82 protein-coding genes are annotated in these 86,714 nt (G+C 68.8%); 39 read left to right on the top strand and 43 right to left on the bottom strand.

Annotated elements, in window-relative coordinates; all coding sequences use genetic code 11:
- Positions 1-97: 97 nt before the first annotated feature.
- Positions 98-316 (top strand): hypothetical protein, encoded by a 219-nt coding sequence (locus ACIA76_RS12245; protein WP_397151480.1) that lies wholly within the window; start codon positions 98-100, stop codon positions 314-316.
- Here the strand turns inward: ACIA76_RS12245 and glgC are convergent, their stop codons facing one another.
- Positions 317-1,534: a glucose-1-phosphate adenylyltransferase gene (gene glgC, locus ACIA76_RS12240; RefSeq protein ID WP_397151478.1), complete on the bottom strand. Its 1,218-nt coding sequence runs from the start codon at positions 1,532-1,534 to the stop codon at positions 317-319.
- Between the two features lie 153 nt (positions 1,535-1,687).
- Between glgC and glgA the strand changes: the two genes are divergently transcribed.
- Complete coding sequence (glgA, locus tag ACIA76_RS12235; protein ID WP_397151962.1) at positions 1,688-2,857, top strand: glycogen synthase; 1,170 nt, start codon at positions 1,688-1,690, stop codon at positions 2,855-2,857.
- On the opposite strand, the gene ACIA76_RS12230 is transcribed toward glgA, so the two are convergent.
- The 6 genes from ACIA76_RS12230 to ACIA76_RS12205 form a co-directional block, all read right to left on the bottom strand.
- Positions 2,833-3,261, bottom strand: a complete 429-nt coding sequence (locus ACIA76_RS12230; protein ID WP_397151476.1) for a DoxX family protein — start codon at positions 3,259-3,261, stop codon at positions 2,833-2,835. The genes glgA and ACIA76_RS12230 overlap by 25 nt on opposite strands.
- A 45-nt stretch (positions 3,262-3,306) precedes the next feature.
- On the bottom strand, positions 3,307-4,164 hold the full coding sequence (locus ACIA76_RS12225; RefSeq protein WP_397151474.1) for a putative RNA methyltransferase: 858 nt from the start codon (positions 4,162-4,164) through the stop codon (positions 3,307-3,309).
- Between the two features lie 15 nt (positions 4,165-4,179).
- The gene (locus tag ACIA76_RS12220) at positions 4,180-4,347 is read right to left on the bottom strand and encodes a DUF3117 domain-containing protein (RefSeq protein WP_019929283.1); all 168 of its coding nucleotides are present in this window, start codon (positions 4,345-4,347) and stop codon (positions 4,180-4,182) included.
- A 181-nt stretch (positions 4,348-4,528) separates the two neighbouring features.
- Positions 4,529-5,116, bottom strand: coding sequence for a DNA-3-methyladenine glycosylase I (locus ACIA76_RS12215; RefSeq protein ID WP_397151472.1), 588 nt, complete (start codon positions 5,114-5,116; stop codon positions 4,529-4,531).
- The gene (locus ACIA76_RS12210) at positions 5,113-5,508 is read right to left on the bottom strand and encodes a DivIVA domain-containing protein (protein WP_397151470.1); all 396 of its coding nucleotides are present in this window, start codon (positions 5,506-5,508) and stop codon (positions 5,113-5,115) included. Before ACIA76_RS12210 ends, ACIA76_RS12215 begins: the two co-directional genes overlap by 4 nt.
- Positions 5,509-5,613: 105 nt before the next feature.
- Entirely contained in the window at positions 5,614-5,802 is a 189-nt protein-coding gene (locus ACIA76_RS12205; RefSeq protein WP_397151468.1) for a hypothetical protein, read from the bottom strand.
- A gap of 216 nt (positions 5,803-6,018) precedes the next feature.
- Here ACIA76_RS12205 and ACIA76_RS12200 point away from each other — a divergent pair, with 216 nt between their 5' ends.
- Together ACIA76_RS12200 and ACIA76_RS12195 are read left to right on the top strand one after the other, a co-directional pair.
- The gene (locus tag ACIA76_RS12200) at positions 6,019-7,311 is read left to right on the top strand and encodes a hypothetical protein (protein ID WP_397151466.1); all 1,293 of its coding nucleotides are present in this window, start codon (positions 6,019-6,021) and stop codon (positions 7,309-7,311) included.
- 5 nt (positions 7,312-7,316) lie between these two features.
- Positions 7,317-8,237 (top strand): phosphotransferase family protein, encoded by a 921-nt coding sequence (locus ACIA76_RS12195; RefSeq protein ID WP_397151464.1) that lies wholly within the window; start codon positions 7,317-7,319, stop codon positions 8,235-8,237.
- Between the two features lies 1 nt (position 8,238).
- On the opposite strand, the gene ACIA76_RS12190 is transcribed toward ACIA76_RS12195, so the two are convergent.
- From ACIA76_RS12190 to ACIA76_RS12165, 6 genes are all read right to left on the bottom strand, one after another.
- The gene (locus tag ACIA76_RS12190; protein ID WP_397151462.1) at positions 8,239-8,868 is read right to left on the bottom strand and encodes a Uma2 family endonuclease; all 630 of its coding nucleotides are present in this window, start codon (positions 8,866-8,868) and stop codon (positions 8,239-8,241) included.
- Positions 8,869-8,924: 56 nt separating this feature from the next.
- On the bottom strand, positions 8,925-10,061 hold the full coding sequence (locus ACIA76_RS12185) for an Mrp/NBP35 family ATP-binding protein (protein ID WP_397151460.1): 1,137 nt from the start codon (positions 10,059-10,061) through the stop codon (positions 8,925-8,927).
- A gap of 47 nt (positions 10,062-10,108) precedes the next feature.
- Positions 10,109-10,969 carry a lytic transglycosylase domain-containing protein gene (locus ACIA76_RS12180; RefSeq protein WP_397151458.1) on the bottom strand — a complete coding sequence of 287 codons (861 nt, stop codon included), beginning with the start codon at positions 10,967-10,969 and terminating at the stop codon, positions 10,109-10,111.
- A 111-nt stretch (positions 10,970-11,080) separates the two neighbouring features.
- On the bottom strand, positions 11,081-12,550 hold the full coding sequence (locus ACIA76_RS12175; protein WP_397151456.1) for a lytic murein transglycosylase: 1,470 nt from the start codon (positions 12,548-12,550) through the stop codon (positions 11,081-11,083).
- Positions 12,551-12,671: 121 nt separating this feature from the next.
- The gene (locus ACIA76_RS12170) at positions 12,672-13,262 is read right to left on the bottom strand and encodes a DUF1003 domain-containing protein (protein ID WP_397151454.1); all 591 of its coding nucleotides are present in this window, start codon (positions 13,260-13,262) and stop codon (positions 12,672-12,674) included.
- Entirely contained in the window at positions 13,259-14,578 is a 1,320-nt protein-coding gene (locus ACIA76_RS12165; RefSeq protein WP_397151452.1) for a magnesium transporter MgtE N-terminal domain-containing protein, read from the bottom strand. The genes ACIA76_RS12170 and ACIA76_RS12165 overlap by 4 nt, the downstream gene beginning before the upstream one ends.
- A gap of 52 nt (positions 14,579-14,630) precedes the next feature.
- On the opposite strand from ACIA76_RS12165, the gene ACIA76_RS12160 reads away from it, so the two are divergent.
- From ACIA76_RS12160 to ACIA76_RS12150, 3 genes are read left to right on the top strand one after another with little or no spacing between them, the layout of a single operon-like run.
- Complete coding sequence (locus tag ACIA76_RS12160; protein WP_397151450.1) at positions 14,631-15,587, top strand: HpcH/HpaI aldolase/citrate lyase family protein; 957 nt, start codon at positions 14,631-14,633, stop codon at positions 15,585-15,587.
- A 12-nt stretch (positions 15,588-15,599) separates the two neighbouring features.
- Positions 15,600-16,091, top strand: a complete 492-nt coding sequence (locus ACIA76_RS12155; RefSeq protein WP_397151448.1) for a general stress protein — start codon at positions 15,600-15,602, stop codon at positions 16,089-16,091.
- A 5-nt stretch (positions 16,092-16,096) separates the two neighbouring features.
- Positions 16,097-16,666 (top strand): suppressor of fused domain protein, encoded by a 570-nt coding sequence (locus tag ACIA76_RS12150; protein WP_397151446.1) that lies wholly within the window; start codon positions 16,097-16,099, stop codon positions 16,664-16,666.
- Positions 16,667-16,669: 3 nt separating this feature from the next.
- Here ACIA76_RS12150 and ACIA76_RS12145 read toward each other — a convergent pair whose 3' ends face one another.
- Positions 16,670-17,743, bottom strand: coding sequence for a magnesium and cobalt transport protein CorA (locus tag ACIA76_RS12145; RefSeq protein ID WP_397151444.1), 1,074 nt, complete (start codon positions 17,741-17,743; stop codon positions 16,670-16,672).
- A 41-nt stretch (positions 17,744-17,784) separates the two neighbouring features.
- On the opposite strand from ACIA76_RS12145, the gene ACIA76_RS12140 reads away from it, so the two are divergent.
- The 5 genes from ACIA76_RS12140 to ACIA76_RS12120 all read left to right on the top strand — a co-directional run bounded on the left by ACIA76_RS12140 (position 17,785) and on the right by ACIA76_RS12120 (position 23,595).
- Positions 17,785-18,639 (top strand): PHP domain-containing protein, encoded by an 855-nt coding sequence (locus ACIA76_RS12140; RefSeq protein WP_397151442.1) that lies wholly within the window; start codon positions 17,785-17,787, stop codon positions 18,637-18,639.
- A 14-nt stretch (positions 18,640-18,653) separates the two neighbouring features.
- A complete protein-coding gene (locus tag ACIA76_RS12135) occupies positions 18,654-18,902 on the top strand; it encodes a hypothetical protein (protein ID WP_397151440.1) in 249 nt (82 codons plus the stop codon).
- 51 nt (positions 18,903-18,953) lie between these two features.
- Entirely contained in the window at positions 18,954-20,543 is a 1,590-nt protein-coding gene (locus tag ACIA76_RS12130; protein WP_397151438.1) for an FAD-dependent oxidoreductase, read from the top strand.
- A gap of 374 nt (positions 20,544-20,917) precedes the next feature.
- Entirely contained in the window at positions 20,918-22,138 is a 1,221-nt protein-coding gene (locus ACIA76_RS12125; RefSeq protein WP_397151436.1) for an NADP-dependent malic enzyme, read from the top strand.
- A 155-nt stretch (positions 22,139-22,293) separates the two neighbouring features.
- The gene (locus ACIA76_RS12120; RefSeq protein WP_397151434.1) at positions 22,294-23,595 is read left to right on the top strand and encodes a glycoside hydrolase family 27 protein; all 1,302 of its coding nucleotides are present in this window, start codon (positions 22,294-22,296) and stop codon (positions 23,593-23,595) included.
- A gap of 1 nt (position 23,596) precedes the next feature.
- Here ACIA76_RS12120 and ACIA76_RS12115 read toward each other — a convergent pair whose 3' ends face one another.
- From ACIA76_RS12115 to ACIA76_RS12105, 3 genes are all read right to left on the bottom strand, one after another.
- The gene (locus tag ACIA76_RS12115) at positions 23,597-23,923 is read right to left on the bottom strand and encodes a hemophore-related protein (RefSeq protein WP_397151432.1); all 327 of its coding nucleotides are present in this window, start codon (positions 23,921-23,923) and stop codon (positions 23,597-23,599) included.
- A gap of 85 nt (positions 23,924-24,008) precedes the next feature.
- Positions 24,009-25,328 (bottom strand): sensor histidine kinase, encoded by a 1,320-nt coding sequence (locus ACIA76_RS12110; RefSeq protein ID WP_397151430.1) that lies wholly within the window; start codon positions 25,326-25,328, stop codon positions 24,009-24,011.
- Positions 25,325-26,011, bottom strand: coding sequence for a response regulator transcription factor (locus tag ACIA76_RS12105; protein WP_397151960.1), 687 nt, complete (start codon positions 26,009-26,011; stop codon positions 25,325-25,327). Before ACIA76_RS12105 ends, ACIA76_RS12110 begins: the two co-directional genes overlap by 4 nt.
- A gap of 122 nt (positions 26,012-26,133) precedes the next feature.
- Between ACIA76_RS12105 and ACIA76_RS12100 the strand changes: the two genes are divergently transcribed.
- The 3 genes from ACIA76_RS12100 to ACIA76_RS12090 are packed head-to-tail and all read left to right on the top strand — an operon-like array spanning position 26,134 to position 28,378.
- On the top strand, positions 26,134-26,622 hold the full coding sequence (locus ACIA76_RS12100) for a hypothetical protein (RefSeq protein WP_397151428.1): 489 nt from the start codon (positions 26,134-26,136) through the stop codon (positions 26,620-26,622).
- A 5-nt stretch (positions 26,623-26,627) separates the two neighbouring features.
- Positions 26,628-27,752: a sensor histidine kinase gene (locus tag ACIA76_RS12095; protein WP_397151426.1), complete on the top strand. Its 1,125-nt coding sequence runs from the start codon at positions 26,628-26,630 to the stop codon at positions 27,750-27,752.
- Positions 27,749-28,378: a response regulator gene (locus ACIA76_RS12090; RefSeq protein WP_397151958.1), complete on the top strand. Its 630-nt coding sequence runs from the start codon at positions 27,749-27,751 to the stop codon at positions 28,376-28,378. The genes ACIA76_RS12095 and ACIA76_RS12090 overlap by 4 nt, the downstream gene beginning before the upstream one ends.
- On the opposite strand, the gene ACIA76_RS12085 is transcribed toward ACIA76_RS12090, so the two are convergent.
- Both ACIA76_RS12085 and ACIA76_RS12080 read right to left on the bottom strand, forming a co-directional pair.
- The gene (locus ACIA76_RS12085; RefSeq protein WP_397151956.1) at positions 28,379-28,783 is read right to left on the bottom strand and encodes a CBS domain-containing protein; all 405 of its coding nucleotides are present in this window, start codon (positions 28,781-28,783) and stop codon (positions 28,379-28,381) included.
- A 96-nt stretch (positions 28,784-28,879) separates the two neighbouring features.
- Positions 28,880-29,821, bottom strand: a complete 942-nt coding sequence (locus ACIA76_RS12080; RefSeq protein WP_397151423.1) for an oxygenase MpaB family protein — start codon at positions 29,819-29,821, stop codon at positions 28,880-28,882.
- Between the two features lie 103 nt (positions 29,822-29,924).
- On the opposite strand from ACIA76_RS12080, the gene ACIA76_RS12075 reads away from it, so the two are divergent.
- Positions 29,925-30,539, top strand: a complete 615-nt coding sequence (locus ACIA76_RS12075) for a TetR/AcrR family transcriptional regulator (RefSeq protein WP_397151421.1) — start codon at positions 29,925-29,927, stop codon at positions 30,537-30,539.
- Here the strand turns inward: ACIA76_RS12075 and ACIA76_RS12070 are convergent.
- The 4 genes from ACIA76_RS12070 to ACIA76_RS12055 are packed head-to-tail and all read right to left on the bottom strand — an operon-like array spanning position 30,536 to position 33,966.
- On the bottom strand, positions 30,536-31,219 hold the full coding sequence (locus ACIA76_RS12070) for an ABC transporter permease (protein WP_397151419.1): 684 nt from the start codon (positions 31,217-31,219) through the stop codon (positions 30,536-30,538). The two genes, ACIA76_RS12075 and ACIA76_RS12070, sit on opposite strands and share 4 nt — an antisense overlap.
- Complete coding sequence (locus ACIA76_RS12065) at positions 31,216-31,911, bottom strand: ABC transporter permease (RefSeq protein ID WP_397151417.1); 696 nt, start codon at positions 31,909-31,911, stop codon at positions 31,216-31,218. The genes ACIA76_RS12070 and ACIA76_RS12065 overlap by 4 nt, the downstream gene beginning before the upstream one ends.
- Positions 31,908-33,059 (bottom strand): ABC transporter ATP-binding protein, encoded by a 1,152-nt coding sequence (locus tag ACIA76_RS12060; protein WP_397151415.1) that lies wholly within the window; start codon positions 33,057-33,059, stop codon positions 31,908-31,910. The genes ACIA76_RS12065 and ACIA76_RS12060 overlap by 4 nt, the downstream gene beginning before the upstream one ends.
- Positions 33,060-33,069: 10 nt before the next feature.
- The gene (locus ACIA76_RS12055; protein WP_397151954.1) at positions 33,070-33,966 is read right to left on the bottom strand and encodes an ABC transporter substrate-binding protein; all 897 of its coding nucleotides are present in this window, start codon (positions 33,964-33,966) and stop codon (positions 33,070-33,072) included.
- A 242-nt stretch (positions 33,967-34,208) separates the two neighbouring features.
- Here ACIA76_RS12055 and ACIA76_RS12050 point away from each other — a divergent pair, with 242 nt between their 5' ends.
- The 3 genes from ACIA76_RS12050 (at position 34,209) to ACIA76_RS12040 (ending at position 37,310) form a co-directional block, all read left to right on the top strand.
- Positions 34,209-35,171, top strand: a complete 963-nt coding sequence (locus ACIA76_RS12050; RefSeq protein ID WP_397151413.1) for a glycine betaine ABC transporter substrate-binding protein — start codon at positions 34,209-34,211, stop codon at positions 35,169-35,171.
- Between the two features lie 129 nt (positions 35,172-35,300).
- Complete coding sequence (locus ACIA76_RS12045) at positions 35,301-35,765, top strand: hypothetical protein (RefSeq protein ID WP_397151411.1); 465 nt, start codon at positions 35,301-35,303, stop codon at positions 35,763-35,765.
- Positions 35,766-35,771: 6 nt separating this feature from the next.
- The gene (locus tag ACIA76_RS12040; RefSeq protein ID WP_397151409.1) at positions 35,772-37,310 is read left to right on the top strand and encodes an MFS transporter; all 1,539 of its coding nucleotides are present in this window, start codon (positions 35,772-35,774) and stop codon (positions 37,308-37,310) included.
- Positions 37,311-37,313: 3 nt separating this feature from the next.
- Here ACIA76_RS12040 and ACIA76_RS12035 read toward each other — a convergent pair whose 3' ends face one another.
- Positions 37,314-37,943, bottom strand: coding sequence for a TetR/AcrR family transcriptional regulator (locus ACIA76_RS12035; protein ID WP_397151406.1), 630 nt, complete (start codon positions 37,941-37,943; stop codon positions 37,314-37,316).
- A gap of 68 nt (positions 37,944-38,011) precedes the next feature.
- On the opposite strand from ACIA76_RS12035, the gene ACIA76_RS12030 reads away from it, so the two are divergent.
- The 4 genes from ACIA76_RS12030 to ACIA76_RS12015 all read left to right on the top strand — a co-directional run bounded on the left by ACIA76_RS12030 (position 38,012) and on the right by ACIA76_RS12015 (position 43,214).
- Positions 38,012-39,559 (top strand): flavin-containing monooxygenase, encoded by a 1,548-nt coding sequence (locus tag ACIA76_RS12030; protein ID WP_397151404.1) that lies wholly within the window; start codon positions 38,012-38,014, stop codon positions 39,557-39,559.
- Positions 39,556-40,386, top strand: a complete 831-nt coding sequence (locus tag ACIA76_RS12025; protein ID WP_397151402.1) for an SDR family NAD(P)-dependent oxidoreductase — start codon at positions 39,556-39,558, stop codon at positions 40,384-40,386. Before ACIA76_RS12030 ends, ACIA76_RS12025 begins: the two co-directional genes overlap by 4 nt.
- An 8-nt stretch (positions 40,387-40,394) precedes the next feature.
- Positions 40,395-41,297, top strand: coding sequence for an alpha/beta hydrolase fold domain-containing protein (locus ACIA76_RS12020; RefSeq protein ID WP_397151952.1), 903 nt, complete (start codon positions 40,395-40,397; stop codon positions 41,295-41,297).
- 126 nt (positions 41,298-41,423) lie between these two features.
- Positions 41,424-43,214, top strand: coding sequence for an AMP-dependent synthetase/ligase (locus ACIA76_RS12015; RefSeq protein ID WP_397151400.1), 1,791 nt, complete (start codon positions 41,424-41,426; stop codon positions 43,212-43,214).
- A 58-nt stretch (positions 43,215-43,272) separates the two neighbouring features.
- Here the strand turns inward: ACIA76_RS12015 and ACIA76_RS12010 are convergent, their stop codons facing one another.
- Positions 43,273-44,331, bottom strand: coding sequence for a S1C family serine protease (locus tag ACIA76_RS12010; RefSeq protein WP_397151950.1), 1,059 nt, complete (start codon positions 44,329-44,331; stop codon positions 43,273-43,275).
- A 306-nt stretch (positions 44,332-44,637) separates the two neighbouring features.
- Here ACIA76_RS12010 and ACIA76_RS12005 point away from each other — a divergent pair, with 306 nt between their 5' ends.
- Positions 44,638-46,200, top strand: coding sequence for a molybdopterin-dependent oxidoreductase (locus tag ACIA76_RS12005; RefSeq protein WP_397151398.1), 1,563 nt, complete (start codon positions 44,638-44,640; stop codon positions 46,198-46,200).
- 76 nt (positions 46,201-46,276) lie between these two features.
- Here ACIA76_RS12005 and ACIA76_RS12000 read toward each other — a convergent pair whose 3' ends face one another.
- The 10 genes from ACIA76_RS12000 to ACIA76_RS11955 all read right to left on the bottom strand — a co-directional run bounded on the left by ACIA76_RS12000 (position 46,277) and on the right by ACIA76_RS11955 (position 61,674).
- Positions 46,277-47,752 (bottom strand): DHA2 family efflux MFS transporter permease subunit, encoded by a 1,476-nt coding sequence (locus tag ACIA76_RS12000; RefSeq protein ID WP_397151396.1) that lies wholly within the window; start codon positions 47,750-47,752, stop codon positions 46,277-46,279.
- A gap of 70 nt (positions 47,753-47,822) precedes the next feature.
- Entirely contained in the window at positions 47,823-48,512 is a 690-nt protein-coding gene (locus tag ACIA76_RS11995) for a PadR family transcriptional regulator (protein ID WP_397151394.1), read from the bottom strand.
- 144 nt (positions 48,513-48,656) lie between these two features.
- Complete coding sequence (locus tag ACIA76_RS11990) at positions 48,657-49,538, bottom strand: esterase/lipase family protein (RefSeq protein WP_397151392.1); 882 nt, start codon at positions 49,536-49,538, stop codon at positions 48,657-48,659.
- A gap of 46 nt (positions 49,539-49,584) precedes the next feature.
- Positions 49,585-50,301 (bottom strand): AAA family ATPase, encoded by a 717-nt coding sequence (locus ACIA76_RS11985; protein ID WP_397151390.1) that lies wholly within the window; start codon positions 50,299-50,301, stop codon positions 49,585-49,587.
- A gap of 4 nt (positions 50,302-50,305) precedes the next feature.
- Entirely contained in the window at positions 50,306-54,118 is a 3,813-nt protein-coding gene (locus tag ACIA76_RS11980; RefSeq protein ID WP_397151388.1) for a multifunctional oxoglutarate decarboxylase/oxoglutarate dehydrogenase thiamine pyrophosphate-binding subunit/dihydrolipoyllysine-residue succinyltransferase subunit, read from the bottom strand.
- Positions 54,119-54,290: 172 nt separating this feature from the next.
- Positions 54,291-57,953, bottom strand: a complete 3,663-nt coding sequence (locus ACIA76_RS11975) for an ABC transporter ATP-binding protein (RefSeq protein WP_397151948.1) — start codon at positions 57,951-57,953, stop codon at positions 54,291-54,293.
- A 99-nt stretch (positions 57,954-58,052) separates the two neighbouring features.
- Entirely contained in the window at positions 58,053-58,835 is a 783-nt protein-coding gene (locus tag ACIA76_RS11970; RefSeq protein WP_397151386.1) for an ABC transporter permease, read from the bottom strand.
- Entirely contained in the window at positions 58,832-59,761 is a 930-nt protein-coding gene (locus ACIA76_RS11965) for an ATP-binding cassette domain-containing protein (protein WP_397151384.1), read from the bottom strand. Before ACIA76_RS11965 ends, ACIA76_RS11970 begins: the two co-directional genes overlap by 4 nt.
- Positions 59,758-60,474, bottom strand: coding sequence for a hypothetical protein (locus tag ACIA76_RS11960; RefSeq protein ID WP_397151382.1), 717 nt, complete (start codon positions 60,472-60,474; stop codon positions 59,758-59,760). The genes ACIA76_RS11965 and ACIA76_RS11960 overlap by 4 nt, the downstream gene beginning before the upstream one ends.
- 171 nt (positions 60,475-60,645) lie before the next feature.
- Positions 60,646-61,674, bottom strand: coding sequence for a glutathione S-transferase family protein (locus tag ACIA76_RS11955; RefSeq protein ID WP_397151380.1), 1,029 nt, complete (start codon positions 61,672-61,674; stop codon positions 60,646-60,648).
- Positions 61,675-61,727: 53 nt separating this feature from the next.
- Here ACIA76_RS11955 and ACIA76_RS11950 point away from each other — a divergent pair, with 53 nt between their 5' ends.
- Positions 61,728-62,522 (top strand): enoyl-CoA hydratase/isomerase family protein, encoded by a 795-nt coding sequence (locus tag ACIA76_RS11950; protein WP_397151378.1) that lies wholly within the window; start codon positions 61,728-61,730, stop codon positions 62,520-62,522.
- A 94-nt stretch (positions 62,523-62,616) separates the two neighbouring features.
- The gene (locus tag ACIA76_RS11945) at positions 62,617-63,852 is read left to right on the top strand and encodes a class I adenylate-forming enzyme family protein (protein WP_397151376.1); all 1,236 of its coding nucleotides are present in this window, start codon (positions 62,617-62,619) and stop codon (positions 63,850-63,852) included.
- 7 nt (positions 63,853-63,859) lie between these two features.
- Here ACIA76_RS11945 and ACIA76_RS11940 read toward each other — a convergent pair whose 3' ends face one another.
- On the bottom strand, positions 63,860-64,603 hold the full coding sequence (locus tag ACIA76_RS11940) for a tyrosine-protein phosphatase (RefSeq protein WP_397151374.1): 744 nt from the start codon (positions 64,601-64,603) through the stop codon (positions 63,860-63,862).
- Positions 64,604-65,027: 424 nt separating this feature from the next.
- Here ACIA76_RS11940 and ACIA76_RS11935 point away from each other — a divergent pair, with 424 nt between their 5' ends.
- Complete coding sequence (locus ACIA76_RS11935; RefSeq protein ID WP_397151372.1) at positions 65,028-65,492, top strand: TetR family transcriptional regulator; 465 nt, start codon at positions 65,028-65,030, stop codon at positions 65,490-65,492.
- A 47-nt stretch (positions 65,493-65,539) separates the two neighbouring features.
- Complete coding sequence (locus ACIA76_RS11930; RefSeq protein WP_397151946.1) at positions 65,540-66,709, top strand: amino acid deaminase/aldolase; 1,170 nt, start codon at positions 65,540-65,542, stop codon at positions 66,707-66,709.
- Positions 66,710-66,722: 13 nt separating this feature from the next.
- Here ACIA76_RS11930 and ACIA76_RS11925 read toward each other — a convergent pair whose 3' ends face one another.
- Positions 66,723-70,232 (bottom strand): AAA domain-containing protein, encoded by a 3,510-nt coding sequence (locus ACIA76_RS11925; RefSeq protein ID WP_397151369.1) that lies wholly within the window; start codon positions 70,230-70,232, stop codon positions 66,723-66,725.
- Between the two features lie 280 nt (positions 70,233-70,512).
- On the opposite strand from ACIA76_RS11925, the gene ACIA76_RS11920 reads away from it, so the two are divergent.
- The 4 genes from ACIA76_RS11920 to ACIA76_RS11905 all read left to right on the top strand — a co-directional run bounded on the left by ACIA76_RS11920 (position 70,513) and on the right by ACIA76_RS11905 (position 73,731).
- The gene (locus tag ACIA76_RS11920; RefSeq protein WP_397151367.1) at positions 70,513-71,127 is read left to right on the top strand and encodes an alpha/beta hydrolase; all 615 of its coding nucleotides are present in this window, start codon (positions 70,513-70,515) and stop codon (positions 71,125-71,127) included.
- A 144-nt stretch (positions 71,128-71,271) separates the two neighbouring features.
- Positions 71,272-71,682, top strand: a complete 411-nt coding sequence (locus ACIA76_RS11915) for a hypothetical protein (RefSeq protein ID WP_397151365.1) — start codon at positions 71,272-71,274, stop codon at positions 71,680-71,682.
- The gene (locus ACIA76_RS11910) at positions 71,675-72,976 is read left to right on the top strand and encodes a WXG100 family type VII secretion target (RefSeq protein WP_397151363.1); all 1,302 of its coding nucleotides are present in this window, start codon (positions 71,675-71,677) and stop codon (positions 72,974-72,976) included. The genes ACIA76_RS11915 and ACIA76_RS11910 overlap by 8 nt, the downstream gene beginning before the upstream one ends.
- A complete protein-coding gene (locus ACIA76_RS11905) occupies positions 72,973-73,731 on the top strand; it encodes an ESX secretion-associated protein EspG (RefSeq protein WP_397151361.1) in 759 nt (252 codons plus the stop codon). The genes ACIA76_RS11910 and ACIA76_RS11905 overlap by 4 nt, the downstream gene beginning before the upstream one ends.
- Positions 73,732-73,741: 10 nt before the next feature.
- Here ACIA76_RS11905 and ACIA76_RS11900 read toward each other — a convergent pair whose 3' ends face one another.
- A complete protein-coding gene (locus ACIA76_RS11900) occupies positions 73,742-74,368 on the bottom strand; it encodes a phosphoribosyltransferase (protein WP_397151359.1) in 627 nt (208 codons plus the stop codon).
- A 40-nt stretch (positions 74,369-74,408) separates the two neighbouring features.
- Positions 74,409-75,209: a carbon-nitrogen hydrolase family protein gene (locus tag ACIA76_RS11895; protein WP_397151944.1), complete on the bottom strand. Its 801-nt coding sequence runs from the start codon at positions 75,207-75,209 to the stop codon at positions 74,409-74,411.
- A gap of 262 nt (positions 75,210-75,471) precedes the next feature.
- On the opposite strand from ACIA76_RS11895, the gene ACIA76_RS11890 reads away from it, so the two are divergent.
- Complete coding sequence (locus ACIA76_RS11890) at positions 75,472-77,253, top strand: DEAD/DEAH box helicase (RefSeq protein ID WP_397151357.1); 1,782 nt, start codon at positions 75,472-75,474, stop codon at positions 77,251-77,253.
- A gap of 186 nt (positions 77,254-77,439) precedes the next feature.
- Here the strand turns inward: ACIA76_RS11890 and ACIA76_RS11885 are convergent, their stop codons facing one another.
- Entirely contained in the window at positions 77,440-78,177 is a 738-nt protein-coding gene (locus ACIA76_RS11885; protein ID WP_397151355.1) for a hypothetical protein, read from the bottom strand.
- Between the two features lie 172 nt (positions 78,178-78,349).
- On the opposite strand from ACIA76_RS11885, the gene ACIA76_RS11880 reads away from it, so the two are divergent.
- A complete protein-coding gene (locus ACIA76_RS11880; protein WP_397151353.1) occupies positions 78,350-79,522 on the top strand; it encodes an acyl-CoA dehydrogenase family protein in 1,173 nt (390 codons plus the stop codon).
- A gap of 9 nt (positions 79,523-79,531) precedes the next feature.
- The gene (locus tag ACIA76_RS11875; protein ID WP_397151351.1) at positions 79,532-80,665 is read left to right on the top strand and encodes an acyl-CoA dehydrogenase family protein; all 1,134 of its coding nucleotides are present in this window, start codon (positions 79,532-79,534) and stop codon (positions 80,663-80,665) included.
- 6 nt (positions 80,666-80,671) lie between these two features.
- Here the strand turns inward: ACIA76_RS11875 and ACIA76_RS11870 are convergent, their stop codons facing one another.
- A complete protein-coding gene (locus tag ACIA76_RS11870) occupies positions 80,672-81,259 on the bottom strand; it encodes a hypothetical protein (protein WP_397151349.1) in 588 nt (195 codons plus the stop codon).
- 285 nt (positions 81,260-81,544) lie between these two features.
- Here ACIA76_RS11870 and ACIA76_RS11865 point away from each other — a divergent pair, with 285 nt between their 5' ends.
- Together ACIA76_RS11865 and ACIA76_RS11860 are read left to right on the top strand one after the other, a co-directional pair.
- Positions 81,545-81,796 (top strand): hypothetical protein, encoded by a 252-nt coding sequence (locus ACIA76_RS11865; RefSeq protein WP_397151347.1) that lies wholly within the window; start codon positions 81,545-81,547, stop codon positions 81,794-81,796.
- Positions 81,797-81,855: 59 nt separating this feature from the next.
- The gene (locus ACIA76_RS11860; protein ID WP_397151345.1) at positions 81,856-82,671 is read left to right on the top strand and encodes a GNAT family N-acetyltransferase; all 816 of its coding nucleotides are present in this window, start codon (positions 81,856-81,858) and stop codon (positions 82,669-82,671) included.
- A gap of 16 nt (positions 82,672-82,687) precedes the next feature.
- On the opposite strand, the gene ACIA76_RS11855 is transcribed toward ACIA76_RS11860, so the two are convergent.
- On the bottom strand, positions 82,688-84,208 hold the full coding sequence (locus ACIA76_RS11855; protein WP_397151344.1) for an FAD-dependent monooxygenase: 1,521 nt from the start codon (positions 84,206-84,208) through the stop codon (positions 82,688-82,690).
- A gap of 44 nt (positions 84,209-84,252) precedes the next feature.
- On the opposite strand from ACIA76_RS11855, the gene ACIA76_RS11850 reads away from it, so the two are divergent.
- Entirely contained in the window at positions 84,253-84,978 is a 726-nt protein-coding gene (locus ACIA76_RS11850; RefSeq protein ID WP_397151343.1) for a TetR/AcrR family transcriptional regulator, read from the top strand.
- Here ACIA76_RS11850 and ACIA76_RS11845 read toward each other — a convergent pair.
- On the bottom strand, positions 84,947-85,627 hold the full coding sequence (locus ACIA76_RS11845; protein WP_397151342.1) for a phosphoribosyltransferase family protein: 681 nt from the start codon (positions 85,625-85,627) through the stop codon (positions 84,947-84,949). The genes ACIA76_RS11850 and ACIA76_RS11845 overlap by 32 nt on opposite strands.
- Before the next feature lie 466 nt (positions 85,628-86,093).
- Here ACIA76_RS11845 and ACIA76_RS11840 point away from each other — a divergent pair, with 466 nt between their 5' ends.
- Positions 86,094-86,495: a pyridoxamine 5'-phosphate oxidase family protein gene (locus ACIA76_RS11840; protein WP_397151340.1), complete on the top strand. Its 402-nt coding sequence runs from the start codon at positions 86,094-86,096 to the stop codon at positions 86,493-86,495.
- The last annotated feature ends 219 nt before the right edge of the window (positions 86,496-86,714 follow it).

Here is an 86,714-nt window from a genome sequence, read left to right as displayed (position 1 = left end):
GCGGGGACGTGGGGGTGGCTGCGCCGGGCGGGATTGCCGGAGGACGCGGCGGATAATATTGAGCGAGTAAGCGATTCGGTGGGGCAGAGGAGTTGCGATGTCGTTCGAACGCGGGCTGCTGGTCGAGGCGTTGTTGCCGCGGGGGTGGCTGGTGCTGGCGGCTGTCGTTCTCGGGATTGCCGTGTTCGTTGCGTTGTTGGTATTGCTTCTGGTGAGCGGCAGCAACTTTCACGAGCCGGTGAACGATATTCCCAAGGGGTCGTGTTATCCGTTCTGCACGGCCAGTCCGGAGCCTCCGCCGCCGGGCTGGCAGTAGCTAGCTGACCCAGACCCCTTTGCCGACGGTCACCACGCCGCCGTTGCTCACCGCGAAACGCTGCCGGTCGCGGTCCAGGTCCACGCCGATGATCTCGCCCTCGCCGACCATCACGTTCTTGTCCAGGATCGCGCGGCGCACGACCGCTCCGCGGCCGACGCGCACACCGGGCATGAGGACGCTGCCCTCGACGGTGGCGCCGTCCTCCACGAACACGTTGGAGCTCAACACCGAATTGCGGACCGTCGCCGCCGAGAGGATGCTGCCCGCGCCGACGATCGACTCCTGGGCCAGACCGCCCTGGGCGAATTTGGCGGGCGGCAGATTCTCCGCCGCGCCGCGAATCGGCCAGTGCCGGTTGTAGAGATTGAAGATCGGGTGCACCGACACCAGATCCATATGCGCGTCGTAGAAGGCATCGATGGTCCCGACGTCGCGCCAGTAGCCGCGGTCCCGGTCGGTGGAGCCGGGCACATCATTGAGGGCGAAGTCGTAGACGCCCGCCTCGCCCTGCGCCACCAGCGTCGGGATGATGTCGCCGCCCATATCGTGATCGGAATCGGAATTGTCGGCGTCGGCGCGGATGGCATCGACGAGCACCTTCGTGCTGAATACGTAGTTGCCCATGGACGCGAAGGTGACATTCGGATCATCCGGAGTACCCGGCGGATGCACGGGTTTCTCCAAAAACCCCGTGATGCGGCCGGATTCGTCGGAATCGATGCAGCCGAACGCGCTCGCCTCGGCGCGCGGCACCCGGATCCCGGCCACGGTCACTCCGGCGCCGGAATCGATATGGTGCGCCACCATCTGCTCCGGATCCATCCGGTACACATGATCCGCGCCGAAGACCACGATGTAGTCCGGATCCTCATCGAAGATCAGATTCATCGACTGCAGGATCGCGTCCGCGCTGCCGGTGTACCAGCGCGGCCCGAGCCGCTGCTGCGCGGGCACGGGGGTGATGTACTCCCCGGTGAACCCCGACAGCCGCCAGGTCTGGGAGATATGCCGATCCAGCGAATGCGACTTGTATTGAGTGAGTACGCACAGGCGCAGATATCCGGCATTGACGAGATTGGACAGCACGAAATCGATCAGACGGTATGCGCCGCCGAACGGGACCGCGGGTTTCGCGCGGTCCTTGGTGAGCGGGAACAGACGCTTGCCCTCGCCGCCGGCGAGCACGATCCCTAGTACGTGCGGCTGGCTCCTCACAACCCTAAACTACAGGGTTCCGTGTGTTTGATCGCGACGTTGCGGGCGTCGACCGGGCGCTGCGGGTGGTCAACCTGGTAGGGGAGCGTTTAGTTTGGAGCGGTGAGTTTCGGCGCGGAGGGTGGTCCCGAGGCGACGGGGCCGGCGGAGCGGTTGCGGGTCGCCATGCTGACCCGTGAGTGGCCGCCGGAGGTGTACGGCGGGGCCGGGGTCCATGTGACCCAGTTGGTGCCGCAGCTGCGCCGGATCTGCGAGGTGACCGTGCACTGTATGGGGCTGCCGCGGCCGGATGCGGTGGTGCACCAACCGGATCCTGCCCTCTACGCGGCGAATTCGGCGCTGCGGATGATGTCCGCGCAGCTGCGCATGGCCGATGCGGTGGGCGGGGTCGATGTGGTCCATTCCCATACCTGGTACACCGGACTGGGCGGGCATCTGGCGGCCACGCTGCACGGGATTCCGCATGTGCTGACCGCACATTCGCTCGAGCCGCGCCGCCCTTGGAAGGCCGAGCAGCTCGGCGGCGGCTATCGGCTGTCGTCCTGGTCGGAGCGCAATGCGATGGAATACGCCGACGCCGTCGTCGCCGTCAGTGAGGGTATGCGCCGCGATGTGCTCGACGCCTATCCGACGATCGATCCCGCGCGAGTACATGTGGTGCACAACGGAATCGACGCCAACGCCTGGCATCCGGGCGGTCCCGCGCCGGAGGCCGCCGATGTGCTGGCCGAACTCGGCGTGCGCACCGATCTGCCCATCGCCGCCTTCGTCGGCCGGATCACCCGGCAGAAGGGCGTCGCCCATCTGCTGCGCGCTGCCCGCGATTTCGATCCCGATATCCAATTGGTCCTGTGTGCCGGAGCGCCCGATACCGCCGAACTGGAGGCCGAGGTGTCGGCGGCGGTCGCCGAGCTGGCGCGGCTCCGCGGCGGGGTGTTCTGGGTGCGTGAGATGCTGCCCACCGAGCAGGTGCGCCAGATCCTCTCCGCCGCAACGGTATTCGTCTGCCCCTCGGTATACGAGCCGCTGGGCATCGTCAATCTCGAGGCCATGGCCTGCGGCACCGCCGTGGTCGCCTCGGATGTGGGCGGCATTCCGGAGGTGGTCGCCGACGGCGTGACCGGCCGCCTGGTGCATTACGACGGCGAATACGCCGCCGATTACGAGCGCGCCCTCGCCGAGGCGGTCAACGCGGTCGCGGGCGACGCCACGCTCGCACAGGCGATGGGCGTCGCGGGCCGCGACCGCGCCACGGCCGAATTCGATTGGTCCCAGGTCGCCCGGCAGACCGTGCGGCTCTACGACCGCATCCGCAAGGGTTGATATCCGGGCAGGCAACGGTCGGCGGGCCGCAGCGCCCAGGACGCGACGGTCAGGATCGTCATCACGGCCAGGACCGCGACCTCCGCGCGGGCATAGCCGGTGGTCAGATGTGAGGCGATCGCACCGGTGTAGGTGAAGAAGGCCCCCGCGTAGGCCCATTCCTTGACCAGCGGCCACCGGGGAACCGCGATCGCCGCGGCGCCGAGGATCTTCCAGATTCCCAGCAGGACCAGGAAATACGTCGGATAGCCGAGATGAATGATCATGTCGCGCACGAAATGGATCCGCGCGATATCCCACACCCCGCCGACGACCGATTCGGCGACGATGGCCACTGTCGCCACCCAATAGGCGACGGCTCGATACGGAATCGCGTGGGCTCGAGGAGAAACCGAGGCGTCCACAATTCGAGCCTACGCGCGGGGCGTCCCGCGCGATCGGTTTCGCGGCTAGCGCGGGCGATAGGTCGACACGATCACCGAGGCCGTTACTTGCACGATCTCCGGTAATGCCACGATGCGCGCGGTGCGGGCCTCGGCCGCGTGATGGGCCGAGGGACCCATGGCCGCGACATTGCCGATATCGGTGCGGCCGAGTCGCATCGGATATTCGACGAGGGTGCTGTCGAGTCGGTCGAAGCGACCGGACAGGGCGTCGGCCAGGCGGTCGTCCTTGGCCGAGTCGACGCTGACCATGCCCAGTGGCTCGATCAGTTCGGCCAGATGCCGGTGCGTCGGGGTGACGACCACGAAGTGGCCGTCGGGTGCGAGTACGCGCGCCACCTCGTCGGGATTGCGTGGTGCGAATACCGACAGCACATGGGTCAGCGCCGAATCTCGAACGGGCAGGCCGCGCCAGGCGTCGGCCAGCACCGCGGCGGCACGCGGATGCGCGCGTGCGCCGCGGCGCGCGGCGGGCTTGGCGACATCCAAGGCGATCCCGTCCGCGTCCGGTGCGGCGTCGAGTGCCGCGGCGAGGTAGTAGCCGGTGCCGGAGCCGATCTCCAGCAGCGCACGCGGGGGCGATGCGGTCGCGATGACCGCCGCGACCAGTGCGTCGGCGATCGGGGCGAAATGTCGTTCACCCTGAAAGGCGGCTCGTGCGTCCAACATGGCCGCGGTGTCGCCGCTCATCTTGGTCGACGCACCGGTCAGCAGGCTCACGTAGCCCTGACGGGCGATGTCGAAACTGTGCCGACGCGCACAAACCAGCGAGCGATCGCGCACGGTCAAGGTGTCCCCACATTCGGGACAGGCCAACAACCGCGCGATCGCGGTGAGCGGCTCGGCGCCGGAGTTCACCGGCATCGATGCGACGAGCGACTAGCTGGTGACTTCGGTGAGCTCTTTGCCGAGGGCCGCGGCCTCTTCCGGCGTGAGCTCGACGACCAGACGCCCGCCACCCTCGAGTGGAACCCGCATGACGATTCCACGCCCTTCCTTGGTTGCCTCGAGGGGACCGTCCCCGGTGCGGGGCTTCATGGCCGCCATCCTCTGCTCCCTCCAGATCCGCGCGGTCTGCTGCGCACTTTCTTGGAACTCGTGTGTTGTCACCAACAGGCAGCCGCCGCGCGCGAGAATTCGCGCTCGGAGGGCTGCACCACGCCCATTCTTCCTCATCACGGAACTGGGCGGGTACCTGAGTTCGAAAACCGACCGCCGTGGCGCGTGTTCACCCGCGCGGATCGACCCAGCAATCGGCCAGATGATCGTCGACCATACCGGTCGCCTGCATCAGGGCATAGGCCGTGGTGGGACCGACGAAACGGAAGCCTCGGCGTTTCAGTTCCTTTGCCAGAGCAACGGATTCGGGCGTGACCGCGGGCACGTCGGCAAGTGTCCGGGGGCGCGGGCGCGTCGCCGGGGCGAAGGACCACAGCAGCTCGTCCAGGCCACGATCGAGATCGGCAGCAACTCGCGCGTTGCCGATACAGGATTCGATCTTGGCGCGATTGCGCACGATGCCCGGATCGGCCAGCAGCCGCTCGACATCGGCGGCGGTGAAGGCCGCGACCCGATCGATGCCGAAGCCGTCGAACGCCGAGCGGAACGCGGGGCGCTTGCGCAGGATCGTGATCCACGAGAGACCGGACTGGAAGGCCTCGAGGCACATCCGCTCGAACAGCGCGTCGTCGCCGTGCACGGCACGGCCCCATTCGGTGTCGTGGTAGTCGCGGTACAGCTGTGAGGATTCCGCCCAGCCGCAGCGGATCCTGCCGTCGGAGTCCGGCATCGCGGCGGCATCGGCGGGGGCGCTCATCGGATATCCCGGGAGGCGTCCGCATGCGGATCCTCGACGAGTTGTGCGGGCGTTTGTACCTGCGGGATCGGCGGGGCCTGCCCGTTATCCGGCGGCGGCGCGGACTGCTCGCCGCGGACCTGGGCCAGCTGGACCTCGAGCTCGTCGATGCGGGCGGCCAGGCGGGTCAGCGCCCAGTCCACCTCACCGGCCTTGTAGCCGCGCAGCACCTGCTGGAAGCGCAGCGCGCGCACATCCACGCCGCCGATGTCCTCGGCCGGCAGCATCGTGGTCGTGGTGCCCTCGGGCAGCGGGCCCAGCTCCTCCCCGCGGCCGAATACCGCGCTCGCGACCAGGAACAGCAGCGCGGCGACCAAGCCGACGATGAGCACGTACAGCAGCAACGTGAGCATAGGGACGAGGATAGGGGGCAGGGGTGACAGATTCGGCCCGGCGCTCGCCGAGCCGAGCCCTCATCGCCCGGCTCGGCGCCGCATACCGGTTTGCCATGAGATAGCTCAGCGTTCGCCAGTGCGGCGGAAGCAATAGGCCGCCGCGGCGAGGTACTGATGGCAGCCGCCGCCGTGTCCGGCGTGCACGGCCAGGATGAACCGGGCGCGGTCGTAGCTCAGGTCGGTCGGCTCGCCGGCGCAGTTACGGCTGTCGGCCAGCCATAGATCTCTGATATCAGGGGGTGGCGCGTACATCGGGTACCTCCAACTGGCGAGCGGTGCATCCGGCGCCGGCCGACCGGACCATGGGGATCGCGGGCCCGATTCGGATTGTCACGGCTGCGAAGGTTGTGCCTCGACGCCGGATGCACTTAGTACTTTCGCCGTGTTCGGACCGATATGAAATCGCATACCGTTGGCGTTGGTGTTGGCTTACTGTTGGCACAGGGAGCTGTGAAACAAGGACGTAACATGGTGTTGGGCCGACCCTGGACCGGATTCGAAGCGGTCGCGCTGCAGGAAGCGACGCGAAAGTCCGTGCGGGAGTTCGCCGCTCACCTCGGCGTCGAGATGACGACGGTGGCCAACTGGCGGGCCGGACTGAGCGCGGTGACCCCGCGGCCGCTCACCCAGGAGTTGCTCGACACCTTGCTGGTGCAGGTCGGCGCGCAGGTCCGCGAACGCTTCGAGCAGATCCTCGCCGAGGGGGAGCAGGCCCTGGGCTCGCGCCGATTGCCCGCGCGCCGAACGGTTTCCGCGCCGCTGCCCGCGGCGGCGTCCGGTCAGGACACCGCGTTGCTGGTCCGGCTCGACGATGCCCGCGCCCTGGTCGATCGCACGCTGGCGTCCTGCACCGTCGGGCCCGCGATGGTGGAGCTGATGGAGGAGCGCGCCGCCGGGCGGGTGCTCGGCTACACCCGGACGCCGCCGTCGCAGGTGCTGGCCACGGTATTGCCGGATGTGCTGGAGGTGCAGGCGATCTCGACGCAGCGCCAGCCCGCGGCCGTGCAGTCGCGACTGTCGGAGGTCACCGCGGTGCTGGGTCTGCTGATCGCCGACGCCCTGATGAAGCTCGGCCAGATCGAGCGGGCCAACTTCTGGTACGGCACCGCGCGGATGGCCGCCGACGATACCGGTAATCGGCGGCTGCGGGCCCGGGTGCGCGCCCAGCACGCCATGCTGCCCTACTACTACGGCAGCCCGGAGCAGGCGGTGGTGCTGGCCCGGGCCGCACAGGCCCAGCTGCCCGAGATCGCCGATGACGCAACGGCTCTGGCGGCCGCCGCGGAGGCCCGGGCGCTGGCCCGGCTGGGCGATGTCGACGGTGCGGAATCGGCGATGGCGCGGGCGCGCACACGCACCGCGGCGCTCGGGGATATGACCTCGGACGAGGCATTCCGCTTCGGCGAGAAGAGGTTACTGCTCTACCTGTCCGGCACGCTGACCAATCTCGGCCGCATCGCCGACGCGCGCCGCGTGCAGGAACAGGCGTTGCAGCTGTATCGCGGCAGTCCCGGGGTGGTGGTCGATCCGGCACTCATCGAGTTGGATATCGCGATCGGTTACGCGCTCGAGGGCGCGGTGGACGAGGCGTGCGCGCTGGCCGTGCGGGTGCTGACCACGCTGCCCACCGAACATCGCACCACGATCGTGGTGTCGCGGGCGGCCGCGGTGGTCGATGCGATCCCCGAGACGGGCCGGGGTCGCCGGGCGGTGGAGGAATTGCGGCATCTGGTCGCCGCCGGAGCGGACGAACCGCGGTGATCATGATGTCCGAACCGGCGGCGACTGGGGCGTCCGCCGCGTGGTTCACCCCGCGCCGGACCCGCTGGATCCTCGAACGAGCGTGTGCCCAGGCCGGTTTCGACGCCGCCGGGGTCCAGCTGCTGCGCCATCACACCAATGCCGTGTACCGGCTGGTGAGCACGCCGGTCGTGGTGAAGATCGATCGGCCGTTCGGGGTGCGGGCGCCGGTGGATGTGGTGTCGCTGGTGCGCTGGCTGCAGGCGCAGGATGTGCCGACCGTGGCGCTGGCCGGGGCGGTGCAGCCGGTGCACATCGGGGGCTGCGCGGTGACGTTCTGGCGCTATCTACCGCAGCGGCGACCGATCGTCGCCGCCGATCTGGCCGAGCCGCTGGCGCTGCTGCACGGCCTGCGCACCCGCCCGGCGCAGTGGCTGCCGGACCGGCATCTCGACGACGCCTTCGCCCATATCGCCCATGCCATCGAGGCGAGCACCATCCTGTCGCCGTTCGACCGGCGACTGCTGCACGATGAGCGCATGCGCCTGGCCGCGCGCACCGACGAGATCGACTACTTCCTGCGCCCCGGCCTCATCCACGGCGACGCACATCATCGAAATACGCTGTGGGACAGCCGATCCGCGCGCGGCGTGCTGTGCGACTGGGAAAGCGTCGCACTCGGCCGCCCGGAATGGGATCTGGTCACCATCGAGGTCCACTGCCGCCGCTTCGCCCATCCACCCGTCGAATACGAAAAGTTCTGCCGCGACTACGGTTTCGACATCCGCGATTGGACGGGTTATCCCTGGCTGCGAGACCTCCGCGAACTCCGCATGATCACCACGAATGCCTACAAGTCCGCCCCGGATTCCCCGAGCGCCCGAGAGGTGTTGCGCCGCATTCAGGGTCTGCGCGAGCGCCGCGCGGTGACCTGGAACATCTTGTAAATCAGCCCTCGACCACCCGGCGGCCGGTCAGCGCATCGAGATCGATGGTGAGTGGACAGGGTGACTCCACAGTGACGACACCCGTGGCGCGCGGTGTGATGTGGTACTCGCCGGTGGTGTCGAGGGTGAAAATCGTCAGGCCCACGGAGTCGGTGTTCACGATGTCGATCACCCAGTAGTTCGCGATCTTGTTGGCGGCGTATTCGCCTGCCTTGATGGCGTAGTCGCGGATCGCGGACTCGACGGAGGAGACGATCTCGATGGCCAGGACGATCTGCTCGCTGCGGACACGAGTCTGTTCGTCGACCTCTACCGGAGCAACCACCAAGTCTGGCACTCGGCGGGGCGACCGACCGCTGAGCTCGGCTTCGATCTCCGGGAAAGCCTCCCAGCCCGATGGCAGTTGACTGTCGAGCTGCATAGCGAGGCGCTTCATCACACGACTGTGCGGCGGCGCTGGGCGAGCGTTCACGAGCAAGAGTCCATTCTCGATCTCGTAACGATGGGAGGTATCGACGGGCAGAGCGTCGAATTCTTCCACGGTGATCGACTGCTCGAGGGGCCTTTGTGTCATCTCCACAGTCATCATCGCCTCCGTGTACCGGCCGCAAGGTGTGTGCGTTCCGACCACATCATTGCATCTCGGGAGGTCCGGCGTCGCTGAGGAAATCCTCTCGCCCGGACAGGCTAGAGATGCCGCGTGGTGTCGATGCTCAGGGACATGCCCGCCAGGCCGCGGCGGCGGACGGCGAGTTTCTCCGAGATGTCGAGCAGGGCCGCGGCCGCGGGGTTGGTCGGGTCGCGCAGGACCAGGGGAGTGCCCTCGTCGCCCGCCTCGCGGAGTTCCTGGGTGATCGGGATCTGGCCCAGGAGAGGGACTTCGGCGCCCACGGCGCGGCTGAGGCGGTCCGCGACGGCCTGGCCGCCGCCGGAGCCGTAGAGGTCCATGCGGGTGCCGTCGGGGAGGTCGAGCCAGGACATGTTCTCGACGACTCCGGCGATGCGCTGGCGGGTCTGCAGCGCGATCGCGCCCGCGCGCTCGGCGACCTCGGCCGCGGCGGGCTGGGGGGTGGTGACGACCAGGATCTCGGCGTTCGGGATGAGCTGGGCGATGGAGATCGCCACATCGCCGGTGCCGGGCGGCAGGTCGAGCAGCAGGACATCCAGGTCGCCCCAGAACACATCGGCCAGGAACTGCTGCAGCGCGCGGTGCAGCATCGGGCCGCGCCACACCACGGGCGTATTGCCCTGGGTGAACATGGCGATCGAGATGACCTTCACATCGTGCGCGACCGGCGGCATGATCATCCGCTCGACCTGGGTGGGCCGCTGATCGGTGCCGAACATGCGCGGTACCGAATGGCCGTAGATATCGGCGTCGAGTACGCCCACCGACAGTCCGCGCGCGGCCATCGCCGCCGCGAGATTGACCGTGACAGTGGACTTTCCGACGCCGCCCTTACCGGAAGCGACCGCGTACACGCGGGTCAGCGAACCGGGCTGGGCGAACGGGATGACCGGCTCTGGCGAATCGCCGCGCAGCTTCTTGCGCAGGTCGGTGCGCTGCTCATCGCTCATCACATCGAGTTCGACGGTCACCGCGCCCGCGCCCGGCACATCGGCGACGGCCTTCTGGACCATCTCGATGAGCTTGGAGCGCAATGGGCAGGCCGCTGTCGTCAGATAGATCTCGACATGGACACCGCCGTCGGCGGCGATCGCGACGCTCTTCACCATGCCGAGTTCGGTGATCGGTTTGCGGATCTCCGGGTCGTTCACCTTCGCGAGAGCGCCCCGCACATCCGCTTCCGTAACCACTGGCATATCGCCGAGTTTAGCCGCGCGGGATCCTGGCGTTCCCTTGGCCGGGATCAGATCCTGGGCAGTTGGCCGGCCTGTGGTGCGACGCCCGTGCGGTACGCCACCTCCCAGGCCATCACGTTCGCCACGTAGGCCATCGAATTGTTGTAGCGCATGATGGCTTTGGACTGCTGGGACAGGTCGTTCATGTCCAGCCCGCCCGAGCACAGGTACTTGCCCGCGGTCAGCGCCGCGTCGTACATGTTCTGCGGATCGGAGATGCCGTCGCCGTCGCCGTCGCCCGCGTACTTGCGGTAGGTCTCCGGCAGGAACTGCATCGGGCCGACCGCGCGGGCGTAGCCGCGCATGCCGCCGTCGATTTCGCCGTCGGTCGCGTGCACGACGTTGTTACCGGACAGGCTGCCGTCGAGCACCGGACCGTAGATCGGATCCAGCGGATTGCCCTTGGCGTCCATCTTGCCGTACGCGTGATGCGATTCGATCCGGCCGATACCGGCCAGGACCGACCACGGCATATGACAGGTCGGTTCCTCCTGCGCCAGAATGCGTTCGGCGTTCTGGTAGGCCGCGTAGGCGACGCCGGGAATGCCCAGCGGTCCGGCGGGGACGTCCGCCGCGACCCGGCCGTCCGGCTGCGCAACGGTTTTCACGATCGGCGGCCCGGGGTGGCGGGCGGCGTGCATCAATTCGTCGCCGACCGGCGCGCCGACGGCCTCGACCCTCGGGGCCTGCTCACTTCGAGCGTCCTCCGAAAGATCGTGCGACGCGGCCAAGGTCGCATGTTCGACGGTGCCCACTTCCGATGCCGAGGCCGCGCTCACCGCGACGAATCCGGCAGGCACCAGCCCGGTCAGGGCGATGACAGATCCACGCCGAACGGTGACTGTCGGCTGCTTTCGGTGACGTCCCACTGTGCGGTGGCCCTCCAATGCTCGCTGTGAGCTTTTCGTGACACAACGAGATGAGGCTACCGCATCCGAGACCTTTTCGTTACTTCTTCGTGACCGAGTTCGTCGTTTAGCTCATCGCGGCTGGCCGGGCAGCGGAATCACGATGCCGAACGGCAGCGTGATCGCGGGCGGCGCGGGCGCCGGGGCGGGCGCCTGCTCGGCGGGCGCGGTCGGGCCGGGCTCCGGTGTCTTGGCCGGAGTTCCGGACTGCTGCTGATCCTGAGCCGGGGCCGGGGCCGGGGCCGGGGCGACCGGAGCCGGAGCAGGGGCCGGAGGCTGCGGTGCACCCGGTTGACCGGGCGCGGGTGCCGGCGCGCAGACGGCGGGCCGCGGCGCGTTCGGATCCTGCGGTGTGGCATTCGGATCGGCGGGCTTGTTCGGATCCGCGTTCGGATCGTCGCCCGGTGTCGCCGCGCCCGGCTTGGCCTGATCCGCGGGCGACCAGCGCTGCGTCTCCACCGGGGCGGCCGGATCGCCCGGCCTGAGCAGCGGGGCCGGAACCGCGGCCGGGCCACAGGCATTCGGCGGGGGCGGCGGGCAGAAGATGCCGCACGGGATCGGCGGCAGGCCGGGGATGTTGATCATCACCTGGGTCGGCTGCTGGGGCACCGCGGTCGTCGCCGCGGCGCTCGGCGGTTCGGACGAGGGGGATGGGCTCGGGATGACGGTGTTGGCGGCCAGCATCGTCGATCCGGCGCCCTCGGGCATGGTGCCCGGCGGGATCAGATCGGGGGAGATCTCCACCGGGGTCGGCGCGCCGCCGGTCTTGTAGGCATTGGACCAGCTGAGCACCTGCGCGGCGTAGGCCAGGGAGTTGTTGTAGCGCAACACCGATCGCAGCTCCTGCTGCGGATCGCGCAGATCCAGCCCGCCCGAGCACAGATACTTACCGGCCGCGAGCGAGGCGTCGAAGACGTTGTTGGGATCGGCGATCCCGTCGCCGTTGCCGTCGGAGGCGTACAGCGCCCAGGTGCCGGGCAGGAACTGCATGGGTCCGATGGCGCGCACGAAACCGCCGTCGACGGTCTTGATGACCTCGTTGCCGGGCAGGGTGCCGTCCAGGGCGGGTCCGTAGATCACGCCGACCGTGGTGCCGTTGGCATCGGTGCGGCCGAAGGCCGCGTGATTGGATTCGACCTTGCCGATGCCCGCGAGCAGGCTCCAGCTGAGCCCGCAGTTCGGCATCGAGGACTGCAGGGCCAGCTCGGCATTGCGATAGGCGGCCAGCACGATCTCCGGAATTCCCAGCGTGCCGCCGCCCGGCAGCGAGATGTCCTGCAGCGGCACGGTGCCGCCGAACAGAGGTGCGGTCGGGGTCATTGCCCGGAGTTTGCGAGGTGGCTCGGGAGCGGCCGGAACGAGGCCGACGGACTGGTCGGTCGCCGTGCCCGAACCGTCGGTGGGAGCCGTCGCGGCGGCCAGCTGAGCCTCGGGCGCTTTCGCCGCGCCGGAACGGTCGGACATCTGCACAGCGGTCGAACTCGAAGCCATCAAACCCGCCACCACCAGCGCCGATACGGTAATCGGTCCAGATATTCGCATCGGCACACCAAAGCCCTTCGTAGTCGGTGAGCGATCGGCTCGGCTCTCGCGAGAGCCGCTCGCTTCGGACAACGTGATCCAGGTTACCCGGCAGTCAGCTTGTTGTTCGCAATACTTACGGTCAGTTGCCTTCGATCTGTGGCGAAATAGGGACCCGGCCCCTCTTTCGATCCGTACCCTTCTTCGTTTTGGCCATTGCGCCGGATTCTTCGGCGTCCAATGGTGCATTCAGCTCGAGGCGGGCCAGCGCGTCTTTGATGTCCTCGAGTTCGCGGCGCAGATAATCGCGAGTCGCGACCTCGCCGACCGAGATTCGCAGCGCCGCCAGCTCGCGGGCCAGGAATTCGGTATCGGCCTTGGTCTGCGCCGACCGGGATCGGTCCTCCTCGAGGGCCACCCGGTCCCGGTTGTCCTGTCTGTTCTGCGCCAGCAGGATCAATGGCGCAGCATAGGCGGCCTGAGTAGAAAAGGCCAGGTTAAGGAGGATAAACGGATACGGGTCCCAGCGCAGTACGGCGACGAACACGTTGACCAGGATCCAGACGATCACGATCACGGTCTGGATCACCAGGTAGCGGCCGGTGCCGAGGAAGCGGGCGATCCGCTCGCTCGTGCGGGCCATCGCCTCGGCGTCGAAGTCGAATCGGAACCGCGTCTCGAGGGGAGTTTCCAGGCGCTGGCGGGCCAGGGGCTTATCGGCTCGCTCGGTCATGGCCGTTCTCCCGTTCCGTCGACGACCGCGTGCACACGGGCGTGCATGTCACTGCCTTCCTCGTCGTGCTCGCGCCAGTCTTCGGGCAGCAGATGGTCGAGGACGTCGTCGACGGTCACCGCGCCCAGCAGATGGTTCTCGTCGTCGACGACCGGACCGCAGACGAAGTTGTAGGTGGCGAAGTACCGGGTGACCGCGGCCAGCGGCGTCTCGGGTCGCAGCGGGGCCAGCACGGTGTCCACGATCCCGCCCACGAGATTTGCCGGTGGTTCGCGCAGCAGTTGCTGCAGATGTACGCAGCCGAGATAGCGGCCGGTGGGGGTCGCGGTGGGCGGCCGGACGACGAAGACCATCGAGGCCAGGGCGGGCGTCAGATCCGGATTGCGCACCCGGGCCAGCGCCTCGGCGACGGTGGCCGCGGGCGTGAGCATGACCGGCTCGGGAGTCATCAGACCGCCCGCGGTGTAGGGGGAGTACTCCAGCAATCGGCGCACCGGCTCGGATTCCTCCGGATCCATCAGCGACAGCAGCGCCTCGGCCTCCCCGGTGGGCAGCTCGCCGAGCAGATCGGCCGCGTCGTCGGGATCCATCGCCTCGAGCACATCGGCGGCCCGCTCGACGCCCAGCTTCTGCAGTACCTCGACCTGATCGGTCTCGGGCAGCTCCTGGACCACGTCGGCGAGTCGCTCGTCGTCGAGTGCGCGGGCCAGTTCGATGCGGCGCTTGGCGGGCAGTTCGTGCAGCAGGTGGGCGACGTCGGCCGGGCGCAGACCCTCGAACTGGCCGAGCAACTGGGTGACATCCTGGCCGGGCAGATTCAGTTCGCGCTGGGTCAGGCCGCGCACATAGGTCCACTCGACCACATGCACCGCGCGGCGGCGGCCGAGCCGGCGATGTCCGCGCACCGCCACCCGCGAGACCATCCAGTCGCGGCTGCGGGTCTGTTCGATGCCCAGATCGACCACGAACAGATCCACTCCCTGCAGATCCGGCAGCTCCGGATCGTCGACCTCCACCTTCGAATCGAGTACCTGTGCCAGGCCCAGCATCTCGCCGGGACGCTGGTTGAATCGGCGCAGACTGACATTGCCGGTATTGAGGGTCACCGAACCGGGTTCGACCGTGGTGACACGCAGCATCGGCACGAAAATCCGTTTGCGCGTGGGCAGTTCGACGAGCAGGCCCAATACCCGCGGTTGCTGCCGGTCGTATCGGACGGACATCACCACATCCCGGACACGGCCGATAGACTCGCCGTCCGGACCCAGCACCACCAGGCCCGCCAGCCTGGCGGCGAAAACCCTCGTCGCTGCCATAGAGCAAGGCTAGAGGGTGGTGTGTCCCGATCACGATCCAGAGGAGCCGCCCATGTCAGTTCGCCGATCGGTGCTCGCCGTTCCCGGCAGTAATCCCCGGATGATCGAGAAGGCCATGGGATTGGCCGCCGATGAGGTGTTCCTCGATCTCGAGGATGCGGTGGCACCCGCGGCCAAGGCGGCGGCGCGGGCGAATATCGTCGCCGCGCTGAATTCCTCGGGGTGGGGTGATCAGATTCGGGTGGTGCGGGTCAACGATTGGACCACCGAATGGACCTATGCCGATGTCATCTCGGTCGTCGAGGGTGCGGGCGCGGGACTGGACGCGATCCTGCTGCCGAAGGTGACCGACGCCGGGCAGGTACGGGCGCTGGATCTGCTGCTGACCCAGATCGAGAAGTCCGCGGGGCTCGAGGTCGGACGCATCGGCATCGAGCCGCAGCTCGAGAATGCGCTGGGGCTGCGCAACATCGATGCGATCGCCACGGCCAGTCAACGGGTGCAGACACTGGTTTTCGGCCCGGCCGACTTCATGGCCAGTATCAATATGCGCACCCTGGTCGTCGGCGAACAGCCGGAGGGATATGACACCGGCGATGCCTACCATCACATCCTGATGACCATTCTGCTCGCCGCGCGGGCGCACGGGCTGCAGGCGATCGACGGGCCCTATCTGCAGATTCGCGATCTCGACGGATTCCGCCGCGCCGCATCCCGAACGGCCGCACTGGGTTTCGACGGCAAATGGGTGCTGCATCCGACCCAGATCGAGGCGGCCAACGAGATCTTCTCCCCGCGGCAGGCCGAATACGATCGGGCCGAGGAGATTCTGGACGCCTATGCCTTTCATACCTCGGTCGAGGGCGGCGCCCGCGGCGCGGTGATGTTGGGCGAGGAGATGATCGATGAGGCGAGCGCGAAGATGGCGCGTGTCATAGCCGAGAAGGGGCGCGCCGCGGGAATGGTGCGAACCACGCGTTTCACGGCCCCGTCGATGGCCGAGAACTAGCATGATGGAGTCATGACAAGTCCCTTGGGGAACTCCAACCGCAATCGGCCGACCCTGCCGACGCCACCGTCGGGCTGGCCGATCGGGTCGTATCCGACCTATGCCGAGGCGCAGCGGGCGGTCGACCATCTGGCCGACAATCAGTTTCCGGTGGACAACGTGACCATCGTCGGGGTCGACCTGATGCAGGTCGAGCGGGTGCTGTACCGGCTGACCTGGGGCCGGGTCATCGGCGGCGGAATGGTGTCGGGCGCGTGGCTGGGTCTGTTCCTGGGTCTGCTGCTGAGCCTGTTCACCACCGGCGGCGCCTTCGGTCCGCTGGTCGTAGGCCTGGTGGGCGGCATCATCTTCGGTGTCATCTCCACCTCGATCCCGTATGCCGCCACCCGTGGCCAACGCGATTTCGCCTCGACCATGCAGCTGGTGGCCGGCCGCTACGACGTGCTGTGCGAGCCGAAGACGGCCGAGCAGGCGCGGGACCTGTTGGCGCGCCTGGCACTGTAGTAGCCATGCAGATGCTGGACGAGGTCCGAGCCGCGGTGCTCGGACATTACGGTGTGTCGTCGGCCGATTCGGCGTCGGTGACCTTTCTGGGTCTCGAGCCGATCGAGATCCTGCGGATTCCCGACGGCGAGTTCGTGCATTACGTCACGTTGGGCGGGGCCCGGCATCCGATGACCGATCCCGCTGCCGCCCTGGCCGATCCGGTGCGCGGCCCGCGCGCGGAACTGGCGCTGACGCTGCGCGGCGGCCCACACGCCGGGATCACCCGCGGTCTGGGCGTGCTGATCGCCTCGCCCGCGGTGGAAGGTGTGGTGCTGCAGGAGGACGCGCTGCTCGACCTCGGAGATCCGTTGTGGCGCAACGCCCCCTTCACCGCCGCACTGCTGGGCGCGAGCGATATCGCCGAGGTGCCGCTGCCGGATCCGGCCGAACCCGTGCGTTTCCTGTCCGTCGCCCCGGTCACCGCCACCGAGGCGGCGTGGGTGCGGGTGCGCGGCGCGGCAGCCCTGCGCGAGGCCTGGACCGAGGCGGATATCGATGTGCGCGATCCCGGGCGCGGCGCCGCGAATCTGTGACGATCACAGCCAGTTGTTGCGGCGGAAGGTGATGAACAGGCCGGTGCAGACGACCAGGATGACGGCGACTACCAACGGATAGCCGAAGGTCCACCGCAATTCCGGCATATGTTCGAAGTTCATACCGTAGATGCCCGCGACCATTGTCGGCACGGCCGCCATGGCCGCCCAGGCGGAGATCTTGCGCATATCGGTGTTCTGCTGCACGCTCACCTTCGCCAGCGCGGCATTGATCAACGCACTGAGCGATTCGTCGAAATCGCCGATGCGTTCGGCGACCGCGATGTGATGATCGGCGACGTCGCGCAGATAGCGCCGAATCTCCTTGGGCAGCGGCAATTCCGGACTCTTCGAGAGCAATTGCAGGGGCAGGGCGAGTGGTTTCACGGCCCGGCGCAATTCCACCACCTCGCGTTTGAGTTGATAGATGGCCTCGATGGCGAGGTTACTGCGCGGCGTGAACACCTCCTCTTCCATCTCCCCGACATCCTCCTCGATCTCCTGTGTCACGGCGATATACGAGTCGACGACGTGATCGGAGATCGCGTGCAATACCGAACCGGGGCCGAGCGCGAGCCGCTGCGGATTCGCCTCCAATTCCCGCCGGACCCCGGTGAGTCCGGTGTGATCTCCGTGCCGCACGGTCACCACGAAATCGCGGCCCATGAAGATCATGATCTCGCCGGTCTGCACGATCTCGGTAATGCTGTGCAGATCGTGTTCGACATACTTCACCGTGCGCAGCACGAGAAACAGAATGTCGTCGTACCGTTCGAGTTTCGGCCGCTGATGAGCGTGCACCGCATCCTCGACCGCCAGTTCGTGCAGATCGAATGTCCCTGCCACATCGGCCATCTGGAATTGGTCGGGCTCATGTAATCCCACCCAGACGAAGCCGCATTCCTTGGCGCGCACCTCGGCGAGCGCCTCGGCATGGGTGAACCGACCGGGCAGCCGCTGCCCGTCGATGTACACCGCGCAGTCGATGACGGCCCGCGCGGTCGGCACCGGAATATGCGGCAGTGGCTCCGCCTTTCCCCGGCCGCGGAAGGAGGACAGTGGCGAAATCTGGGGCACGAGTTCGGATGTTAGTCGCTGATCTTCGGCAAGATGGACGAGTGCGCATCGACTTGCATACCCATTCCAACGCGTCCGACGGTACCGACACCCCGGCCGAACTGATCCGCAACGCGGCCGCCGCCGGACTCGACGTGGTGGCCCTCACCGACCACGACACCACCTCCGGGTGGGCCGAGGCGGCCGCGGCGTTACCGAGCGGTATGACCCTGGTGCGCGGCATGGAGATGTCCTGCTCGGGCCTGGGCGAGGACGGGTGGCCGGTCTCGGTGCATCTGCTGGCCTATCTGTTCGATCCGGCCGATGTGTCCTTCGCACGGGAGCGGGAGCGGCTGCGCGCCGAGCGCATGATCCGGGTGCGGGCGATGGCCGAGCGCATGGCCGCCGACGGGTTGCCGGTCGATCCCGATGCGGTGCTGGCGTCGGCGGGCCCCTCGGCCGGGCGGCCGCATCTCGCGCGGGCCTTGGTGGCGGCCGGGGTGGTGCCGACGGTGAGCGCGGCCTTCGAGGATCTGCTCGCCCCGCGCGGGCGCTACTACGTCGAGAAGGCCGACACGCCGCTGCGGCAGGCGGTCGGGATGGTCGCGGCGGCGGGCGGGGTGACTGTGGTGGCCCATCCGCGGGCGCGTTCGCGCGGCCGGCTGCTGGCGCTCGATGAGATCCGCGATCTGGCCGGGCTCGGCCTGGCCGGGCTCGAGGTCGACCACCCCGACCACAACGTGGCCGATCGCGCGCTGCTGCGCGAACTCGCCGCGGAACTGGGCCTGCTCACGACCGGCTCCTCGGACTACCACGGCGCCAACAAGACCATTCGGCTCGGCGAATTCACCACCGATCCCGAACAGTTCGAGAAGTTGGCCGAGAAAGCCAGCGGCGTCCCGGTGATCGTCTCGTGAGGCTGTTGCGGGCGATGAGCGGGATCATCGCCGGCGGTTTGGTGGTGCTCACCCTCGTGGTGATCGGCGCCGAAATCCTCGGCGCGCAGCGCGGCTTTCCGGGGCCGGGCGCGGGTGCGGTGGCATGGCATATCGGATTGTCGGCGGTGGCCTTCGCTGCCCAGATCTTTTCCGATCGGCGTCGAGGTTTTGCGGCCTTTTCCGGATCGATGGTCGTTTTTGGTGCGGCGAGTTACCTTTTGGTTACGCAATGGTGGAATTGATGCTCGCGTAACGGTTGCTATCCAGTGAATTGTGGCCGAACATTTCTGATTGTGGCCGGGATCGAATGCGATGTGTTGGTGGTGGGTGGTGGGCCCGCGGGTGCTTGGGCCGCACTCGCTGCGGCATATGCGGGCGCCCGGGTGGTCATGGTGGACAAGGGGCGGTGTGGCAGCAGCGGGCCGACGGCGAAAGGGCTTGTCGCACTGTGGAACGTTCCGCCGGGTCCGGCCCGCGACGATGCCGTCCGGCACAGCTTCGACCAGGGCGGCCATCTCGGCGATCCGGTGTGGATGCATCGGGTGCTGGACGAGACCCATCGGCGGGTCGATCAGCTGGTGCACTGGGGCTACCGGTTTCCCGGTGAGCGCGTGGGGCGGCCCGCCCGGGTCTGCCTCGACGGTGCGAAGTATCTGGGCCGGCTGCGCCGCAGCCTGATCGTGGCGGGCGTGCGCATCCTCGATCACCATCCCGCGCTGCAGCTGCTCGTCGATTCCGAGGGCGTGGTCACCGGGGCGAGCGGGGTGCAGTTGCGCAACGAGTACCGCAGCTGGACCGCGCATGCCGGTGCGGTGGTGCTGGCGACCGGCGGCTGCGCGTTCCTGTCCGGCGGCGCGGGCACCGATGTCGACACCGGCGACGGACTGCTGATGGCCGCCGAGGCGGGCAGTGAGCTGTCGGGGATGGAGTTCTCGAGCGCCTATGCGCTGGCGCCGGTCGGCCGGGTGCGGTTGTCCCCGCTCGGCGACGACGCGAGCGCCCGGGCCCTCACCCCCGCGCCCGATCTGGCCCTGCACTTCGCGACCCTCTACGACGAGACGGGCACGGCGATCGGGGGCGGGGCATTCGGTTCGCGCGTCGCGGCGTTCGAGGCGATCGCCGACGGGCGGCGCGTCTACGCGGCCCTCGACGAGATACCCGGACCGCTGCGCAGACAGCTGGCCGCGACCCCGGTGCTCGCCGCGCACCGCGTGCAGCTGCGGCCGGTGCTGGAGGGCACGGTGCGCGGTACGGGCGGGCTGCGCTTGATGGGATTCGATTGCGCCACAACGGTTCCCGGCCTGTTCGGGGCGGGCGATGTGACCACCCGGGAGCCGATCACCGGGGCGGTCGGCGGCTTCGGTGGCCAGGGTGGCGCCTGGGCGATCTCGTCGGGGGTGTGGGCCGGTGCGGGTGCGGCGCGTTTCGCTCGCGGGCGCGGGCGGCTGGGTAAGGCGCGCCCGGTGCCGGGCGCGGGACTGGGCACGGCCGCGAGTATCGATCCGCGCGCGGTGGTCGGCCTGGTCCAGGAACATACGCTGCCGCTGCGGCGCAGCTACTGGCGCAGCGCGGGCAGCCTGCGCGACAGCATCGCCGAACTCGACGGCATGTGGCCGGTCACCGAATGCGATCTCGGCGGCAACGGGCCCGAGCGGCTGCGCGCCCGCGAGGCGGCCGCCCTGCTGGCGGTGGCGCGCTGGACCAAGTACAGCGCGCTGGCCCGCACCGAGACCCGCGGAATGCACCGCCGCACCGATCATCCGGGTGAGGGCACCGACTGGCGCATCCGGCTGCACGCCGGCGGTGTCGAATCCGTCTGGGTGCAGCGCGAACAGCGCGATCCGGGGCCCGCGACGCCCCATGCCGATCTCACCCCGGCCTGAGTTCACCCGCGTCGCCACACGCACCGGATTTGGCAACGACCGGTTCCTGCTGGCAGAATGTTCCGATCCCTGGCCGACGCCACCGCCCGGTCCGGGGAGGTTGGTGAACCACGCTCCGTGACGCACTGCTCCGGACCCGAGGACCACCCCAACGGCATTGCCCGGACCCACCCGTCCGGTTCTGGCTCGACGGATCTGTGCAGCGAAACGCCGTAATACCCCTTGCCGTTTGCCGCGATGACACTATCGAACGGTTTTCCGCCGCCTGCGTGAGTGTGATCAGCGCACCCGGCGAGTAACCCGAAAAACACTGATACCAAATACCCGACGGTAACCGCGAGACGGTTTAGTCGACACCGAGCAGGAGTGAAATCGTGTCATCCGTGACTGATGCACCGAACGCCGCCACGGCGAGCCGTGAAACCGATTCGGCGAGCCTGTCCGCCATTACGCACGAGGAAATCTTCGCGGGTCATCTCGGGGGAAAGCTCTCGGTGGAACTGACCGCACCGCTGGAGACCCAGCGCGATCTGTCCATCGCCTATACCCCCGGTGTCGCGCAGGTCTGCCGCGCGATCCACGCCGACGATGAACTGGCCAAGCGCTACACCTGGACCGACCGTCTGGTCGTCGTGGTGAGCGACGGCACCGCGGTGCTGGGCCTGGGCGATATCGGCCCGCGCGCCTCGCTGCCGGTGATGGAGGGCAAGGCCGCGTTGTTCAAGAAGTTCGCCGGGCTGGACGCGATTCCGATCGTGTTGGCCACCAAGGATGTCGACGAGATCGTCGAGACCCTGATCCGGCTGCGCCCGAGCTTCGGCGCGGTGAACCTCGAGGACATCTCCGCCCCGCGCTGCTTCGAGATCGAGAAGCGGGTCATCGAGGCCCTGGACTGCCCGGTCATGCACGATGACCAGCACGGCACCGCGATCGTGGTGCTGGCCGCGCTCAACGGCGCCGCCAAGGTGCAGGGCCGCGGCATCGCGGACCTGAAGGTCGTGGTGTCGGGTGCGGGTGCGGCCGGCGTGGCCTGCACCAATATCCTGCTGGCCGCGGGCGTTTCCGACATCGTGGTGCTCGATTCCAAGGGCATCGTGAGCCGCGACCGCACCGACCTCAACGAGGTCAAGGCCGATCTGGCGCAGCGCACCAACCCGCGCGGGATCTCCGGCGGTGCGGCCGAGGCGCTGGCGGGAGCCGATGTGTTCCTGGGCCTTTCGGCGGGCACCATCGCCGAGGAGCTGATCGCCTCGATGGCGCCGGAGTCGATCGTGTTCGCGATGTCGAATCCGGATCCGGAGATTCATCCCGAGGTGGCGCAGCGCTACGCCGCGATCGTCGCGACCGGCCGTAGCGACTTCCCCAACCAGATCAACAACGTGCTCGCCTTCCCCGGTGTGTTCAAGGGTGCGCTGGACGCCGGCGCCCGGCGCATCACCGAGGGTATGAAGATCGCCGCCGCCGAGGCGATCCTGAGCGTGGTCGGCGCCGAGCTCGCGGCCGATAAGATCGTGCCGAGTCCGCTGGACCCGCGCGTCGCTCCCGCGGTCGCCGAGGCCGTGGCCGCCGCCGCGCGCGCCGAAGGCGTTGTCTAGCGGCGAGTTCGGCCACCTGGCGGGCGCTTCGTTCAATGGCGAACGGAGCGCCCATTTCTGTCATACGACACGCGAACGCCGCGCCGCCCGATCCCATCCGGAACGGGCACGGTCTCGAATCACCGCCGGCTCGATCCGATAGGGAAGGGAGACGCTTGTTCGCGCACCGAGGCCTGACCGGTTGCCGGGCAGGCTGTTTCCTTCTGCTGGTGGTGGCATTGCTCGGCTGTTCGGCCGCCTCGATGCCGTCGGATCGGCCCACCCGGCTCAGTGATGCCGCCGTGGCCTTCGCGGGCGTCGCGCCCACACCGCCGATGGGCTGGGACACCTGGAACTCCTACGGCTGCACCATCGATGCCGGGATCGTCGAGCGGGCGGCCGATGCGATGGTATCGACCGGTATGCGGGACGCGGGCTATCGCTACGTCATCGTCGACGACTGCTGGTTCGCGACGCAGCGCGCGGAAAACGGTGCGCTACAGGGTGATCCGGTGCGCTTCCCGGACGGGATGGCTGCGCTGGCCGATTACGTGCACGCGCGCGGCCTGAAGTTCGGTATCTACGAGAGCCCCAATGCGCAGACCTGCGCTCAGCTGGGCGGCACCTATCCGGGCAACACCGGTAGCCTCGGCCATGAGCGTCTCGATGCCGATACCTTCGCCGCCTGGGGCGTGGATTACCTGAAATACGACTGGTGTTCGACCGAATCGGATCTGACCGCACAGGTCGGCGCCTTCACCCGGATGCGGGATGCGTTGCGCGCCACCGGACGTCCGATCGTCTACAGCATCAACCCCAACAGCGGTGTCGTGCAGACCCCGCCGGGATCCCGCTACGACTGGTCGGGAATCGCCACGATGTGGCGCACGACCAATGATCTGCATCCGGGCTGGGAGCTCGACGCCGGTGAGACCCAGGGGCAGGGCGTTCGCGAGGTCCTCGATGCCACCTGCCCGCTGGTGGGCCGCCAGGGCCCCGACCATTGGCTGGATCCGGACATGCTGGTGGTCGGCGTGCCGGGGACGCCCGGCACGCCGTATCCGGGCCTCACCCCGGCCGAACAACGCACCAATCTGGGCATGTGGGCCATGCTGTCCGCCCCGCTGATCGCCGGTAATCCGCTGACGTTCACGAGCGCGGCGACGGCGAATCTGCTGACCGACGCCGGGGTGATCGCGGTCGATCAGGATCCGCTCGCCGCGCCCGCCGAGGCGATTCCCGGAACGGACGAGAAGGCTTGGCGCCGAACGCTTTCGGACGGTTCGATCGTTGTCGCCCTGATCAACCGCGACGATGTGGCGGGCCGGATCACCGTCCCGCGCACCGCCCTTGCCCTCTCGGACTCGAAAAACTATGTCGCCCAGAATCTCTGGGACGGCCGCAGCACACCCCTCGATCATGAGATCGCCGCCGAGGTGGCGGCCCACGATACGGTGCTGCTCCGCATCAGCGGTTAGCTCATCCGCGGCAGGCCCGGCGGTAGTCGATCAGCGGCTGGCGCACGGCGCGGAAATCCCTCATCTCCTGTTCGTGGGACTGCCGGTAGGCCCGCCGCTCGGCCTTGCGCTGATCCTTGGGCAGGGACTTGATCTTGGCCAGCTCGCCCGCCAGATCCGGATGCGTCGCCAGGAATGCGGCGGTCTGCGGGGCGACCTGGGCCCGGATCTGCAAGCGGGCCTGCTGGCTGCAATCGGGGCCGTCGGCCGAGGCGACACCGGGTACGGCCAACGCCAGGGTGGCGGCGCCGGCGGTGGCGGCGAGCAGGGCGGCGAGGGTGCGTTTCATGTGAGCGACTCCATTCGTATCGGATCAGGTCCGATCTCGAATCTGCCTACCGAGGCTGAAGATGGGCTGAATCGGCCGGGGTTCTTCAGCCGATCTTCAGCTCGAACAGCGCACCGGGTCCCGCGTCCGGCGGTGTCGCGCACACCAGATCGCCGCCGTGGGCGCGGGCGATGCCGCGCGCGATGGCCAGGCCCAGGCCCGAACCCTCCGACCGGCGGGCCCGGGCTGGGTCGAGGCGGACCAGGCGATCGAAGACGCGTTCGCGATCGGCCGCGGGTACGCCCGGGCCGAGGTCGCGGACGCCGAGGACGGCCGCGTCCCCCGCCCGGCCGATGTGGACGGTGATCGTGCGCTCGGTGTCCTCCGCCATGGCCTGACCGGCGTTGTCGAGCAGGTTCACCAGGATCTGGCCGAGGCGTTCGGGATCGGCGGTCACGGTCACCGGATCGCCGTCGAGGCGGAAGTCGATGTCCGGGTGCAGCATTCGCGCGCGATCGAGATGGGTGCGGGCAAGCTCGTAGAGGTCCACCGGTTCGGTGCGCAGCTGGAGTCCGGCATCGATGCGGGCCATATCGAGCAGATCGTCGACCAGCCGCCCGGCGCGGTGGGCCTCGCGCACGAGCAGCAGATGCAGGCGCTCGCGCTCGGCCGGATCGGTATCGGCGGGCTGATGCAGGACGGCCTCGGCGACCGCTCGGATACCCGCGACGGGTGTGCGCAATTCGTGTGCCGCGTCGGCGACGAAGCCGCGCAGCTGTCGTTCGGAGGCCTGTGCCCGTGCCTCGGCGCCCTCGAGCGCGTCCAGCATCTCGTCGAACGCGCTTGCGGTGCGTCCTAATTCGGTATCGGTGCGCTCCGGGGACAGGCGTCGCCCGCGCCCGCCCCGGGCGATCTCGCGCGCCAGCCGGGTCATCGAATCCAGCGGCGCCAAGGCCCGGCGCACGCCGAACCACAGCCCGCCGGTGATCACCGCGATCGCCGCCGTGATCGCCCCGATCAGGACCCATCCCAGCCGCGACTGCACCCGGGCCAGCAGCGGGGTGTCGACCTGCATCGTCAGCTCGGCCCGATTCACTTCGCCGGTGCCGGTGAGCATGACGCGCCGCGTCACGGTCTCGTCGGTGCCATGCCGCGTGCCGAGGCCGCCGTATTCGCGGCCGTCGGCGAGCCGCAGCCGCGCCCGGATCGAGCGGTTGTCCACCCGGCTCATCAACTCCGTTGCCGGAACGCCCTCCTGCGCAAGCTGTCTGGCCAGTTGCAGGCGGTCGGTGAGCACGGCGTTCTCGCCACGATGCACCACCACCACGAACAGGCTGTGCACCAGCAGCGCGACCACCACGAGCGCGATACCGGAAACCACTGCGGCCGTGAGGGTTACCCGGCGGCGCAGCGAAACCGTTCTCATCGGCCGCCGACTCGTAGCGCATAGCCCAGCCCGCGCACGGTGTGCAGCAGGCGCGGGCCGTGCTCCTCCAGTTTGCGGCGGACCGCGCTGACGTAGACCTCCACCAGATTCGGGTCGTAATCCTCATAACCCCAGACGGCGGTGAGGATCTGGGTCTTGGTCAGCACCTGGTCGCGGTGGGCGGCCAGGTGCGCGAGAAGTTTGAATTCGGTGGCGGTCAGCGCGATCGGCTCACCGGCGCGCGCCACGATGCCGGAGTCCATATCGACGACCAGATCTCCGACCGTGAGCCGAGTGTGCAGCCGGCCCATGCGGCGCAGCAGCGCCTCGATGCGGGCCACCAGTTCGGTGAGGTCGAACGGCTTCACGACGTAGTCGTCGGATCCCGAGCGCAGCCCGCGCACCCGATCGGCCACGCCATCGCGCGCGGTGAGCATGACCACGCCCGCGCCGCACCGGGCACGGACGGTGTCGAGCAGGGCGAATCCGTCGCGTCCGGGCAGCATCACATCCAGCACCACGACATCCGGGCGGAACCGCTCGAGATCGTATTCGATCCGGTCACCGTGTTCGCGGGCCAGGACCCGATGTCCGGCCGCGGTGACCGCGGACGCGACCGCCGCGCGGATGGCCTCGGCGTCCTCGATGAGGAGTATGCGTCCCGGTTGCTGCACATCGCATATTCTCCGCCGCGTTGTGAGCGGCGACTGGATATCGGCTGTGAGCGGCTCGAGAGATCCGAATCCACCCGGACTCCACCTGCGGGTGGTGGGTCCGAGCGCCCGTGGCGGCGAACGTATAAGACATGAGTTTGCAGAATGCGGTACTCGAGGGCGCACTGGTCGTCGTCGTGCTGGGCTGGATCGTCTACCGGCAGAGTCAGTGGCGGCTGGTGGATTCCGCGCGGATGTGGCGAGGTCCGATCGTCCTCGCGGTGATCGGACTGGTGCAGATGAGGACCGCCTTCTCGGGTGGGTCGATCGGCGCGGTGGCGGTGGCGCTGTTGGTGCTGTCGGCGGTGCTGAGCCTGGCGGTTGGCGTCGCGATGGGATGGCTGTCGCAGATCCGCCGCACCGACGGGCAGCTGTGGGCCCGCACCGGGCTGATCGGGTCGGCGCTGTGGTTCGTGCTGCTGGCCGTGCGCATCGGCGTCGATGTGTGGGCGCATCTGCTCGGCGCGACGATCGTGACCGCGATCGGAGTCATCCTGATCATGTTGGCGCTGAACCGGACCGGTCGCACGCTGATGCTGATGCGGCGGGCCGAACAGTTCCGGCCGGTTGGGGCACACTGAATCCGATGACCGAGCCCTACCACGTTCCCACGGGCCTGGCCAGGCTGTTACGCCTGGTCGGGCTCGTCTCCGTGGTGTCGGGCTCGACCGATGCGTCGGTGTGGCATCAGCCGTGGGTCGCCGCGGGTGTCGTGCTGGCCTGGATCGGCTGGGCCGGATGGGTGGTAGCTCCGGTCGGGTCGCGCTGGCTGCTGCGAATACCCCTGTGCGCCATGGCGATCGGCGGAGGCCTGACCGCGATGCAACCGGTCGGGTCGACGATCACCGCGCTGGCAGTGGTGTTCACCGCCCTGTCGCTGGTCGCCGAGCCGCTGCTGATCTGCCTGGGCATCGCGGCGCTGACGGTGGTGTGCTGCTGCATATCCATCGCACTGGTACCCGATCCGCAGTTCGCGATGCTCGGCCTGCTGCTCGGACTCGGCGTGACCGGGCTGATGGGCTTGAGCCGTCGGCAGGGGCGCGTATCGGCCGAACAGAATCGCCTACTGGTGCAACAGAATCGAGTGATCCGCGCCGAACGCGACCGTGCCGCCGCGCTGGCCGAGCGCGGCCGCATCGCCCGGGATATGCACGATGTGCTCGCGCATACGCTCGGCGGCCTGGTGCTGCAGCTCGACGCCGCCGACGCACTGCTCGAGGCGGGGGAGGTCGAGCGCGCCGCCGAGCGGGTGAAGGCGTCGCATCGGCTCGCGGCCTCCGGACTCGCGGACGCCCGCCGGGTGGTGGGCGCGCTGCGGGCCGACGGCTTCGATCCGGCCGTCGAGTTACAGCGCCTCTACGACGAACATCGTGGCGCCGGTGGGCAATTGGAGGTCCGGACCGATGCCGAGCTGCGCGGCCTGGACGAACAGGTGGCCGTGGCGCTCGCGCGAGCGGTGCAGGAGGCGCTGACGAACGCCCGCAAACACGCTCCCGGACAGCCGGTCACGCTCACGATTCGCGACGAGGCCGATCAGCTCGCGATCACGGCGGTGAATCCGATGGCCACCCAGCGCATTACGCTCACCGCATCCGGCTCGGGTGCGGGACTGCTGGGCATGCGGGAGCGGATCGCCGCCTCGGGCGGCACGGTGGATGTGCGAAAGGAGAACGGGCAGTGGGCGATTCGAATCCGAGTGCCGCGTCGATGATCACCGTGGTGGTCGCCGACGATCAGACCACGGTGCGCGACGGACTCACCACGGTGTTGTCGTTGCTGCCCGATGTCGAGGTGGTCGGCGAGGCGCGCGACGGGGCCGAGGCGGTCGAGCTGGTCCGCAGGCTGGCCCCGCGGGTGGTGCTGATGGATCTGCGCATGCCCGGTGTCGACGGCGTCGCCGCCACCGCCGCGGTCACCGCCTCCCATCCCGGTACCGCCGTGCTGGTCCTGACCACCTATGCCGACGATGCGTCCATCGCCGGGGCTCTGCGCGCGGGCGCCCGTGGCTATCTGACCAAGGATGCGGGCCGCGCCGAGATCGCGGCCGCCATCCGCTCGGTGGCCAGCGGTCACACCACGCTGGCCGCGGATGTGGGCGCCCGGCTCGTCTCCGCCCTCGGCGCGCCCGCGCCCGCACCGGACGCCGATCTCACCGATCGCGAACTCGACGTCCTACGCCTGATGGCCCAGGGCCGCAACAACTCCGAGATCGCCAAGGAGTTGTTCATCGGTGTCAGCACGGTCAAGAGCCATATCAACTCCCTGTTCGCCAAGCTCGGCGTCCGTGACCGCGGGCAGGCGATCGCCTACGCCCACCGCACCGGCATCGCCCGCTGATCAGTGCGGGACGGAGATGGCGGCGATGAACTTCGCCAATTGCTCGTCACCGAGATTGCGCGCCAGATCCGATTCGCAGATCATCCCGACCAGGCGTTTGCCGTTCTTCTTATCGATCACCGGCACGCGCTTGATCTGATGGGCCTCCATCAGCTCGAGGACATCGCTGACATCGGTGTCGACATCGACCCATCGCGGCGTGCCCTGGGCGAGATCGCCCGCGCGCACGCGGCTCGGATCGTGCCCCTCGGCAATGCAGCGCACCACGATGTCGCGGTCGGTGAGCATGCCGATGAGGCGGTCCTCATTGCAGATGGGCAGGGCTCCGACGTCCAGATTGCGCATGACCTGGGCGGCGCGGTCGAGGGTTTCGTCGGCCGGTATGCAGGTCGCGTCCCGGTGCATGATGTCGCGGGCTTTCACGGCAAACCTCCTGTCTCGAAAGGAAGGAGCTTGCACTCCCGGTGCCACGTCGTATGGTGACGTGGATCACCGGACTGGTCAATCGGCCATGGTCAGCGGGGTGGTGCGGTCCGGAGCGAAGGAGTCCAGCCCGATGCCGCGGTAGGCATTCATCAGGCGGTGGTACTCGCGCCGGTTGCGGGCCAGAGGGCTGTCGGTGAGCCGGGTGGGCAGGGCGCGGTAGGCCAGGCGCAGCCCGGTCGCGAGGACCGCGAACTCCAGCTCGTGCCGTCGGGTCCAGCGCATCGGAAGGTGTTGGCGCGCAGCGGGATGCATGATGCCGTAGCCGAGCACCGCGCCGATATGTCCGGCGGCGGGGCGGGCGAGCAGCCACAGCGGATGGGCGATCGCGGGCAGGAACGGCGGGCGTGGCGGGCGGCGGACGGTCTCGGCGGCCGATTCCAGCGTGCTGGTGCGCGCCAATCGCTGCGTGGCCATGCGGTCGTAGTGCGCGCACAGGTCGGCGTAACTCGCCATCAGCCGCGAGCGACCGGGCAGCTGCAGGCCGTCGGTCTCCGCGCGCCAGCGATCCCACAGGGCCTGGTCGTCGGCCGGGGTGAGTTCGGTTCCGGTCAGGGTCGCGAACGCGCCGCGGTACATGAAGAAGGTGCTGATGAGAATCCAGTTCCAGCTCTCGGGATTCAACGCGCTGTAGCGAATTCCGTTGGCGCCCACGCCTCGGACGTCGCGGTGTAACAGCTTGAGCCGTTCCATCTCGGCCAGGCGATCGGACTCGGTGCCGTGGAAGACGGCCTGGTCCGACGCCGCCGAGCGCAAGGCCCGCTGCCACGGCGTGTCGCGGATGCGGCCGGTGACCTCCAGGGCCTCCGAAACCTCCGGCAGCATGGCCTGATCGAACAGCGCGGCGGCGAAGGCGGCGATGAAGATCGAGCCACCGACCTCGACGAAGCGATCGGCGATCGTGTCCGACTCCCCGATCGGCATCGGGGCGATCGCGGAATGGTTGACCGGGCATGTCATCGGAGAACTCCCTTGTTCTCATCTGGTGCGCTATGGCACCAAAACTGCTTTGGTGTCAGGGTGCACCAGATGGATCGGCCCGTCAAGAGGCAGAATGGTGCGGATGGGAGCGGTGACACGCAGCTACGGCGGACTGCCGGCGGCCGAGCGCAGCGCCAAGCGACGGGCGGCGCTGGTGGAGGCCGCGCTCGACCTGTTCGCCGAGGGCGGCGCGAATGCGGTCACCAAGCGATCCGTCTGCGCCCGCGCGCGACTCAACGACCGCTACTTCTACGAGCATTTCGCCGATCGGGACGCCATGCTCGAGGCGATCGCCCGCGATATGACCGAGGAGGGCCTGGCCGCCGTGGTCTCCGCGACATTCGCCGCCGCGCCGGACGTTCCCGCCCAGGTGCACGCGGCCGCCGATGCCGCGATCGCCTTCGTGACCGCCGATCCGCGGCGCGGTCGAATGCTGCTCGCCCCGACCACGACCGAGGTGCTGCAGCGCGCCCGCCTCGACAGCATCACCGCGATCGCCGCGGCCATGGCCGGGATGACCGCCGAATTGCTCGGCGACTCCGCGCCCACCCGTCTGGATCTCGAGATGATGGCCTTCGCGGCGGTGAGCGGTGTGATGGAACTGGTCGCCGCCTGGTTGCGCGGCGAATTCGCCACCGGCCGTGAACATCTCGTGGATGTCGTGGCCGCGATGCTGCTGTCGGGCGTGACGAGCTAGTCGATCGGCGTCGACGGGCGCAGGCGACCGGTGCCGGGTGCGCTGGCCCAGACGGCGAAGGCCAGCAGGGAATCCAGTACCAGGGCGAGCGCGGCGACCAGCAGCGCGCCGACCAGTACCCGGTCGTACTTGTAGAGGCTGATGCCGTCGAAGATGTAGCGGCCCAGGCCGCCCAGGTTGACGTAGGCGGCGATCGTCGCGGTCGCGACGACCTGCAGCGTGGCGCCGCGCAGTCCGGTGAGCAGCACGGGCAGCGCATTGGGTACCTCGACGCGGAATACGACCCGCCACTCGTTCATGCCCATGGCCCGCGAGGCGTCCACCACGTTCGGATCGACATTGGCGATGCCCGCGTACGCTCCGGCCAGCAGCGGCGGGATGCCGACGGTCAGCAGCGCCAGCAGCGGGGGGAGCAGGCCCAGTCCCAGCAGCAGCACCACGAAGGTCAGCAGCCCGAGGGTGGGCAGCGCGCGCATGGCGTTGGCGAAGCCGACGATCAGGCCGCCGCCGCGTCGGGTGTGACCGATGATCAGGCCGATCGGCAGCGCGATCGCGGCCGAGAGTGCCACCGCCAGAAAGCTGTACCACAGATGTTCCAGCAGCCGCTGTTCGATTCCCGCGCGCCCGGTCCAGTTCGCCGCGGTGGTCAGGTAGTGCCAGGCGTCGACGAAAAGGTTCATGCGCCAGCCCCTTTCGCGAGATCGACCGACAACCGCAGCCGGCGCACGGGGGCGGCGCGACCCGTGTTCAGCCAGGGTGTGGCCCAACGGCCGAGCAGGTACAGCACCCGGTCCACGATCAGGGCCAGCACCAGGACCACGATGATGCCCGCCGCGATCTCGTCCGGATAGTCGCGCTGATAACCCTGGGTGAACAGCTTGCCCAGCCCGCCCACGCCGATCAGCGCGCCGACGGTCACCGCGGAGATGTTGGTGACGGCCACGACGCGCAGATTCGCCACGAAAACCGGTAGCGCCAGCGGGAATTCGACCATGAGGCTGCGGCGCAGCCGGGGGTAGCCGACGGCGTCGGCGGCGTCGAGCACCGACGCCGATACCGAATCCAGGGCGGCGGGCACCGCGATCACCAGCAGCGCCACCGAGTAGATGCTCAGTGCGATAACCACATTCAGCTCATCGATGGTCGCGATCCCGGCCAGCGGGGGGATGATCACGAACAGTGCCAGCGACGGAATGGTGTAGGCGACGCTGGCCACCGTCGTCGTGGTGCGGCGCAGCCAGCGCGCCCGCCGCGCGACGGTGCCCACCGGGATGGCGACGACGAGGCCGATGACCAGCGGGATGAGGGCCAGCCTCAGGTGGATTCGGGCGAATCCGGCGATCTCGGAGAAGTTGTCGAGCAGATATCTCATCGCACCCCTTCCTGTTCGAAGAAGTGCCGGTTGCGCACGGTGTCCTCGTCGGCGCGCTGGCGGGCCAGCTGGTCGATGACCTCGGTGGCGACCACGCCTCCGGTCGCCGCGCCCGAATCATCCACGGCCACACCGACTCCCGAGGGTGAGGAGATGGCCGCATCCAGCGCCTGGCGCAGATCGCCGCCGGGCGGGAACAGCGAGCCGCCGGCGGCCATGCAGTCGGCCAGTTCATGTCCGGCGCGCACGGCCTCGACGCCGGTGACGTCCATCCAACCGAGCGGATGGCGGGCGTCGTCGACCACCAGCATCCATTCGCCCGGCGACAGCCGCGATTCGCGCACCTGATCGGCGGTCGCGGTCCGAATATCGTGCAGCACAACGCCCTCCGCACCACGGAAGGATAGTCCGCGATAGCCGCGATCGCGTCCGGCGAAATCGGCGACGAAATCCGTTGCGGGCTGGGCCAGTACGGTCTGCGGCGCGTCGTACTGCTGGAGCACGCCGCCGCGGGCGAAGACCGCGATCTTGTCGCCCAGCTTGATGGCCTCGTCGATATCGTGGGTGACGAAGACGATCGTTTTCCGCAATTCGGCCTGCAGCCTTTGCATTTCGGCCTGCAGTTCCTCGCGCACCACCGGATCGACGGCGCTGAACGGTTCGTCCATCAACAGGATCGGCGGATCGGCCGCCAGGGCCCGCGCCACCCCGACGCGCTGCTGCTGACCGCCCGACAGCTGGGCGGGATAGCGCTTGGCCAGGGCCCGGTCCAGGCCCACCCGATCCAGCATCTCGAGGGCGATGCCGCGGGCGGCGCGGCGCGATGTGCCCTGCAGCAGCGGGACGGTGGCGACGTTGTCGAGCACCGTCCGGTGCGGCAGCAGGCCGCCGCTCTGGATCACATATCCGATGCCGAGCCGCAGCTTCACCGGATCGACGGTCGAAATGTCGCGGCCCGCCACGGTGATCGTGCCCGCGCTGGGCGTGATCATGCGGTTGATCATCCGCATCGACGTCGTCTTCCCGCAGCCCGAGGGCCCGACGAAGACGGTGAACGATCCGGAGTCGATCCGCAGATCCAGCGCGGTCACCGCGGTGGTGCCGTCCGGATAGGTCTTGGTGACGCCGCTGAACTCGATATCGGACACGGTGGCCCTCCTATCCGATCGGCTTGTCCAGCCCCTGGCCGCTCACCCACGATTTGGCGGCCGCCGCGGGCTCGGTCTTGGCCGATCCGGAGACCGCCTCGTTGAGCGAGATCAGTTCGGCCGTGGTCAGTTTCGCCGACACCGCGTCGAGCACCTTCAGCGCCTTGTCGGACTTCTTCTTGGCGTTGAGGATCGGCACCACGTTCTGGGCCGCGAAGTTGTGCTTGGGATCGGCCAGCACCACCAGATCGTTCTCCTTGACGGCCGGTGAGGTGGTGAAGATATCGGCCGCGGTCACCTTGCCGTCGGTCAGTGCGCGCACGGTCGCCGGGCCGCCGCTGTCGCCGATCGGGACGAACCGGTCGGCGGGGATGTCCAGGCCGTAGGTCCTCTTCAGGCCGGGCAGGCCGTCGACGCGCTCCGCGAATTCCGCGGGCGCACCGATGCTCACCTCGGACGAGTGCGCGACGAGGTCGGCGATCGTGTGTAGATTCCACTTCGCGGCGGTGGCGCGGGTGACCACGACCGCATCGGAATCCTCACCGGGAGCGGGCTTTCCGGCCACCAGGTCGGAACCCAGGGCCTTGGTCAGCGCCGCGGTAACGTCGTCGGCGGAGGTCGCGGTGGCCGACTTGTCCAGGTACTGCAGGAGATTGCCCGTGTATTCCGGGACGATACTGATCGAGCATTGGCGCAGCGCGGGAATGTAGGCCTCGCGGCTGCCGATGTTGAGCTTGGTGTCGACGGTGAAACCGTTGGCGCGCAAGGCCTCCGCATAGACATCGGCGACCGTCTCGGCCTCCGGGAAGTTCGCCGAGCCCATCGTCAGCTTGTTGCTGTCGGCGTCGCAGCCGTCGGCGCCGCCCGACAGCGGATTCGAGTTGCCACCACACGCCGACAACGCCATCGCGGCGGCCAGCGCGACGGCGGTGGCGAGCAGACGGGCGGCGGTGAGGGCGGGGCGGAATGGGCGCCGCCGCGCAGGGGTGGTGATGGTGGATTTCAAGACTGTCCTTCCGAGGTCCCGGCGCTGCGAGGTGGCCGTCCGTGCGATCGGATTACGATTCGTGTCCGGGCGGCCACCTTCTGGCTGTCCATACTGTCAGCCGGGTGTCGTTCTTACTATCTATCGGGAGTGGGTGTCGCCGGATGAAATCGGCCGCGTCGGTGCGGACCTGGGCCCGCGTGGTGATCGCCGCGATGGCCGCTACGCTGGCCGTTTCCTGTTCGGACGGCGATTCCGGGCGCATGATCACGGTCGGTGCGGGGGATTCGGCTCAATCGGAGTTGATTGCCGAGATCTACGCGGGAGCGCTCGCGCATACCGGTGCGCGGACGATTGTGCGCAAGGGTCTCCGGCAGCGCGGCGACTATCTGGCCGCGCTGGACGCCGATACGGTGACGCTGGTCGGCGACGACAGCGGGGATCTGCTGACCGCGCTCGATTCGGGCTCGCCCGCACGGACACCGGATAAGCCCGCCCCCGGCACCGCCGCCGCTCCCGGGCCCGGCGTGGCCCAGGCGCTGAGCGCCGCGCTGCCCCAGGGATTGGCGATCTCCGATATCGACGACGGCACCGATCTGCGGCCGAGCTTCGCCCTGCGGGAGGAGCCGGGCGCGCAGCGCAAGCTCGCCTCGCTGGCGGATCTGGCGCCGCGGTGCGGCGAGCTGAACCTCGGCATCGCCACGGGCAGCGCACTCGATCCGCTGCGGCGCTCGCCGGATCCGCAGCGCGATGTGCTCGATCCGCTGCGCGCGGTGTATCACTGCGACATCGTCGGGCATACGGTCTACGGCAGTGATATCGAATTGCGAAATGCCTTGCGGGACGGGAAAGTTCAGGCCGGTGTGTTCACCGCGCCCGCAGCGCTGCTGCCTGGTGGCGCCGACGGGCTGACGCTGCTCGCCGATCCGGACTACGCCTTCCGGGCGCAGAACATCGTCCCGCTGTTCCGCCAGGGCGCGCTGAGCGATCCGCAGATCAAGAAGCTCAACTACGTGGCGGGGGAACTCATCACCGCCGACCTTGTCGATCTGATTCGCCGCGTGCGCGATGAGCATGCCTCCGCCGCCGAACTCGCTCGCGCCTGGCTCGACGCACACTCGTTGTGACCTCGTGATCGGTACGCCTCCACCGGTCCGTGGTTGCGAGTAGCGTGACGATCGTTCCGGCGAAAAGCGCGCCAGGGGCATGAAGGTCGCTGCATGGGTGAGGTCATGAAGAAACTCAACCGTGCTCGAATGAGCACTGCCGCAATGTTTGTCGCCTGCGCGCTGCTGAGCGCCTGCGGTGGTTCGCACACTGCTTCCACTCCGTCGCCCACTACCGGCGAACTCACCGTCACCCAGGCGGTGACCGATACCTACCAGCGCTTCTTCGACGGCTCCACCTCCGCCGACGATAAGATCGCACTCCTGGAGAACGGCCAGGCCTTCGCCGAAGCCATCCGGGCGCAAGCGAATTCGCCGATGGCCAAGGCCACCACGGCGACCGTGTCGAACGTCGCCAGCACCGCCACCGATCACGCCGACGTCACCTTCACGATCCTGTTCAACGGCCAACCGGCCCTGGCGAATCAGCAGGGCTCGGCGGTCCACGCCGACGGCGGCTGGAAGGTCACCGCCGTCACCTTCTGCGCCCTGCTCACCCTCGAGGGCAATCCGCCCCCGGCGTGCGCGGCGGCCACACCCACGCCCGGCCGCTGAATTCGCATGGCACGCCGCGGTATCGCGCTCGTCACCGTCACGGCGGTGCTGTTCGTGACCTTCCTGGACACCACGATCGTGAGCGTCACCCTCGGCGCGATCCAATCCGATATCCACGCGGGTGTGGTGTCGCTGCAATGGGTCGTCAACGCCTACACGCTGGTATTCGCCAGCTTGATGCTGACCGCCGGATCGCTGGGCGACCGCTGGGGGCGCAAGCGGGTGATGGTGGCCGGGCTGGTGATCTTCTGTGCGGGATCGGTGCTTTCGGCGGTCGCGACCGCGGTGCCGGTGCTCATCGCCGGGCGCGGGGTGATGGGTCTGGGCGCGGCCGCGTCGGAACCGGGCACCCTGTCGGTGCTTCGGCACATCTATCCCGATCGCGGCGCGCGGGCCCGGGCGCTGGGTGCGTGGGCGGCCGTCTCCGGCCTGGCCCTGGCGCTGGGGCCGGTGATCGGTGGGCTGCTGGTCGGGGCCTTCGGATGGCGATCGGTGTTCTGGTTCAACCTGATCGTCGGGGCCGTGGTGCTCGCCGCCGCGCTGCGCTGGGTGCCCGAGAGCGCCGATCCGCAGCCCGGGCCGATCGACTGGGCCGGATTCGCGTTCGGTGCGACATTTCTCGCCTGCGTGATCTATGCCGGGATCTCGGGGGAGCAGGCCGGTTACGGTGCGGCGTCGGTGATCACGCTGTTCGTCGTCGGCGGCCTGGCCTTCGCCGGATTCCTGGTGGTCGAATCGCGGGCGCGAAATCCCATGTTCGACTTCCGATATCTGCGGCGGCCGACCGTACGCGCCGCACTGATCGTCGCGTTCGCCGTGTACTTCGGCATCTTCTCGATCTTCTTCTTCACCGCGCTGTATCTGCAGGAGGTGATCGGCTATTCGGGCTGGCGCACCGCGGCGGTCTTCGCGCCGATGGCCGTCGCGATCATCGCGGGCGCGGTGCTGTCGGGATCCTGGGTGGCCCTGCGGGGTTCGCGCACGCCGATGATCACCGGCTGTCTGCTCGGTGCGGCCGGAATTCTGCTGACCCGCGAATTCCTGGGTATCACAGTGCATTTCGCGCCGCTGGCGCTGGCTCTGACGGTCGCGGGACTGGGCTTCGGCATCGCCGTGGTGCCGCTCACCTCGGCGGTGCTGGCCGGTGTCCCGGCGGAGCATTCGGGGATGGCGGCCGCGGCCACCAACACCATGCGTCAGGTCGGGGCCGTGGTCGGGGTGGCCGCGCTGGGCGCGCTGGTCAATTCGTACCTCAACGCCGATCTCGTGGATCGGCTGAACGCCCTGGGCATCCCGGCCAACTTCCAGGCCATCGTGATCGACGCCATCGAGACCGGAAACGTGCCCACCGGTGGCGATCCCGCCGCCTCGGCCGCCTACGGGCCCATCGTCGCGCGGGTCATCGGCGCCACCTACGCCGCCTTCCATCGCGGACTCGAGGTGGCACTGCTGGTTTCGGGCATCATGATCCTGGTGGCGGCGGTGATCACCGCGCTCACACTGGCGCGCACCGGCGATCGATCCGGCTACGAATACGAGACCTGACGATCACTGCCGCAGCGCGGCGGCCAGCGCCGGACTCAGTGCCAGCGCCGGCAACGATTGCACGAGCATATCGATCAGCTGTTCGCGCGAGATCGTCTCGTGCCGTAGCCAACTCAGCGTCGTCTCCTCGACGAAGGCGATCCAGCCGCGCACGGCCAGCCGCAGCCGGGGATGATCCGGATCGTCGCCCGGGATCGGCGCCACGGCCAGGATCCGGTCGACGATCGTATTGCGCGACTCCTCGGCCAGGGCGGCGAATTCGGGGCTGGCGCTGCCCGGCCCGCGCAGCAGCGTCGTATAGGGCGTGCGATGGGCGCTGACGTAGTCGACGTAGCGCTGGACCGCGTCACGCAGCATGTCGAACAGGCTCAGCGTGGGATCGGGCGCGGTGCGGGTCAGCAGTTCGAGATTGGCGCGGTGCAGGATGGCCAGCTGGAAGTCCTGCTTGGAGGAGAAGTAGTGGAACAGCAGGCCCCGGGAGATCCCGGCCTTCGCGGCGATCTCGCCCACGGAGATGTCCTCGATGGCGCGATCGCGCAGCATCTCGGTGCCGAGCGCGATGAGCTGCTGGCGGCGTTCGTCCGGGCTCAGACGCACCCGTTTCCCGTTCTCTCCGGAGGTTGTGGCGGCCATGCGGCAATCTTACTGAACACGAGTCAATACTGTTGACTGCTGCTCAATAAGCCCCTACGCTCGATTACATGAGTCGCAAGGTTACAGACAAAGATGTCGACCGCGCCGCCCGGCACGTGCACATTCTTATCGTCGGCAGCGGTTTCTCGGGTCTGGGAATGGCGATCCGGCTCAGCCAGCAGGGTCGCGACGACTTTCTGGTGATCGAGCGCGGTAGCGACGTCGGCGGCACCTGGCGCGACAACACCTATCCGGGCGCGGCCTGCGATGTGCCGTCCCAGCTGTACTCCTATTCCTTCGCACTCAATCCGGCCTGGTCGCGCTCGTTCTCCAAACAGCCGGAGATCCAGCGCTACATCCAGGGCGTGGCCGATCGCTACGGCGTGCGCGATAAGCATCTGTTCGACTGCGAGATGTCCGGCGCCCGCTGGAACGAGCGCGACTCCCGGTGGGAGGTGCGGACCAGCCGCGGCGCGTTCACCGCCGATATCCTGGTCTCGGCCATCGGCGCACTGTGCGAGCCGAATCTGCCGGATATCAAGGGCATCAACACCTTCGAGGGCGAGATCTTCCACTCGGCGCGCTGGGATCACCAGTCCGATCTGAGCGGTAAGCGGGTCGCGGTCATCGGCACCGGCGCCTCGGCCATTCAGATCGTGCCCTCGATCGCGCCGAAGGTGGCGCATCTGGACGTCTATCAGCGCACCGCGCCCTGGTTGCTGCCCCGCATCGACCGGCCGTACACGCTGCCGGAGCGGCTGGCGTTCAAGTATGTGCCGGGCGTCCAGCGTCTTTCGCGGGCCGCCATCTACGCCGCGCGCGAGACCCAGGTCGTCGGCCTGGCCAAGTTCCCGCCCGCGATGCTCGCCCTGGAGACGATCGCCCGCGCCAAGCTGGCCTACGAGGTGCGCGACAGCGAGTTGCGCCGCAAGGTCACCCCGAACTTCCGCATCGGCTGCAAGCGCATGCTGATCTCCAACGAGTACTACCCGGCGCTGGGCCGCGACAACGTGGATGTCGTCACCGATGGCATCCGCGAGATCCGCGAGAATTCCATCGTCACCACCGACGGATCCGAGCGCGAGATCGACGCCATCGTCGTGGCCACCGGCTTCCATGTCACCGATTCCCCGGCCTACGAGGCGATTTCGGGGCGCGACGGGCGCACGCTGGCCGAGGTGTTCGAGGCGGCCGGCCAGCAGGGCTACAAGGGTTCGGCGGTCGCCAACTACCCCAACATGTTCTTCCTGCTCGGCCCGAACGTCGGCCTGGGCCACACCTCGATGGTGTACATGATCGAATCGCAGATCACCTACATCACCGACGCGATCGCCACCATGGACCGGCTGGGCCTGCGCACGGTCGAGGTGCGAAAGGATGTGCAGGACAAGTTCAATCGCGAGCTGCAGGGCAAGCTGGTCGGTAGTGTGTGGAATACCGGCGGCTGCGCCAGCTGGTATCTGGACAAGCACGGAAACAATACGACGCTGTGGCCGGATTTCACCTTCCGCTTCCGTCAGCTGCTCGAGAAGTTCGATGTGGCGGCGTACGACACGACAACGAGAATCAACGGGGCCGAGGTTCGGTCCGATGTGAAAGTGGTGGCAGCACAGTGAGCGATGATGCTTACTTCACGGACAAGGTTTGCGTGATCACCGGTGCCGGCTCGGGCATCGGCCGGTCCCTGGCGGAGAATCTGGCCCGCCGCGGCGCCAAACTCGCGCTGTCCGATATCGATACCGACGGCCTGGCCGAAACCGTCCGGCGCTGTGAGGCACTCGGCGCGACGGTGAAATCCGATCGGCTCAACGTCGTCGAGCGCGAGGCGGTGCTGCTCTATGCCGACGCGGTCAAGAAGCACTTCGGCGTCGTGCACCAGATCTACAACAACGCCGGAATCGCCTTCCACGGCGAGGTGATCCACTCCCAGTTCAAGGACATCGAGCGCATCATGGATGTCGACTTCTGGGGAGTCGTCAACGGCACCAAGGCATTTCTGCCGTATCTGATGGAATCCGGCGACGGGCATGTGGTCAACGTGTCCAGCCTGTTCGGCCTCATCGCGGTACCCGGCCAGAGCGCCTACAACGCGGCCAAATTCGCGGTGCGCGGTTTCACCGAATCGCTGCGCCAAGAGATGCTGGCGCGCAAGCATCCGGTTCGGGTGACCTGTGTGCATCCGGGCGGTATCAAGACCGCGGTCGCGCGCAACTCCACCTTCGCCGAGGGCATCGACGGGCAGAAGTTCGCCGCGATGTTCGATAAGCAGCTGGCATTGCACACCCCGGAGATGGCCGCGCAGACCATCACCGAGGGCGTGCGCAAGGGGCACGGCCGGGTGCTGATCGGCTGGGAGGCAAAGCTTCTCGATCTGTGCGTGCGTGCCACCGGGTCGTGGTATCAGCGCGTGGCCAGCATCGTGCAGCGCGGCCTCCTGCCCTGAGCGCGATGATGCTCGGGATTTCATTGCCGGCGCCGGTCGCCCGAATCGTCGTGCATCCGTTTTTCCGGTACGCGATGCACCATCGGCTGCCGTGGCGAGCGCAGCGGGCCGTCCTCGACACCGCCTCGCGGCTGCAGCCGCTGCCGCGCGGTACCCGGGTGCAATCCATGAGCCTGGGTGGCCGCCCGGCCGAGCGGATCACCGTCGGTGCCGAAATTGGCCCCGGCGCAGTGCTTTATCTGCACGGCGGCGGTTATGCGACCGGCTCGCTGGCCTCCCATCGCTCACTAGCGGCACATCTGGCGCGCGAGCTGCGGCGGCCGGTGTTCCCGCTGGATTACCGGCTCGCACCGGAACATCCGTATCCCGCGGCCCTCGACGACGCCGAGGCCGCGGTCCTCGCGCTGATATCCACCGGGCTGCGCGCGGAAGATATTGCGATATCCGGTGATTCGGCCGGTGGCGGGCTGGCCCTGGCTCTGGCGCTGCGGCTGCGCGACCGGCACGGAATCCGGCCCGCCGCACTGGGTTTGATCGCGCCGTGGTCGGATCCGAACGACTTCGATTCCGCCTATCGCGATCTGGTGACCAGCAGGCCGTGGGCGCGGGCATGTGCGGCCGCCTATCTCGGCGACGGTGACGGCGACGATCCCGGCTATGCGCCTTTGCGGGGCGAGTTGGCTGGATTACCACCGGTTTACGTGCAGGTGGATGCCGGGGAACGGCTGTATGGCCAATGCGTACGGCTGGTCGCGGCGCTGCGCGCGGCCGAGGTGCCGACGCGGTTCTCGGTCACCCGGGGCCTGTGGCATGTGGCTCAGGCGCAGGCCGGGCTGGTACCTGCGGCGGCAGCGGCGGTGCGGGAGTTGGCCGAGTTCCTCGAAGAGTCGCTTCGAACTGCGTCGATCTGATCCATAGGATGAGTCTGTCGCGGCCTCGTGGCGGCTCGATTTGCCGACCGGGCGGTCGGGCGGGCAACGCCTTCGGGGCTGGCGTACATTACCGGTGAGTAATCCACGTGGAAGGGCACCGCACCGATGCGAGAGTTCGAAGTCCCGGCTTCTTACACCATTCCCGAGGTCGCCAACATGTCCGATGGCGCCTTCCGGCATGCCGAGCGCACGCCCGAACTGGTGGTGTTCAACAGGCCGGACGGGAAGGGCGGCTGGACCGATGTCACGGCGGCCGAATTCGCGAAGACCGTCACCGCGGTGGCCAAGGGACTGATCGCCTCCGGGATCGAACTCGGTGATCGCGTCGCCATCATGGCCTCGACCCGCTACGAGTGGGTGGTCCTGGACTTCGCCATCTGGGCGGCCGGCGCATGCACCGTCTCGATCTACGACAGCTCCTCCGCCGAGCAGGCGCGCTGGATCCTCGAGGATTCCGCCACCAAACTGCTCGTCGTCGAGAACGCCGAACATCGCGCGACCATCGCCGAGATCGAGGGCAGCCTGTCGGGGCTGGGCGAGACGCTGGAGCTGAATTCGGGCGCGGTCGATGAGCTGCTGCGGCGCGGCGCCGACCTCGACGATGCCGCGGTGCACGATCGCCGCGGCCAGGTGACCGCGGCCTCGCCCGCGACGCTGATCTACACCTCGGGCACCACCGGGCGCCCCAAGGGCGTCATGCTCTCGCACGCGAATCTGTACGCCGAATCGGCGGCCGATCGCAGCGTGATGGGCGAATTCCTGCGGGCGGGTCATCGCTCGCTGCTGTTCCTGCCGCTGGCCCACATCTTCGCCCGGGCCGTGGCGCTGGCCGCCTTCGACGCGGGCGTCACCGTCGGACATACCGCGGACTGGTCCACGCTGGTCCAGCAGTTCGGGGAGTACAAGCCGGACTTCATCCTGTCGGTACCGCGCGTATTCGAGAAGGTCTACGCCGGCGTCGCGTCCAAGGCCGAGGAGGGCGGTAAGGGCAAGATCTTCGCCCTCGCCGCCGATACCGCCATCGCCTACAGCCAGGGCATGCAGAACGGTTCGGTCGGACTGGTACTCAAGCTCAAGCACGCCGTCTTCGACAAGCTTGTCTACAGCAAGCTGCGGGAGGCGATGGGCGGACGATGCGCCGCGGCGGTCTCCGGCGGCGGCCCGCTGGGCGCGCGGCTCGGGCACTTCTTCCGCGGCGCGGGGGTGACCATCTACGAGGGCTACGGCCTCACCGAGACCACCGCGGCGATCTCGGTGAACGTGCCGAGCCGCATCCGGATCGGCACGGTCGGCCCGCTGCTGCCCGGCCACGCGGGCAAGGTGGCCGACGACGGTGAGCTGCTGCTGCGCGGCCCGGTCGTCTTCGACGGCTATTGGAACAACGAGTCCGCCACCGCGGACGCCTTCGAGGACGGCTGGTTCAAGACCGGCGACCTGGGCACCATCGATGACGAGGGCTTCATCACCATCACCGGCCGCAAGAAGGAGATCATCGTCACCGCGGGCGGTAAGAACGTCTCCCCGGCGATGCTCGAGGACGCCCTGCGCGCCAATCCGCTGATCAGCCAGGTCATGGTGGTCGGCGACGGACAGCCCTTCGTCGGTGCGCTGATCACCCTCGATCCCGAGGCGCTGCCGAAGTGGAAGGAACAGCACAACCTGCCCGCGGACACCCCGATCGAGCAGCTGATCGAGAATCCGCAGCTGGTGGCCGAGGTCGACGAGGTCGTCGCGCAGACCAACAAGCTGGTCTCGCATGCCGAGCAGATCAAGAAGATCCGCATCCTGCCGGTCGACTGGACCCAGGAGAGCGGTGAGCTCACCCCCAAGCTCTCGCTCAAGCGCGCGGTCGTGATGAAGAACTACGCCGCCGACGTGGACGCCATCTACGGCTGAGCTCGACAACGTGAAGCGGCCCATCCTCCGATGAGGGTGGGCCGCTTGCGATTCCGGATCAGCCGACCGGGCCCTGCGCGAGTTGTGCCTGGACCGTTTGGGTTTGGCCGGTCTGATCGGTCACCGTGAGGGTGATCGTATCGCCCGGATGATAGAGATCCATCGTATTGACCAGTGCGGTGGCCGAATCGAGGGCGTGGTCGTCGATCTGGGTGACCACCATGCCGGGCGCCAGACCCATCTGATCGGCGGGCCCGCCGCGCACGACATTGCGGACCACCGCACCGCCGCCACCGTTGTTATCGCTGACCGAGACGCCGAGGAAGGCCGTCGGGCCGACGTGCACGCGATCGGAGGCGGAGGAGCCCTGGATCTGCTTGGCGATGGACAGGGCCGTATTGATCGGGATGGCGAAGCCCTGGCCGCCGCCGGTGCCGAGACGGAAACCCTGTGAGGCGGCGGTGTCGACGCCGATCACCTGGCCGGAGCCGTTGATCAGCGGGCCACCGGAATCGCCGGGCTGGATGTTGGCGGCGACCTGGATGAGTCCGGTCAATTGTTCGGAGGCGCCCGCGGATTCGTCGCTGGCGGTGATGGACCGGTTCAGTCCGGTGACCCGTCCGGCCGCGGGCGTCGGGTTGCCGGTGCCGCCGGCGTTGCCGAGGCCCACGATCGCGTCGCCGACCTGCGCCTTGGCCGAATCGCCCAGCGGTGCGGTCTGCAGTCCGGACGCGCCGTTGAGGTGGATGACGGACAGATCGTCCTGCCGGTCGTAGCCGAGGACGGTGCCGGAATAGGTCTTACCGTTACCGACATCGGTGACCGCGATCTTGGTCGCGCCCTCGACCACGTGGTTGTTGGTCAGCACGTCGCCGTCGGAGGTGAGCACGATGCCCGAGCCCGCGCCCGCGGCGTTCTGCAGCCCGAGCTGGGTGTTGACCAGCACGATGCCCGGCAGCACCTGATCGACCGCGGCGGTGAGGTTGGCCGGGGTGGTCTGATTCTCGATCGGCTGCACGCTACCCGGCGACTGCGCCAGCGGGCCGTTCGGCGCCAGGCCGTGCGGGGTGAATCGCGAGGCCACCAGCCCGACCGTGACCGCCAGGGCCAGTACCATCACGGCCACCATGGTGAAGTTCAGGCCGTGGCGGGGCCTGCGCGGCGGAGGCGGCGGCGCCCCGTAAGGACCCGAAGGTTGCCCGGGCCAACCACTCTGATTCGGATACACGGTCATCACGTCCTCGCTAGCTGGACAATCGTTCCATCCCATTAAGCCCTCACTACCTGAGAGCGCGCTGGGTACTTCCAGTGCGAATGCCAACGTGCCGGAGGCCACAGGGCTGTTCTGACGAATCTGTGACGGTCCGGCGCGCGCGGTATTCGAGAGGGGGTTGCGCGGGGTGAGCGGAAGTACGCTCGCGCTATGACGGGAACGGGGCCGCGGGTGGCCGGTGGGATTGTCGCGGCGGGGCTGGTCGTCGGGGTCGCCGAGTTGGTGGCCGCGACGATCGCCCCCGGCAGCGCGCCGCTGGCCGCGGTGGGTTCCGCGGTGGTGGATCGGACGCCGGTTGCCGTGCGGGAGTGGGTGATCGGCGCGGTCGGGACCGATGACAAGCTGCTGCTGTTCGTGGTCATGGGTGTGGTGGCGGTGATCGTCGCCGGGATCGCCGGAGTCGTCGAGCGGGGTGGACGGCCGCTGGGGTCGGCCCTCTTCGTGGTGTTCGGGATTCTCGCCGCCGCGGCCGCGGTGACCCGGCCCGGCGCCTCGTGGACGTGGGTGCTGCCGTCGGTGATCGGGGCCGGGCTCGGGATCGTGGCGTTGCGGCGGCTGATTCACCGGGTGGAGATATGGGAGTCCGATGCGGTTCCGGCGATCGAGAATGCCTCGGGCGCAGCGGATTCCGATGCGCGATCCGCGGTGGGCCGGCGGCAGGTGATCCGGGGCGTCGTCGGAGTCGGGGTGCTCGCCGCGGTGGCGGGCCTGGCCGGGCGGGTGCTCGGGACGCGGACGCGGAATGTCGCGCCCGAGCGGGCCGCGCTGCGGCTGCCGGTCCCGAATTCACCCGCGCCGCCGATCGATCCCGCGGCCGATCTTCGGATTCCCGGACTCACGCCGTTCCTCACCGATAACGGCGACTTCTATCGGATCGACACCGCGCTGTTCGTGCCCCAGGTCAGCGCCGACACCTGGTCGCTGCGGATCCACGGCATGGTCGACCGCGAAATCCGGTTGTCCTACGCCGATCTCGCCGCGCGACCGGCCGTGGAGCGGGTGGTGACCCTGATGTGCGTATCCAATCCGGTGGGCGGGGATCTGATCGGCAACGCGCGCTGGCTGGGATATCGGCTGGCGGATCTGATCGCCGAGGCGGGGCCGCATCCGGATGCCGATATGGTGTTGTCCCGCAGCACCGATGGATTCACCGCGGGCAGCCCGCTGGCCACGCTGGTCGACGGCCGCGACGCCCTGCTGGCGATCGGGATGAACGGGCAGCCGCTGCCGGTCGAGCACGGATATCCCGCGCGGCTGGTGGTGCCCGGACTCTACGGATACGTTTCGGCGACGAAGTGGGTCACCGAGATCGAGATCACCAGATTCGATCGGGCACAGGCGTATTGGACCAAGCGGGGCTGGTCGGCGTACGGGCCGATCAAGACCGGCACCCGGATCGACACCCCGGGCGGCGGGCGGAATGTCAAGCCCGGGCGGGCGACCGTCGCCGGGGTCGCCTGGGCCCAGCATCGCGGCATCACCGGGGTGGAGGTCCAGATCGACAGCGGCCCTTGGCAATCCGCGCGGCTCGCCGCGGTACCCTCGCTCGACACCTGGCGGCAGTGGGCCTACGACTGGGATGCCGCGCCGGGCCTGCACACCGTCCGCGCCCGCGCCATCGACGAGACGGGGCGGCCGCAGACCGCGGAGGTTCGCGACGTGCTCCCCGACGGTGCCACGGGTTATCCGTCGGTCACCGTGCGCGTCGGATAGCACGAAAGACGAAGGGCCCGAAGACGATCGACGGCCCGGCTCCCACGCTGGGGAACCGGGCCGTCGCTCTCGGATATCAGTGCCCGACGTCCACCGGCACCCGGTCGGCCGGGGCATCGGACCGGTTCGCCGTGCGCGAGCCGATGAACAGCGCCGAGGCGGCCACGCCGATCAGCAGCACCCCGGCGGGCAGCAGCATGGACTGACTCAGCGCGGTGCTGAGCTTGTCGAGAATCTGTGCGGGGATAGGACCCATCCCCGCGCCCTCGGCCGCGGGGGCCTCGCCGAGACCCTGTGCGGACATGCGTGCCGAGAGCAGCGCGCTGATCGCGGCGCTACCGAGCACCGAGCCGATCTGCCGGGTCGTGTTGTACACACCCGCACCCGCGCCGGCCTGATGGATCGGCAGATTGCGAGTCGCCGTGGAGGCCAACGGACCCCAGATGCCCGCGTTGGCGAATCCGGCCAGGGCCGCCGCCAGCATGAACACCGGAATCGAGCTGTCGGGCTTCATCAGCGCCACGAACCAGAACACCGAGATCGAGAACAACACGAAGCCGATGGTCGGGAGCACCCGCGGCGGCAGTCGATCCGAGATCTTGCCCGCGATCGGCGCCGCGATGCCGGTCAGGATCGCCATCGGCGCGAATACCAGCGCCGACTGGGTGGGCGAGAAGTCCCGCACGGTCTGCAGATAGAAGTAGCCGGGCACCATCAGCGATGCCGTCGCCGCGCCCATCGCCGCGATGGCCAGGCTGCCCAGCGCGAAGTTGCGGTCGCGGAACAGCCGCAGCGGCACCAACGGCTCACCGGTATTGCGGGCCTGGTTGACCAGGAACAGTGCCAGCACCACCAGACCGGCGATGATCAGCGCCCAGATCACGCCGTCCCAGTCGCGGGTCTTACCCTCCTGAATCCCGAAGACCAGCAACAACATTCCGACCGCGCTGAGTGCCACGCCCACCAGATCGAACTTGTGTACCCGCGTCTCCAGCGCCGGGACCAGCCAGACGGCCAGCGCGAATGCGACCACGCCGATGGGTACGTTGATGTAGAAGATCCAGTTCCAGCCCAGCTTGTCGACGAGTACGCCGCCCAGCAGCGGGCCGACCAGCGTCGCCAGGCCGGCCACGCCGCCCCACATGCCCATGGCCGCGCCGCGCTTGTCCGGCGGGAAGGTGCGGGTGATGACGGCCATGGTCTGCGGCGTCATCAGCGCCGCGCCCAGACCCTGCACCGCGCGGGCCGCGATCAGCATCTCGATCGAGCCGGACATGCCGCACCACAGCGAGGCCAGCGTGAATACCGTGAGGCCGGCGAGATAGATGTTCTTGGGGCCGTAGCGATCTCCGAGCCGGCCGGTCACCAGCAGCGGGACCGCGTACGCCAGCAGATAGGCGCTGGTCACCCAGATGACCTTGTTGATATCGGTATGCAGTTCGGCGAGGATCTTCGGATTGGCCACCGCGACGATGGTCATATCCAGCAGGATCATGAAGAATCCGACGACCAGCGCGTAGAGCGCGAGCCATGGATTGCGTGGGGGTGTCATGCGATTCGTCCTGTCGGGGACATCGATCGGAGGGGATCGATGAAGGTCTGATAGTGGTCGGGCGCGCGATTCACTCGCTGGACGCGCTGCGCCGGATTTCGGCGAGTGCGTCGTCGGTGACCGCCGAGCCCCACGCGGGGCCCAGATCGCTGGTATCGGCGTCGATTCGGTTGCCGTCGGCATCGAATTGCTCCCAGGCCAGGGAGCCGTCGATGAGTTCGGCGACCACGCGGCGGAGCCAGTTCGCCTCGGCCTGGGCCTGAACGTGCAGGTATTCCAGCACCATCCAGTACCGGCGCGGCACCTGTCGACCGGTGGCCCAGGTGTGCAGGGCGTCGAGTTCGGTCAGGTTCTGGTCGAGCCAGCCGATGCGCTCGTTCAACAGTCCGATCACCTCGTCCGCGGGCAGATTATGTGCCTCGGACATGGCGAGCGGGAACATCGGGAATTCGCTGAGGGGACGGCGGATGATGTCGGCCACCCGGGTGCGCAGCGCCGTGGTGCCGGATTCGGTGATCCGATACGTGGTGCGTTCGGGGCGGTTCCCGGCCCGGTCGATGCCCTCGGCATGCACCATGTCCTGTTCGGCCAGCCGTGTCACGGTGTGATACAGCGAGCCGGGCCGGACCTTGACCAGGTAGTCCTCTCGGCGTTGCAGCAGCGTCTGATACATCTCGTAGGGATGCATCGGCCGCTCTTCCAGCAGCGCGAGCACGGAGATCGCCAGTGGCGTCAGCATCGCACCCGGCTGCTTGTTCATCGTGGTCGGCTCCCTTCGTCGTCACCGCCGGCCGTAGGCCCGGGCGGCGACATCCTCCGTCTCGAATACTCCGCGCCGAATATACGATGTGGAACAGTCGCCGGACAAGCGGGAGTAACTGCTGTCACAACGGGGTCGGTGCGGCTATCCGCCGGCCGAACCGACCTGCAGGGCGGGGCAGGTCGGTGGCACGGCATGCGCCGGATCGAGGGCGTTGAGCGTGAGCCTGATGACGATCGGATCGAGGCTCATCAGCATGTGCTCGGAGAGATCTCGCGGACACACCTCCTGCAGCAGAATGTTGGTGACATTCGGGCCGGGCGGGAGGAACGACGTGCTGTGCGGCGTGGCGAACTCGTCGTAATCGGACCGGATCACGGTGTACCGCACCTGCGGCAGCGTCATCGGGCCGCTGTTGAGCTGCCGGATGAAGTCGGAGTCGGGGAGCTCGTCGAGGCAGGCCGGGCACACCACGGACGTCGCCGCCGGGACCGCGGTGATCGGCAGACCGATCACGCCCCAGGTTGTTCCGCGATTGTTGGGGGCCAGTCCGATGAGCGCGTGCACCTTATCGGCGCCGCCCAATTCCTTCATGTAGTAGCGCGGCAGCATGCCGCCCTGGGAGTGCCCGACGATATCGACCTGATGCGCCCCGGTCGCCGTCAGCACCCGATCGATGAAATCGGAGATCTCCTGCGCCGAGGCGACCAGCGGCCCGACGCCGGAGAGCAGGCCACCCGCGCTCTTGCCGTAGTCGGGCGCGAAGACGCAATAGCCCGCCCCGGCGAGCGTGGGCGAGAGGGCCGCCCAGTTCTGCAGCCGGTCCTCGAAGGTGCCGTGCAGCAGGACCACCGGCTGCGGATGGTCGGCGCTCGGGCGGCACGACCAGTCGTTCGCGCCGGGCGGCGGCGGAACGACGTCGACATCGGCCGATCCGGTATCGGCGACGGCGTCGGTAGCGAAGGCCGCGCCGAATACCAGCAGCAATGCGATGCTCAGACACACTCGAACCAGGATCTGGCGCATGAGGGGCACTATGCACGCCCGCGCCCGCGATCGGTTATGAAATGCGTCACAAATGCCGCAGATAGGTCCTGGGAGCCTCGAGAAACGTCCGCCACTCGCGGACCATCTCCAGCTGGTCCCACTCGCGATATTCGATGCCCTCGCCGGTGAGTTCCAGGATTTCCGCATCGGGACAGGCGGCCAGGATGGGGGAGTGGGTGGCCATGACGACCTGCGAGCCCTCGGCGGCCAGGTCCATGAGCACGCCGACCAGGGCGAGGCAGGATCGGAACGACAGCGCCGCCTCGGGCTCGTCGAGCAGCCACAGTCCCTGCCCGACGGGACGATCGGCGATATAGCGCAGGAACGATTGGCCGTGGGACAGGGCGTTCCACACCTGATCGGTCTCGCGCACCCGCAGCGCGTCGGCCCGCTCGAACAGGTCTCCCATCGCCTCCGCGCGCAGGAAACCGCCGCCGGTCGGCCGCGGGAACGCGCCGTCGCAGCGCAGGTGGTGGCCCAGATCGCTGTCCCCGGACGTCCCGCCGGGCGACCACAGCGGATCCTCCCCGCGCATCCCCGCCAGCCAGCTGTCGGCGATCGCCTCGATCAGGGTGGATTTGCCGATTCCGTTCTCGCCCACCACCACCGTCACCGGCCGCTCGAAAGACAGACCGTCCGAACATAATTCGGCGATCGCGGGGACCTCCAGATACCACGACGCCGGGTCGAACCGCTCGGAGGGAGCGAATTCGACCCGGCGCAGTAGCAGTGCGGTGTTCACATCGTCAGACGGTCGGTGCGAACGCCTCTTCGATGATCTCCTGCTGCTCGACCGCGTGCACCTTGCTCGAACCCGAGGACGGGGCCGACATGGCGCGGCGCGAGATGCGGCGCAGCTTGCTGAACCGCTCCGGCAGGATCTCCGGGAGGTTCAGGCCGAAGAACGGCCACGCGCCCTGGTTGGCCGGCTCCTCCTGGACCCAGGCGAGATCGGTGGCGTTCGGGTACGTCGCCAACTTCTCGTTGAGGCGGTAGGAGGGGATCGGGTAGAGCTGCTCGATGCGGATGATCGCCACATCGTCGCGGTTCTTCTTGACCTTCTCCGCGGCCAGCTCGTAGTAGAGCTTGCCGGAGGTCAGCAGGACCCGCTTGACCTTGCTGCGGTCGCCGTCGCCGCTCTCGTAGGTCGGCTCCTCGAGCACCGAACGGAACTTGTTGTCGGTGAAGTCCTCGACATTGGAGACCACGGCCTTGTTGCGCAGCATCGACTTCGGGGTGAAGACGATCAGCGGACGGCGGATGCCGTCGAGCACATGCCGGCGCAGCAGGTGGAAGTAGTTCGACGGGGTGGACGGAACGGATACCGTCATCGAACCCTCCGCGCACAGCTGCAGGAAGCGCTCGATCCGGCCCGAGGTGTGGTCGGGACCCTGACCCTCGTGACCGTGCGGCAGCAGCAGCACGACCTCCGAGAGCTGACCCCACTTGGCCTCACCGGAGGAGATGAACTCGTCGATGATCGACTGCGCGCCGTTGACGAAGTCACCGAACTGCGCTTCCCACAACACGAGTGCGTCCGGGTTGCCCAGCGAGTAACCGTATTCGAAACCGACCGCGGCGAATTCGCTCAGCGCCGAATCGTGCACCGCGAACCAGCCCGGATTCTTCGAGCCGATGTTGTGCAGCGGGGTGTACTCCGCGCCGGTCTTGCGGTCGATGACCACCGAATGCCGCTGGGTGAAGGTGCCGCGGCGCGAGTCCTGACCGGTCAGGCGCACCGCGCGGCCCTCGTCGATCAGCGTGCCGAAGGCGAGCAACTCGGCGAACGCCCAGTCGACCTTGCCCTCGTAGGCCATCTCGCGGCGACGCTCCAGCACCGGCTTCACGCGCGGGTGCACGTTGAAGCCGTCGGGCACGTTGAGGAACGCGTCACCGATGCGCTGCAGCACGGTCTTGTCCACGGCCGTGACGACCGTGCCCACCGTCTGTTCCATCTCGACCGACGGGCTCGGCGAGGGCTTGTACTTCTCCAGCTCGCGGACCTCGTTGAAGACGCGCTCGAGCTGACCCTGGTAGTCACGCAAGGCGTCCTCGGCCTCCTTCATGGAGATGTCGCCGCGGCCGATCAGGGCCTCGGTGTAGGCCTTGCGGACGCTGCGCTTGGTGTCGATGACGTCGTACATGTACGGCTGGGTCATCGACGGGTCGTCGCCCTCGTTGTGGCCGCGACGCCGGTAGCAGATCAGGTCGATCACGACGTCCTTGTTGAACTCCTGGCGGAAGTCCACGGCCAGTCGCGAGACCCAGTCGCAGGCCTCCGGATCGTCACCGTTCACGTGGAAGATCGGCGCGCCGATGAACTTCGCGATATCGGTGGAGTATTCGGTGGAGCGGCTGTTCTCCGGGGCGGTGGTGAAGCCGATCTGGTTGTTCACCACGATGTGCACGGTGCCGCCCACGCGGTAGCCGCGCAGACCCGAGAGGTTCAGCGTCTCGGCGACCACACCCTGGCCGGCGAAGGCCGCGTCACCGTGCAGCATCAGCGGCACGACCGAGAAGGTGCGCGCCTCTTCGCCCTTGGTGACGAGATCTTCCTTGGTGAGCAGATCCTGCTTGGCGCGGACCAGACCCTCCAGCACCGGGTCGACGGCCTCGAGGTGTGACGGGTTGGCCGTCAGCGAGACCTCGATGTCGTTGTCGCCGAACATCTGGATGTAGGTGCCGTGCGCGCCGAGGTGGTACTTCACATCGCCCGAGCCGTGCGTGGCGGCCGGGTTCATATTGCCCTCGAACTCGGTGAAGATCTGCGAGTACGGCTTGCCGACGATATTGGCCAGCACGTTCAGGCGGCCGCGGTGCGGCATGCCGATGACGACCTCGTCGAGCGCGTGCTCGGCGCACTGGTCGATGACGGCGTCCATCATCGGGATGGTGGTCTCGGCGCCCTCGAGCGAGAAGCGCTTCTGGCCGACGTATTTGGTCTGCAGGAACGTCTCGAACGCCTCGGCCGCGTTCAGCCGGGACAGGATGTACTTCTGCTGGGCGACAGTCGGTTTCGCATGCTTCTGCTCGACCCGATCCTGAATCCACTGCAGCTGTTCGGTTTCCAGGATGTGGGTGTACTCCACGCCCACGTGGCGGCAGTACGCGTCGCGCAGGATCGACAGCACATCGCGCAGCTTCATGCGCTCCTGGCCGTGGAAGCCCGCGACGTTGAATTCGCGGTCCAGATCCCACAGGGTCAGGCCGTGGGAGGTGACATCGAGATCCGGGTGGCTGCGGAACTTGTCCTTGACCAGCCGCAGCGGATCGGTATCGGCCATCAGATGCCCGCGGTTGCGGTAGGCGGCGATGAGCTCCTGGACGCGAACGCTCTTGTCGACGTTGCGTTCCTTGATGTCCTTGCGCCAGCGCACCGGCTCGTAGGGCACGCCCATGCCGTGGAAGATCTCGTCGAAGAACTCGTCGGAGATCAGCAGGTTATGGATGGTGCGCAGGAAGTCGCCCGACTCCGCGCCCTGGATGATGCGGTGGTCGTAGGTGGAGGTCAGCGTCATCAGCTTGCCGATACCGATCTCGGCCAGCTGTGCGTCGCTCATGCCCTGGAACTCGGCCGGGTACTCCATCGCGCCCGCGCCGATGATCGCGCCCTGGCCCGGCATCAGGCGCGGCACCGAGTGATTGGTGCCGATGGTGCCCGGGTTGGTCAGCGAGATCGTGACGCCGGTGAAGTCGTCGGTGGTGAGCTTGCCGTCGCGGGCCCGGCGAACGATGTCCTCGTACGCGCTGTGGAACTGCGCGAAGGTCATGTTCTCGGTGTTCTTGATGGCGGCGACGACCAGCGTGCGGTTGCCGTCCTTACCCGGTAGGTCGATGGCCAGGCCGAGGTTGGTGTGCACGGGGGTGACCGCGTTCGGCTTGCCGTCGATCTCGGCGAAGTGCCGATTCATGTTCGGGAAGGCCTTGACTCCCTGCACGATCGCGTAACCCAGCAGGTGGGTGAACGAGATCTTGCCACCGCGGGTGCGGGCCAGATGGTTGTTGATGACCAGCCGGTTGTCGATCATCAGCTTGGCCGGGATGGCACGGACGCTGGTGGCGGTCGGGATGGTCAGCGAGGCCGACATGTTCTTCACGATCGCCGCGGCCGGACCGCGCAGAACCTTGTTCTCGTCGTGGGCCTGCTCGGCGACCTTCGGCGCGCTCGTGATGGGCGCGGCGTTGGCGGCCGGGACCGGGACTGTACGAGTTTCACCGGTTCGTGCCTGCGGCGGCGCGGCGGCGGCCGAGGCCGGTGCGGTCACCTTCGCCACCGCGGGCGCCGGAGCGGGCGCGGGTGCGGGGGTGGGCGGCACGGTCTTGGTCGGCGCGGGGGCGGGCGCAGAGCTGACAGCGGGTGTCGCGGCGGCGGTCGGAGCGGCAGGCTTGCTGTTACCAGTGTCACCCGGCGTCTCCGGGGTGTAGTCGGCCAGGAATTCGTGCCAGCTCTCATCGACCGACGACGGGTCTTGCTTGTACTTCTGATACATCTCGTCGACAAGCCACTGGTTCTGTCCGAACTGGGATGTTGAGCTGCTCACAGCAGGTGTTCGCCTCATTTCGTTCTTCGCGCTGCGACGTTTGTGACGTGCTCGGCACGGGTAATCGGCTCGATACGCGCCGATGCGCCCTTTCTGAGGATAGGCCCATGCCCCACTCCGGTGTCCCATGGCGGTAACCGCGGGTCCCTCCAGGTTTGCTGAACTCCCCTTCGGGCCCCGCCGCGGTCGGTCAAGGACCGCCGGACAGATCTAGCCTCATACTGTGTCGACTCGTCCGGGGTTGAGAATATTCCCTCGCTTCCGGGTGTCGCTCCCCACACTCCTGGGGTGTCGCGGCCCACAGTCGCGAATACGGTCCCGCGGCCGCGAGCAGTTCGGTGTGCGAGCCGATTTCGACGATCCGGCCGTGTTCGACGACCGCGATGCGATCGGCCCGCGCGGCGGTGGCCAGGCGGTGCGCGACGATCACCGCGGTGCGCCCGCGGGTCACCGAGCGACTGGCCGCCAGCACCTTCTCCTCGCTGGCCGGATCGAGGACCGCGGTGGCCTCGTCGAGCAGCAGCAGATCCGGATCGACGAGTTCGGCTCGGGCCAGGGCGATCAGCTGGCGCTGACCCGCCGACAGGCCGCGGCCGCCCTCGCCGACCGGATGCCGCATGCCGCGCGGGAACGCGGCGATCATGTCCAGCGCGCCGACCGCCGCGGCGGCGTCCTCGATCTGCGCCCGAGTGGCCGACGTTCGCCCGAACGAGATGTTGCTCGCCACATCGCCGCTGAACAGATGGGCCTCCTGCGGGACGGTGCCGAGGCGGGCCCGATAGTCGGCGAGGCGGTAATCGCGGATGTCGATGCCGTCCACGCCGATCGTGCCCGCGCCCGCGGCGGGCGGCAGGTCGTACAGGCGGGCCAGCAGTTTCACGATGGTGGACTTACCCGCTCCCGTCGGCCCCACCAGGGCGAGCGTGGTCCCGGCGGGGATATACAGCGAAATACCTTGTAATGCGGTGGTTTTCGCGTCCGGATAGCGGAAATCGACAGCGTCGAAGGTGATCTCGCCGCGCAGCCGCCCCGGCACGGCCCGCGCGTCGGGCGGATCGGCGGCGATCGAGGACAGGGTGCGCAGCAGCGCCTCGATGCGTCGCAGCCCGACCCGGGCCTGCTGATATCCGTCGAACACCTGCGACAGCTGCATGATCGGGCCGAACAGCAGACCGAGGTAGAGCACGAAGGCGACGAGGGTGCCCGCGGTGACGGAACCGTGAGCAACATCACGGGCGCCCACGTACACCACCACGGCCTGTGCGAGATCGGCCCACGCGATCACGGCCGCGAAGTACAGCGCGATGGCCTGCTGGGCCCGCTTGCGGCTGCGCCGGTAGTCGCCGGAGTAGCCGGTGAAGCGCCGGGCCGCGTCGGCCTCGTGCCGATAGGCCTGGGTGGCGCGCAGCCCGGCGACGTTCTCCTGGAAGTCGGCGTTGACCACGGCGACGCGCTCGCGCGCGGCCGAATAGGCGCTGGCCGATACCTTGCGGAAGATCAGCGTCGCCGCGATGAGCGGCGGCAGTGTCGCGAACACCACCAGGGCCAGCCCGAGATCGATGACCAACAGCGCCACCGCGATACCCGCCGCGGTGACGATGCTGATCAGCGCGGTGCCGAGCCCGGTCTGCAGGAAGGTCGACATCGCGTCGATATCGGTGGTCATCCGGGTCATGATGCGGCCGGACAACTCTCGCTCGTAGTAGTCGAGACCGAGCCGCTGCAGCTGGGCGTAACTGCGCACCCGCAATCCGTACAGCAGCCGCTCGCCGCCCCGCGCGGACAGCAGCGTCCCCACGGTCTCATCGGCCCAGCTGAGCAGGACGAGCAGCATGCCACCGATCGCGGCCGCCGCCAACACCTTTCCGTTGCCGACGGCGACGCCGTGATCGAGCGCGTAGCGGGTCAGGGCCGGAAAGGCCACCCCGACAACCCCATCGATGGCCAGCAGCGCCACCACGGCGAGCAGGAGCCATCGCACCGGTCGAAGCATCCGCCGGAACCGGAATTCGGGCTCGGGCGCTTCGAGCTCCCCGACGTCGAGCCCCGGCCGTTCGCGGGCCTCGGGCAGTCGCGCGAGCGAGGCGCGGACCTCGGGTGGTATCTCGACGCTCGCAATCGGTGGCAGTCGCTGTGCGCCATGGGAATTCGCAAGGCGTTCGGCCTCGGTCGAGTCGTCCCACAGATCGCCCGAATCCGTGGGGATGGGGTCGGGTAGGCGGATGACCCGGTCGGCATGGGCGAGGGTGGATTCGCGGTGGGCGAGGATGAGGGTGGTGCGGCCGGGACGGGCGGGGAGGCCCTCGAAGATGGCGGCCTCGGTGAGGGCGTCGACGGCGGAGGTGGCGTCGTCGAGGATCAGCACGCGGGGATCGGCGAGCAGGGCGCGGGCCAGGGCCAGGCGCTGGCGCTGACCGCCGGACAGGGTGAGACCGCGCTCGCCGACCATGGTCTCGTAACCGTCGGGAAGTTCGGCGATGAATTCGGCGGCCGCGGCCTGTTCGGCGGCCGCACGGATCTCCGCGTCCGTCGCGCCGGGACGGCCGAGGGCGATATTGGCGGCGATGGTGTCGGAGAACAGGAACGGATCGTCGAACACCACACCGACGGCCGCACGCAGATCGGCCGCGCGCAGATCGGTGATATCGGTCTCGGAATCGCTGCCGCACAGGATGATTCGCCCGGCTTGCGGTGAGTAGAAGCGGGGCAGCAGCAGGGCGAGGGTGGATTTGCCGGATCCGGCCGCGCCGATGATCGCGACCGTCTCGCCGGGTCGCACGCTCAGATCGAAATCGCGCAGCACCGGACGCTCCGGATCGAATCCGAAGGTGAGGCCACGCATTTCGATGCCGAGCGGGCCCTGGGGCACCGGTCGCGGATCGGCTCGATCGATGGTCTCGGGCGCCTGGTCGATCACCTGGTACACCCGTTCGGCGGCGGCCCGGGTCAACTGCGCCATGACGATCACGGTGGACGCGATCCGTGTGCTCGACGACAGCATCGTCACATAGGCGGCGAAGGCGAGGAACGTGCCGACCCCGATCGCGCCGTGCATTGCCAGGGTCCCGCCCAGCGCGATCACCGCCACGAGCCCGATCTGCGGAATGGCCGAGACCAGCGGCGCGAACCGGGAGTCGATGCGCGCCGCGCGCATCCGCTCGGCGTACAACCGGCGGCCGTGTCCTTCGAGCAGTGACACCATGCGCGCCTCCTGCCCGAAGCCCTTCACCACCCGCACGCCGGTGACGGTCTCCTCCACATGCTGCGCCAGATCCGCGGCCCGCTGCTGCGCCGACCACGTCGCCGCGTGGAACAGCGGCCGCGCCCGGTAGACGACGAACCCCAGCACCGGCATGGTGGACAGCGCGACCGCCGCCAGCAGCGGCGAGAGGATCGCCATCACCACCGCGGCCATCGCGAAGATCAACACCGCCGCCGCGGACAGCGGCACTATCGCCAACAGTCCCTGCACCAACTGCAGATCGCTGATCGACCGCGACACCACCTGGCCGGTCCGCAACCGATCCTGTCCGGGCCCGTCGTACCGATGCAGCGCCGTCAACAGTCCGACCCGCAATTCGTGCTGCACATCCAGCGCCAGTCGCCCCGCCATCCACCGCCGCCCGTACGAGGTCGCGAACCGAATCACCGCGAGCCCCACCAATATCCACGCGACAACGGTGATTCCCCGCACATCGCCCACCCGGGCGACATCGAGCGCCCGCTTGGCCGCCACCGGTACCGCCACCTCGGCCGCCGCACCGAACACCACGGTCGCGATCACCCCGCTCGCCAACCAGGGATGCCCCCAGCAGGCGGCCCACAGCCGCCTGATCCATCCGCGGGGCCGCATATCGTCCCCGGTCACCCGCACCCCCGTCGCTCTCACCCAATCGACGGTACCCACACCCACCGACAGCCTTCGGTCCGTCGACGATGGGGAACCAGGAGATCAGATATCCCGCTGCCGCAGATACCACCACGCCCCCGCGCCCGCGGCGAGGGTCCAGATGATCAGGACCACCGCCGAGGCCGGGCTCGGGGCGAACAGGCGGTTGGTCGGGAAGGAGCCGACGGCGATCGTCGAGACGGTGGCCGAACCCGGGAACAGGACGGCGACGCCGGCGATATCGGCGCCGTGGGCGACCAGCCAGATCAGCGGTTCGATGATCAGCAGCCAGCCCAGCGGCGCGACGATCGCCAGCACCGGTGAGCGCAGCAGCAGGCCCAGGCTCGCGCCGATCAGGCCCCAGCACACGGCGGCCAGCAGACCGCCGCCCAGCACACCCGCCAACTGCAGTCCGAATTCGATCTTGTGACGGCCCGCCGCCACCAGGCCCAGGCCCGCGCCGAATTCGGCGGCCAGGCCCAGTAGCAGCGAATAGGCCGCGGCGACACCGAGTTTCGCGCCGAACAGCAGATCGCGGTCGGCGGTGAACAGTGCGGTGAGCGGCATGCTCGCATCCCGATACTCCCCGCCCGCGCCGATCGCGGCGCCGATCAGCGCGGCGCCGATCGCCACGGCGAGCCCGACGTAGAGGCCGAGGCTCGCCGTGCCGGTCGCCAGGTCCGCACGCGCCTGCGGGCCGGTGCCGACGGTCGCGGTCACGATCGCGGCCAGCAGTCCGACCATCGCGCAGAGGGCGATCAGCAGCCACGGCCAGCGCAGCGTGGTGAGCTTGCGGGCCTCGGACATCGCCGCCCGGCTCACCTCGGTGGGCACGGTGAGAATCATCGGGGCGCTCCGTACGGTGTCGGCATGACGGGGGCCGCGGTTCGCGTCAGGGTCGCGAGCACGCGATCGGGATGGACCGGCTCCGGAATCAGTTCGGTGAGTTGGACTCTGGCGTCCCGGGCAGCGGCCTCGATCTCGAGGCGCGAGGCCTCCGCGACGGCGAGCCGGCCGTCCGGACGCATCACCGCATCGGTGAAACCGCGGGCCGCCAGCATGGTCGCGAGCGCGATCGGACTGGACGCGCCGACGATCAGCCGGTCCGGATGGCTGCGCCGCAACCGGCGCGGACTGCCCTGGTACACCACCGAACCCGCGCCGAGCACGATCAACTGATCGGCCGCTGGCAGCGCCGCGGCCAGGCTCTGCGAGGTGTACAGGGTGGTGCCGCCGCGCCGGGCGTGTCCGCGCAGATAGTCCAGCAGCCAGGCGCGTTCGCCGGGTTCGAGTCCGGCGAACGGATCGTCGAGAATCAGCAGCGCGGGATCGCCCAGCAGCGCGATCGCCAGCGCGACCCGGGTCCGCAGGCCCGGCGCCAGCATGCGCACCCGAAGCCCGGCGACGGTGTCGAGCCGGGTGAGCGCCAGCAGCCCATCCACGCGATCATCGGAAACGCCTGCGGCGGCGGCGAATACGCGCACCTCATCGCGCACCGTGCGAGCCGGGCACAGGCCGCGCTCCTGCGTCATCGCGCCGATCGCCCGACCGGATCCGGACTCGGGGCCGCCGAGCGCGACGGTGCCGGAATCCGGCCTCGACAGCCCCAGCAGCAGGGACAGCACGGTCGTCTTCCCCGAATCGGCCGGGCCGACCAGCGCGGCGGTGGATCCGGCGGGAATCGTGAAACTCACATCCCGTACCGCGTCCAGACCGTCGAACTGCTTGGCCAGTCCGGTGGCCGAGACGGCCGGCGATCGCGGCGCGCTCACTGCGGCCCGGTTCCGGGCGAGGAGTCCAGTGCCGGAAGCGGATCCGCATCGATCACCAGCGGACCGCGCCAGGACGGCGGTGCCGCACCGAAGGCGCCCTGCGCGTTGGCGATCACCGATCTGCCGAGCGCGCGATTGCCGAAACCGCCGATGGCCGCGCCGATTCCGGCCGGAATGATCTTGCCGACCATGAGCGCGCTGCGCTTGGCCAGGAACTGCACCATGAATCGCTTCAGCAGTGAATCGTTCATGCCGCGGATGCCCGGAACGCGGGTGGCCAGTAGCGATCCCCAGTTCTTCGCCGAATGTCCGACGCTCTTCTCGACGATCTCCATCCCGCTCTCGCCGAGCACCACCGCGAGCACCAGCGCCCGGCGGCGCTCGCTGTCCTCCGGCGCGATGCCGTGCACGGCCGCCACGGCGAGGGTGAACACCGCCGACGCCTCGAGGAAGAACGCCGTCTCGGCGCCCATGGCCGCGATCGAGGTGAGGGTGCCGACCCCGGGTATCGCGGCGGTCGCGCCGACCGCGGTGCCGCTGCCGGTGACCGTGGTCAGATACTGCCGCTCGAGTCGTTCGATGAGCTGCGCGGGGGATTCCTCGGGATGAGCGCGCCGTAGCCGGTCGACGTACTTCGCGACCGCCGGCGCCTGCAGCTGCGCACCGTTGTCCAGCAGCGACACCACAGCCTGTTCCAGGCCGGTCTTGAACATCGCCAGCACCTCCCTCGTCCGCCTCAGGTGAAACTCTAACGAACGGATTCGCCGAGCCGGTTCCGTCGCGGCGTCCTACCGTGGAGCCGTGAGTGGTGTGTCGGCGGGCGCGAAGGGGCTGCCGGACCCGCGACTGCGCGACCCCGAGGGCGTGTACTGGAGCTTCGGCACCTACGCCGGAACCCAGTGATCGGCGGGCACCCGCTCGGCCGCCAGCGGCGGTCCGGGCGGCGTGCCGTCGCCGAACGGCCTGCCGCCCAATGCCTCTCGTCCGTGCGGCGTCAGCCAGCCGGCCAGATCGGGGCCCTTGGGCACGATGCGCGTCGGATTGATATCCGCGTGGACGATGTAGTAGTGCTGCTTGATCTGGGTGAAATCGGTGGTGTCGCCGAAGCCGGGCGTCTGGAACAGATCTCGCGCATAGGCCCACAGCACCGGTAGTTCGGTGAGTTTGGTGCGGTTGCATTTGAAGTGGCCGTGATAGACCGGATCGAAGCGGGCCAGCGTGGTGAACAGCCGCACATCGGCCTCGGTGATGGTGTCGCCCACCAGATATCGCTGCGTCGCGAGCCGCTGCGACAGCCAGTCCAACGCGGTGAACAACCGATCGTAGGCCGCCTCGTAGGCGTGCTGATCGCCGGCGAAGCCGCAGCGGTACACGCCGTTGTTGACCTCGGTGTACACCCGCTTGTTCACCGTGTCGATCTCGGTGCGCAGCGGCTCGGGATACAGCTGCGGCGCGCCCTCACGATGGAATTCGGTCCACTGCGTGGAGAAATCGAGGGTCATCTGCGCGTAGTCGTTGGTGACGACCGCGCCGGTCGGCACGTCCACGATGGCCGGGACGGTGATGCCGCGCGGATAGTCCGGGACGCGCTTGCGATACGCATCGCGCAGGAAGTGGATGCCCAGCACCGGATCCACCTCGCCGGGATCCAGATCGAAGGTCCAGCTGCGCTTGTCGTGGGTCGGCCCGCACAGGCCCAGCGAGAGCACCTGTTCCAGGCCGAGCAGCCGCCGCACGATCAGGGTGCGATTGGCCCACGGGCAGGCCCGCGCGGCGATCAGGCGATAGCGGTCCGGCTCGACCGGATAGCCGTCGCGGCCGTCCGCGGTGATGCGCGTGGTGATGTAGTTGGTATCCCGTTTGAACTCGCCGGGTTCCACATATGTGGCGGTATCGGACGACGAGGTAGTCACCAGGTGAGTCTTTCACGCTTCCGTCGAGCGGGTGGGCTGGATACATTCGGCGGATGAGCGATTCCACGGTGACAAGGCTGGATCGGATCGAGACCGACCGAGGCGCACGACTGGGCATCATCACGATCGATAATCCGCCGCTGAACCTGTTCGATACGGCGCTGCTGGAGTCGCTGGCGGCCGATATCGCCGAGTTGGTGGCCGCGCCGCCGCGGGCGGTGCTGCTGCGCGCCGAGGGCAAGATGGTCTCCGGCGGTGTGGATGTGCACGTCTTCGACGGGTTGTCCGTCGAGGAGGGCGCGCAGCTGTGGCGCACGCTGTTCACGCGGATCATCCATCCACTCGAATCGCTGCCGTGCCCGGTGGTGTTCGCCGCGCATGGGCTCACCCTCACCGCGGCCTTCGAGATCGCCCTGGCCTGCGACATCGTATTGGCCGCTCCCAGGGCGAAATTCGGCCTGGTGGAGACGGTGGTGGGGCTGACGCCCTCGATGGGCGGCCCGCAGCGGCTGGCCGAGCGCGCGGGCTCGGGCCGGGCCCGGGAGCTGGTGATGACCGGCGATCTCTACGACGCGGCCACCCTCGCCGACTGGGGCGTGGTCAACGCCGTGCACGAGGATGTCGACACCGCCGCGCGGGCGTTGGCCGCGCGCCTGGCCGACGGCCCCACCCGGGCGCATGCGGCGACCAAGCAGATCGTGGCCGCATGGCGTTCCGGCGGTGTGGCACACGCGGATTCGGTGACGCCGCAGGTGTCGGGCGAGCTGTTCGGCACCGAGGATCTGCGCGGCGCGGTGCGCAGCTTCCTCGAGGTGGGTCCGGGGAAGGCGAGCTATACCGGGCGGTGACGCGGCGGACACGTCTACCGCCTATCTACCGCAGTCTGTGACCTGCGTCATATAGTCACAAGTGCCTGCCGGATCGAGGCACTCGGAGGAACGGATGGCGCAGTTACTGGTGGAATACCCGCATCGGGTGTGTCACCCAACGGAATTCGCTCCCCTGGCCCGCGGGGCCGACGGGGTGCTGCGCTACGGCAATCTCAATCCCGCCCTGACCGAACTGCTCGATGTGCAGGTCCACGCGTTCTCCGGGCGGGAGGCGGTGGTGGAGATCGGCGGTCCGCGGCTGACCTATCGCCAACTGTGGCATTCGGCTTCGCGGATCGCGGGCGGCCTGCAGGAGCACGGCATCGGATACGGCGATCGGGTCGCGGTGCATATGCCGGTCGGGGTGCGCTGGGTGCAGGCATTTCTCGGCGCGCTGCTGTCCGGTGCGGTGCCGGTGCTGGTGCACGATGGGCTGCCCGAGGACGTCGCGAGCCGGGTGATCTCCGACAGCTGCGCGGATTTCGTCCTGGGCGGGCGCGTCGGCGAGCTGCCGGATGCGGCGGCGTTCATCGACGACGGGGCGTCGCTGGGCGAACTGGCACTGCTGTGCTACACGAGCGGCGCTGTCGCCCAGGGTGATTCGGCCGGGCCGAAGGGTGTCGAGCTGACCAACGAGAATCTGCTCTCGGCGGTCCGCTCGATGGCGGGCGCCCTCGATCTGCCGACCGACGGGCTGCGCAATCTGGTGCTGCTGCCGCTGGCCCATGCCAGTGGCTGCGTGGATCAGCTGCTGCCGACCTTCGCCGTCGGCGGCACGGTGGTGCTCACCCCGGATCCGGCGCTGATCGCGGAAACCATTGTGTCCGAACGTATCGATATGGTCTCGGCGACGCCGCGCATCTTCGCCGGACTGCTGCCGGAACTGGCCGGGCTGCGAGCCGAGGGCGTCAGCCAGGTATGCAGCGCCGGACATCGCACCGAGGTCGCCGCCACCGGTCCGGGCACCGCGGAGGTCGTCTCCGACGCGCTGCGCGAGGTGTTCCCGCTGGCCCGCCAGTGGTCGGTCTGGGGCGCTACCGAGACCAGCGGAATCGGCCTGGCGCTCGCCGACCGGCGCGAGACGCCCGCCCCCGATCTGCTCGGATTTCCTTTCGGTGGAACGGAATTGGCCCTGTGGGGCCCGCGGGCGAGCGCCGGTCTCGGCGAATTGCTGTGCCGCGGGCCCAATGTGGCCCGGCGCTACTGGAACGATCCGCAGACGACCGAATCCCGCTTCACCGGCAGCTGGTTCCACACCGGCAATCAGGTCGAGATCGATGCGGACGGTCTGGTGCACCGCGCCGAATGAGCCCGGCTCACTCCAGCAGCCGGTCGCGCAGACGCAGGCGCAGCTGATCGGACAGGCCGATCGCATCGAGGTAGCCGTCCAGATCGCCGTAGAGGACCTGCATGGATTCGGTGCCGGCGCCCAGATAGTCGGGGTCGACGCCGAGCACGTCGACCGGCAGCGCGAACCGGCCGCCGGAGTTGATCTCGACATCCTCGCGCAGCGAGTCGACGGCCCCGTTGCTGAGCAGATAGTCGTCGAGCACCTCGGATTCGGTGACGCCGACCGCGCGCAGCAGGGTGGCCACCGCCCAGCCGGTGCGATCCTTACCCGCCGCGCAGTGCACCAGCACCGCACCGTCGCCGCGGACCAGCGATTCGGCCATGGCGACCAGGCCGGCCCCGGTCTCGGGCATCCGGGGAAAGGCCGCGTAGACCTTCATCATCTCCGCGCGGCCGTCGTCGTAGACCACCTCATGCGGTGGCACCTCGCCCATCCGGGAATCGAACGGGCTGAACTCGAGTCGGATATCGTCCGGCAGCACATCCGGGCCGAGATGGTGGATCTCGCGTGGTCCGCGCAGGTCGTGCACGGTGGCCACGCCGAGTTCGCCCAGGGTGGCATGTCCGTCGGCGTCGAGCCGGCACAGATGCGCGGACCGCAGCAGGACCCCGCTGCGAACCTTCGCGCCGCCGGCCGTGCGCAGGCCGCCTACGTCGCGGTAGTTGAAGGTGCCGGAAATGAGCAGATGATCGGGTCGCACGGTGGTCATCAATCCAGGCTAGGTCCGGGGCGGTATCGACGAGGTGTCGTTATCCGATCGAACGGGCGAATCTGCGATGGCATGTGTGATCGGCCACAGGATTAGGTGTCCGAGGCATCGGACACCGTAAAGTTCGCAGATCGGACGATGCCGTGGATGCGCGCTGGGCGAGTGCGATCCTTGGGTCTCCGTTAGGTCGCGAGGGGGTACCGGACCGATAACGAAACATTCTTTCGGTCCGGAAGTACCCGTCTAACCTGGTCGCGATCCCTGTAAAACCTCTAGCATTGGGAAAGTTAACGGGTCGACCGAGTCGATGCTCGGTGCGATCAGTGAAGACCGCAACCCGTTGAGCGAGCCGCGCAAGCGAGGTGCGCGAGTTCTTTCGCCCGAGGGAGTCGTCGTGAGCGCAAGTGCAAGTGCAAGTAGACAGATGATTCAGGTTCTCAGACCGCGGCCCGCGGTAGAGCAGGCCGTCGAACAAGCCGCCGCCGGATTGGATTGCACCGGCACCCGCGCGCTGCGGGTGCTGCTGCACGCCGGGGTGAGCGCCCTGTGGCCCACGATCAAGGCGACGCCGGAGAAGCAGGTGCGTTCCTACGAGACCACGATCGCGGCGCTGCGCCGCCGCTGGTGCAACCGCGGCGAATGTGCGCCCGATGCGACGGTCGCCGCGCTGTTCCGGGACCTGGACGCCGAGGTGGCGGCCTTTCTGCAGCTGTGCGCCGAGCGCTCGCAGACCGAATGGCTGGAACCGGTCGAGGCCGTGGCGGCCTATTCGGTGGCCGTGATGCAGGGCACCGTGCTGCGCTGGCTGGCCGATTGTGATGACGAGACGACGCTGGTGGTGCTCGACGATCTGGTCTCGAGCCTGTCCACCAAGGCCGCGGACCGATAACCTGGACGTTTGACCAGTTACGTGGTTGAGTAGGGTCTGTGACAGATATGTCGCCGATCATCACCGGACTGCACGCGGCCACCGCGGAACTGGATCCGCCCCTGGCCGCGCTGGATCTGAGCGCGCTGCGTGCCAATGCCGCCGATCTCGCGCGGCGGGCGCGGGGTGTACCGATCCGGGTCGCCAGTAAATCGGTGCGCTGCCGGGCGGTCCTCGAGGAGGTCCTCGGGAGCGATCTCACCGCCGCCGGCGGCTTCGCGGGCATCATGTCCTATTCGCTGCCCGAGGCCATCTGGCTGGCCCGCCAAGGCGCGCGCGACATCCTGCTGGGCTATCCGAGCGTGCACCGGGCCGCGCTGGCCGAACTCGGCGGCGACGAGACGCTGCGCGAGGCCATCACACTCATGGTCGACGATCCCGCGCAACTGGATCTGATCAAGACCGCCGTCGGTGAGAAGGTGCGACCACGGATCTGCCTGGATGTGGACGCCTCGCTGCGCATCGGACCGCTACATCTCGGCGTGCGCCGCTCGCCCATCCACACCCCCGACCAGGCCGCCGAACTGGCGCGCACCGCGCTTCACCGCGGCTTCCGGGTCGTCGGCGTGATGACCTACGAGGCGCAGATCGCCGGCATGCCCGATACCAATCCCGCTGTGCGACTGATGAAATGGGCGTCGGCGGGCGAGATCGGCAAGCGGCGGCGCCAGGTGCTGGAGGCCGTGCGGTCGGTGGCCGGTGAGCTCGAGATCGTCAACAGCGGCGGCAGCGGGTCCATCGAGGTCAGTATCTCCGATCCGAATGTCACCGAGGTGACCGCCGGATCGGGGCTGTACGTGCCGACGCTGTTCGACGGCTATCGCGCCTTCACGCCGCGCCCGGCGCTGTTCTTCGCGCTGCCCGTGCTGCGGCGACCGGCCCGCGGCATCGCGACGGTCTTCGCGGGCGGCTATATCGCCTCCGGCCCGGCCGGGCCTACGCGGGTGCCGAAACCGGTGTGGCCCAGCGGTTTACGGCTCATCGGCACCGAGGGTGCGGGCGAGGTCCAGACGCCGCTGACCGGCGCGGGGGAACTCACGATCGGCGATCGGGTGTGGTTCCGGCACGCCAAGGCCGGTGAGCTGCTCGAGCGCTTCGATCAGGTCCAGCTCGTAGACGCCGACGGCACCCGCACCACCGTGCCCAGCTACCGCGGCGAGGGTCACAACTTCGGCTGAGCCGGGTGACCACCTACGGGTTCGACAGATCCAGGAAGGCCGCCAAATCGGCCAGCCCACCGGGGGTTTCGGGCAGATACTCGGTGAGCAGGCCGGAGTGGACGATCACCGCGGCCCACATGGCGCGCGATACGGCGGTGGTCAGCCAGTGCCGCGAGAGCAGGGTGTCGATGCCGTGCGGGGCGTCGGCGGGGGTGGAGGTCGTGGTCGATACCAGTACCACCGCGGCCTCGCGGCCCTGGAAGCGTTCGGTCGTGCCGACCACCACATCCTCGATGCGCGCGCGGGACAACAGGGTTCGGATGCGGGCCACCTGCGCGTGATAGGGCGCGACCACGAGGATGTCGTGCGGATGCAGCCGCCGCGTCAATGCACCCTGGCGCCAGGGCAGGCCCAGCAGCGCGCGCACCTGGCGCACCACCTCGCGGGCCTCCTCGGCAGATTCGGCGCCGTTGCCGCGATGGTCGACCGGCACCATCCGCACGCCGGGCGGGATATCGGCCAATTCCCGTGCCAGCGTGACTGTTTCGTTGGACCGCAGCCGGTCGCCGTAGCGCAGGCGCGATACCGGGCCGCACAGCTGCGGATGCATCCGCCAGGTGCGGTCCAGGAAGTAGCCGAATTCCGGTGGCAGGGTGGGTGATTCGCCGACCAGCCGGCCCAGCGCCGATTCGCCGACCGGTTCGGGGTGGATGCCGTGGGTCGGCAGCGGCGCGGGATCGCCGAGCAGCAACAGGTTTCGCGCGCAGCCCGCCACCGCGACGGCATCGGCGAGCGGGAAGTGTCCGGCATCGGGGAGTACCAGCAGATCCAGGCCGCCGGGCGGGATGCGGTCGGGATCGGCGACATCGGCGGGCAGACCGCCGATCACACAGCCGTTCACGGCATTGTCGAGGAATCGGGGATAGCGGGCCGGATCGATCACCAGCCATTCCGGCGCGACCTCCTGCGCATCGGATTTGGCCACCAGCTCCGGGAGCACGCCCGCCCGCACGACCGCGTCGAGCACCTCCTCCACGGCCGAATGCGATTGCGCCACTACGCCGATCCGCCATTTATGCCGGGTGACGAGCCGCTCGATCACCCGGGCGCCGGTATCGGTCTTACCGGTGCCGGGCGGGCCCTGTACGGCGATATAGGAGTCGTCGAGGTCGAGGACCGCGGCCGCGACGGCGGCGGCGGTGTCGCCGAACACCTCCGGTAGTGCGTCCGCGGAACCCAGTCGCGGACGCCTGCGGCACAGCAGATCGAAGGCGGCCGTCATGGGCGCCTCGGGCAGGGTCACCAGCAGCTGGTTGGCGGTGAATTCCAGTGCGGCCGCGATGTTCTCATCGCTGCCCGGCGGACGCGGGACGATCGCGACCGGTAGGTCGTCATACGGTGCGCAGCCCTCCGGTAGCAGCTCCTCGACCCGCACGATGTCATCGAAGTTGTCATCGCGCGCACACCCCAGCACCGTCGCCACCGCGACGGCCCGGCGGCCGGGCGCGGCCGTCATGCCCGGGACGGGCCGATCGTAGAGGGTGAGCACCGGCGTACCGGGCGCCGGCGCGCTGCCGGTGCCGAGCCGGCCGGTCAGCTTGAGATAGCGGCGCATCGGACGTTGGCCGGTGCTGTGCCATTTGGTGTCCACGCTGCCCCAGTCGGCGACCAGAACGCCCGGGGTGTCGGCCCATTCGGCGATCGGCCGGTGCAGGCGATCGGCATGTGCCCAGTGCAGTGGCTGGCGTTCGCGCCGGTGATAGGCCAGCACCGCGGCGGTGAGGGCGGCGATATCCTGTGCGGGCGTGCGGGGTTCGTCGGTGTCGAAGGCGAATTCGCGCAGCGCGGCCTCCACGGCCGAGGGCGCCTCCGGCACGGTGTCGCGCGGCGCCGGTCGCGGTCGCACGCCGTGCTCCTCGGCCAGCGCGCGCAACCGATCCCGTACCAGCAGGGTGAGCGCGCATTCCGATTCCATCGGGTCGGAACCGGATCCGGGGACGCGGTCCAGCAGCGTGGTGAGATCGCCCAGCTGATAGGAGCGTTCGCCGATCATCAGCGCGGCCCGCACGATCGGATACAGATCCAGCAGCGCGCCCAGCAGATCGTCGGCGATCCCCTCGTCCACGCCGCAGCGGGCGCACAGGTCGGCCAGCAGTTCCCGTGCGGGCGAACGATAGTGGTAGATGCGCAGATCGGGCAGGCGCTCCTGGCGGTCGGCGAGGAATTCCAGCAGCGCGGCGGGATCGTGGACGATATCGAAGGCGTGGAACAGGATTGCCGGCTGCTCACCCTCCTCCGCGGCGCGCGTCGGCGCCACGCCCACCCCGACCACCGCGGGCGGCATGCCCGCGAGGGTCAGAAAGACATCGCCCGGGGTGGTGGCGGGCAGCGCCGCGAGGGCGGCGGCGTCGGTGACCGTGCATACCGGCGTCGCGGTGCGCTCGCGTTGCCGCTGCAGCCCTGCCTGGCGCCGCAGCATCGAAAAGGTCTGCGCCGCAACGCCGCTCACCGCGGCATCGGCGCGGGCCAGGCGGTCGACGGTGGCGATCCCGGCGGCGTGCAGCCGGGCGCGCACCGCGGGGCGCATACCCGCCACCAGCAGCAGATCCCGGCCGGTGACGAGTTCGGCGGTGCAGGTCGGGCAGTGGCCGCAGGCCAGATAGCGGCGATCGCCCCACTGCACCGGCAGCAGTTCGTCCTGTTTGGCCTCGAGGACGGCGGCCACGCGGCGTCGGCGCGCGCGGGCGACGGTCATGGCATCGGACAGGTCGTGGCCGCTCTCCGCGCCCGCGGTCCGGATGAGCACCTGGCGGTGGACGCCGAAACCGTTACGCTGCAAGGCCTCCGCGCAGGCGGCCAGCCGGACGAGTGTGATGACGATGGGTTCGTCGGTGGCGGCGTAGAGCTGATAGGTCGTCTCCGGCGGCGGTGTGGGCTCGGCGTCGGTGGCCGCATCGCCGGTCGCCGCGGGCGCTGCGATCTGGGCGGCGCGGGCCGCGGCCCAGCCGTCCTGCCCGGCCGTGGATGTCTTCAGGGCGTCGCCGTCGATGATCTGCTCATAGGCGGTTTCGTCGACCGGGAACAGCGAGCGCTGCCCCTCCGAGACGGGTGTCTGCTCCGGGAGCTCGCGGGCGGTCGCGCGCGGCGCGACGGTCGCACCGAACGTCGCGGCCTCGTCGACCGGATCCGGCGTCGCCGCCGGCATCGGTTGTGCCCGGGTGCGGACGAGTGCCGTGCAGTCGGCGGCGAAGGTGCCGTCGAAGAATGTCGGCCGCGCGATCAGATCCGCGCCGGCGCGCAGGGCGCTCAGGGTTTGCTCGTGGGCGCGGGTGAGGTCGGCGGGGGAGCCGGATTCGATGGGATCGATGCGGATCGGCTCGTCCGCGAACCGTTCTCGCAGTTCCTCGAGCATCGCGGCGGGAAACGGGAGGATATCGATACCAGGATCGACCGGGCCGACGAGGCCGAGTTCGGCGTCGAGCGCGCGCAGCAGCGCGAACTCGCAGCGCGCCGCCTCCACCAGGTCACCGGTGCTGCACACGACACGATCACCGAACAGAATCAATCGCGGCCCTCCTGTGTCTCGGACACCCGCACCCGACCGCGCTTTCTTGCACGCCGAGCCGCGCAACAGAGTAATCAGTCGAGGTGACGGGGCGTGGTGTGAGGGGGGCGTGTCGCGGGTGCGACCGAACGGAAGGAAATCATCGAATGCGGACCGGTCGGCCGGGTCGTACCGCGCTGTCGCCGACCCGTTGCCGGGCCGAACATCGGGTTCCGGAGGGCGGCAGTATCTTTCGCGATGCTGAGAGGATCGAGGCATGCCGTATTTCGAGGGTGAGCGTGGCAGGCTGCACTATCGGCGATGGCCGGTGCCCGAACCGGCGGCGGTCGTCGAACTGCTTCCGGGCACCGGGCAGCACAGCGCCCACTATCACCACTTCGCCCGCGCGCTCGCGGCCCGGGGGATCGAGACCTGGGGTCTGGACCTGCCCGGGCAGGGTCTGAGCGAGGGCGATCCACAGGCGCGCGTCGCCCCCGGCGAATTGGCCTCGGACGCGCGCGGACTGGCCGCGATACTGCGGGCCCGGCTACCGGAGGCGCCGCTGGTGGTGGCCGGTCATTCGCTCGGTGCGGCCACATCGGTGCTGGCCCGGATCGAATGCGCGGGCATGGTGTTCACCGGCACCCCGCGTCACGTGACCGTGAGCTTCCCCGAACTTCCGGTGCGGCCGCCGATTCTGGCGCTGCACGGCGTCGACGATCGCCGCGCTCCGATCGATCCGATTCGGGAATGGGCGGCGCGGCAGCGGTCGGTGACGCTGCTCGAATACGCCGACACCGGGCACGATCTGCTGCACGAACCCGCATCCAAGCAGGTCACCCAGGACATCATCGGCTGGATACTGGCCCTGGTGGAATCGGGATCGCCCTAGACTTGCGCGAGTATGTCGATGCCGGGCACCATCTCCTGCACGAGCCGGTACATGCACGGGTCACGGCCGACATCGCGGAGTGGATCGACGACATCCTCGCCGAACGGCGTGGGGTCGAGGTGAACCGAGCAGAAAGGGGGACCGGTGCAGTCGCAACAAGACGGAGATCTGCGCAGTGACGTCGCGGCCCTGGCGCAGGCGGTCGACGAGGGCCAGCTGTGGATGGCCGGTGTTCTCGTCACCGACGGGACGCACGAGCGCTGCGCTCGCCGCTACGAAGTGCTGGCCGATCAGGTCGAACATCAGCTCGGCGCGCTGCGCGCGGCCGGAACACTGCCCGGCTTCGGCGGTTTCGAATCCGGTAACGCGCTGCGGCGCGGCTTCGAGGGCAAGGCGGCCGATGCGGTGGCGCGGTTGCAGGAATACGCCGACGCGGCGCGTCAACTCGCCCGGACGTTGCGCGCGGCGGGTGCGGCCTACGCCCAGCATGACGCGGATGTGGCCGCGGCCATCGGCCGGGTCGGCGCCGACGCGGTGGCGGTGGGCCATGCATGAGATCAACGGCGGCCCGCGGCGCTCGACCGATCCGGACTACTCGCCGAATTGCGAGGTGTTCGACCATCTCGGCTACGACGAGATCTATCGCGGTGTGGCACAGCTGAAACCGGAGGTGCTGACCGCCGGACGCGAGACCTGGCGGAGCTCGGCCACCGGGGTAGCCGAGGCGGTGCAGCAGGCGCATGCCGAGATTCGCGCGGCCATCGCCGATGGCTGGCGCGGCCCCGCTGCCGAACTGGCGGCCGGTGCGGTGCAGTCGTTCGAGGAATTGGGCAGGCAGCTGTCCGATGTGATGACCGAGGTCGGGCAGCGGCTGGGGCAGGCCAACGATGCGGCCGAGACGCTGCGGGCGGCGCTGTCGCATCCGGTGGCGAATCAGCTGGATCTCGAGGCGGCGCTGCTGGATCCGCGGCGCGCGACGGCCAATGTCGCGGTGCAGAAGGCCGCGGAGGATCTGCGGCTGGACGCGGTGCGGGTGATGAATTCGGTGTACGCCGAGACCTTCCTGCCGACCGGCACCAACGTTCCGGCCTTCCAGGACGACGGCATGTATCCGAGTCCGGCCGTGGTGGAGGGGCCCGCGGATCCGACGGCCCCCGGCGGAGGTTCGGCCGATGTGATGGCGCCGGGCGCGGTGCCGGTCCCCGGATCGCAGCCGGAGACCGTGCACCCCACCGAGACCGTGCGTCCCACGGCGACCGTCTCGAACGAGTCCGCCGCCGAGGCACCGCCGGAGAACATCCGCGCCGGGAACGGTGGTTCGGTGACATCGACCGCACCCGCCGCGGTCACCGTCGCACCGACCGCACCCGCCGCGGTCCCGGCCGTCGAGCACGCGATCGTGCCGCCCGCCGCCGCGCCAGCAGTGAATGGCATTGTGCCGCAGCCGGTTTCGTCGGTCGAGCCGTCGTCGACGAGCGCGGCTTCCGCGGCCCCGGCCGTCGCCGCGCCGACCACCCGCATCGCATCGACCGACTCCGAGAATCAGCGCAAGCGCACCGACCGCGACGATCGCCGCGACGCGAGCTCCGACACCATCGGAGGCATGGGCGCGGGCGTCGTCGGCGGGCTGGCGGGTGGCGCCTTCGCCGCGGGCGGCGACGCGTTGCGGCCGAGCTCGGCGATGCCGGTGCCGCCCAAGCCCGCTCGCCTCGAGGACGAGGAGGATGAGGACTACTACTCCGATCTCGACGAGCCGACCTTCCTGGAACCGGCCGATCCGGGCGGTGCGCTGGTGGGCCGGATGGATCCGACCACGCCGCCGGTGCTGGGGGAATGGGCGGAGGAGTGAGATGGACCCTCACCCCCGATCAGTTCGCCCTGGCCTGGGAGCGCACCGACGGTGATCGCATCCCCTATCCGCTGGCGGTACGACTGTCGGCCCGCACCAGCGATGAGCGGGTCGCGCAGCTGCCGGACCTGAACGACTGGTGCGCGCGCACAGTGGATCCGGATCTGGAGGCCGCGCTGCGAGTGCTGGCGCGCCCGGCCATCCGGGTAGAGGTCTTCGGCGAACAGGGCGCCCAGGAGGGTCCGCGTCCGGTGCGGGTGCTCGGCGCCGCGGCCGGACACGTCGCGGTGGTCGCCGCGCAGCGCGCCGGAACCGGCCCGGATCGCGGCGGCGAGGTGCGACTGTTCGTCGGCAACCTGAAAACCCTTGCGGCGCGGGTGGTTTCGGTGCTTCCGGAGAACGGCCCGGGCGGCTCGCCGCGGCATACCGCACCCCTGGACCGGGTCCGCGAGGACAGCCGGGATCTGGTGACGGTCCCGGTCGCCGGTCCGTCGGTGACGGCACGCATGCGCCGCCTGCTGAAACAGCCGCGCGACGGTATCGGCCAGATCGTGGTGTCGGCCCGGCGCGCGGACGATACGGTCCGGCCGCTCGGCGTGCTCTGCTGGATCGATGTGGCCGGGGACGGTCGCTACGCGGTGCGCACCCGCAGCGAGGTCGATATCGTCCCGGTGACCGCGGAGGCGTTCGCCGTGCAGCTGCGCCCGCTGATCGCCGCCGCCGAACGCCTGGTCGCCGAGCCCGCCAACTGGTGAATGCCGTTCCCTAGGCGTGTAGCAGCGCGATGACCTCGGCATCGGCGAGTTGATGGAAGTCGTCGTAGGCGCCGCCGACCCCGCCGAGCACGCGGGGAACGAACGGGCACACGATCTCGTCGACCAGCCGCTCGATGCGATGCAGGGCCTCGATCGAGGAGACCGGGACCGCGACGATGATTCGGCGCGGCTCGTGCAGCCGCGCGATCTCGCAGGCCACGACCACGGTCGCGCCGGTGGCCATGCCGTCGTCGACGATCACGGCGGTGCGGTCCTTCAGTGGGATCGGCGGGAACTCCGCGCGCAGAATCTGCTGGCGCCGTTGCAGTTCCGCGAGTTCACGGGCCTCGACGGCCGCCAGCTGCTCGGGGTGCACACCGGTGTGCTCGAGGACGTCGTTGTTGTAGATGCGGACCCCGCCCTCGCCGATCGCGCCCATCGCCAGCTCCGGCTGCCACGGCACCCCCAGCTTGCGGACCAGCAGCACATCGAGATCCCCGCCGATCATCGACCGCACCGCCGCCGCCACCGGAACACCCCCGCGCGGCAGCCCCAGCACCAACGGATCCGCCGCCCGCAGGTGGATCAGCGACCCACCCAGCGCGCGACCGGCGGCGACCCGATCGGGATAGATCATTGTGTTGTCCAGTTTAGTGGCGCCCGCGCCGAATATGCCCCTACGGCGAAATCGAGAAGCGGCGCAACGACAAACTGGGGTTGGTGGCGCGGATCCGGTCCAGCTGGTCGAGGTCGATGCGGGCCGTGGCGATTCCGGCCGCCTCCCCGAGTTCGGCGACGACCGTGCCCATCGGATCGATGATCATCGACCAGCCCGATCCGCGTGGGGTGGCATGATCGGCGGCGGCGACGTAGACGGTGTTCTCGATGGCCCGGGCGCGCAGCAGCGTGGTCCACTGGTCGACCTTCGCCGGACCCGGAATCCATTGCGCCGGATACAGAATCACCTGTGCGCCCGCCGCGGCCACCCGCCGGCAGCCCTCCGGGAAGCGCAGATCGAAACAGGTCTGCAGGCCGAAGGTCACCCCGTCCACGGTGAAGACGGCCGGATCGGTGATCTCGCCCGCCAGCACCAGATCGGATTCGCGGAAGCCGAACGCGTCGTACAGATGCACCTTGCGATACACCGCCACGAATTCGGCGTCGGGTCCCGCGACGACGAGGGTGTTGTAGATCCGCCCCGGTTCCGCGCCGCCCGGCGTCTCGACCACACCCGCCACCAGATGTACACCGAATTCGGCGGCCAGACCGCGCAATCCGGTGACCCACGGCCCGGTGAGCGGCTCGGCCGCCGCGACCACCCGCTCGTCCAGACGGGTCACCGCGAACATCGAATACTCGGGCGCGACCACCACCCGCGCCCCGTACTCCGCCGCGGCCCGCACATGCGCGCGCAGCATCGCCAGATTCGCGTCCTTATCGATATAGGGATCGAACTGCACCACGGCCACGTCGACCACCCGGGCCGGAGCGGGTGTGGGCGCGGGCACAGTCCCCGATTCGGGCGCGGCCTCGGCGCCCGGCGCCGGGACAGCCCCGCTCGCCGCGACGGTGGTCGAACCGCTGATCACGACCGACCCGACGGCGGCGGGCGCGGGCACAGATGTGCCGGGGAACGGCTCTGAGACGGGGCGCACGGACGGCTGCTGGGGTTGCATACGTCTCACCGTATTGGCCCGATGGTCGGGCCGACTACTACAAGGCAGTAAAGTGCTGGTCAATATGAGCAACTCACCGGTCGACAGCGTTTCCCCCAACACAGAGAGGGACGACGCCGCCGACCCGTCCTTCGCCGATCTCGGGATCGATGACCGCCTGCTGGCGGCCATCGCCGATGTCGGCTACGAAACCCCGTCACCGATTCAGGCGGCCACGATTCCCCCGCTGTTGACGGGTGCCGATGTGGTCGGTCTGGCGCAGACCGGCACCGGTAAGACCGCCGCGTTCGCGATTCCGATCCTGATGGGGCTCGACGCGAAGGCCAAGGCGCCGCAGGCGCTGGTGCTCGCGCCGACTCGTGAGCTGGCGATCCAGGTGGCCGAGGCGTTCGGCCGCTACTCGTCGCATCTGCCGGGTGTGCATGTGCTGCCGATCTACGGCGGCCAGAACTACGCCGTGCAGTTGTCGGGGCTGCGTCGTGGCGCGCATGTCGTGGTCGGCACGCCGGGCCGGGTCATCGATCACCTCGAGCGCGGTTCGCTGGATCTGTCGCAGCTGCGGTATCTGGTGCTGGACGAGGCCGATGAGATGCTCAAGATGGGCTTCCAGGAGGACGTCGAGCGGATCCTCGCCGACACTCCGGCCGATAAGCAGGTGGCGCTGTTCTCGGCGACCATGCCGAGCGTGATCCGCAAGATCTCCAAGCAGTATCTGAAGGATCCGGTCGAGATCACGGTCAAGACCAAGACGACGACCAATACCAACATCAGCCAGCGCTGGGTGCACGTGTCGTATCAGCGCAAGCTCGACGCGCTGACCCGCATCCTTGAGGTCGAACCCTTCGAGGCGATGATCATCTTCGTGCGCACCAAGCAGGCCACCGAGGAGCTGGCCGAGAAGCTGCGGGCGCGCGGGTATTCGGCCGCGGCCATCAACGGCGATATCGCGCAGACCCAGCGCGAGCGGACCATCGGCCAGCTCAAGGCCGGCTCGCTGGATATCCTGGTCGCCACCGACGTGGCCGCCCGCGGACTGGACGTCGAGCGCATCTCGCATGTGGTCAACTACGACATCCCGCACGACACCGAGTCCTATGTGCACCGCATCGGCCGCACGGGCCGCGCGGGCCGCAGCGGTGAGGCGCTGCTGTTCGTCGCGCCGCGCGAGCGCCGGCTGCTCGACGCCATCGAGCGCGCCACCCGCCAGCCCCTGACCGAGATGCAGCTGCCCAGCGTGGACGATGTCAACGCGCAGCGCGTGGTGAAGTTCCACGACGCCATCACCGAGAACCTCGCCTCGGACAATCTGGCGCTGTTCCGCAAGCTGATCGAGGATTACGAGGCCGAGCACAACATCCCGCTCGCCGATATCGCGGCCGCGCTGGCCGTGGGCGGGCACGACGGCGACAACTTCTTCATGGTGCCCGAGCCGGAACCGGTTCGGCGCGAACGCACTCCGCGCAAGTTCGACGAACAGGACCGCGACCGTCGCCGCGAATCCGGCCCGGCCGGCCCGCCCCGCGAGGCCAGCGAGGGGATGGCTACCTACCGCATTTCGGTGGGTAAGCGCCACCGCGTGGTCCCGGGCGCGATCGTCGGCGCGATCGCCAACGAGGGCGGCCTGCGCCGCAGCGATTTCGGGCATATCAGCATCCGGCCCGATCACAGCCTGGTCGAACTCCCGGCCGATCTGCCGGCCGAGACGCTGGAAGCCTTGCGCCGCACCCGAATCAGCGGTCAGCTGATCCAGCTGCAGCTCGATCAGGGCCCGCCCAACTTTCGCCCGATGAGCCGGGGGCCCCGCCGCGAGGCCAAGCGCCCCGACCGTCGCAAGCCGCGCTCCTGAGCTGTGTTTTTGGCGACGGCTCCGCCGTCGCGGGGTGGGGGGGGGGGGGGGGCGGGGGGGGGGGGGGGGGGGGGGGGGGGGGGGGGGGGGGGGGGGGGGGGGGGGGGCCCCCCGCCCCCCCCCCCCCCCCCCCCCCCCCCCCCCCCCCCCCCCCCCCCCCCCCCCCAACCTCTCAGGTTGGCGAATTCATCGAATGGCGGGGCTTGGGGCGGCGGTGGGATCAGAGGTACCTGAGCGCGGTGCGGGCGCGGTATTACCCGGAATCGGTTGTGCCGGAGCCGCATTGGGGTCCAGGCCCGGGACCGGATCATCGGTGACGGTGAACATGCCGACAGTCGGGGTCATGACGCACAGCGAGGCCGGATAGTTGATCGTGCCCCACATCGAGGCGACGACCGTGCCCGCGCCGGTCTCGACCGTCTTGGACAGCCCGGGCAGGTGATAGTCGGTCTGGTCGTCGAGCGGGGCGATACCGCTGTGGCCGTTGGAGACATTGAGCCAGGCGACGGTCAGGCCGGCGGCGATCGGGAAGCCGGTCACGGCCGGGGTGGCATGGAAGCGCAGCGTGGAGGGGCCGCCCGCGATGCCGCGGGCCGGGCCGGGCTGACCCGAGACGCCGGAGGCGGCGGTCAGGGTGACGAAGTTGTCGCCGCAGCCGATGGTCGGCGCCTGATAGGCGAACGGGGCGAAACCGCCCGCGATGTGATCGATCCGCGCGGCGGTGATCAGATGTGCGGCCTTGGCCACCGATTCGACGCCCACATGCGCGGCCGGATCCGGGCCCGCGGCCGCGGTCAACTGATCGATCGCGGTATCGAGGGGGGACTTCGCGGGTTCGGCGTCGGCTCCGGCGAACGTTGCCGCCGTGGCGATTCCGAGGGCGGCCGCGGTCGCGGCCAGGCGCGCGATGGTCCTGACGGTCACTCGTCGTGCTCCTTGTCGTGGACTACCTCCGTGCAAGGTACCAGTTCACCACCGGCCATGAGGGTTCGGTCACGTGACGGGTGTCCGGGGCAGGGGTGTGATCCACCCGACATCCGCGGATTACCGGGGGGTAAGTTTGATCACGGATATCCGAACACGGTGGGAGACGCCCATGAAACTTGCCCTGTCACCCGATGAGGTGACCTTCCGGGACGAGCTGCGCGAGCTCTACCGGACCGAGATTCCGGCCGAGCTGCGCGACAAGGTGAAGTACGGCCGCGAACTCTCCCGTGAGGACACGGTCACCGCGCACAAGATCCTGCACGAGCACGGCCTGGCGGTGCCGAACTGGCCGACCGAATGGGGCGGCCGGGCCTGGACCCCGATCCAGCGCCATATCTGGGAGGACGAGCTGCAGCTGGCCTGCGTGCCCGAGCCGCTCACGTTCAACGCCAACATGATCGGCCCGGTGATCGCGCAATTCGGCTCCCAGGAGCTCAAGGAGCGTTTCCTGCCGCCGACCGCGGCCCTCGACATCTGGTGGTGCCAGGGCTTTTCCGAGCCGGACGCCGGTTCGGATCTGGCCTCGCTGCGCACCACCGCGGTCCGCGACGGCGACTCCTACATCGTCAACGGGCAGAAGATCTGGACCACCCTGGCCCAGTACGCCGACTGGATCTTCTGCCTCGTGCGCACCGATCCGCAGGCGCCCAAGAAGCAGGCGGGTATCTCGCTGCTGCTGTTCGATGTGAAATCGCCCGGGGTGACGGTCCGTCCGATCAAGCTGATCGACGGCCACCACGAGGTCAACGAGGTCTTCTTCGAGAATGTCCGGGTGCCCGCCGATCAGCTGGTCGGCGAGGAGAACATGGGCTGGACCTACGCCAAGTTCCTGCTCGGCAACGAGCGCACCGGTATCACCGGCGTCGGCCGCACCAAGGTCAAGCTCGCGGTCGCGAAGGAGTATGCGGCGCAGACGAAATCGGGTGGCGGGACGCTGCTCGAGGATCCGCTGTTCGCCGCCCGCGTCACCGAACTGGAGAACGAGCTGCTGGCGCTGGAGCTGACCCTGCTGCGCGTGGTGGCCAATTCCACCGAGGGACAGCCGAATCCGGCCTCCTCGGTGCTGAAACTGCGCGGCTCGGAGCTGCAGCAGGCCGTCACCGAACTGCTACTGGACATCGCCGGCCCGGATGCGCTGCCGGTGCACGCCGATGCCATCGCCTCGCCGGCCTGGGCCCAGCGCAGCGGCCCCGGCTATCTGAACTACCGCAAGACCACCATTTACGGAGGCTCGAGCGAGGTGCAGCGCACCATCATCGCCTCCACCATTCTCGGATTGTGAGGCGCGGCAATGGATTTCGAACTCACCGATGAACAGGTCATGCTGCGTGACACGGTCCGTGACCTGCTCGCGCGGGCCTACGATCCGGAGACCCGGCTGAAGGTGCTCGACACCGAACTCGGCTGGAGCCGGGAGGTATGGGCTCAGCTGGCCGAATTGGGTGTGCTGGGACTGAGTTTCAGCGAGGAGGACGGCGGTGTCGGCGCCGGTCCGGTCGAGACCATGGTGGTACTCGAGGAGCTGGGCCGCCGGCTCGCGCCGGAACCGCTGCTGGACGCGGTGCTGCTGCCCGGTGGGCTGATCGCCCGGATCGGCACGGCCGAGCAGCGGGCGCGCGTGCTGCCGGATCTGGTGGGCGGCGGCACCCTGCTGGCCTTCGCGCATGAGGAGCCGGGTTCGCGCTGGCCCGGGATCGAGGTGCGGACCATCGCCGCGGCCGATCCGGACCACGGCGGCTACCGGTTGACCGGCGTGAAAAACCCCGTCGCCCATGGTGATTGCGCCGACGATCTGGTGGTCAGCGCGATGCTGCCGGGCGGTGCGCTGGGATTGTTCCTGGTGGCGGCCGATGCCGCCGGGGTGACGCGCACGTCGTACCGCACCTTCGACGGCCGGCGCGGGGCGCAGATCGAATTCGGTTCCGCCACGGCCGAACTGCTCGGCGATACCCGGGATGTCACCGAATCGGTCACCTCCGGAATCGGCGCGGCCCAGGCCGCGCTGTGCGCGGAATCGGTCGGTGCGATGGGCGAGGCGCTGCGGCTGACAACCGAATATCTGAAGACCCGCAAGCAGTTCGGCGTCCCGCTCGCGAAGTTCCAGGCCCTGAGCCACCGCGCGGCGGATATGTACGTCTCGCTGGAGCTGGCCCGCAGCATGAGCTACTACGCCACCGCCGCGCTGGCCGACGGCACGGTCGATCCGGTGGTGGTCTCGCGGGCCCGGCTGCAGGTCGGCCGGTCCGGGCGGCATATCGGCCGGGAGGCCGTGCAGATGCACGGCGGCATCGGCATCACCACCGAATATCCGGTGAGCCATTACGTCGCCCGGCTGACCGCCATCGAGCGCACGCTCGGCGGCGATCTGGACCATCTGCAGGTGCTCAGCCGCCGGGTCGGCCGCTACGACCTGGTCGAACTCTAGGCCGGATCAGCCACCGTTCGACGATGTCGGCGAGGCGGCGGCGGGGATCGCCGCCTCGGACTGCGCGGTCGGCTCCGTCGGCACGGTCGAGATCGTGGATTCGCCGGTGTCCGAGGATGATCGGGTCGTCGGGGCCGCCGGGCTGGTGGTCCGGGGAGTGACGGTCGGGCGGCTCTTGGTGGTCGTGCCCGCGTCCGGATCGTCGGTCGATTCGGTGCGCGGTGATTCCGGTGTGGGAGCCGGTGATTCGCCGGATTCCAGCGGCGGGCGGGTTGGCGAGGTGGTGGCCGAGCTGCTGGTGAGCGTGCGGCGGGGCGGGGCGTTGACCGCCACGCGCCAGGTCGGCGACGGCGGAATGACGATGCCCGGGGTGGTGGAGCCCGAGCGAGTCGCCGTCGGCGCGCTCTGCAGATCCGCGTTCAGCGGCGGCGGCGCGACGTAGATGTCCTGATGTCCGAGGCCGCATGATCCGATCAGGACCAGGCCGACCGCTATGGCACCGGCCGCGACCGCGGGTCCGGCCACCTTGGCGGTCAGGCGGCGGCGAGGGATGTCGTCGGCGCGATCCTCCGCGCTCGCCCTGCTGCCATCCATGAGTGTGCTGCTCCTCAACTGTCTCGAGTCGGGCCTCACCTTAATCGAGGCCACCGGTTCGGGCCAGGCAAGCCGGTCGGTCGGCAAAGTACCTGCCGGTAGTCTCAAACACCTGTGATTCAGATAACAAGTTGGTAACTTGAGCGTGTCGCGGGCACGTGTCGGGTGAAGATTTGGCAACGAAGACGTACCGTGTGAGCAAAGTTACACGTGAGACGCCTGGAAAGCATTGAGGGACACCGCGAATGTCGCGGCCCGCGATGCGGGTGTCATCGAGGAGTGGTGATGGGAGCATATTCGACATCCCCGCTGCGTGCGGTGTCGGAGAACGATTCGGGGACAACCGAATCCGGCCGCACCGGGTGGGCGATCGTCTCCCGCGTCGCGGCCTGGCTGATCTTCCTCGGCGGAGTGGCCGGTGCGGTGCTCGGCATCGCGAGCCTGCGCGTGGAGATCACCGTCGCCGGGTTGATCCTGGCGTGCACGACCGGTCTGGTGCTGTTGAAGCTGCGCGCCGACGGTCACGGTTCCGCCTGATGCCGGCGATATCGTAAAGCGCTGGGCGAGGCGGCTGTTCGCGTCTACCGTGCACTGATATGAGGATCGAGCTGGTCGACGACGCGGCCGAGTTCCGGCGCCGGGCGGGGGAGTTTCTCGCGCGTGATCCCCTGCGCCACACCGTCATCGCCACCGCCGTGGAGAACTTCGCCAATGGGCTGAGCGACGGAGAGGTCCTGTTCGCTGCCGTCTGTTCGGACGGTGCGGTGCTCGGTGTCGGCATGCGGACCGCCGGGCACAGCGTCTATCTGGGCGATGTCCCCGATTCGATGGTCCCCGAGCTGGCCGCATGCTTCGCCGAGCGGGTGCCGGACGCCCCGGGCGTGGAGGCCCCGCCCGGTATCGCGCTCGTCTTCGCCGAGCAGTGGAGCGCGTTGCGGGGCACCGGGTTCCGGATGGATTTCGCCAGTCGGCTGTATCGGCTGGGCGCACTGCGGATTCCGGAGGTGTCCGGCTTCGGCCGCCGCGCGGTCGACGCCGATCTCGACGTCTGCGAGGGCTGGCTGGACGGTATGCGGCGCGAGGTCGGGGTCGGCCTGGACCGCGCGGCGATCCGGGTCCGCATCGCGCTGGGCCGGCTGTGGCTGTGGGAGGACGGCGGCCACCCGGTCTCACTGGTCGCCCATCAGGCCCGCGCCTACGGCTGGAGCCGGATCGGCCCGGTCTACACCGCCCCCGAGGCGCGCCGTAACGGCTACGCCGGAGCCCTCACCGCGCAGGTCTCACAATGGCTGCGCGACAAGGGCTCTCGGGTCTGCCTGTTCACCGATCTGGCGAATCCCACCTCGAACAAGATCTACCAGGCCATCGGCTACGAGCCGGTGCACACGTTCATGGCCTACGCGTTCGAGTAGCCGCGCGCCGGATCGCTCATGCCGCCGTGCCCACGATGCGGTCGACGGCGGTACGCAGGGCCGCGGCCGGATCGCCGGGCAGCGTGTGGGCACGCCAGGCGATGATCTGGTCAGGGCGCACCAGAACGGCGCCGGTGCGGTCCACTCCCACGGTGGCACACCAGGATTCGTCCATCTCGTGGCGGATCGGGTGCGCGGCCGGAGACCGCCACGGTATGCCGCCGGGGCCGGTGAACAGGGTGAACTCGGTATCGATGAGGTCGAGGCTGGAGCGGCCGTCTCGGATGCGGTGATGCGGCAGCCTGGTGCCCGGTTGACCGGTCAGATCCAGCCGGTCCATCGTGTGCGCGCTGTCGTCGGGGACGAAAGCGCCTGCGCGATAGCGTGTTCCGAGAATCAGGGCGATCGGGTCGGCGAGCGGGGTGCCGTCGGTGGATTCGATGGTCATGCGGCGCAGATCGGCGGTCCGGACACTGGACTGGTCGGCGGTGAACAGGCCGACGGGATGGCGTTCGGCGTGATAGCTGTCCAGCAGTGTCGCCGCGGCCGCACCGCGCAGTACCATGCCCAGCTTCCAGGCCAGGTTGTGCGCGTCCTGGATTCCGGTGTTGGCGCCCGCGGCCGCATAGGGCGGCATGACATGGGCGGCGTCCCCGGCGAGGAAGATCCGGCCCGCGCGGTATCGATCGGCCACGAACATGCCCGGCTCCCAGGGCAATACGCTGAGCACCTCGACCTCGATTCCAGGCACGCCGAGGGCGGTGCGCAGCACCCCCGGCCACTCGGCGGCCGGGCGATCGGTCTCCTGGCCGGTGGTGAAGATCCAGCGGAACCGGCCGTCCACGGACGCGAAAGCGCCCGGGGCACGGTCGTTGTCGATCTGGCAGAGGTTGAACTCCCTGCCGCGCACCACCTCCGACAGATCGGCGCGGAAGTACACGTTCACCGCGCGGCCCAGTGTGCCCCGCCCGCTGCGGGGGATGCCGAGCCGCCGCCGGATCGGACTCGCCGCGCCGTCGGCTGCGATCAGATAGTCGGCGCGCAGCTGTTCGACCGTGCCGTCCGCCGATCGCAGCGTCGCGGTGACTCCCGTTGTGTCCTCGGTGAAGTCGGTGCATTCGACGCCGAATCGGAGATCGCCGCCACGGGCCTTCGCCAGATCGCGCAGCGTCGGCTCGAGCGTGTCCTGCGCGCACAGGCAGGCCGCGGCCGGGGTGATGGTTTCCCAGTCGGGCACCCCGCCGGGCAGGGTGAACGGCAGCCGCGTCGCATGCGCCAGCGTGGGCCCGGCCGCCATCGCCTGATGATTCGCCAGGTCGGCCGCCGCGGCGAGGACATCCTCGGCGATGCCGATCTGGCGGAACAGCTCCATCGTGCGGATGTTGATGCGCCGGGCCTTCGGCTGAGGCGAGGTGTTCGCGCGGCGTTCCACCAGCGTCGTGGGCACGCCGTGCCGGCGCAGGAACAGCGCGGCCGACAGGCCGACCAGACCGCCGCCCACGATCAGAACACGCGATGCGTGTACGTTGTACATCATGTGTACGTTGTACACCGATGATTGAATACGGGCAAGGAGGTGTCATGACCGATGAGGCGCCCGGGCCGCTGATCTGGTCTCTGCCCGAACCGCCGGGCCGACCGACCACGAGCCTGAGCCGGGCCGAGATCCTGCGTGCCGCACTGACGATCGCGGATGCCGAGGGTGCGCGCGCGTTGACCATGCGCCGGGTCGCCACGGCCGTGGGCGCCTCGACGCCCATGTCGCTGTATCGCTATGTCGGCAGTAAGGACGGGCTGGTCGATCTGATGATCGATGCCGTCTACGGGGAGATCGCGCTGCCGCCGGACGCCGCTGAATGGCGGACAGGTCTGGAGCGGCTGGCATTGAGCACCTGGACGGTGATCCAGCGCCATCTATGGTTCGGCGAGCTGGTGCACACCCGCCCGCCGCTGGGACCGAACGCACTGCGGTACTTCGATTTCCGCTTCGCGCTACTGGAACCGCTGGATCTGTCCGCGGATGAGCTCAGCCTGGTCACCGGCGCCGTGGACGGCCATATCTTCGGCGCCGCACTGCAATCCGCCGAGGAGCTGCGCATGCGCAGCCGCGTCGGCCTGCGCACCGACGCCGACCTCGCGGCCGCCGCCCGGCCGATCCTGGACCCGATCCTGTCCGGCGACCGCTATCCCGCCTTCGCCCGCTGGTTTCACGCCCGCACGGGTTCAGGCCCGGCCGATCCCGTCGCCTGGACTCTGGCCTGTCTGCTCGACGGCATCACCGATCGCCTGGGACTGCCGAAACCTTGAGGGCCCCCGGCCTATCCGGCGCGGCGGGGTGGGTGAGCAGGTCGTGAATGTGATCGTCGTCGATGGGGGTGAAGTCCTGGTAGTGGTCGGCGATGTTGTCGAGGTGCTCGCAGGTGTGCAGGCAGACGACCTTGTCGGCGTCGCCGATCAGGGCGGCGACGGCGATGGTGCAGGCGACGGGGCTGGCGAAGACCACCCGGATGGCGCCGTGAGCGTAGGCGGCGCGGCAGGCGGCCCGGGCCCGGGCCGCGTCGGCGAGCCCCTCGTCGACGATCACGACCGTATGCCCGGCGATGCCGCAGCGGGGACGCGAGGCACGGAAGCGTTCGGTCCTGCGGCGCAGGGTATCTCGCTCGCGGCGCTCGATGCGGGTCAGCTCGGCCGTATCCGACGGCAGCATGCGCACCAGATCCTGGTCGAGCACCCGCACGCCGCGTTCGGCGATCGCGCCGAAGGCGGGCGTCGATTTACCCGGGCGCAGATCGTGCACGACGAGCACATCCAGCAGCACATGCAGCCGGGCCGCGATCTCCGCGGCCACGGCCACGCCGCCCCCGGCGAGGCCGACGACCACGATGTCCGGGCCGCGGAAGGCCATCAGCCGAGCGGTCAGGCGACGTCCGGCATCGCGACGATCTAGGAACTGCATGACACCTCCTGGGGACTGTGGCCGCGAAACCACGGATCGGCTCGAAAATCGCACGGAGCGTATGCGATCGCAGACGCCCATCGCACGGATGCCACAGCGGGCGGTCGCGCGGGTTGCGGGGATCGGCTCGACAGCCCCGGTGAATGCCGTCGAAAAGACCTTGAGGCACAGGTGATTTCGGTCCTTCATGGTCAGGCGCGGTAACCACTTCTCCTCCTGAGTCGCGAACCGTTTCCGGTTGCGAGCCGCACTTCGGGACCCGGGAAGACTATGGCGGCAATTCTACGTCGTCCCTGGTGTGAGGCGGTGTGAAACAGTGATGATCTGCCTGGCCACAAGGGGTTGATAGGTGAAATATATTGTGCAGGAGCGTATTACGTGAATACCAGACTCCTCGGCCCGATTCCGCATGCCCCGTCCGGCGCATCGGGGCCCCAATCGGTATGCCGGGACGGATAATCGGAACATGGTGGATGGGGGCGCGCGAGAGCTGCGCGAATTGACCAACGACGATGCGTTACGACTGCTGGGCACGGTCCGGTTCGGCCGGGTGGTCTTCACCCGGCATGCCCTGCCGACCATTCGGCCGGTCAATCACGTCGTCGACGGCGAGCACGTCATCATCTACGCCAATCCGAGTGTCGTCCCGATGCATTCGGATCGGCAGGTCGTCTCCTATGAGGCCGACACCATCGATCATCACACCCAGCTGGGTTGGTGTGTGATCCTCACCGGGACCGCCGAGGCCGTGCTCGAATCCGACGAGATCGCCCGCTACGAACGGCAGATCGATCCGTGGCTGCCGGGTGTGCTGCATCGGATCGTGCGGATCCGGCCGGATATCGTCACCGGAATCGAGCTGTGTTGATGGCGCCGCCTTCGGCTGTGTTGTTGGCGCCGCCTCCGGCTGTGTTGTTGGCGCCGCCTCCGGCTGTGTTGTTGGCACCGCCTCCGGCGGCGCGGGTTTGCGGCGCTCTGAGGCTCGCCCGGGGGGGGGGGGGGCGGGGGGGCAAGCGGGCGGTGGGACGGGCCCCGCGGCCGCGGCCCCCCCCCCCCACCCACAGGGTGGGGGGGGGGGCGCCCGCCC

Origin of the sequence: Nocardia sp. NPDC051570 (genome assembly GCF_044454005.1) — a bacterium.
In the GTDB taxonomy this organism is placed as follows: Bacteria; Actinomycetota; Actinomycetes; order Mycobacteriales; family Mycobacteriaceae; genus Nocardia.
This window is presented reverse-complemented; position numbering and strand designations above follow the sequence as displayed.

Excerpts from the sequence above, each read along its gene's own strand:
- ACIA76_RS12210 (WP_397151470.1), bottom strand. The coding sequence starts at position 5,508 with ATGCTCACGTTGCTGCTGTACGTGCTCATCGTCGGCTTGGTCGCCGCG.
- ACIA76_RS12135 (WP_397151440.1), top strand. The coding sequence starts at position 18,654 with ATGAGCGGGATCATCGCCGGCGGTTTGGTGGTGCTCACCCTCGTGGTG.
- ACIA76_RS11920 (WP_397151367.1), top strand. The coding sequence starts at position 70,513 with ATGCCGTATTTCGAGGGTGAGCGTGGCAGGCTGCACTATCGGCGATGG.
- ACIA76_RS11960 (WP_397151382.1), bottom strand. The coding sequence starts at position 60,474 with ATGTTCAAGACCGGCCTGGAACAGGCTGTGGTGTCGCTGCTGGACAAC.
- ACIA76_RS11990 (WP_397151392.1), bottom strand. The coding sequence starts at position 49,538 with ATGCGCCAGATCCTGGTTCGAGTGTGTCTGAGCATCGCATTGCTGCTG.
- ACIA76_RS11930 (WP_397151946.1), top strand. The coding sequence starts at position 65,540 with ATGTCGCCGATCATCACCGGACTGCACGCGGCCACCGCGGAACTGGAT.
- ACIA76_RS12160 (WP_397151450.1), top strand. The coding sequence starts at position 14,631 with ATGTCAGTTCGCCGATCGGTGCTCGCCGTTCCCGGCAGTAATCCCCGG.
- ACIA76_RS11945 (WP_397151376.1), top strand. The coding sequence starts at position 62,617 with ATGGCGCAGTTACTGGTGGAATACCCGCATCGGGTGTGTCACCCAACG.
- ACIA76_RS12035 (WP_397151406.1), bottom strand. The coding sequence starts at position 37,943 with ATGGCCGCCACAACCTCCGGAGAGAACGGGAAACGGGTGCGTCTGAGC.
- ACIA76_RS11850 (WP_397151343.1), top strand. The coding sequence starts at position 84,253 with ATGACCGATGAGGCGCCCGGGCCGCTGATCTGGTCTCTGCCCGAACCG.
- ACIA76_RS12045 (WP_397151411.1), top strand. The coding sequence starts at position 35,301 with ATGAGCACTGCCGCAATGTTTGTCGCCTGCGCGCTGCTGAGCGCCTGC.
- ACIA76_RS12170 (WP_397151454.1), bottom strand. The coding sequence starts at position 13,262 with ATGACCGAGCGAGCCGATAAGCCCCTGGCCCGCCAGCGCCTGGAAACT.
- ACIA76_RS11995 (WP_397151394.1), bottom strand. The coding sequence starts at position 48,512 with ATGAACAAGCAGCCGGGTGCGATGCTGACGCCACTGGCGATCTCCGTG.
- ACIA76_RS11890 (WP_397151357.1), top strand. The coding sequence starts at position 75,472 with ATGAGCAACTCACCGGTCGACAGCGTTTCCCCCAACACAGAGAGGGAC.
- ACIA76_RS12150 (WP_397151446.1), top strand. The coding sequence starts at position 16,097 with ATGCAGATGCTGGACGAGGTCCGAGCCGCGGTGCTCGGACATTACGGT.
- ACIA76_RS12055 (WP_397151954.1), bottom strand. The coding sequence starts at position 33,966 with ATGGCGTTGTCGGCGTGTGGTGGCAACTCGAATCCGCTGTCGGGCGGC.
- ACIA76_RS12175 (WP_397151456.1), bottom strand. The coding sequence starts at position 12,550 with ATGCGAATATCTGGACCGATTACCGTATCGGCGCTGGTGGTGGCGGGT.
- ACIA76_RS12215 (WP_397151472.1), bottom strand. The coding sequence starts at position 5,116 with ATGAGCGCCCCCGCCGATGCCGCCGCGATGCCGGACTCCGACGGCAGG.
- ACIA76_RS11900 (WP_397151359.1), bottom strand. The coding sequence starts at position 74,368 with ATGATCTATCCCGATCGGGTCGCCGCCGGTCGCGCGCTGGGTGGGTCG.
- ACIA76_RS12015 (WP_397151400.1), top strand. The coding sequence starts at position 41,424 with ATGCGAGAGTTCGAAGTCCCGGCTTCTTACACCATTCCCGAGGTCGCC.
- ACIA76_RS12090 (WP_397151958.1), top strand. The coding sequence starts at position 27,749 with ATGATCACCGTGGTGGTCGCCGACGATCAGACCACGGTGCGCGACGGA.
- ACIA76_RS12050 (WP_397151413.1), top strand. The coding sequence starts at position 34,209 with ATGAAATCGGCCGCGTCGGTGCGGACCTGGGCCCGCGTGGTGATCGCC.
- ACIA76_RS11910 (WP_397151363.1), top strand. The coding sequence starts at position 71,675 with ATGCATGAGATCAACGGCGGCCCGCGGCGCTCGACCGATCCGGACTAC.
- ACIA76_RS11980 (WP_397151388.1), bottom strand. The coding sequence starts at position 54,118 with ATGAGGCGAACACCTGCTGTGAGCAGCTCAACATCCCAGTTCGGACAG.
- ACIA76_RS12245 (WP_397151480.1), top strand. The coding sequence starts at position 98 with ATGTCGTTCGAACGCGGGCTGCTGGTCGAGGCGTTGTTGCCGCGGGGG.
- ACIA76_RS11940 (WP_397151374.1), bottom strand. The coding sequence starts at position 64,603 with ATGACCACCGTGCGACCCGATCATCTGCTCATTTCCGGCACCTTCAAC.
- ACIA76_RS12110 (WP_397151430.1), bottom strand. The coding sequence starts at position 25,328 with ATGAGAACGGTTTCGCTGCGCCGCCGGGTAACCCTCACGGCCGCAGTG.
- ACIA76_RS12100 (WP_397151428.1), top strand. The coding sequence starts at position 26,134 with ATGAGTTTGCAGAATGCGGTACTCGAGGGCGCACTGGTCGTCGTCGTG.
- ACIA76_RS12070 (WP_397151419.1), bottom strand. The coding sequence starts at position 31,219 with ATGAACCTTTTCGTCGACGCCTGGCACTACCTGACCACCGCGGCGAAC.
- ACIA76_RS12185 (WP_397151460.1), bottom strand. The coding sequence starts at position 10,061 with ATGCCAGTGGTTACGGAAGCGGATGTGCGGGGCGCTCTCGCGAAGGTG.
- ACIA76_RS12195 (WP_397151464.1), top strand. The coding sequence starts at position 7,317 with ATGTCCGAACCGGCGGCGACTGGGGCGTCCGCCGCGTGGTTCACCCCG.
- ACIA76_RS12095 (WP_397151426.1), top strand. The coding sequence starts at position 26,628 with ATGACCGAGCCCTACCACGTTCCCACGGGCCTGGCCAGGCTGTTACGC.
- ACIA76_RS11880 (WP_397151353.1), top strand. The coding sequence starts at position 78,350 with ATGAAACTTGCCCTGTCACCCGATGAGGTGACCTTCCGGGACGAGCTG.
- ACIA76_RS12085 (WP_397151956.1), bottom strand. The coding sequence starts at position 28,783 with ATGCACCGGGACGCGACCTGCATACCGGCCGACGAAACCCTCGACCGC.
- ACIA76_RS12225 (WP_397151474.1), bottom strand. The coding sequence starts at position 4,164 with ATGCCGGTGAACTCCGGCGCCGAGCCGCTCACCGCGATCGCGCGGTTG.
- ACIA76_RS12040 (WP_397151409.1), top strand. The coding sequence starts at position 35,772 with ATGGCACGCCGCGGTATCGCGCTCGTCACCGTCACGGCGGTGCTGTTC.
- ACIA76_RS11870 (WP_397151349.1), bottom strand. The coding sequence starts at position 81,259 with ATGGATGGCAGCAGGGCGAGCGCGGAGGATCGCGCCGACGACATCCCT.
- ACIA76_RS12005 (WP_397151398.1), top strand. The coding sequence starts at position 44,638 with ATGACGGGAACGGGGCCGCGGGTGGCCGGTGGGATTGTCGCGGCGGGG.
- ACIA76_RS12030 (WP_397151404.1), top strand. The coding sequence starts at position 38,012 with ATGAGTCGCAAGGTTACAGACAAAGATGTCGACCGCGCCGCCCGGCAC.
- ACIA76_RS11935 (WP_397151372.1), top strand. The coding sequence starts at position 65,028 with ATGATTCAGGTTCTCAGACCGCGGCCCGCGGTAGAGCAGGCCGTCGAA.
- ACIA76_RS11840 (WP_397151340.1), top strand. The coding sequence starts at position 86,094 with ATGGTGGATGGGGGCGCGCGAGAGCTGCGCGAATTGACCAACGACGAT.
- ACIA76_RS11970 (WP_397151386.1), bottom strand. The coding sequence starts at position 58,835 with ATGATTCTCACCGTGCCCACCGAGGTGAGCCGGGCGGCGATGTCCGAG.
- ACIA76_RS12065 (WP_397151417.1), bottom strand. The coding sequence starts at position 31,911 with ATGAGATATCTGCTCGACAACTTCTCCGAGATCGCCGGATTCGCCCGA.
- ACIA76_RS11950 (WP_397151378.1), top strand. The coding sequence starts at position 61,728 with ATGAGCGATTCCACGGTGACAAGGCTGGATCGGATCGAGACCGACCGA.
- ACIA76_RS11865 (WP_397151347.1), top strand. The coding sequence starts at position 81,545 with ATGGGAGCATATTCGACATCCCCGCTGCGTGCGGTGTCGGAGAACGAT.
- ACIA76_RS12000 (WP_397151396.1), bottom strand. The coding sequence starts at position 47,752 with ATGACACCCCCACGCAATCCATGGCTCGCGCTCTACGCGCTGGTCGTC.
- ACIA76_RS12205 (WP_397151468.1), bottom strand. The coding sequence starts at position 5,802 with ATGTACGCGCCACCCCCTGATATCAGAGATCTATGGCTGGCCGACAGC.
- ACIA76_RS11845 (WP_397151342.1), bottom strand. The coding sequence starts at position 85,627 with ATGCAGTTCCTAGATCGTCGCGATGCCGGACGTCGCCTGACCGCTCGG.
- ACIA76_RS12220 (WP_019929283.1), bottom strand. The coding sequence starts at position 4,347 with ATGGCGGCCATGAAGCCCCGCACCGGGGACGGTCCCCTCGAGGCAACC.
- ACIA76_RS12155 (WP_397151448.1), top strand. The coding sequence starts at position 15,600 with ATGACAAGTCCCTTGGGGAACTCCAACCGCAATCGGCCGACCCTGCCG.
- ACIA76_RS11875 (WP_397151351.1), top strand. The coding sequence starts at position 79,532 with ATGGATTTCGAACTCACCGATGAACAGGTCATGCTGCGTGACACGGTC.
- ACIA76_RS11855 (WP_397151344.1), bottom strand. The coding sequence starts at position 84,208 with ATGATGTACAACGTACACGCATCGCGTGTTCTGATCGTGGGCGGCGGT.
- ACIA76_RS12020 (WP_397151952.1), top strand. The coding sequence starts at position 40,395 with ATGCTCGGGATTTCATTGCCGGCGCCGGTCGCCCGAATCGTCGTGCAT.
- ACIA76_RS12200 (WP_397151466.1), top strand. The coding sequence starts at position 6,019 with ATGGTGTTGGGCCGACCCTGGACCGGATTCGAAGCGGTCGCGCTGCAG.
- ACIA76_RS12075 (WP_397151421.1), top strand. The coding sequence starts at position 29,925 with ATGGGAGCGGTGACACGCAGCTACGGCGGACTGCCGGCGGCCGAGCGC.
- ACIA76_RS12115 (WP_397151432.1), bottom strand. The coding sequence starts at position 23,923 with ATGAAACGCACCCTCGCCGCCCTGCTCGCCGCCACCGCCGGCGCCGCC.
- ACIA76_RS12080 (WP_397151423.1), bottom strand. The coding sequence starts at position 29,821 with ATGACATGCCCGGTCAACCATTCCGCGATCGCCCCGATGCCGATCGGG.
- ACIA76_RS11860 (WP_397151345.1), top strand. The coding sequence starts at position 81,856 with ATGAGGATCGAGCTGGTCGACGACGCGGCCGAGTTCCGGCGCCGGGCG.
- ACIA76_RS12165 (WP_397151452.1), bottom strand. The coding sequence starts at position 14,578 with ATGGCAGCGACGAGGGTTTTCGCCGCCAGGCTGGCGGGCCTGGTGGTG.
- ACIA76_RS11975 (WP_397151948.1), bottom strand. The coding sequence starts at position 57,953 with ATGCGGCCCCGCGGATGGATCAGGCGGCTGTGGGCCGCCTGCTGGGGG.
- ACIA76_RS12010 (WP_397151950.1), bottom strand. The coding sequence starts at position 44,331 with ATGGTACTGGCCCTGGCGGTCACGGTCGGGCTGGTGGCCTCGCGATTC.